Origin of the sequence: uncultured Psychromonas sp. (assembly GCF_947489755.1) — a bacterium.
Classification (GTDB): domain Bacteria; phylum Pseudomonadota; class Gammaproteobacteria; order Enterobacterales; family Psychromonadaceae; genus Psychromonas.
Window position 1 is genome coordinate 1 of record NZ_CANLFB010000017.1, and the last position, 104,865, is coordinate 104,865.

84 protein-coding genes and 1 other RNA gene are annotated in these 104,865 nt (G+C 37.4%); 60 read left to right on the forward strand and 25 right to left on the reverse strand.

Going from position 1 to position 104,865, the window contains the following annotated elements; all coding sequences use genetic code 11:
• Positions 1 to 693: 693 nt before the first annotated feature.
• The 3 genes from Q0794_RS10820 to Q0794_RS10830 all read left to right on the forward strand — a co-directional run bounded on the left by Q0794_RS10820 (position 694) and on the right by Q0794_RS10830 (position 4,055).
• A complete protein-coding gene (locus Q0794_RS10820; protein WP_298941785.1) occupies positions 694 to 1,806 on the forward strand; it encodes a DNA cytosine methyltransferase in 1,113 nt (370 codons plus the stop codon).
• A 192-nt stretch (positions 1,807 to 1,998) separates the two neighbouring features.
• Positions 1,999 to 3,279 (forward strand): DUF262 domain-containing protein, encoded by a 1,281-nt coding sequence (locus tag Q0794_RS10825; RefSeq protein ID WP_298941787.1) that lies wholly within the window; start codon positions 1,999 to 2,001, stop codon positions 3,277 to 3,279.
• Positions 3,280 to 3,281: 2 nt separating this feature from the next.
• On the forward strand, positions 3,282 to 4,055 hold the full coding sequence (locus Q0794_RS10830) for an MAE_28990/MAE_18760 family HEPN-like nuclease (protein ID WP_298941789.1): 774 nt from the start codon (positions 3,282 to 3,284) through the stop codon (positions 4,053 to 4,055).
• Between the two features lie 855 nt (positions 4,056 to 4,910).
• Here Q0794_RS10830 and ubiG read toward each other — a convergent pair.
• The gene (ubiG, locus tag Q0794_RS10835; RefSeq protein WP_298941929.1) at positions 4,911 to 5,588 is read right to left on the reverse strand and encodes a bifunctional 2-polyprenyl-6-hydroxyphenol methylase/3-demethylubiquinol 3-O-methyltransferase UbiG; all 678 of its coding nucleotides are present in this window, start codon (positions 5,586 to 5,588) and stop codon (positions 4,911 to 4,913) included.
• 537 nt (positions 5,589 to 6,125) lie between these two features.
• Here ubiG and gyrA point away from each other — a divergent pair.
• The 12 genes from gyrA (at position 6,126) to tldD (ending at position 24,280) form a co-directional block, all read left to right on the forward strand.
• Complete coding sequence (gene gyrA, locus Q0794_RS10840) at positions 6,126 to 8,870, forward strand: DNA topoisomerase (ATP-hydrolyzing) subunit A (RefSeq protein ID WP_298941790.1); 2,745 nt, start codon at positions 6,126 to 6,128, stop codon at positions 8,868 to 8,870.
• Between the two features lie 89 nt (positions 8,871 to 8,959).
• Complete coding sequence (gene serC, locus Q0794_RS10845; protein ID WP_298941791.1) at positions 8,960 to 10,048, forward strand: 3-phosphoserine/phosphohydroxythreonine transaminase; 1,089 nt, start codon at positions 8,960 to 8,962, stop codon at positions 10,046 to 10,048.
• Between the two features lie 82 nt (positions 10,049 to 10,130).
• Positions 10,131 to 11,267: a histidinol-phosphate transaminase gene (gene hisC / locus Q0794_RS10850; RefSeq protein ID WP_298941792.1), complete on the forward strand. Its 1,137-nt coding sequence runs from the start codon at positions 10,131 to 10,133 to the stop codon at positions 11,265 to 11,267.
• 14 nt (positions 11,268 to 11,281) lie between these two features.
• Positions 11,282 to 12,574, forward strand: a complete 1,293-nt coding sequence (gene aroA / locus Q0794_RS10855; RefSeq protein WP_298941794.1) for a 3-phosphoshikimate 1-carboxyvinyltransferase — start codon at positions 11,282 to 11,284, stop codon at positions 12,572 to 12,574.
• A 631-nt stretch (positions 12,575 to 13,205) separates the two neighbouring features.
• On the forward strand, positions 13,206 to 14,243 hold the full coding sequence (locus Q0794_RS10860; protein WP_137297282.1) for a rod shape-determining protein: 1,038 nt from the start codon (positions 13,206 to 13,208) through the stop codon (positions 14,241 to 14,243).
• A 50-nt stretch (positions 14,244 to 14,293) separates the two neighbouring features.
• A complete protein-coding gene (mreC, locus tag Q0794_RS10865; protein ID WP_298941797.1) occupies positions 14,294 to 15,175 on the forward strand; it encodes a rod shape-determining protein MreC in 882 nt (293 codons plus the stop codon).
• The gene (gene mreD, locus Q0794_RS10870) at positions 15,159 to 15,641 is read left to right on the forward strand and encodes a rod shape-determining protein MreD (protein WP_298941799.1); all 483 of its coding nucleotides are present in this window, start codon (positions 15,159 to 15,161) and stop codon (positions 15,639 to 15,641) included. The genes mreC and mreD overlap by 17 nt, the downstream gene beginning before the upstream one ends.
• 1 nt (position 15,642) lies before the next feature.
• The gene (locus Q0794_RS10875; RefSeq protein WP_298941800.1) at positions 15,643 to 16,209 is read left to right on the forward strand and encodes a Maf family protein; all 567 of its coding nucleotides are present in this window, start codon (positions 15,643 to 15,645) and stop codon (positions 16,207 to 16,209) included.
• A gap of 1 nt (position 16,210) precedes the next feature.
• Complete coding sequence (rng, locus tag Q0794_RS10880) at positions 16,211 to 17,683, forward strand: ribonuclease G (protein WP_298941802.1); 1,473 nt, start codon at positions 16,211 to 16,213, stop codon at positions 17,681 to 17,683.
• A gap of 285 nt (positions 17,684 to 17,968) precedes the next feature.
• A complete protein-coding gene (locus Q0794_RS10885; protein ID WP_298941804.1) occupies positions 17,969 to 21,934 on the forward strand; it encodes a YhdP family protein in 3,966 nt (1,321 codons plus the stop codon).
• On the forward strand, positions 21,924 to 22,820 hold the full coding sequence (locus Q0794_RS10890; protein WP_298941806.1) for a carbon-nitrogen hydrolase family protein: 897 nt from the start codon (positions 21,924 to 21,926) through the stop codon (positions 22,818 to 22,820). The genes Q0794_RS10885 and Q0794_RS10890 overlap by 11 nt, the downstream gene beginning before the upstream one ends.
• 14 nt (positions 22,821 to 22,834) lie before the next feature.
• The gene (tldD, locus tag Q0794_RS10895) at positions 22,835 to 24,280 is read left to right on the forward strand and encodes a metalloprotease TldD (RefSeq protein ID WP_298941808.1); all 1,446 of its coding nucleotides are present in this window, start codon (positions 22,835 to 22,837) and stop codon (positions 24,278 to 24,280) included.
• Between the two features lie 107 nt (positions 24,281 to 24,387).
• On the opposite strand, the gene yjgA is transcribed toward tldD, so the two are convergent.
• Positions 24,388 to 24,897, reverse strand: coding sequence for a ribosome biogenesis factor YjgA (yjgA, locus tag Q0794_RS10900; protein WP_298941810.1), 510 nt, complete (start codon positions 24,895 to 24,897; stop codon positions 24,388 to 24,390).
• Positions 24,898 to 25,022: 125 nt separating this feature from the next.
• Here yjgA and pmbA point away from each other — a divergent pair, with 125 nt between their 5' ends.
• On the forward strand, positions 25,023 to 26,348 hold the full coding sequence (gene pmbA, locus Q0794_RS10905) for a metalloprotease PmbA (RefSeq protein WP_298941812.1): 1,326 nt from the start codon (positions 25,023 to 25,025) through the stop codon (positions 26,346 to 26,348).
• 150 nt (positions 26,349 to 26,498) lie between these two features.
• Here the strand turns inward: pmbA and Q0794_RS10910 are convergent, their stop codons facing one another.
• From Q0794_RS10910 to rsfS, 5 genes are read right to left on the reverse strand one after another with little or no spacing between them, the layout of a single operon-like run.
• Positions 26,499 to 27,329, reverse strand: a complete 831-nt coding sequence (locus tag Q0794_RS10910; RefSeq protein WP_298941814.1) for a septal ring lytic transglycosylase RlpA family protein — start codon at positions 27,327 to 27,329, stop codon at positions 26,499 to 26,501.
• Positions 27,330 to 27,333: 4 nt separating this feature from the next.
• A complete protein-coding gene (rodA, locus tag Q0794_RS10915) occupies positions 27,334 to 28,437 on the reverse strand; it encodes a rod shape-determining protein RodA (RefSeq protein WP_298941816.1) in 1,104 nt (367 codons plus the stop codon).
• A 2-nt stretch (positions 28,438 to 28,439) separates the two neighbouring features.
• Positions 28,440 to 30,326 carry a penicillin-binding protein 2 gene (mrdA, locus tag Q0794_RS10920; RefSeq protein WP_298941818.1) on the reverse strand — a complete coding sequence of 629 codons (1,887 nt, stop codon included), beginning with the start codon at positions 30,324 to 30,326 and terminating at the stop codon, positions 28,440 to 28,442.
• Positions 30,327 to 30,328: 2 nt separating this feature from the next.
• Positions 30,329 to 30,799 carry a 23S rRNA (pseudouridine(1915)-N(3))-methyltransferase RlmH gene (gene rlmH / locus Q0794_RS10925; protein WP_160061008.1) on the reverse strand — a complete coding sequence of 157 codons (471 nt, stop codon included), beginning with the start codon at positions 30,797 to 30,799 and terminating at the stop codon, positions 30,329 to 30,331.
• Positions 30,799 to 31,125, reverse strand: coding sequence for a ribosome silencing factor (rsfS, locus tag Q0794_RS10930; RefSeq protein WP_137297296.1), 327 nt, complete (start codon positions 31,123 to 31,125; stop codon positions 30,799 to 30,801). The genes rlmH and rsfS overlap by 1 nt, the downstream gene beginning before the upstream one ends.
• Positions 31,126 to 31,424: 299 nt before the next feature.
• On the opposite strand from rsfS, the gene mraZ reads away from it, so the two are divergent.
• The 16 genes from mraZ (at position 31,425) to lpxC (ending at position 49,788) form a co-directional block, all read left to right on the forward strand.
• Entirely contained in the window at positions 31,425 to 31,886 is a 462-nt protein-coding gene (mraZ, locus tag Q0794_RS10935; protein WP_298941823.1) for a division/cell wall cluster transcriptional repressor MraZ, read from the forward strand.
• Positions 31,886 to 32,833: a 16S rRNA (cytosine(1402)-N(4))-methyltransferase RsmH gene (gene rsmH, locus Q0794_RS10940; RefSeq protein WP_298941825.1), complete on the forward strand. Its 948-nt coding sequence runs from the start codon at positions 31,886 to 31,888 to the stop codon at positions 32,831 to 32,833. The genes mraZ and rsmH overlap by 1 nt, the downstream gene beginning before the upstream one ends.
• A complete protein-coding gene (ftsL, locus tag Q0794_RS10945; protein ID WP_298941827.1) occupies positions 32,834 to 33,148 on the forward strand; it encodes a cell division protein FtsL in 315 nt (104 codons plus the stop codon).
• Entirely contained in the window at positions 33,145 to 34,974 is a 1,830-nt protein-coding gene (locus tag Q0794_RS10950; protein ID WP_298941829.1) for a penicillin-binding transpeptidase domain-containing protein, read from the forward strand. Before ftsL ends, Q0794_RS10950 begins: the two co-directional genes overlap by 4 nt.
• Positions 34,974 to 36,560, forward strand: coding sequence for a UDP-N-acetylmuramoyl-L-alanyl-D-glutamate--2,6-diaminopimelate ligase (murE, locus tag Q0794_RS10955; protein ID WP_298941831.1), 1,587 nt, complete (start codon positions 34,974 to 34,976; stop codon positions 36,558 to 36,560). The genes Q0794_RS10950 and murE overlap by 1 nt, the downstream gene beginning before the upstream one ends.
• Positions 36,557 to 38,062 carry a Mur ligase family protein gene (locus Q0794_RS10960; protein WP_298941833.1) on the forward strand — a complete coding sequence of 502 codons (1,506 nt, stop codon included), beginning with the start codon at positions 36,557 to 36,559 and terminating at the stop codon, positions 38,060 to 38,062. The genes murE and Q0794_RS10960 overlap by 4 nt, the downstream gene beginning before the upstream one ends.
• Positions 38,063 to 38,110: 48 nt before the next feature.
• Positions 38,111 to 39,193 carry a phospho-N-acetylmuramoyl-pentapeptide-transferase gene (mraY, locus tag Q0794_RS10965; RefSeq protein WP_298941835.1) on the forward strand — a complete coding sequence of 361 codons (1,083 nt, stop codon included), beginning with the start codon at positions 38,111 to 38,113 and terminating at the stop codon, positions 39,191 to 39,193.
• A gap of 1 nt (position 39,194) precedes the next feature.
• Positions 39,195 to 40,523, forward strand: coding sequence for a UDP-N-acetylmuramoyl-L-alanine--D-glutamate ligase (murD, locus tag Q0794_RS10970; protein ID WP_298941836.1), 1,329 nt, complete (start codon positions 39,195 to 39,197; stop codon positions 40,521 to 40,523).
• A 2-nt stretch (positions 40,524 to 40,525) separates the two neighbouring features.
• Positions 40,526 to 41,788, forward strand: coding sequence for a putative lipid II flippase FtsW (gene ftsW / locus Q0794_RS10975; RefSeq protein ID WP_298941838.1), 1,263 nt, complete (start codon positions 40,526 to 40,528; stop codon positions 41,786 to 41,788).
• Positions 41,778 to 42,848 carry an undecaprenyldiphospho-muramoylpentapeptide beta-N-acetylglucosaminyltransferase gene (murG, locus tag Q0794_RS10980; RefSeq protein WP_298941930.1) on the forward strand — a complete coding sequence of 357 codons (1,071 nt, stop codon included), beginning with the start codon at positions 41,778 to 41,780 and terminating at the stop codon, positions 42,846 to 42,848. The genes ftsW and murG overlap by 11 nt, the downstream gene beginning before the upstream one ends.
• A gap of 44 nt (positions 42,849 to 42,892) precedes the next feature.
• Positions 42,893 to 44,353, forward strand: coding sequence for a UDP-N-acetylmuramate--L-alanine ligase (murC, locus tag Q0794_RS10985; protein ID WP_298941840.1), 1,461 nt, complete (start codon positions 42,893 to 42,895; stop codon positions 44,351 to 44,353).
• Positions 44,353 to 45,273, forward strand: coding sequence for a D-alanine--D-alanine ligase (locus tag Q0794_RS10990; protein ID WP_298941842.1), 921 nt, complete (start codon positions 44,353 to 44,355; stop codon positions 45,271 to 45,273). Before murC ends, Q0794_RS10990 begins: the two co-directional genes overlap by 1 nt.
• Positions 45,274 to 45,276: 3 nt before the next feature.
• On the forward strand, positions 45,277 to 46,020 hold the full coding sequence (locus Q0794_RS10995; RefSeq protein WP_298941844.1) for a cell division protein FtsQ/DivIB: 744 nt from the start codon (positions 45,277 to 45,279) through the stop codon (positions 46,018 to 46,020).
• 204 nt (positions 46,021 to 46,224) lie between these two features.
• Complete coding sequence (ftsA, locus tag Q0794_RS11000; protein ID WP_298941846.1) at positions 46,225 to 47,469, forward strand: cell division protein FtsA; 1,245 nt, start codon at positions 46,225 to 46,227, stop codon at positions 47,467 to 47,469.
• Between the two features lie 34 nt (positions 47,470 to 47,503).
• On the forward strand, positions 47,504 to 48,772 hold the full coding sequence (gene ftsZ, locus Q0794_RS11005; protein WP_298941848.1) for a cell division protein FtsZ: 1,269 nt from the start codon (positions 47,504 to 47,506) through the stop codon (positions 48,770 to 48,772).
• Positions 48,773 to 48,858: 86 nt separating this feature from the next.
• The gene (gene lpxC / locus Q0794_RS11010; protein ID WP_298941850.1) at positions 48,859 to 49,788 is read left to right on the forward strand and encodes a UDP-3-O-acyl-N-acetylglucosamine deacetylase; all 930 of its coding nucleotides are present in this window, start codon (positions 48,859 to 48,861) and stop codon (positions 49,786 to 49,788) included.
• Positions 49,789 to 49,994: 206 nt separating this feature from the next.
• On the opposite strand, the gene Q0794_RS11015 is transcribed toward lpxC, so the two are convergent.
• Positions 49,995 to 50,528, reverse strand: coding sequence for a DciA family protein (locus tag Q0794_RS11015; RefSeq protein ID WP_298941852.1), 534 nt, complete (start codon positions 50,526 to 50,528; stop codon positions 49,995 to 49,997).
• Positions 50,529 to 50,588: 60 nt separating this feature from the next.
• On the opposite strand from Q0794_RS11015, the gene Q0794_RS11020 reads away from it, so the two are divergent.
• From Q0794_RS11020 to mutT, 3 genes are all read left to right on the forward strand, one after another.
• A complete protein-coding gene (locus Q0794_RS11020; RefSeq protein ID WP_298941854.1) occupies positions 50,589 to 51,452 on the forward strand; it encodes a M23 family metallopeptidase in 864 nt (287 codons plus the stop codon).
• A gap of 40 nt (positions 51,453 to 51,492) precedes the next feature.
• Entirely contained in the window at positions 51,493 to 54,216 is a 2,724-nt protein-coding gene (secA, locus tag Q0794_RS11025; protein ID WP_298941855.1) for a preprotein translocase subunit SecA, read from the forward strand.
• Positions 54,217 to 54,467: 251 nt separating this feature from the next.
• Positions 54,468 to 54,851 carry an 8-oxo-dGTP diphosphatase MutT gene (gene mutT, locus Q0794_RS11030; RefSeq protein ID WP_298941857.1) on the forward strand — a complete coding sequence of 128 codons (384 nt, stop codon included), beginning with the start codon at positions 54,468 to 54,470 and terminating at the stop codon, positions 54,849 to 54,851.
• On the opposite strand, the gene Q0794_RS11035 is transcribed toward mutT, so the two are convergent.
• Both Q0794_RS11035 and nadC read right to left on the reverse strand, forming a co-directional pair.
• Positions 54,835 to 55,728: a DNA ligase gene (locus Q0794_RS11035; RefSeq protein WP_298941859.1), complete on the reverse strand. Its 894-nt coding sequence runs from the start codon at positions 55,726 to 55,728 to the stop codon at positions 54,835 to 54,837. The two genes, mutT and Q0794_RS11035, sit on opposite strands and share 17 nt — an antisense overlap.
• 151 nt (positions 55,729 to 55,879) lie before the next feature.
• Positions 55,880 to 56,728 (reverse strand): carboxylating nicotinate-nucleotide diphosphorylase, encoded by an 849-nt coding sequence (gene nadC / locus Q0794_RS11040; RefSeq protein WP_298941861.1) that lies wholly within the window; start codon positions 56,726 to 56,728, stop codon positions 55,880 to 55,882.
• A 162-nt stretch (positions 56,729 to 56,890) separates the two neighbouring features.
• Here nadC and coaE point away from each other — a divergent pair, with 162 nt between their 5' ends.
• From coaE to Q0794_RS11060, 4 genes are all read left to right on the forward strand, one after another.
• Positions 56,891 to 57,490 (forward strand): dephospho-CoA kinase, encoded by a 600-nt coding sequence (coaE, locus tag Q0794_RS11045; RefSeq protein WP_298941863.1) that lies wholly within the window; start codon positions 56,891 to 56,893, stop codon positions 57,488 to 57,490.
• A 68-nt stretch (positions 57,491 to 57,558) separates the two neighbouring features.
• The gene (gene zapD, locus Q0794_RS11050) at positions 57,559 to 58,290 is read left to right on the forward strand and encodes a cell division protein ZapD (RefSeq protein ID WP_298941865.1); all 732 of its coding nucleotides are present in this window, start codon (positions 57,559 to 57,561) and stop codon (positions 58,288 to 58,290) included.
• A 62-nt stretch (positions 58,291 to 58,352) separates the two neighbouring features.
• A complete protein-coding gene (gene yacG, locus Q0794_RS11055; RefSeq protein WP_137297321.1) occupies positions 58,353 to 58,547 on the forward strand; it encodes a DNA gyrase inhibitor YacG in 195 nt (64 codons plus the stop codon).
• A 63-nt stretch (positions 58,548 to 58,610) separates the two neighbouring features.
• Entirely contained in the window at positions 58,611 to 58,955 is a 345-nt protein-coding gene (locus tag Q0794_RS11060; protein WP_298941868.1) for a HopJ type III effector protein, read from the forward strand.
• A 98-nt stretch (positions 58,956 to 59,053) separates the two neighbouring features.
• Here Q0794_RS11060 and yciH read toward each other — a convergent pair whose 3' ends face one another.
• Positions 59,054 to 59,380 carry a stress response translation initiation inhibitor YciH gene (yciH, locus tag Q0794_RS11065; protein ID WP_298941870.1) on the reverse strand — a complete coding sequence of 109 codons (327 nt, stop codon included), beginning with the start codon at positions 59,378 to 59,380 and terminating at the stop codon, positions 59,054 to 59,056.
• A gap of 256 nt (positions 59,381 to 59,636) precedes the next feature.
• On the opposite strand from yciH, the gene Q0794_RS11070 reads away from it, so the two are divergent.
• From Q0794_RS11070 to Q0794_RS11125, 12 genes are all read left to right on the forward strand, one after another.
• The gene (locus Q0794_RS11070; RefSeq protein ID WP_298941872.1) at positions 59,637 to 59,861 is read left to right on the forward strand and encodes a FeoA family protein; all 225 of its coding nucleotides are present in this window, start codon (positions 59,637 to 59,639) and stop codon (positions 59,859 to 59,861) included.
• Position 59,862: 1 nt separating this feature from the next.
• Positions 59,863 to 62,178, forward strand: a complete 2,316-nt coding sequence (gene feoB, locus Q0794_RS11075) for a Fe(2+) transporter permease subunit FeoB (protein WP_298941873.1) — start codon at positions 59,863 to 59,865, stop codon at positions 62,176 to 62,178.
• A gap of 57 nt (positions 62,179 to 62,235) precedes the next feature.
• Positions 62,236 to 62,466 (forward strand): FeoC-like transcriptional regulator, encoded by a 231-nt coding sequence (locus tag Q0794_RS11080; protein ID WP_298941875.1) that lies wholly within the window; start codon positions 62,236 to 62,238, stop codon positions 62,464 to 62,466.
• A gap of 273 nt (positions 62,467 to 62,739) precedes the next feature.
• Entirely contained in the window at positions 62,740 to 63,858 is a 1,119-nt protein-coding gene (locus tag Q0794_RS11085; protein ID WP_298941877.1) for a bifunctional tRNA (adenosine(37)-C2)-methyltransferase TrmG/ribosomal RNA large subunit methyltransferase RlmN, read from the forward strand.
• A gap of 143 nt (positions 63,859 to 64,001) precedes the next feature.
• Entirely contained in the window at positions 64,002 to 64,784 is a 783-nt protein-coding gene (gene pilW / locus Q0794_RS11090; RefSeq protein ID WP_298941879.1) for a type IV pilus biogenesis/stability protein PilW, read from the forward strand.
• Positions 64,777 to 65,442, forward strand: coding sequence for a helix-turn-helix domain-containing protein (locus tag Q0794_RS11095; RefSeq protein ID WP_298941881.1), 666 nt, complete (start codon positions 64,777 to 64,779; stop codon positions 65,440 to 65,442). Before pilW ends, Q0794_RS11095 begins: the two co-directional genes overlap by 8 nt.
• Positions 65,443 to 65,642: 200 nt before the next feature.
• Complete coding sequence (ispG, locus tag Q0794_RS11100) at positions 65,643 to 66,752, forward strand: flavodoxin-dependent (E)-4-hydroxy-3-methylbut-2-enyl-diphosphate synthase (protein WP_137297330.1); 1,110 nt, start codon at positions 65,643 to 65,645, stop codon at positions 66,750 to 66,752.
• 296 nt (positions 66,753 to 67,048) lie between these two features.
• Positions 67,049 to 68,326, forward strand: coding sequence for a histidine--tRNA ligase (hisS, locus tag Q0794_RS11105; RefSeq protein ID WP_298941884.1), 1,278 nt, complete (start codon positions 67,049 to 67,051; stop codon positions 68,324 to 68,326).
• 39 nt (positions 68,327 to 68,365) lie between these two features.
• Positions 68,366 to 69,046: a tetratricopeptide repeat protein gene (locus tag Q0794_RS11110; RefSeq protein ID WP_298941887.1), complete on the forward strand. Its 681-nt coding sequence runs from the start codon at positions 68,366 to 68,368 to the stop codon at positions 69,044 to 69,046.
• A gap of 14 nt (positions 69,047 to 69,060) precedes the next feature.
• Positions 69,061 to 70,260: an outer membrane protein assembly factor BamB gene (bamB, locus tag Q0794_RS11115; protein ID WP_298941888.1), complete on the forward strand. Its 1,200-nt coding sequence runs from the start codon at positions 69,061 to 69,063 to the stop codon at positions 70,258 to 70,260.
• A 78-nt stretch (positions 70,261 to 70,338) separates the two neighbouring features.
• Positions 70,339 to 71,814 carry a ribosome biogenesis GTPase Der gene (der, locus tag Q0794_RS11120; protein ID WP_298941890.1) on the forward strand — a complete coding sequence of 492 codons (1,476 nt, stop codon included), beginning with the start codon at positions 70,339 to 70,341 and terminating at the stop codon, positions 71,812 to 71,814.
• Position 71,815: 1 nt separating this feature from the next.
• Entirely contained in the window at positions 71,816 to 72,064 is a 249-nt protein-coding gene (locus tag Q0794_RS11125; RefSeq protein WP_298941891.1) for a zinc ribbon domain-containing protein, read from the forward strand.
• A 196-nt stretch (positions 72,065 to 72,260) separates the two neighbouring features.
• Here the strand turns inward: Q0794_RS11125 and Q0794_RS11130 are convergent, their stop codons facing one another.
• From Q0794_RS11130 to Q0794_RS11145, 4 genes are read right to left on the reverse strand one after another with little or no spacing between them, the layout of a single operon-like run.
• Positions 72,261 to 72,854 (reverse strand): BON domain-containing protein, encoded by a 594-nt coding sequence (locus tag Q0794_RS11130; protein WP_298941893.1) that lies wholly within the window; start codon positions 72,852 to 72,854, stop codon positions 72,261 to 72,263.
• 8 nt (positions 72,855 to 72,862) lie between these two features.
• Positions 72,863 to 73,447 (reverse strand): SIS domain-containing protein, encoded by a 585-nt coding sequence (locus Q0794_RS11135; RefSeq protein ID WP_298941932.1) that lies wholly within the window; start codon positions 73,445 to 73,447, stop codon positions 72,863 to 72,865.
• Positions 73,448 to 73,458: 11 nt separating this feature from the next.
• Complete coding sequence (locus Q0794_RS11140; protein WP_137297337.1) at positions 73,459 to 73,827, reverse strand: YraN family protein; 369 nt, start codon at positions 73,825 to 73,827, stop codon at positions 73,459 to 73,461.
• A complete protein-coding gene (locus Q0794_RS11145; RefSeq protein ID WP_298941896.1) occupies positions 73,796 to 75,820 on the reverse strand; it encodes a penicillin-binding protein activator in 2,025 nt (674 codons plus the stop codon). Before Q0794_RS11145 ends, Q0794_RS11140 begins: the two co-directional genes overlap by 32 nt.
• A gap of 119 nt (positions 75,821 to 75,939) precedes the next feature.
• On the opposite strand from Q0794_RS11145, the gene rsmI reads away from it, so the two are divergent.
• Together rsmI and rnpB are read left to right on the forward strand one after the other, a co-directional pair.
• Positions 75,940 to 76,800: a 16S rRNA (cytidine(1402)-2'-O)-methyltransferase gene (gene rsmI, locus Q0794_RS11150; protein ID WP_298941898.1), complete on the forward strand. Its 861-nt coding sequence runs from the start codon at positions 75,940 to 75,942 to the stop codon at positions 76,798 to 76,800.
• A 62-nt stretch (positions 76,801 to 76,862) separates the two neighbouring features.
• Positions 76,863 to 77,236, forward strand: an RNA gene (rnpB, locus tag Q0794_RS11155) — RNase P RNA component class A.
• A 714-nt stretch (positions 77,237 to 77,950) separates the two neighbouring features.
• On the opposite strand, the gene Q0794_RS11160 is transcribed toward rnpB, so the two are convergent.
• From Q0794_RS11160 to Q0794_RS11175, 4 genes are all read right to left on the reverse strand, one after another.
• The gene (locus tag Q0794_RS11160) at positions 77,951 to 79,282 is read right to left on the reverse strand and encodes an esterase-like activity of phytase family protein (protein ID WP_298941900.1); all 1,332 of its coding nucleotides are present in this window, start codon (positions 79,280 to 79,282) and stop codon (positions 77,951 to 77,953) included.
• A 317-nt stretch (positions 79,283 to 79,599) separates the two neighbouring features.
• Positions 79,600 to 80,331 carry an anti-sigma factor gene (locus tag Q0794_RS11165; RefSeq protein WP_298941902.1) on the reverse strand — a complete coding sequence of 244 codons (732 nt, stop codon included), beginning with the start codon at positions 80,329 to 80,331 and terminating at the stop codon, positions 79,600 to 79,602.
• Entirely contained in the window at positions 80,328 to 80,900 is a 573-nt protein-coding gene (locus tag Q0794_RS11170; RefSeq protein ID WP_298941903.1) for a sigma-70 family RNA polymerase sigma factor, read from the reverse strand. The genes Q0794_RS11165 and Q0794_RS11170 overlap by 4 nt, the downstream gene beginning before the upstream one ends.
• A gap of 105 nt (positions 80,901 to 81,005) precedes the next feature.
• Entirely contained in the window at positions 81,006 to 81,557 is a 552-nt protein-coding gene (locus Q0794_RS11175; RefSeq protein WP_298941905.1) for a DUF3455 domain-containing protein, read from the reverse strand.
• A gap of 448 nt (positions 81,558 to 82,005) precedes the next feature.
• On the opposite strand from Q0794_RS11175, the gene Q0794_RS11180 reads away from it, so the two are divergent.
• The 3 genes from Q0794_RS11180 to Q0794_RS11190 are packed head-to-tail and all read left to right on the forward strand — an operon-like array spanning position 82,006 to position 85,472.
• Entirely contained in the window at positions 82,006 to 83,415 is a 1,410-nt protein-coding gene (locus Q0794_RS11180) for a ferredoxin reductase family protein (RefSeq protein ID WP_298941907.1), read from the forward strand.
• 24 nt (positions 83,416 to 83,439) lie between these two features.
• Entirely contained in the window at positions 83,440 to 83,655 is a 216-nt protein-coding gene (locus tag Q0794_RS11185) for a ferredoxin family protein (protein ID WP_298941909.1), read from the forward strand.
• Between the two features lie 2 nt (positions 83,656 to 83,657).
• A complete protein-coding gene (locus Q0794_RS11190) occupies positions 83,658 to 85,472 on the forward strand; it encodes an FAD-binding protein (protein WP_298941911.1) in 1,815 nt (604 codons plus the stop codon).
• A gap of 202 nt (positions 85,473 to 85,674) precedes the next feature.
• Here Q0794_RS11190 and Q0794_RS11195 read toward each other — a convergent pair whose 3' ends face one another.
• The gene (locus Q0794_RS11195; protein ID WP_298941913.1) at positions 85,675 to 86,061 is read right to left on the reverse strand and encodes a hypothetical protein; all 387 of its coding nucleotides are present in this window, start codon (positions 86,059 to 86,061) and stop codon (positions 85,675 to 85,677) included.
• 472 nt (positions 86,062 to 86,533) lie between these two features.
• Positions 86,534 to 88,405: a methyl-accepting chemotaxis protein gene (locus Q0794_RS11200; protein ID WP_298941914.1), complete on the reverse strand. Its 1,872-nt coding sequence runs from the start codon at positions 88,403 to 88,405 to the stop codon at positions 86,534 to 86,536.
• 986 nt (positions 88,406 to 89,391) lie between these two features.
• On the opposite strand from Q0794_RS11200, the gene Q0794_RS11205 reads away from it, so the two are divergent.
• Positions 89,392 to 91,113, forward strand: a complete 1,722-nt coding sequence (locus tag Q0794_RS11205; RefSeq protein WP_298941916.1) for a polysaccharide lyase family 7 protein — start codon at positions 89,392 to 89,394, stop codon at positions 91,111 to 91,113.
• Between the two features lie 700 nt (positions 91,114 to 91,813).
• Here the strand turns inward: Q0794_RS11205 and Q0794_RS11210 are convergent.
• From Q0794_RS11210 to Q0794_RS11225, 4 genes are all read right to left on the reverse strand, one after another.
• Positions 91,814 to 93,484, reverse strand: a complete 1,671-nt coding sequence (locus Q0794_RS11210; RefSeq protein WP_298941918.1) for a methyl-accepting chemotaxis protein — start codon at positions 93,482 to 93,484, stop codon at positions 91,814 to 91,816.
• Between the two features lie 937 nt (positions 93,485 to 94,421).
• Positions 94,422 to 94,850, reverse strand: a complete 429-nt coding sequence (locus tag Q0794_RS11215; RefSeq protein ID WP_298941920.1) for a hypothetical protein — start codon at positions 94,848 to 94,850, stop codon at positions 94,422 to 94,424.
• Between the two features lie 627 nt (positions 94,851 to 95,477).
• Positions 95,478 to 97,202 (reverse strand): GGDEF domain-containing protein, encoded by a 1,725-nt coding sequence (locus Q0794_RS11220; RefSeq protein ID WP_298941922.1) that lies wholly within the window; start codon positions 97,200 to 97,202, stop codon positions 95,478 to 95,480.
• Positions 97,203 to 97,773: 571 nt separating this feature from the next.
• The gene (locus Q0794_RS11225) at positions 97,774 to 99,483 is read right to left on the reverse strand and encodes a hypothetical protein (RefSeq protein WP_298941923.1); all 1,710 of its coding nucleotides are present in this window, start codon (positions 99,481 to 99,483) and stop codon (positions 97,774 to 97,776) included.
• A gap of 397 nt (positions 99,484 to 99,880) precedes the next feature.
• Between Q0794_RS11225 and Q0794_RS11230 the strand changes: the two genes are divergently transcribed.
• From Q0794_RS11230 to speB, 3 genes are all read left to right on the forward strand, one after another.
• Positions 99,881 to 101,158 carry a hemolysin family protein gene (locus Q0794_RS11230; RefSeq protein WP_298941925.1) on the forward strand — a complete coding sequence of 426 codons (1,278 nt, stop codon included), beginning with the start codon at positions 99,881 to 99,883 and terminating at the stop codon, positions 101,156 to 101,158.
• Positions 101,159 to 101,807: 649 nt separating this feature from the next.
• Positions 101,808 to 103,718 carry a biosynthetic arginine decarboxylase gene (gene speA, locus Q0794_RS11235; RefSeq protein ID WP_298941927.1) on the forward strand — a complete coding sequence of 637 codons (1,911 nt, stop codon included), beginning with the start codon at positions 101,808 to 101,810 and terminating at the stop codon, positions 103,716 to 103,718.
• The gene (gene speB, locus Q0794_RS11240; protein WP_298941928.1) at positions 103,719 to 104,711 is read left to right on the forward strand and encodes an agmatinase; all 993 of its coding nucleotides are present in this window, start codon (positions 103,719 to 103,721) and stop codon (positions 104,709 to 104,711) included. It begins immediately after the preceding gene.
• The last annotated feature ends 154 nt before the right edge of the window (positions 104,712 to 104,865 follow it).

A 104,865-nucleotide genomic window follows, 5' to 3' on the forward strand; every position in this document is an offset into this window, starting at 1 on the left:
ATTAAGACGCCGGATATATGTCAAGAAACCGTTATCTCTATGATGTAAAGAGCAGTTTAGACAAAGGTGATTTATCGGCTAAAACGATCTGTACAAAAGACAAGTTTAATCAGGAAAACACCCCTTTATTAATAAGGGTGACGAGTCTTCTGTACGTAATCAATTATTAAACAGAAAATAAAAATCAATCTAATCTTGATTTACAAAGAGTGACCATATATGTCCAGCACTTTATCTTGGAGGCATTGTCGAGTGAGCTATCTTAGTTGAAAATTTGTTTCCTTTTTGATCGCACTATTGATTGCCTTTTTAGGTAAAAATGAAAAAGTAGATAAACCAACTCACTAAATGTAAAAGAAACCGAAAATTAAATTGAGTAAAATTCTATTGTAATTCTCAGATATTAATTATTTAAATGTGTGGGTGCCCAGTGTTTTGTAATGCAAAATGAAAGACTTGACCCCGTTGGTTTCACTTGTATTTTAATAAATTAACATTACAATGCCACTGTCTAAAAAAACAGTGTGTGGTTGTCCTTAATCTCTCCATTAAAATTATCGCAAGTAGTCTGAAAACTGATTTTATCGAAAGGTAGGATTTATCTGTTAATATTTTGTAAATGTAATCGATAATAATGAATTACTTTGCTATCATCCTTTTTTATTTTTTAATTCGAGTAATGTAGTTAATTATATGCGTAAAGATATCTGCAGCAATGAATGGTTAACCAATAAAGTTATGCCTGATTATAATCAATTTACTGGTTCATTAAATATTGTTGACTTGTTCTCTGGTTGTGGAGGGTTAACGTTAGGTGCAATTGAAGCTGCTAAAAATCATCATCTATCAAGTAATATAAAGTTAGCGGTAGAGATGAATCCTGATGCAGCAAACACCTATCAAAAAAATTTTTATCATAGTCTATCTACAATATTTAACGGTAACATTGAAGAACTAATTACAAATTACCCTGGTGATAATATTTCTGAGGCTGAGTTAGCGTTAAAGTCTAAAAATGCTAATGTCGATGTTCTTTTAGCAGGGCCTCCTTGCCAAGGACATTCAAGGTTAAATAATCACACTCGCTCTAAAGACCCTCGCAATAAACTATATTTAAAGGTTATTCGTTTTGTTGAGTTATGCAAACCACAGTTTGTGATAATTGAAAATGTATTAAACATTAAACATGATGAGGGTAATGTATTAACTGAAAGCGCTGATTTTTTAGAAGGTATAGGTTATTCAGTTGAAAATTTAGTCATTAAAACCGCTAAGTACGGTATAGCTCAAAATAGAGTGCGGCATATACAGGTAGCATCTCTTAAACAACTTGACCTTTCTTTAACTGATTATGAATCGACCTCGGTACTTTCAGATATAATCGCAGATATTATTGATAATTCTGAGCATTCAAAAGATACTTTTGACACACCATCAAAAACCAAAAATACAGAAAGAATAGATTATTTATTTGATAACGATGTATATGATTTGCCAAATAATTTGAGACCTGATTGTCACAAGTATAAAGATCATACTTACCCTACGTCTTATGGTCGGTTAAAATGGGACAAGCCATCAACAACGATCACTCGAGGTTTTAGTACAATGGGACAAGGGCGTTTTGTGCACCCATTAAGGCGCAGAACATTAACTCCACATGAAGCCGCACGCATTCAAGGTTTTCCAGACTTTTTTGGTTTTACAGAATATAAAACTAGAGGAAACCTACACTTGATGATTGCAAATGCAGTTCCGCCAAAAATCAGCGCTATGCTAGTTGATTTGTATTTGCATCAAAAATAGGTCAGCATCTGATTTTTGATTAACTTGTTAGTTATAATTAATTCACTAGCAATATTTTTAACTTATTCCACCTTATATCTCTACTAACGCTCACCCATTTGGTGGTAACCTATATACATATTAAGTTGATTTTTTTATTATTATATTAACTTATTTAAATAAATGTACTCATTTAATATTGGAAACCTTCCTATGAACACTACTTTGAAACCAGACCTTAAGATAGCTCGATTAAAAGAGTTAAAAGAGTTAATTACACCTAAGTTAAAGGAAATAAATAAAATATTAACTCGAATAGATCTACTCAAGGTGAAAAAAGATATTTGGGTTACAAAAGAAAAGAATGAATATAATAAAAAAGTTGGGTTAATTGCTGTTTTAAAAAAAGAACTGGCTCCATTGCGAAAAGAAGAAGAAGAGTTAATAGAACGTCATACCATAAAAAAAATGAATGAGTACGAATACAATACTTCAGAGTTTACTATTGATGAGCTTAATCGTAGGTATGAACGTAGTTTAAGTGATGAATTTGATGTGGATGATAGTTTTTCAAAAGGTGCTGTGTATGTACCAGATTACCAAAGAGAATTTGTTTGGTCTGATAATGCGCAGTCAAAATTTATAGAGTCATTAATTTTAGGAATACCGGTCCCATTAATATTTTTTGCTGATGTTAACTCTCATTTAGAAATTGTCGATGGGTCACAACGAATAAGAACAATACATAATTTTATTAGTGGTAATTTGAAATTGGATGGTTTAGAAAAATTAACTTACCTAAATGGTTATAGATATAATGATTTGCCGATGCTTCGCCAAAATAGAATTGATGATCTTAGTTTAAGGGCTGTATCTTTAGGGCGTAATACTCTTCCTACTGCAAGATATGATTTATTTGAAAGAGTAAATACTGGTGGCGATAATTTAAAAAGTGCAGAGAAAAGAAAAGGTAGTGTTGTTAGTGATTATTCTCGGTTCATCGAAGAATGTTCTAAAAATGAATTGTTTATGGAGTTATGCCCATTAGGAGAAAAAGTAGCAAACCGTGGAGAAGGGATTGAACGTATTACTCGTTTCTTTGCATACTCAGGAGAAGGGGCATTGGATAAATATAACGGTAAAGTTACGCCTTTTTTACAAGCGTTTTTGAAAGCTGAAAGTGATAAGTTTGATGAAGTAAAAAAGGAAGAGATGACGAATCAATTTAATAGAATGCTTAATTTCGTTAATCAGAATTTTCCAAATGGTTTTAAAAAATATAAGGAGTCTAAGTCAACCTTCAGAGTTAGATTTGAAGCAATTTCATTAGGTGTTGATAAAGCTTTAGATGAACAACCTAAATTGCAAGTAGCTAACGTTAATTGGATTGATTCTGAAAGTTTCTATGAATGTATTCGCTCTGATGCCGCGAATAATAAAAGTAAATTATTGAAACGTATTGATTATGTTGCCGATAAGCTTTTAGGACGTTAATCATGGATAATATAAAAAGAGAATTAGCTATTCGTGAACAAGAGATTAAATCGTATGTTAAATTTTTAACCCAATTAGACATAACAAATAGTGCCATTGTATCTTCTTTAGATGATTTGTTATTAACTCCTTCAATTCGACCTAAGGAGGAAAATTTAGTACCAGACGATATAAAAAAAATATTAAAAGCAAACTTATGTCTAATGCTTTACAACGTTACTGAAGGTTTCATTAAACAATCAATATTGAATGTGTTAGACACAATTAATAATACCCATACTTATTCTAAATTAACTGACAATATGAAAATAATATGGTTGGAACGTTGCGTTGTTTGGTTTGAATATAAATCAGATGATTTTAAAAGTAGTGGCATGTCTAAAAAATTATTTTATGCAAAACTTATAGATCGATTAGGGGATGATTTACTTTCTTTTATAACTGAAGAAGAGAAAAGTGATCCGAGAAAATTTTCAGAACGATTTGGTATTCCTGGCAATGTTGACCATACAACGTTTAAAAAACTTGCCGATGAATATGGGATCGTTTTAAGTGATAGAAGCGTATTTGATAAAGAAGACACTTTAAAGACTTTACGTGAGGATCGCAATAAACTTGCACATGGCAATATATCTTTCAACGATTTTGGTCATACCTTATCAGTTGCTGAATTAGTTGAGTTATCGAATGATGTTTTTGAATATTTAGGAAAAATTGCAAATATGTTTCAAACTTACCTTCGAGAAGAAAAATACCTTAACGAAGCAACTTGTTAAACCTCAATGAGAAAGATAGTTAATTAGGTAGGTTTTTTCATTATAAATGGCGAAATAAAAGTAGGGGACATCCAATAGTTGAAATTAATAATATCAAGCAGTTAAGATATAGTATTACTCAATGCGGCTACGACATCCCACCGTAAGCTTTCCCCCCTTTAAGCAAAAGCAAACAGGACGTTTGCTGTAAGTTCATTCGGCGCATGGATGCGCCGTATGAACTGGTGCGTTTAGAAAGGGGATAATAGTTTGGGATAAAAAAGAGACTCGGTGTCAGTTTCTTTGTCAACTTTTTTTATGATAAAAGAAAGTTTAGTCGCCGAAAGGGCGAAATACAAAGCTAATAAATATCAAACAGTCTCGACGAGCCCCGACGAGTGATAACAAAACACAAAGCAGAAACAATTAGGCTGAAGCCAGCGCCCCGAAAATCCCTTAATACAAAAGCTAAATACTAACAAACTGATATAACGATTCTTGATTTAGCTATAACAAAACCTTGGTCAATACGGCTACGATAATTTCCCGTTAAGTTTTTCTGAATCAATCACTGCCTTTAGCAAGTAGAGGCATGGATGCCGTTACTAGCTCAGTTCGAGACATGGATGTCGAGTCTGAGCGGTGCGTTAAGAAGGCAGTTATTTATTCAGATTAAAAAACGTATTGGGGCGACTTTCTTTTGGTTCTGTTTTCTTTGTTCGTATAAAGAAAATGAACTCGCCGACAGGGCGAAACCACTGTGAATAAGTATAAAGCTGACCCGACGAGCGCAGACGAGCAATAACAAAAACACAAAGTAAAAACAAGCAGGCTAAAGCCTGCGCCCCGAAAACCAACAGAATAAGAAACGAAAAACTAAATCACCTTCGTACACTTCAACATATAATTCACATCCACATTCTGTGTGATCTTAAAATCATTCGATAACGGACTATATTCCACACCACACAAATCATCACACTTTAACTGCGTCGCATCAATCGCATTCAACAACTGAGAAGGACGAATAAACTTAGCATATTCATGCGTGCCTTTTGGCACCCAACGTAACACATGCTCTGCGCCTACAATCATCATCAAATAAGCTTTCCATGTTTTATTGATGGTTGAAAAGTAAACCGTTCCGCCTGGTTTGACCAAATCACAACACGCTTGGATCACTGAAGCGGGATCGGGCACGTGCTCTAACATTTCCATGCAAGTCACTACATCGAAGGTTTGTGGATGAGATTGAGCAAATTGTTCTGCGGTAGTTTTTTGGTAATCTACTTTAGTTTGTGTTTCTAGAGCGTGTAAACGGGCTATTTGTAGTGAGGCGTGTGCCATGTCAATGCCCGTTACTTCTGCTCCTTTTATCGCCATGCTTTCAGCTAAAATACCGCCACCACAACCAACATCAACTACTTTTTTACCGAATAAACCGTCAACACCTTGTTCTATATAATCGAGGCGTTTTGGGTTTAATAGATGTAACGGTTTAAAGTCACCCTCTAAATCCCACCATTGCTCTGCCATCGCAGAAAATTTTTCAATTTCTTGCTGGTCTACATTCGCTTCAAGTTCATTGTTTGGTAATGAATCTGTTTGCTCAGAGTGGTTCTGTGATGGATTGTATTGAGTCACGCTATTATCATCCTGTTTATTTGCGGTTGAGTATTATGGTTTATAGAAAAGTCCTTTTATAAGACTTGTTTTTATAAACACCTTGCTACCCGGTTGATTGTTTAATGCTATGTCGAGTTACTTTTTATAAAGGTCTATCGATGACGCTTATTTTTTGCTAAACGTTGCTAAACCTTACTAAAAAAGTCGTTCAAAAGTAAAGAAAGGAGATTATAACGTGATAACAATAATGATGGGTGATTAATTTTGCGATTCTAAGGGGCTTTAAATTATCCCTTTGGTTGTATGAAAAGTGAGCGGTTAGTTAATAAGTGCCTCATATTGTCCCATAAAACGATTCTCAGGCGATTTTGCTCATTAAAACGCTTCTGCCAAGGTGCATTTGTGCTACTATCGACCCCTTACTAAATTTAGTCTGTTTCCACTAATTTAAGGATTTAAGTTTCTATGAGCGAATTTGCTTCTGACGTTTCCCCAATTAATATCGAAGATGAATTAAAGAATTCTTATCTTGAATATGCAATGAGCGTGATCGTAGGTCGTGCATTACCCGATGTACGTGATGGTTTAAAACCCGTTCACCGTCGTGTTTTATTTGCGATGAATGTTTTACGTAATGACTGGAACAAACCTTACAAAAAATCGGCACGTGTTGTTGGTGATGTAATCGGTAAATATCATCCACATGGTGACACTGCGGTATACGATACGATTGTTCGTATGGCGCAAGACTTCTCATTACGTTACATGTTGGTTGATGGTCAAGGTAACTTCGGTTCTGTCGATGGCGATAGTGCAGCAGCGATGCGTTATACGGAAATCCGTATGCAGAAGTTAGCACATGAGTTATTAGCTGACTTAGAAAAAGAAACGGTTGATTACGTACCTAACTATGATGGTACTGAGTTCATTCCTGAAGTGTTACCGACTAAAATTCCTAACCTATTAATTAATGGTTCATCAGGTATTGCGGTAGGGATGGCAACGAACATTCCACCTCATAACTTAGGTGAAGTGATCAGTGCTTGTTTAGCGCTTATTAAAGATGAAGACATTACCATCAATGAGTTGATTGAGCATATCCCTGGACCAGATTTCCCAACAGCGGGTATCATCAATGGTCGTAAAGGTATTATCGAGGCTTACCATACGGGCCGCGGTAAGATTAAAGTACGTGCTAAAGCAGACATTGAAGTGAATGAAAAAACCGGTCGTGAAACGATCGTGGTACATGAATTACCGTACCAAGTTAACAAAGCGCGTTTGATTGAAAAAATCGCGGAATTTGTTAAAGATAAAAAAATTGAAGGTATCAGCGCATTACGTGACGAGTCAGATAAAGACGGTATGCGTATGGTCGTTGAAGTGAAACGTGGTGAAGTGGGTGAAGTGGTTTTAAACAACCTTTACGCACAAACGCAAATGCAAGTGACATTCGGTATTAATGCCGTTGCACTTGACCACGGTCAGCCAAAATTATTCAACCTAAAAGAGATGTTAGAAGCGTTTATTCTGCATCGTCGTGAAGTGGTAACTCGCCGTACGGTATTTGAATTACGTAAAGCGCGTGATCGTGCACATATCCTTGAAGGGTTAGCGATTTCATTGGTTAACATTGAAGCTATCATTGAAATGATCCGTAACTCTCCAACACCCGCTGAAGCAAAATTAGCGCTACAGTCTCGTGGTTGGGATTTAGGTGCGGTTGCTTCAATGCTTGAAGCAAGTGGTGTTGATGCGGCTCGTCCTGATGGGTTAGCGATTGAATTTGGTATTCGTGATAACCAATACTTCATGACTGAAATTCAAGCACAAGCGATTCTAGATTTACGTCTTCACAAGTTAACGGGCCTTGAGCACGAGAAAATTTTAGGCGAGTACAAAGAGCTATTAGAAATCATTGCTGCTTTATTATTCATTCTTGAAAGTCCTGCTCGTTTGATGGAAGTGATTGAAGAAGAATTAGAAGAAGTACGTGATAACTTTGACGATGAACGTCGTACTGAAATCACTGAATCTGAATCTGATTTATGTATGGAAGATTTAATCGTTGAAGAAGATGTTGTTGTGACGCTTTCTCACGAAGGTTACGTTAAGTATCAACCGTTATCAGACTACGAAGCACAGCGTCGTGGTGGTAAAGGTAAAGCCGCGACTAAGATGAAAGATGAAGACTTCATCGAGAAACTATTAGTGGCAAGTACGCATGATACTATTTTATGTTTCTCTACACGTGGTCGTCTGTACTGGCTGAAAACATTCCAACTGCCTTTAGCATCTCGTCAAGCACGTGGTCGTCCGATTGTGAATATCTTGCCGCTTGAAGAGGGTGAGCGTATTACTGCAATCTTACCAGTACGTGAATATGAAGATGATAAATATGTGTTCATGGCAACAGCAAACGGTACGGTTAAGAAAACCGCATTAAGTGCTTATAGTCGTCCACGTTCAAGTGGTTTGATCGCGATTAACCTGAATGATGATAACGAGCTAATTGGTGTTGCATTAACTGATGGTACCAATGAAATCATGTTGTTCTCGGATGCGGGTAAAGTGGTTCGCTTTAAAGAAGCGGAAGAAAGCGAAGTGACCGATGAAGAAGGCAATGTTGTACTTGATGAAAACGGCAACCCTGAAATTAAATTCAAAGGTGTTCGTCCAATGGGGCGTACTGCAACGGGTGTTCGTGGTATTAAACTAAACGAAGGCGGTAAAGTTGTTTCACTGATTGTACCTAATGCTACTGGTCACATCTTAACAACCACTGAGAATGGATACGGTAAACGTACTCCTCTTGATGATTACTCATCTAAGAGTCGTGCTACACAAGGTGTTATCTCAATTAAAGTGAGCGAGCGTAACGGTAAAGTAGTGGGCGCAGTACAAGTAGATGATAACGATGAAATCATGTTGATCTCTAACCGTGGTACGTTAGTGCGTACACCAGTGAGTGGCGTGTCAATTGTGGGTCGTAATACACAAGGTGTTACACTGATCAAAACACGTGATGATGAAAAAATCGTGGCATTACAACGTATTGAAGAAATCAAAGATGTGCCAGTTTACGATGAAAATGGTGAACTAGTTATACAAGAGCCAACGATATTAGAGGCTGTTGAAGGTGAAGTACAAGAAAGCGAATCAGACGCAATAGATAATGCGGATGAGCAGCCAACTGACGCACCTGAATAACAATTAATGACAGTTTAATAAGCGGCAATAGCCGCTTATTTTGTTTTAAAAGAGTCAACTTATTACTTGAATTCAATAGAGAGTTAGCAATGACAAAAATATATAACTTTTGTGCTGGTCCTGCGATGTTACCTGAAGCAGTAATGCAACAGGCACAAAGTGAATTTTGTAACTGGCAAGGTTCAGGTGTTTCTGTAATGGAAGTGAGCCACAGAAGCCCTGAGTATGTTGCAATGGCAAAACAAGCTGAGCTTGATTTGCGTGAATTGATGGCGATTCCTGATAATTATAAAGTACTGTTTTGCCATGGTGGTGGACGTGGGCAGTTTGCTGCGGTTCCATTTAACTTATTAGGCGATAAATTAGATGCTGATTACATTTTAACGGGGCAGTGGTCTAAGTCTGCGGTCGTTGAAGCTAAAAAGCATGCGCGTATTCATGAAACCAATATTATGTTGACCACTGAAGACGGCAAAATTGGTGTTAAATCTTCTGATGATTGGAATGTAAATGCAGGCTCTGCTTATGTTCACTATTGTCCGAATGAAACCATTGAAGGGATTGAAATCTTTGATGTGCCTGAAACAGGTGTCGTGCCATTAGTGGCGGATATGAGTTCAACTATTTTGTCTCGTCCCATTGATGTGTCTAAATTCGGTGTCATCTATGCCGGCGCACAGAAAAATATTGGGCCGTCTGGTTTATCAATTGTGATTGTTCGTGATGACTTAATTGGCCATGCTCGCCAAACTATCCCGTCTATTTTTGATTACCAAGTACAAACGGACTTCGATTCGATGTACAACACACCGCCAACGTACTCATGGTACTTAGCTGGCTTAGTGTTTAAATGGTTATTAGCACAGGGCGGTATTGCCGCGGTTGAAAAGAACAATATTGCAAAAGCTGAATTACTTTATAACGCTATCGATAGCTCTCCGTTCTATTCAAACAATGTTGATGCAAGTGTCCGTAGCCGTATGAATATTCCTTTCACATTGGCGGATGATAGCTTGAATGAAACGTTTTTAAGTGAATCTAAAGCAGCTGGTTTGTTGACGTTAAAAGGTCACAAGTTAGTGGGCGGTATGCGTGCGAGCATTTATAACGCGATGCCTATTGAAGGTGTACAAGCGTTAGTCGACTTTATGGCTGCTTTTGAAAAGAAATACGCTTAAGCCTTGTTGGAAACGCAGGTTATAAACGGCACTTTTTATAAAGGTGCCGCTAAAGAATAGTGATTCATTGTAAGGAACTGGAATGAGTAATGATTTTTTAAGCTTGGCTAATACTGGCGTACAGAAATTACGTCCGTACCAAGCAGGTAAGCCTACTGATGAATTAGAGCGCGAACTCGGTATTACTAATATCGTTAAATTGGCGTCTAATGAAAACCCACTAGGGTTAAGTGAATCAGTTAAATTAGCACTACAGAAAGAGTTAATGGAATTAACGCGTTATCCTGATGCTAATGGCTTTTATTTGAAACAAGCGCTAGCGACAAAATATGCGGTTGATGTTAATCAAGTCACTTTAGGTAATGGCTCTAATGATTTATTAGAGTTGATTGCACGTGCGTTTGTCACATCAAGTGATGAAGTGATGTTTGCTGAGCATGCTTTTGTTGTTTACCCATTGGTTACCCAAGCGATTGGTGCGACAGCGGTTGTGGTTAAAGCCAAAGATTATGGTCATGATTTAGCCGCAATGGCCGCAGCGATTACTGATAATACTAAGCTTATTTTTATTGCCAACCCTAATAACCCGACCGGGACTTTTTTAGAGCAAGCTGAGCTGAAAGACTTTTTATCGTCAGTGCCTGCAACGGTGTTAGTTGTATTGGATGAAGCTTATTTTGAATATGCTGCCAGTGAACGTCGTGGTAATGCGATTGCATGGATTGCTGAATTCCCTAACTTAATCGTTTCACGTACTTTCTCTAAAGCTTATGGTTTAGCCGGTTTACGTGTGGGCTACAGTATTTCACATCCTGATATTGCCGATATTTTAAATCGTGTTCGTCAACCTTTTAACTGTAATTCATTAGCATTAAAAGCCGCTGAAACAATATTGCAAGATGAGCAATATCTCGCTGATAGTGTGGCGTTAAATAATGCAGGTATGAAAGATTTAAGTGCTTTTTTTGATGCGAATAACTTAGCGTATATTCCATCGATGGGTAACTTTATTACTGTGAATGTAAGTAGCTCTGCTGATAAGAAGATGGCTGATAAAAAAACGGGTGATCAGGTTTACCAAGCGTTATTACAAGAAGGCGTGATTGTACGTCCAATCACAGGATACGGTTTACCGAATCATTTGCGTATCAGTATTGGTACTGAAGCGGAAAATCAACGCTTCAAACAAGCACTCACTCACGTTTTAAATTTGCAATAAGAGAAACGAAAACAATGGAACAGTTATTATTAAACCCGATTAAAAAAGTCGATGGCGAAATTAATTTACCGGGATCAAAAAGCCTGTCAAATCGTGCCTTATTGTTAGCTGCATTAGCATCAGGGACAACTACATTAACCAACTTATTAGACAGTGATGATATCCGTCACATGTTGAATGCATTAACTAAATTGGGTGTTAATTACCAATTGTCTGCAGATAAAAAACAATGTGTTGTGGAAGGTTTAGGTCGTGCATTCAATACTCAAGAGTTGGGCGATATTGAGTTGTTTTTAGGTAATGCAGGTACGGCGATGCGCCCATTATGTGCTGCATTATGTTTAGGCCAAGGTGAATATACGTTAACGGGTGAGCCGCGTATGTTTGAGCGTCCAATCGGTTCTTTAGTGGATTCTCTAAAGCAAGCTGGCGCGGATGTTACTTACTTAAAAAATGAAAACTACCCACCATTAAAAATCAAAGGAACTGGCCTTAAAGGCGGTACTATTACGATTGATGGTAGTGTTTCAAGTCAATTTTTAACGGCATTTTTAATGTCTGCTCCAATGGCTTCTGAAGATACAACGATTAACATCGTGGGTGAATTAGTCTCAAAACCTTACATCAAAATCACGTTACAAATTATGCAAGATTTTGGTGTTGAAGTGGATAATGTTGGTGGTGAGTACCAAAGCTTTGTGATTAAAGGCGGACAAACTTACCAAGCACCAGGTAACTACTTAGTAGAAGGTGATGCTTCATCGGCTTCTTACTTCTTAGCGGCAGCGGCAATTGGCGGCGGCAGTATTAAAGTAACGGGTATTGGTAAAAAGTCAGTACAAGGCGATATTCAATTTGCTGATGCATTGGAAGCAATGGGCGCAAACATTGAATGGGGTGATGATTACATTAAAGCCAGCAAAGGTGAGCTTAAAGCCATTGATATGGATATGAATCATATTCCAGATGCGGCGATGACCATTGCGGTAGCGGCTTTATTTGCTGAAGGCACCACGAAAATCACTAACGTCTATAACTGGCGCGTGAAAGAAACCGACCGTTTATATGCGATGGCAACTGAGCTGCGTAAAGTCGGCGCTGAAGTGGTTGAAGGTCATGACTTTATTGAAGTGACGGCACCTGCTCAAATCAAGCATGCTGAAATCGATACTTATGATGATCACCGTATTGCGATGTGTTTCTCATTGGTTGCGTTAAGCGGTACGCCTGTGACGATCAACGATCCAAAATGTACGTCTAAAACATTCCCTGATTATTTTGAAAAACTAGCATCCGTTAGTTTTTAAGTGTAATGGGTGAGGCTGTCTTAAGGGCTTTTGGCTAAGTTTTATTTGCTAGTTTAAGACTGCTTTTTTGTATTATTAAAGCCTACTTCGGTAGGTTTTTTTATCGCTTTAATTTTGTAATCAATAGATAACCTCCGTTCTGGATAAGCCAAGCTATACAATACCCCTCGTTCCCTCGGTTTCTGTATTAAAGTCCCCCTCAATAACCCGTTATCACTTCAATAGTTTACCTTGAATTAGACAAAACTAACGGCACTGTCGATTAAAAATATTACGAATTAATTTGAAGCGTTAAATGAGGTTTCTATTTACCAACATTGACGTTAACTAAGCGTTTAGCCTTTTAGTTGTTTTTTATTGAACAGTTGTTGACTCGGTTGTCAGAGTAAAACGAGTGTTATTAACGTGTCCTGAAGCTGTGTTATTAGCGGATTAAATTATTAGCACGATAAAAGAAGTTCAATTTTATGCCCATAAATAAATACAAATAAATATCAATAAATTATTAAAATTATCATTTCATCAATAGTATGGGTCTTAAAGTAAGCTTTTCACTTTCTTTTCTTGCTGTATTTTTAGTGGGTTGGTAGAGTACGCGGATTACTTTTATTCGCTTCTTTTGGAAATATTCATGTTTAAAATGTTCCGTGGTATGTTTTCTAACGATTTATCAATCGATTTAGGAACTGCAAATACCCTTATTTATGTTAAAGACCAAGGTATTGTACTGGATGAGCCCTCTGTGGTTGCAATCCGAAAGGATAAAAATGGCAAAAGAGTTGCCGCTGTTGGTAGTGCTGCAAAGCAAATGTTAGGGAAAACACCTGGTAATATCGAAGCTATTCGTCCAATGAAAGATGGTGTTATTGCTGACTTTTATATTACTGAAAAAATGTTACAACACTTTATCAAGCAAGTGCATAACAATAGTTGGATGCGTCCAAGTCCTCGTGTTTTAGTTTGTGTGCCTTGCGGTTCTACACAAGTTGAGCGACGCGCTATTCGTGAATCTGCAATGGGTGCTGGTGCACGTGATGTATTCTTGATTGATGAGCCTATGGCTGCTGCTATTGGTGCAGGTATGCCTGTGTCTGAAGCAAAAGGTTCAATGGTTGTCGATATTGGTGGTGGTACTACTGAAGTCGCTGTTATCTCATTGAACGGGATTGTTTATTCTGCTTCAGTGCGCATTGGTGGTGATAAGTTTGATGAAGCTATTATCAATTATGTACGTCGTAATTACGGTTGTACTATTGGTGAAATCACAGCTGAACGCATCAAACATAGCATTGCTATTGCTTACCCAATCGATGAAATTAAAGAGATTGAAGTCCGTGGTGTTAATGTTGCTGAAGGTGTTCCACGCAGCTTTACGTTAAACAGCAACGAGATTTTAGAAGCATTACAAGAGCCATTGAGCGGTATTGTTTCAGCAGTAATGTTAGCGCTAGAAAAAACGCCACCTGAACTTGCTGCAGATATTGCTGAGCAAGGTATGGTACTAACAGGCGGTGGTGCATTATTATGTGAGCTTGACCGTTTGTTATCTGAAGAATCTGGTATTCCTGTTATTGTTGCCGATGATCCTCTTACTTGTGTTGCTCGTGGCGGCGGTATGGCGTTAGAGATGATCGATACACATGGTGGTGATGTCTTTAACGGAGATTGATATTAATTAGCGTGGCTTGATAGCTGCGCTAACATTCAATAAAAATATCCATGAAACCAATTTTTACTCGCGGTCCCTCTTTTACGTTAAGGCTATCCATTGTGATAGCCTGTTGCGTTGGGCTACTGATCGCCGACAATAAATATAACCTCTTTTCTCCTGCTCGTGTTTACTTAAACTCTATTGTTGCCCCTATTCAATATATTGCCGATGCACCACAAAAACTGTTTGGCTCATTTTCTGAAAATATCATGACCAGACAAGCGTTAGTGGAACGCAATCAACAGCTTGAAAAAGATAATCTGCATTTAAAAGCCGATCGCCTTTTATTAGGGCAATTGCAAAGCGAAAATAAACAGCTTCGTGAGCTATTAAACTCTGAAAAGAAATTCAAATACAAACGTATGATCACCGAAGTGATGAGCTTACGTTCAGACCCTTTTACACATCAATTATTGATTGATAAAGGCGCGCTAAATGGCGTTTACTTAGGGCAGCCTGTTATCAATGAGCAAGGTGTGGTTGGGCAAGTTTCACAGGTCGGCAGTACAACTAGCCGAGTGGTGTTAATTGTTGATGCCACCCATGGTATTCCTGTCCGTGTTCAGCGTAATGATGTGATTGCCATTGTTCACGGTAGTGGCGCTTGGGATCAATTAAAAGTGCCTTTTGTCCAAAGTAATGCAGATATAAAAGAAGGTGACTTACTGGTGACGTCTGGTCTTGGTGGTCGTTTTCCTGCAGGTTATCCTGTTGCTAAAATTAGCCGTTTTGAATATCAAGAAGGCGAGTTATATGCAACGGTGACGGCGACACCTGTTGCTGATTTAGATAGAAGCCGCTATTTACTCTTATTATGGAATGATGATCCGTTAGCTGATGCTGATTTAACGTTAGACTCTCCGGAATTATTCGATGTCCCTGTTCAATAGTTATAAAATAATTTATCTGTCCTTTTTAGTTTGCCTTGTTGCGGCTATTTTTCCATTACCGATCATGTTTAATGCTTTTCGGCCTGATTGGATGCTATTAGTTCTTTCTTATTGGGTGATGGCTTTACCGCACAGAGTTAATATTGGGCATGCCTTTATATTAGGGTTGTTATTAGATTTATTGCTAGGCTCTATTTTAGGCATGCACGGACTTTTATTTTCATTACTCGCTTACTTTACGAGTATTAACTTTCAACGTTTTCGTAACTTTACCTTAGTACAAACTACGTTGTTACTTGGTGTCTTTATTTTCCTCGCTAAATTAGGCTTGTATTGGATAGCTTCTAGCATGCAGGAAATTACCTTACATCGCCCTTATTTTTGGTCTATTTTTACTTCGATGATTATTTGGCCTTGGTTCTTTCTGTTTATGCGTTTTATACGTGTTCGTTATAAGGTGAGTTAATGTGGCTCAATTCTTTTTAGCTTCAAATTCACCACGCAGAGGTGAGTTGTTATCGCAAATTAATGTTCAGTTTGAGCGAATTAGTGCGCCTATCGACGAAACGAAACAAGCCTCTGAAACCAGTGAAATGTATGTACAGCGTTTAGCATTAGAGAAAGCCTTAGCAGGGTTAACTAAAAATAATCAACAAGGTTTAGTGTTAGGTGCGGATACGATTGTGGTGTGTGATGGTGTTGTGATGGAAAAACCATTAGATAAACAACATGCACAACAAATGATGACATTGTTATCGGGTAATACACATCAGGTATTGACGGCCGTTGCATTGGTGACTGAACAGAAACAAGTCGTAAAATTAGTGGTTACAGCGGTCACGTTCAAAACCTTAACTGAACAAGAAATTTCGGACTATTGGGAAACGGGTGAACCACAGGATAAAGCCGGTGGTTATGGTATCCAAGGGATTGCAGGTCAATTTGTCACCCATATTTCAGGTAGTTATAGTGCAGTAGTAGGGCTTCCTCTCTATGAAACAGCGCAACTTATTAAATGCTTTAGAGAGGCTTAACATGTCCGTTGAATTATTAATGAATATCACCCCCACTGAAACACGTGTTGCTTTAATCGAGGGAGGTGTTTTACAAGAGTTACATATTGAACGTCAAGTTAGTAAAGGGATTGCTGGTAATATTTATAAAGGTAAAGTCACTCGTGTTTTACCCGGTATGCAAGCTGCTTTTATTGATATCGGTTTAGAAAAAGCGGCATTCTTACATGCCTCTGATATCGACTTGCACGCAGAGTGTTTCACTGGGCCAGATAAAGATAAATTTAAAGTGGCAGATATTTCTACTTTAGTGAGACCTGGTCAGAATATTATAGTGCAAGTGGTTAAAGATCCATTAGGCACTAAAGGCGCCCGTTTAACGACAGATATTACGCTACCTTCTCGTTACCTTGTTTTTATGCCCGATACAAAACATGTCGGCGTGTCACAACGTATTGAAAGTGCCGAAGAAAGAGAACGATTGAAAGGCATCACTGAATCTTGTGTTGATGAACTTGGCGGTTTTATTATTCGTACTGCGGCTGAAGGTGCGCCAGAAGTTGAGTTAAGAAATGATGCGGCTTTTTTACAACGTGTTTGGCGTAAAGTGATCACCCGTAAACAACGCACTCAATCCAAAAATAAAATGTTATATCAAGATCTGAGTTTGGCATTTCGTATTTTACGAGATTTTGTTGGGACAGAGATTGATCGCGTCCGTATTGATTCAAAACTTAGCTTTAAAGAACTGTCTAACTTCAGTACTGAGTTTATCCCTGAGTTAGAAGGTAAAGTTGAATATTACGACGGCGAAAGTCCTATCTTTGATTTGTTTGATGTTGAAAATGAAGTACAACGTGCTTTAAATCGTAAAGTTGAATTGAAGTCAGGCGGTTATTTAATTATCGACCAAACGGAAGCGATGACCACGGTTGATATTAATACGGGTGCGTTTGTTGGGCATCGTAATCTTGAAGAGACTATTTTTAATACTAATGTAGAAGCAACATTAGCGATTGCTCGACAATTGCGTTTACGTAACTTAGGCGGCATTATTATTCTCGACTTTATCGATATGAAATCAGTAGATCATCGTCGTCGTGTGTTTAATAGTTTAGAGCAAGCGTTGGCTAAAGATCGTGTTAAAACGCATATTAATGACTTTTCACCGCTTGGTTTAATCGAAATGACCCGTAAGCGTACTCATGAAAGTCTTGAACATATTTTTTGTGGTGAGTGTACTACGTGTAATGGCCGCGGTTACGTTAAAACCGTTGAAACCGTGTGTTATGAAATTCTACGTGAAATATTACGTGTTGACCGAGCTTACTCTGCAGAACGCTTCGCTGTTTATGCGTCTGTATCGGTTGCTGAAGCGCTGAAAGGCGATGAGTCTTATAACTTAGGCGAGTTGATAGTGTTCATGCAAAAACGTGTTGAAATTCATCCTGAGCCTTTGTACGGCCCTGAGCAGTTTGATGTCGTCATGATGTAGCTATGATGTAGTTGTGATTTGGCTGTGATGTGATGATTATTTCGCTATGATACAGCTATCTTAAGTGATGAGTTAGTTGTGGTGCCGTTAGTATGCGGTTAACTATAGCGACGATGTAAAAAGGTGAGCGAGTAAGTTGATTGTATTTATATAAAAGCGTATTAATATTAGTACCTTTTAGGTAATTGAAAATAAATATAAATGACTTAGCGATATTGTTAAAGGGCGGTTAATGGGTTTTCGTTTTTGAAATATTTTACTTTAGGGTGTTTAAAGTGTTTATTGATGTTAACAGTCGTTACATTGATTCTTATTGCTGTCATATTGACCGCTGCTCGTTTTGCAATCAATAGTGTCGACGATTACAAAGAAAAAGTGGTTGAGTGGGTTGCGACTGAGCATGATATTAATGTAAATGCTGATAAAGTCTCTGCTGGGATTGATTTTTCAGGATTAGTGTTAACATTACAAAACGTTAAGTTTACTGAAACAGAATCGTTACCCTTCGAATTAAAAATAGATAATTTATTTCTGCATTTTGATTTTTTAGAAAGCCTTCGTAAACAACAGATTACGTTTAATGATATCTCACTTAAAGGTGCTGATTTACTGCTTAAATCCTCTTTAGATACTGGAGATATTGAACAATTAGAACTCTCTGACACAGATACTGAGTCACAATCTCAAAGCACGCTTGATGCGCTTAAAAACATTTTTCTTCTCCGTTTAAGTTCTTTTTCAATTACTGGCAGTCGCATTCACTTCACCGATCACCTTTACCATAAAAAAACGGTTTTAATACAAGAATTAAGTTGGATTAATGATGATGAGCATCATCAAGGTGTTGGTAAAGCATCATTACCTAATACGCTAGATGATAACAGTTTAGAGTTTATCATCGATATAAAAGGCGATGCAGAAGGCGCAAATGATCAACTAATTGGTAGTGTTTATGCTGATGCCGATAATCTAAATGTCGCTGAATATCTCAGGCCGCAAATTAATCCTTTAGCGGATTTAAAAAAAGCAACAATGTCATTTAAGCTATGGGGTGAGTTTGATTTCAATGGCCCTAAAAACATGCAATTAGAGTGGGGGAATTCTGAGATTGCATGGTCAATGCTAAATCAAACTCATGATTGGCAAATAAACCATGGTTCATTTCAGTTTACCTATCAAAATAATTATTGTTTATTTGATAGTTATGATCTGAATATTACTCATAATTTCATTCCTTTTAGCGATGTGGAAATATCTGCTGAAGGCACATTAGGTGAATTTGGTGGTGTTGATTTAAACGGGATTGATGTTAGTTCTGTTCTGCCTTTTGGATTGTTATTTTCATCACTTTCTGAAGCTGACATTAACCAAATATCGGCGTTAGAAATTGGTGGGAAATTAAATAAAATAGGGTTAAAGGTTGAGAAGCCAGGCGAATTGACTGTTAATGCGAATATTGATGCGTTTAATAATCAAGCGGTTGGTGTGATACCGGGCGTTAGCGATGCCAATATATCAGTGACATCGAATCAACATAACGGACATGCGAGTATCACATTAGGACCGCAGGATATTTATTTTGATGGGCAATTTAATCGACCTATGCCGCTTCAAGAAGGTGATTTCGAGTTAAGCTGGAACAATAATGAGGCAGGTTTTGAACTCATTAGTGAAAAAAGTTTACTGGTCACAGATGATATTAATAGCTTATCTCAATTTTCATTACTGTTCCCTAATGATGATGCAGTGGACTCCAGTCCTATTCTCAACTTGTATGCTTACACTTCTCTTAATGATGCCAGTAAAGCTCAGCATTACTTCCCGATTCATGCGATGGGTGAAGATGTCTTTGATTATTTACAACCTACCCTTAAAAAAGGCACGGTAACAGGCGCTAAAATCTTATGGAGTGGACGCTTTTCTGATTACCCATTTGAACAAGGTGAAGGGGTTTTTCAAGCCTTTGTACCCGTTAAAAATGCGGAGTATGATTTTTATGAAGGTTGGCAGGGGTTAAGTGACTTAGACCTTAATTTATTATTTGAAAATGATGCATTATTCATGAGAAGTAATAAAGCTAAACTCGGTGATATCAAGGTCGATAAGTTAAGTGCCAAAATTGATCATTTATCTTCTGAAGGCCTATTAAAAGTAAAGGTCGAACTCGAAGAAAAATCTCAGTCAATTATAAAATACCTTATTGCATCCCCATTAAAAGACAGTGTTGGTAAGGCTGTACAACCTATCCATATTACAGATAGTTTAAAAGGTAGTTTAACTATCGCTATTCCTTTGGCTGAAGATAACGATGAAACACAAGTGTCAGGTAAGTTTAACCTTAATAACAATAATATAGACTTTGAACTTGGTAGTGATTCTTCATTGCCATTAAAGAATGTGAAAGGGGTATTTAGTTTTATTAATGGTGATTTACAAGCAGATGATTTAACGGCAACCTTGTTTGGTCAACCTGTTCAGTTTTCTTTCTTTAGTAAAGAGTCCCCTGATAAATATGAGCTTAAAGCTAATTTATCTGGTCAGTGGGATGTGGCTAAATTAAGTCGCAATCAACAATTATTATTACCGTTAAAATTAAGTGGTAATTTAGATTGGCAAGGGCAAATTAATTTTACTAAAGGCCTCTCTGAAGATTATCAATTTGGTATGCATTTAACGTCGCAATTACAAGGTGTTAAAATAAATCTTCCTGCGCCTTATAATAAGAATGCTCTGCAAGCTTGGCCTACTACCATCAACCTTAATGGTAATCAAAGTAGAATGCGTTGGGATGCGCTCATCACCGACAAGTTAAAATCTGCTGGGGAGTTAGCTTATCCAAAACAACACACTTCACTTAACTATTTGTACCTAGGGTTAGGCAAAGATACTGGTGTTGCCATTGATAAAACCAAACAAGTTGTTCGTATTAATCAAGATAAAGTTAATTTAACGCCTTGGGCTAATATATTAAATGACTACTTATCTGAGCAAGCTGCAGCCTCTACAAAAGCATCTAAAAAGGGAACGACTAATGATTTATTGGACCTTGATGCATTCTATTTGAATATAAAGCATGCAGAACTATTCGAACAACCATTGACTAACCTGAGTTCAGATATAACCAAAATAGATAATAAGCTGAATGTTAATATTAAAGCGGATGATTTATTAGCTAACCTTGAATATCGACAAGGTATTCCTGATCGTTATGATATTAGTATTAAAAAAATGAACTTTCAGTTATTAGATTTGGATGCGTTACAGACTGTATTTTTTAATGAAGAAAGTGATACGTTAGCTGAGTACAGTGATAATTTACGTGAAGACTACCCTGAAGTGTTTTTAGAATGTTTATCATGTGCCTATAAAAAAATGGATTTATCGCCATTAAAAGCACACGTATTTCCTAGCCAATCTCATTTTACGATTGATTATTTGCAACTAGGTGAAGAGGGCGAAGCCACCAATATTTCAGGCATTTGGGATCAACGCCGTACTAACATTATTGTGGATAGCAGTGCGAGTAGCGAAACAAGTATTATTTATCGATTGGGTTACGATAGCCCAATGAATTATCAAGAGGCCGAATTAAACGGTGCATTTAATTGGATTGGCGCACCATGGCAATTTAATTTAGATTCTTTAAACGGTGATCTTTCATTAAATGTAGAGAATGGCCAAATCACAGAAGTCGATGATAAAGGGGCACGCCTATTAAGCTTTTTAAGTCTTGATGGTATTCGCCGCAGTTTGAATTTAGAGTTTGGTAATGTTTTTTCTAAAGGGCTTGGATTTGATAAAATGTCGCTTTCTGCGAATATTACCAATGGTATTGTAAAAAATGATGATTATTTCCTCGATGGATCTGCAGGTAAGGTTTCTGGAGGTGGTTTGATTGATTTACCCAACTTGAATGTTAACTATCGTTTTAGTTATAGCCCTGCGGTAACGTCTAGTTTACCCGTGCTGGCAGCTTTTGCGATCAGCCCGTTAACCGGTGCTGCGGTGTTAATGTTAACTAAAATACTCGAGCCTGTAGTGGACACGATTATACGAGTGGACTTTTCGGTAAAAGGGGCGCTGAGCGACCCAGACATTAAAATTGAAGATAGATTAAAAGGCACAGTCAAACTGCAAAACAGTGAAGTGCTAGAAGAAATTGAAGATCAACAAGTAAAAGAAAAGCCATTACAAGATAGCCTATCAAATGAAGAAGCAACGGATCATGAGGAGCTAGAAGATGAGTTCTAATACAAAGAGCACTGACACAAATAGCATCAGTATATGTACATTAACTGCCATTCAAATTATTAGTAATGACAATGTTGACGATAATTTCTTGCAAATAGAAACGCAACTTAACGCTTTACCAGCAATCGCAGCGGGCACTAAGCATATTGTGTTATTACCTGAAAATGCACTTTGTTTTGCGAATAGAGAGCATTACTTAAACGTTGCTGAACGCTTAGGTGATGGACCGAATCAAACACGTTTAAGCAAACTCGCTAAACAACACCGTTGTATTTTAATTTGTGGTAGTTTCCCGATTCAAAGTGAGCAAGCAGATAAAATATACACAACTAGCTTAGTTTATTCAGAGAATGGTAAGCTACTTGAGTCGTATCATAAAATTCATTTGTTTGATGCTGATGTTGCCGATACACAAGGTGCCTACAAAGAGTCAGATACATTCATTGCTGGACAAGAAGTCAAACTCGTTGATTGTGGTTTTGCTAAAATTGGTTTAGCTATTTGTTATGATTTACGCTTTCCTGGTTTATTTCAACAACTCGCTGAATGTGGTGCTGATATCATATTATTACCGGCTGCTTTTACTAAAGTGACGGGGCAAGCACACTGGCAAGCTTTGCTACAAGCGCGCGCTATTGAAAATCAGTGCTATTTTATTGCAGCAAACCAAGGTGGCGAACACTTTGTTGATCACGACACTTTTAGCGTACGTGAAACCTACGGTCACTCGATGGTTATTAATGCGTGGGGAGAAGTGCTTAGCCAGTTAACAACAGGTAATGGCTTTGCACAAGCAGACTTCGACAAAACAGCTTTAAATAGTATTAGAAAAAAAATGCCTGTAAAACAACATAATCAATTTAATAGCACTCAAAAATTTAAATAAAATAAGGATCTTTAATGTCTTTTCAACAAGTTGTAGACAATTTTTTAGCCCCAGCAGATATGCAAATCAGTGATTTAGAATCACAGCTTAGCCAAATTTCTGGAGCACAAATTGACTACGCAGATTTTTATTTTCAAGCGAGTCGCCATGAATCTTGGTTATTAGAAGATGGTATCGTGAAAGAAGGCAGTTACAACATAGAAAAAGGCATTGGTATTCGTGCTGTCTCTGGTGAGAAAACAGGGTTTGCCTATTCAGATCATATTTCTAAAAAAGCCATATCAGAAGCGGCTAATGCAGCTAAAAGTATTGCTAACGCTGGCCAAGAGAAAACCATTAAATTGGTAATGCCAACGCCACAACCTATTTATTATGGCACCTCTGATCCTTTACAAAGTATGAGTCGTGATAAAAAAATCGAATTATTAAAACAAGTTGATACGTTTGTTCGCGCATTAGAGCCTTCGGTCAGTGAAGTGACGGTATCATTAAACGCGGTTTATGAAGAAATTCTTGTAGCAGCAACTGACGGCACATTAGCATCAGATATCCGTCCTCTTATCCGTTTTGGTTGTTCTGTACTGATTGAAAAAAATGGTAAGCGAGAACGCGGCAGTTCAGGTGGCGGTGGTCGTTTTGATTTAGATTACTTTACCGATACGCAGGAAGGTGAGTTAAAAGCTTTTTCCTATGCGCGTCAAGCGGTACGCCAAGCATTAGTGAATATTGATGCTATTGCAGCGCCAGCGGGAGCAATGCCTGTTATTGTTGGCGCAGGATGGCCGGGTGTATTATTGCATGAAGCAGTAGGGCACGGTTTAGAAGGTGACTTTAACCGTAAAGGCTCTTCAGCATTTTCTGGAAAAATAGGTCAACAAGTTGCTTCTAAGCATTGCACCATTATTGATGATGGTAGTATTGCCGACCGCCGTGGTTCGGTAAATATCGATGATGAAGGAACGAAGGGACAACGTAACGTTTTAATTGAAAACGGTATTTTAAAAGGCTATATGCAAGATAAACTCAATGCACGTCTAATGGGCGTTGACCCAACAGGCAATGGGCGCCGTGAGTCTTATGCTGACTTACCCATGCCACGTATGACTAATACCTTTATGTTGAATGGTGAGTATGAACATGAAGAGCTAATCGAAAGTGTTAAAAAGGGTATTTACGCGCCTAACTTTGGTGGTGGGCAAGTCGATATTACGTCAGGTAAGTTTGTGTTTTCAGCGTCAGAAGCTTATTTAATTGAAGATGGTAAAATTACCGCACCTATTAAAGGCGCAACTTTAATTGGTAACGGATTTGATGCAATGCAAAAAATCTCTATGGTCGCGAATAACATGTGCTTAGATGCCGGTGTTGGTGTGTGTGGTAAAGAAGGGCAAAGCTTACCCGTCGGAGTGGGTCAACCTTCATTGAAAATTGATCAGTTAACCGTTGGCGGCACTAACTAAATTCAAACTTTGTAATGTTAAAGACATAGAAAATGAATACAAAAAAAGCCAGATTAGTTTAACTAACCTGGCTTTTTTGTTTGCGGTGTAGATTATCTATTAACGACTTATAAACAATTCGTTTTTAAGTAAACAAATAATTCTTTTGCTGTTTTAGCTGGTTTTTCTAATTTCTTTTCTTTATTTGCTTGGCGTATTAATTGGCGAAGCTTTTGGCGCTCTAGTTGTGGATACATTTCTAACGTATCATTCACTTTAGGATCACCTAGTTCAATGAGTTGCTCAGTTAATAATTCTAAATGTGCGATCGCATGAGTACGTTTACGATTGTTGTCATTTAAAATATCCAGCTTAGCTGTAATCTTTTCCATATCTTCAGTACGTAATACTTTACCAATATATTGATACTGTCTACGTAGTGCTTCATGTTTAGTGGCAATTTTATGTGCAACCTTGATACCTTCCATCAGCGTATCACTGGCAGGGATTTGGGCTAATTGCTTTGCATTTAAGGCCACTAACTGGCGGCCAATCTCTTTTAAAGCTTCAGCTTCACGTTTAATTTGCGACTTACTAATCTCTTCTTCTTCTGAGATTTCTTCAACTTTTTTATTCATAGATTATGGTCTATCACGTTAGGGATTAAATAATTAAGCGCATCATACCATCATCACAAGATGCTTACCTTAATCCATGTTATTATTTCTTATCTTAAATTAATTTTACATTGTGGTGCTTGAACATGATTGAACAGAAACAGATGCTAGAAAATGCCGTTAATACGGCGCTTAATATTGCCAATGATTTAGGGGTTAGCCAAGCTGAAGTTGCATTAGGCAAAAGTGCAGGCATTTCTGTGAATACCCGCTTAGGTGAAGTAGAGAATATAGAGTTCAATCATGATGGTGCAATGGGCATCAGCGTTTATGTCGATCACCGTAAAGGCAGTGCATCAACCGCTGACTTAAGTGAAGAAGCGATTGCCGCGAGTGTGAAAGCGGCAGTGGACATTGCTAAATATACTAGCCAAGACCCTTATGCGGGACTATTAGACAAACGTTACTTAGAAGAAAATCCAATTGATTTAGATTTGTACCATGCCAGTAACAAAAGTACCGAGGATTTATTAGCGTTAGCAAAACAATGTGAGGATATTGCATTAGATTTGGATAAACGTATTGTGAATTCTGATGGTGCGGGCGTGAATAGCCACACCAGTTTACAAGTGTATGGTAATAGCAATGGTTTCTTAGAAAGTTACGGTAGCAGTCGTCATAGTTTAAGTTGTGTATTGATTGCACAAGAAAATGATGAAATGCAACGTGATTATAGCTATACCAGCGCACGAGATATGAATGAACTATTATCGCCACAATGGGTAGCAGAACAAGCGGTAAAACGCACTGTAGAGCGTTTAGGTGCTCGTAAGATCCCAACACAAGAAAGCCCTGTTATTTTCTCTCCTGAAATGGCCAGTGGTTTATTTGGGCATTTAGTGAGTGCTATCAGTGGTGCAAGCTTATATAAAAAATCTTCTTTCTTATTAGACTCTATCGACACACAAATCTTCCCTGATTGGATGTCAATTTCAGAAGATCCACATATCATCAAAGGTATTGCGAGTTCTCCTTTTGATAGTGAGGGCGGACGCACGGTTAAACGTAATATTATTGATAACGGTTTCTTGCATACTTATCTACTAACCGGTTATGCGGCGCGTAAAATGGGATTAGAAAGTACCGGTCACGCTGGCGGCATTCACAATTGGTTTGTGAAAGATGGTGGTTTGGATTTAGCGGGTTTATTAAAAGAGATGGGTACTGGGTTATTTGTCACTGAGTTAATGGGACAAGGCGTTAATATGGTGACGGGCGATTATTCTCGCGGTGCTGCAGGTTTCTGGGTTGAGAACGGCGTTATTGCTTATCCTGTTCATGAAGTCACTATTGCAGGTAACTTAAAAGAGATGTTTATGGATATCAGTGCGATTGGTTGTGATACTGACCCAAGAAGCAGCCTAAAAACTGGCTCTATTTTAATTAAGAAAATGAAAATAGCGGGTGCGTAATATTTTTGATTAAATCATTGCTTAATAGGCGAGTCTAGGAAACCATTTAATAAAAAGCCGCTACTTTAATTTAGTTAAAGTAGCGGCTTTTTTAATGTTTTAGATTCAAATGATAAATGCAGCTTAGTCAATACGCAGCATAGATAAACGTTATTGAGCTTTATGAATGATATAAGCGTTAGAGTAGTCTTGCTGAACAGATTTTAGTAATGCTTCTGTTTTAGACTCACTTGAGAAAGGTCCTACACGTAAATAATAGAGGTTGTTTTTTTGTTCGATAAAGCTATCTACTTTGTATTGTTTAGTTAATTTTTCTGATAGTAACCCTGCTTTTTCGGCACTTGATGTGACTAAGTATTGAATGCTAAAAGTACCATTAAGATTTTCTTGTTCATTTAATATCGTGACACTTTCATCTTCAGGGAAGTGTAAGAGTTTAATTTCAACTTGGCCTGTGCCTGCTTTAATAATATCGAGCTTGCTCGCTGCTGCATAAGAAAGATCAATGATACGACCTTCATGAAACGGTCCACGATCATTGACTCTTACAATAATTTTCTTTTTATTGGTTAAATTGGTTACTTCTACATAACTTGGCAGAGGTAAGTTTTTATGAGCGGCACTCATCGAAAACATATTATAACGTTCACCATTAGAGGTTAAATGGCCATGGAATTTATTACCGTACCAAGAAGCGCCACCTTTTTCGGTTAGCTCCGTAATATCTCTCCATACTTTGTAATCAACGCCGCGCACGGTGTAATCTTTATTGCCACCACGTGAATAAGGTTCATAACGAGGAGTCACATTTTCAATATGTTCTAATGATGGAATCTCTGTTGGTGCATGATCTTGGTCATATTCATAACGTCCATAATTATCTGTGTAAACTGGTTCTTCACTCTTTTTATTTGTATTGTTGCTACTACAGGCCACTAAAAAAAGGCTGACAAAGCATAGCTGGATTATATTCTTGAGCATAATTCTACCGTTTTATATTAAATCGTTTGTGAGTATGGATAGACATTAAAATACCAAACCCTGCAAGTAAAGTCACAATAGAGGTCCCACCAAAGCTAACAATAGGTAATGGCACACCTACTACAGGTAATAAACCACTTACCATACCAATGTTTACAAAAACATAAACAAAGAAAGTAAGGATAATACTGCCTGCAATTAATTTTGTGAACGCATCTTGTGCTTGGTTAGCAATCCATAGTCCTCGACCAATGAGCAGCAGGTAAATGCTTAATAAGAGTAATACGCCCATAAAGCCAAATTCTTCAGAGAAGACTGAAAATATAAAGTCAGTGTGACGTTCAGGCAAAAACTCAAGTTGAGATTGAGTTCCTTGCATCCAACCTTTACCCCATAAACCACCGGATCCAATCGCTATTTTTGATTGTATAATATGGTAACCCGCACCTAATGGATCAGCTTCAGGGTTAAGCAGTGTTAAAACACGACCTCGCTGATAATCAAGCATCAGGAAATACCATAGAATAGGGATAAACGCTAAAACAGCCGCTAGAGCAAGGCCGATATATAACCAAGAAATACCCGATAAAAATAATACAAAGATACCCGAAGATGCGACTAGAATTGAGGTGCCTAAATCTGGTTGTTTAGCAATTAATAAGGTCGGGATCACAATTAATAATAATGCGATAAACCCTTCTTTAAAGCGCGTGGGTAAAGTGTATTGACTGACATAGTAAGCGACCATCAATGGCATAATGAGCTTCATGATTTCAGAAGGTTGAAACTTGGTAAACCCTAAATCTAACCAGCGTTGTGCACCTTTACCGGTATGACCCATGACTAATACTGCCACCAGTAATAACACACAAATTAAAAAGATAGCTGGCGTCCATCGTTGATACCATTCTGGTGGTATTTGTGCGATAAAAATCATTGCTGTTAATGCGATTGCTAAGCGGGTTACCTGACGATATAACATTTCATATCCGCCAACGGAATATAAAACGGTCAAGCTAATACTCATTAATGCAAGTAACCCTAACAATAAGTAAGGGTCGATATGCAATCGATAAAAAATGCTTTTTTGAGCTTGTGTACTAACCATAATTATAAACCCGGCTCTGGTGTTGAAGCTTCAGATGTCTTTTCTTTAAAGTATTCATCAAATAATGCACGCGCAATAGGGGCCGCATTACTACTACCTCCTCCTGCATTTTCTAATACAACCGTCACGACAATTTCAGGAGATTCAAACGGTGCGAAAGCAATAAACATCGCATTATCTCGATGACGCTCACTTATTTTTTCTGCATCATAGACTTCATCTTCTTTGATGTTAATAACCTGTGCCGTACCAGATTTACCGGCAACAGTATAAGGCGCATCTCCAAAACTACGATAAGCGGTACCTCTGCGCTTACTGGTTACCCCTTGCATTGCTTCTAGTGCAACATCCCAGTAACGGTCGCTATGCAATTTAACGGCTTGTGTTACTTCATATTCAGGCGTAATCGTTTCTTCCGCCGAAATAATAGAATTTAATATATGCGGTTTAATATTTTGACCACGTTTCGCTAACATCGCTGTTGCTTTCGTTAATTGGATAGGCGTGACTGTCCAGTAACCTTGTCCAATACCAATCGAGATCGTATCGCCATCATACCAAGGTTGATTGAATCGAGTCCGCTTCCAATCACGTGATGGCATAATTGCTTTTGTTTCTTCTGCGATATCTAAACCGCTGTATTCACCAAAGCCAAACAAACGCATAAAAGGCTCAATACGGTCAATACCTAGTTTATAAGAGGTATCATAGAAAAACGTATCACAACTTTGTTCGATGGCATGGAATACATCGACTAACCCATGTCCCCAACGTTTCCAATCTCGAAAGCGTCGTTTGGAGTTCGGCACAACCCACCAACCTGGATCGAATATTTTTGTTTCTTCTGTAATCACTTTTTCATCTAATGCTAATAAAGCCATTTGTGGTTTAATCGTAGAAGCGGGCGGATAACGTCCTTGTGTCGCACGGTTAATTAGCGGGCGATCTTTCGACTCTAATAGTTCTTTATATTTTTTACTGCTGATCCCCGTTACAAATAAATTCGGATTGTAACTTGGTGCGGATACTAAGCTCAATATAGCGCCATCTCTGGCATCCATTAAAATAATACTACCGCGATTATCACCTAGTAACTCTTGTGCTTTAAGTTGTAGGTTAATATCAATATTAAGTTTGATATCTTTACCTGGGGTCGGTGCCGTGAAGTTCAGTGTCCTGATCACTTTACCCCAACTATCAACTTCTACTTGACGTTGGCCTGGTTGGCCATGAAGAATATCTTCGTAGTACCTTTCGATACCTAACTTACCAATATAATGTGTACCTTGATAACGAGCACGTTCGCCACGTTCTTCAATTTTTTCTAAATCACGACTGTTAATTTTTGCGATATAACCTAATACATGGGTAAACGCGTTACCAAAAGGATAAAAGCGTTTGAGGTTAGCTTGAATAGAAAAACCTCTGTATAGGTGTTGATTAACCGTGAATTTAGCGACTTCTTCTGGGGTTAATTGATCTCTAATAGTGATCGCTTTAAAAGAACGAGAATAACGATTTTTACTTTTGAAATCACTTAACTCATCTTCAGACAGTGAAAGTAAAGAAGCCAAACGTTCAATATCACTCTCTAAGTGTTTAGTTTTATTAGGAATGACTTGTAGGCTATAGACGGGTCTATTTTCAGCGAGAATGACGCCATTACGATCGTAAATTAAACCGCGATTGGGAGGGACGGTTTGTACGCTGATCCGATTCGCATTGGATCTTGTTTTATAGGTATCGAAAGAATTAATTTGTAGGTAATACAAATTAGTAACCAAAATGCCTACTGCAAATAAGATCCCTAGAAAAAAAACAATCGATCTGCGTATAAACAAAGCAGACTCAGCGCTGTGATTACGAATGCTATTGCGTTTTCTCTTCACCTTTATTCTCTGTGGTAGGGATGATTAATAGTGAGCGTAAAAGCACGATATAAACTTTCTGCAACGATGATACGAACCAGAGGGTGCGGTAACGTTAATGCAGAAAGTGACCATCGTTGTTCAGATTGTTGAATACATTCTGGTGCTAGACCTTCAGGGCCGCCGATCAATAGGCTAATATTTCGCCCATCATGCTGCCATTTTGTCATTTCATTGGCTAATTGTTCAGTTGTCCACGATTTACCTGTCACTTCTAGCGTGACAATTTTGTTACCTTTTGGAATCGCTTCTAAGGTTAACTCACCTTCTTTTTTCAAAATACGCTTAATATCTGCGTTTTTTCCACGTTTACCTGCGTTAATTTCTAGTAACTCAAGTTGCATTTCTTTTGGGAAACGCCGTGCATATTCTAGGTAACCTTTTTCAACCCAGTCTGGCATTTTTGTGCCCACTGCAATTAGCTGAATTTTCATTATGCAGTTTCAGTCCATAACTTTTCTAATTGGTAAAATTGACGCGTTTCATCTTGCATAACGTGTGCGACAACCGTACCCATATCAATTAGTACCCACTCGCTACCTTCAAGGCCTTCAACACCTAGAGGCACTTCACCGGCATTTTTTGCTGCTAGTGCAGTTTGTTCAGCAATCGAACGAACGTGACGTTTTGAAGTACCTGTACAGATGATTAAAGTGTCAGTCACATCTGATATTCCAGCTACGTCAATCGTTACGATTTCTTTTGCTTTCATGTCTTCAAGTTGGTTAATGATAAATGCTTTTAATTGTTCGTCTTGCAAGGGAATTTCCTTCCGAGTTTATTGATTAAATTGTTTTAAGCGGCGGAGTATATCACGCAACTTATTAATTGAACCCATTTTGAGATTAATTTCACTTTTTTATTAACCGATAAACCATACAAATAAAATGGCTACCACAGAAAAGTGAGATCTAGATCTCTATTTAAAAAGATCCATTGCTTGCAATAATATTGAACTTTATTAGACTGAGTGGTCAAAAGTGGGTAAAAGTGTCAAATTGTGGATCTTTTTCTTAGAAAGTGGATCATTGACCCACTCATAAATGGAATTGAATAATCATGTTGCGTGGTGCAAATGCAATAAATCTGGATACAAAAGGGCGTATTGCGATACCTACACGGTATCGTGATTGGCTGACTGAAAATTGTCAGGGCCAATTTGTGTGCACGATCGATTTTCAATCTCAGAACTGTTTGTTGCTTTATCCATTACATGAATGGTTACTGATAGAAAATAAATTACGTGGTTTATCGAGTACAAACCCACAAGAAAGACGTATACAGCGACTTATTCTCGGCCATGCCAGTGAATGTGAGCTGGATAAAAATGGACGAACGTTGATTGCACCAACGCTGCGTCAGCATGCAAAGTTAGATAAAAAAATAATGTTAGTGGGTCAATTGAATAAATTTGAAATCTGGGATGAAGACGTGTGGCATCAACAAGTACAACAAGATCTAGAAAGTGACATGTCGTTAGGCATGGAATTAAGTGATTCTCTCAAGGAGTTCTCGTTCTAATGAGTGAGCATGTAACCGTATTATTAGATGAAGCAGTTGATGGCCTAGCGATTAAGCCTGACGGTATTTATGTCGATGGAACATTTGGTCGTGGTGGCCACTCTCGACATATTCTATCAAAACTCGGTCCAAATGGACGATTGATCGCGATTGATCGTGATCCGCGTGCCATCGCGACTGCTGAAGCATTAAAACTAGAAGATAGTCGTTTTGAGATCGTTCACGGCCCTTTTTCTGGTTTAGCTGAATATATTAAAGATCTTGGGTTAGCCGGAAAAATCGATGGTGTTTTATTAGATTTAGGCGTGTCTTCGCCACAACTTGATGAAGCGGAACGTGGTTTTAGCTTCATGCGTGACGGCCCATTAGATATGCGTATGGATCCAACCTCTGGTATCAGCGCTGCTGATTGGTTAGCTAAAGCTGATGTCGATGATATTGGTTGGGCGTTAAAAACCTTCGGTGAAGAAAAATTCGCTTATCGTATTGCTCGCGCGATCGTCGCAGATAGGGTGGAAACGCCATTTACACGCACTTTACAGTTAGCACAGTTGATTGAGCGTTTATGTCCTAAACGTGAAAAGAAAAAGCATCCTGCAACGCGAAGCTTTCAAGGGATTCGAATTTACATTAATAGTGAATTAGAAGAGATCCACAAGGTATTAGACGGTGCGTTAGATATTTTAGCGATTGGCGGTCAATTGTCTGTGATCAGTTTTCACTCTTTGGAAGATCGTATTGTTAAACGATTTATTCGCAAAGAAGAAAAAGGGCCTGAATATCCACCAGGTTTGCCATTAACCGATGCGCAAATGCAAGACGGTAAAAATTTGAAGGCTGTAGGTAAAGCAATTAAACCAACAGCACAAGAAATTGATGTTAACCCTCGTTCTCGTAGCTCAGTTTTACGTGTCGCTGTAAAAATTAGACAGCCTGAGGCTAAGTAAGTGGTTGATTCTAAAAATAACTTGTTACTACTTGTTTTAGCTGATTTACGTCAAAATGCCATTTTAGTGATTTTAGGTATTGTTATACTTATCAGTGCTTTATATAACATTTATGTGACGCATGAAACGCGTGAATTAGTGACTAAAAAAGAATATTTATCACAACAAAAAGACAATTTAATGATCGAATGGAGAAACTTGCTGATCGAAGAGCATACGCTTGATGAGCATAGTCGGATCCGTTCAGTCGCGGGTAATCAGTTATCAATGTCACAACCAACTAAGAAAAATAGTGTATTAGTGGAAATTCGATGAACAGAAAACGGACGTCAACAAAAACCAAGGCGGGTTCACAAACCCGTAAGAAAAAAGTCTACGAAACGTATTCTTCGGGTCGATACATTTTTGTGGCTGCAACGATCTCCCTGATCGCTATTGCTTTAATTTCACGCCTTGCATTTATTCAAGTTCTTGAGCCTGAATACCTCTCTAATGAAGCCGATAAACGAAGTTTACGTGTCACCAGTTCTGTTGCTCATCGTGGTAATATTGAAGACCGCAATGGTGAAGAGTTAGCAATCAGTGTACCGGCTTACGCTATTTGGGTTGATCCTAAAGAAGTTAAAAAACATTTTGCATTCACTAAACAAGAGTTGGCAGATAGTGTTGTTGTTAATCCTAAAACAGGATTAGAGAGATACACTAAAAAATATTTTTATGAGTCTAAGAAATGGCCAGCTTTAGCTGGAGTCTTAGACATTCAAATGGATAAATTAGCGAAGACCATACAAAAACCTAATTCTCGTTTCGCCTATCTAAAACGTCAAGTAAACGACCCCGTTGTACAATACATTAAACAATTAAGACTGTCGGGTATTGCAAGTCAGTTAGAATCGCATCGTTTTTACCCTACAGGCGAAATTAATGCCAATATTCTAGGGTTGACTGACCTCGATGCACAAGGCATTGAAGGAATAGAAAAAAGTTATAACGCTTATTTAGAAGGGCAAACCGGCAAAAGACGTGTTCGTAAAGATCGTTTAGGTAATGTTATTGATAATGTCGAAGTATTGCGTGAGAAAAAGCTAGCGGGTAATTTACAATTAACGATTGATCAACGTATTCAAGCGGTTGCTTATAGTGAATTAAAACGTGCTGTTAAAATCAATAATGCGACTTCTGGGTCTATTGTTGTGATTGATATTCATAATGGTGAAATTTATGCGATGGCCAATTATCCATCGTTTAATCCTAATGATCGTAATCAATATCAAGCTTATAAATTACGTAACCGTGCCATTACGGATACTTTTGAGCCTGGATCTACGGTTAAACCGTTAGTTGTTGCTAGTGCGTTAATGAATAAGAAAACTAATGTCGATGAAGTGATTGATACTTCCCCAGGCTGGATGAATATTGGTGGGCGTCGAGTACGTGATGGCCATAATTACGGGAAAATGGATTTAGCTAAAATATTAAAGAAATCAAGTAACGTTGGGGTAAGTAAACTAGCATTGCGACTAAAACCAGAGCAATTACAACAAACCTTTGCAGATTTTGGTTTTGGTAATGATACTGGTATCGGACTGATCGGAGAAAGTGTAGGTCGTTTACCGATTCGTCACCGTTGGTCTGATTTTGAGTTAGCAACGATGTCTTTCGGTTATGGCATTACAGCAACAACATTACAACTTGCTAAAGCTTATGCGATTTTAGGAAGTGGCGGAATACAATATCCTATTTCCATTATCAAAGGGACTCAGCAGCCTGGCGAACAAGTTATTCCTAAAAATATTGCGCTTGAAGTCGTTGCAATGATGGAAGGGGTGAGTAAACCTGGTGGCACTGCCAAAAAAGCCAAAGTTGAAGGTTACCGTATTGCAGGTAAAACGGGTACTTCTAGAAAAGCGGAAGCAGGCGGTTATGGTGATGACTATGTTGCTGTTTTCGCAGGGATAGCGCCGGCAAGTCGTCCTCGTTTTGCTATTGCAGTTATGATTAATGAACCACAGGGTGACCGTTATTATGCCGGTGATGTTGCTGCACCTGTATTTTCTGAAGTGATGAAAAGTACTTTATTATTAACACATGTTTTACCGGATGGTGGAGATGAAAGCTACACCTACCTGGAGGCTAAGTAATGACCAGTAAAGCACAGCTAACACACGCTAGTTGTATGCTTTCTTGGTTATTAACGCCATTTTTTAAGGGGACCGATGTTGATCCTCTTTTATCTTTAGAACAAATATTTATTACAGGGATGACGTTAGATAGCCGGGTTATTAATACCGGTGACTTATTTGTTGCTGTGCAAGGTGCAATGAGTGACGGTCGCACCTTTATTAATAAAGCGGCTAAAGCAGGGGCTTCTGCCGTGCTTTCTGAAACAAAAGACAAAGCGTTACATGGACAAGTTCATTTTGAACAAACGATCCCCGTTATTGAAGTGTATGAATTAAATAAACACCTTAGTGCAATCGCGATGCGCTTTTATTTTCCTAGCTCAAATATTCATTCTGTCACGGCTATTACTGGCACTAATGGTAAGACGACTATTGCAAGTTTATTAGCCAATAGTTACATGCTGTTAGGTCAGCAAAGTGCGCAGATGGGAACCATAGGAAATGGCTTATATGGCCAGCTTGAAACAAGTTTAAATACGACGTTAGACGCTATCTCAGTATGTCGTGAATTATCACAATACCAATGCCAGGGTGCTCAACATACGGTGATGGAAGTTTCTTCTCATGGTTTAATACAAAACCGAGTGGCTGCTATACCTTTTAAAACTGCTATTTTTACTAATTTAACGCGTGACCACCTTGATTATCACGGCACTATGCAAGCTTATGCCGATGCTAAAAAAATATTATTTGAAGAATTCCCATTACAACATCGTATTATCAATGCCGATGACTCAGTCGGTAAAGCGTGGCTAGCTGAATATTCTGACGCAATTGCCTATGGCTTTAATGTAAAACCTCATTCAGCAACGCAACACTACTTTAGTGTTACTAAGGTTCAGTATTTAGCGCAAGGGTTGGCTTTTGACTTCATCTCTAGCTGGGGCGAGGGTTTCATCGAAACACCATTTTACGGTGACTTTAATATTTCGAATATCGCAGCAGTGAGTTGTGCATTATTAGCTGATGGCTTTTCGATTCAACAAATTCAAACGGTAATCGCTCAATTAACTGTAGTCCCTGGGCGAATGGAGCAATATGTATTTGAACAGCAAAAGCTAACGTTTGTTGTTGATTATGCACACACTCCAGATGCGTTAAAGAATGCATTGCAAGCATTACAAAATCACACACAACAAGGTCGTATCATTGCCGTGTTTGGTTGTGGTGGTGATCGTGATAAAGGTAAGCGCCCTGAAATGGCTAAAGCAGCTGAGAAAGGTGCTGACCAAGTCGTGATTGTTGATGACAATCCACGTAGTGAAAATGCACAAGAAATTGTTGAAGATATTAAAAAAGGATTAACTGATCCTGAACAAGCCTTAGTCATACATGATCGTAAACAAGCTATTTTACATTTATTAGCAACAGCAAATGAAAACGATATTATTTTGGTGGCGGGTAAAGGCCATGAAGATTATCAAATCTTTGGCGATACAAAGGTTCATTATAGCGATCGAGAATGTTTGAGTGAGTTAATCGAATCCTCACAAATAGAAAAATCTGAATTAGAAAATGAAAAAGCACAGGAACAAAAGCGATGATCACACTATCAGTTGAGCAATTATGTAATGCAACGAAAGGTAACCTAAAAGCAGGTTATGCATCGCTATTACAATCTTCTGCTGTCACTTTTAATAATGTCAGCACCGACACTCGTACGATTAAAAGTAATGATTTGTTTATCGCATTAAAAGGTCCATCTTTTGATGCACACCAATTACTGCAAAGCGCACTTGATAAGGGCGCTTCTGTTTTATTAGTCGAAGCGAATAGCACATTAACGATTCCAACTGACAGTCTTGTCGTTGAAGTTGAAGATACGCGTATTGCATTGGGCTTATTAGGTCGTTATATAAAACAGCAGATTACTGGATTAAAATGTGCAGCGATCACTGGCAGTAATGGTAAAACCACGTGTAAAGAATTATTGAGTGCGATATTAACGGCACACAGCGGTAATGCAGATAAAGTATTAGCAACCGCTGGTAACTTTAATAATGATATTGGTTTACCGTTAACGTTACTGAGGTTAGAAGCTCAACATCAATTCGCAGTGCTTGAATTAGGGGCAAACCATATTGGTGAGATTGCTTATACCGCTGCTTTGGCAAAACCTGATGTCGCATTAGTTAATAATGTTATGCCTGCGCATTTAGAAGGATTTGGTTCTTTAGAAGGTGTGGCGACTGCAAAATCTGAAATCTGGTCTAGTTTATCATCTGATGGTGTTGCAGTAGTTAATTTAGATGCGAATTTTGCTGATGATTTCATTGAACAACTGCAGAGTAAACAACAGCCACTTATTACTTTTTCTAGAGAAACAGAGACCAATAAAGCAGTCGAAGCGGATCTCTTTGCGACTGAACTCCACAGTAATGAGTTAGGCCAATCAAGTTTTATATTGAATGTAAAAACATCGGTACTCTTAGCGCATAAACAAGCTCAAAATGAATCGGCTAATTCATTACAAAATATCAACATTCAATTGAACCTTCCAGGTAAGCATAATGTCAGTAATGCATTAGCGGCAAGTGCGATGGCATTGGCATTAGGCTGTTCATTAAATGATATCCAGCAAGGTTTGCAAACATTACAACAAGTCGCAGGGCGCGTTAATTGTGCTGTGATTTCTGAAACACTAACAGTGATTGACGATACTTATAATGCGAACTCTGCATCAGTCAGTGCTGGTATTGATTTATTAGCGCAATACCCATGTGAACGACTATTAATTTGCGGCGATATGGGCGAATTAGGCCATTATGCAGAACAAGAGCACCAAACTATCGGTGAGTATGCACAGCAACACAATATTAATAGATTATTTACCGTTGGAAATTTGAGTCAACAGGCAACAAATGCGTATAATGCGGCCTCTAAAAATGCAGGGGCAGAACACTTCTCAGACAAACAACAACTTAAATCAGCCATTAGTGCTTATTTAAGAAGTCAAAGATCTAAAGTTGTGGTGCTTGTAAAGGGCTCTCGTAGTGCAAAAATGGAAGAGATTGTTGCTTTCATTAAACAAGAGTTCGTTGCGTAAGTCTTCATCATCTGCTGGTCAACAGCTTTATAAAATAGGATTTTAAAAATGGTAGTCTGGTTAGCGGAATTACTTTCAAGTTATTATACGTTTTTCAATGTATTGACATACTTATCCGTGAGAATGGTATTAGCCGTTCTGACTGCATTAGCATTTTCTTTGTGGGCGGGGCCTAAATTAATACGCTTTTTACAAAGTCAGCAAATTGGTCAAATAGTCCGTGATGATGGACCAGAATCACATTTCAGCAAAGCGGGAACGCCAACGATGGGCGGTGTTTTAATTTTAGCTGCTATCGTATTGAGTACTTTATTATGGGCAAGATTAGATAACTTCTATGTCTGGGTTGTCTTATTCACAACCGTTGCTTTTGGTGCGATTGGTTTTATGGATGATTATTTAAAAGTGGTCCGTAAACATCCAGATGGATTGATTGCTCGTTGGAAATACTTTTGGCAATCTTTAACTGCATTAGTTATTGGTGTTGTTTTATATATGACGGCACAAGGCGATGCACAGTTAACGCTTGTTGTACCCTTTTTTAAAGAATACATGCCTTACCTTGGTTTACTATTCATTCCATTGGTTTACTTTACGGTGGTAGGTAGTAGTAACGCAGTTAATTTAACTGATGGTTTGGATGGCTTAGCTATTATGCCAACGGTGATGGTGGCAGCGGCTTTTGCATTGGTTGCTTACTTAACAAGTCACGTTAATTATTCTCATTATTTATTTATTCCTTATATTCCACAAGCGAGTGAGTTAGTGATCATCTGTGGCACTATCGTGGGCGCAGGTTTAGGGTTCTTATGGTTTAACACTTACCCTGCTCAAGTATTTATGGGCGATGTAGGTTCGCTTGCATTGGGTGCTATTTTAGGTGTGATTGCAGTATTGGTTCGTCAAGAATTTTTGTTAGTGATTATGGGCGGTATTTTTGTACTTGAAACCGTGTCTGTTATTTTACAAGTGGGTTCTTATAAAATGCGTAAGCAACGTATTTTCAGAATGGCACCAATTCACCATCATTATGAAAAGAAAGGATGGCCTGAACCGCGTGTTATTGTGCGTTTTTGGATCATTACTATCGTATTAGTATTAATTGGTTTAGTTACATTGAAGGTTCGTTAATATGGCAACTACTAAACGAGTCGCTATTATTGGATTGGGTGTCACAGGGTTATCCTGTGTCACTTTTTTTGGTAAAAAAGGCATTAACGTCACTGTCTTTGATACTCGTTCGGTACCGCCAGGCCAAGATAAGCTTGATGCTCGTACCAAACTGATCATTGGGCCGTTATCTGCTTCATTATTGTGTGAGTTTGATATGCTAGTTGTTAGCCCTGGTATTGCCATTGCAACCCCTGCCATTCACCAAGCAATTGAAGCGGGCGTAGAAGTGATTGGTGATATAGAATTGTTAGCTCGAGAATTAAATACGGCACCATATCAACATGCAAAATTAGTCACTATTACTGGATCAAATGGTAAAAGCACGGTGACTAGCCTATTAGGTGAAATGGCAGCAGATGCTCATGTTAATGCTGGTATGGGGGGAAATATCGGTGTGCCTGCTTTAGATTTATTAAGCCCAGATAAAGCACTCTATATTTTAGAATTATCAAGTTTTCAACTTGAAACGACTGAGTCATTGAATGCTACTATTTCAACTATCTTAAATGTGAGTGAAGACCATCTCGATCGCTATTCAAGCTATCAAGCCTACACCATGGCTAAGCATAAAATATATGCCCAAGCTCAAACTGTCTTAATTAACCGCGATGACCCATTAACGTTTACTGATAAACAACCACAAATCAGTTTTGGTTTTGATCAACAGCAATATGGATTGATTCAACAACAGGGTGAACATTACCTTAGTGTTGATCAACAGCCTTTATTAAAGTGTACTGCACTTAAGTTAAGTGGCAAACATAACTGGATGAATGCGCTCGCTGCCATCGCGTTAGGAAAACAAGTTGATTTACCAATGTCTTCAATGCTTGAAACTTTACAATCTTATTCAGGTTTGAAGCATCGCTGTGAATTTGTCAAAGAAGTTAATGGCGTTCGCTGGATCAATGATTCCAAAGCAACCAATATCGGTGCTACAGAAGCTGCTTTACTAGGACTTTCTGACACCATTTCAGGAAAAGTACATGTGATATTAGGCGGTGATGGTAAAGGGGCAGACTTTGCTGAGTTAGCACCTGCATTAACTGAAATAAAAGGGCAAATAGTGTGCTTTGGTCAAGACGCTAAATTAATTGCTTTACAACATCCTGATGCGATTATTGTTAGTAATTTAGAGCAAGCAGTACAACATATTAGTGAATATACGGCTGCGGGTGATTTAGCTATTTTAACCCCCGCTTGCGCTAGTTTAGATATGTATAAAAACTTTATGGCTCGTGGCGATCATTTTGTGGAATTAGTGAATGCTTTGGTTGGAGAAGTCTAATCATGTTGCAAGGTATGACGAATAAGTTAGGTAACCTATTTAAGCTACTAACCGTTGAATCAGAACCACACGCTTACGATCGTTCGCTGTTGGTCTTAGTGTTTACCTTAATGGGGATAGGCTTAGTGATTGTCGCCTCTGCCTCCATGCCTGAAGGTATTGCTATTTCTGCTGACCCATTCCAGTTTTTAAAGCGTCACCTTATCTATATTATTTTATGTTTATTTGTTTTAGCCACAGTGGTTTCTGTACCAATAGATGCTTGGCATAAATACACGCCTTTAATTTTATTACTTTCCACCCTAGGTTTACTCGCGGTGTTGATTATTGGTACAGAAGTTAATGGTTCACTTCGTTGGTTACGATTAGGGCCTCTTAATCTTCAACCCTCTGAGTTTGCTAAGTTGTCTGTTGTTTTGTTCATTGCGAGTTATCTTATTCGTCGACAAAAAGAAGTTATTGATACAATTAAAGGGTTTATTAAACCTTTAGCAATACTCGCTATGATATCAATGCTTTTATTACTACAACCAGATTTAGGATCAACCGTTGTGATCGTGGTTATCATGATGGGGATGTTATTTATTGCTAATGCGCGAATGATATCGTTTGTTGGTATTGCCGTTGCGATGTTGTCGGTTATTATTTTGTTAATCGTGACGTCTCCTTACCGTATGGCAAGGGTATTTGGATTTTTAGACCCATGGGCAGATCCTTTCGGCCGAAGTTACCAGCTAACTCAATCATTAATGGCCTTTGGTCGTGGTGGTTGGTTTGGTCAAGGTTTAGGGAATTCAGTTCAAAAATTAGAATATTTACCCGAGGCACACACCGATTTCATTATGGCCATTTTGGCTGAAGAACTAGGCTTTATTGGTGTAAGCATTGTTATTATTTTAGAGTTTGTTTTAGTTTATAAAGCGTTTTCTATTGGTAAAAGAGCCTTACAGAAAAATCTTATTTTTGCTGGTTATGTGGCTATCGGTATCGCTATTTGGTTTGCATTCCAAACTGCCGTTAATATTGGTGCTGCTTCAGGTATTGCACCCACTAAAGGGTTAACATTACCTTTGATAAGTTACGGTGGTTCAAGTTTAATTACTATCGCGATTGCGGTGGGGTTAGTATTACGTATCGATTTTGAAACACGTATTAATTCCGGACAGGTACGTATCACCAAAAAAAATAAAAAGGCTAAAAAATTAAACTCTGAGCCAACAGCTGATTCAGTAGCAAAGACAAAGGTTGAGAATGATGACGAATAAAACTAAAACCTTATTAGTGATGGCGGGTGGCACAGGGGGACATGTGTTCCCCGGATTAGCTGTGGCAGATAAATTAAAAAGTGAAGGTTGGCAGGTAAGTTGGCTAGGTACTGCCGCAAGAATGGAAGCAAAGTTAGTGCCTGAACATGGTTATGATATTGACTTTATTGATGTTGCGGGTATCAGAGGTAATGGTTTAAAGCGCTTGTTAGCGGCACCTTTTCAAATATTAAAATCCATTTTCCAAGCGCGCAAAGTATTAAAAAAAAGAAACGTTGATTTAGTTTTAGGCATGGGTGGTTTTGCAAGTGGACCTGGCGGTATTGCCGCGTGGACATTAGGCATTCCAGTCGTGCTACACGAACAGAATGCAGCGGCTGGAATGACTAACCGTTTATTAGCACGATTTTCAAAAAAAGTATTAATGGGCTTCCGTGATGCATTTTCTGGCGAAAAGGCTGTTTTAGTTGGAAACCCGATTAGAAAAGAGCTGTTAACGTTATCCGATAAAGTAATCACTTCACCAGGTGCTGCGTTAAAAGTCTTGATCATTGGTGGGAGCTTAGGGGCTAGAGTCTTAAATGAAACAGTACCTAAAGCGCTGATGAACTTCAAAGCGAGTGACGTGTCTATTTTGCATCAAACAGGAAAGGGTAATTCTGATACTGTTTTAGAGGCATATAAATATGCTGATTTTGAATATCAAGCTCATGATTTTATTACTGATATGGCAGCTGCCTATGATTGGGCAGATGTTATCATTTGTCGTGCTGGCGCATTAACTGTGGCAGAAGTGGCAATAGTCGGCTTACCGGCTATTTTTGTTCCTTTGCCACACGCAGTAGATGACCATCAAACAAAAAATGCAATGAGCTTAGTAAATACTAATGCTGCGATGTTAATCGCTCAAAAAGAGTTGAACCCTGATAAATTAAGTGAATGTTTGCTTACATTAAGTCAAAATAGGCAGTTGCTTAATGCAATGAGCAAAAACTGTAAAAATGTAGCTATTAGAGATGCAACGGAGCAAGTCGCTGCGGTATGTAATGCCTTAATTTAAAAAATTTAAAACCAAATTTTAAAATATAGTAAAAGTGAATTCCGATGATAAAAGTTGAATTAGCAGAAATTCGTACCATGATCCCTGAAATGCGTCGTGTAAAACAGATACATTTTGTTGGTATCGGCGGCGCGGGAATGGGTGGTATTGCCGAAGTATTAGCCTATGAAGGTTATAAAATAACGGGTTCAGATATCGCTGAAAATACAGTGGTGAAAAGACTGCGTTCAATTGGTGTTGATATTTTCATCGGCCATGCTCAAGAAAATATATACGGCGCTTCGGTAGTGGTCGTATCGACAGCTATTAACTCTGAAAATCCAGAATTATTAGCGGCAAAACAAGCGCGTATTCCTGTGGTTCGTCGTGCTGAAATGTTAGCTGAATTAATGCGCTACCGTCATGGCGTTGCGGTTGCGGGGACTCATGGTAAAACAACGACTACTAGTTTGATTGCGAGTATTTACCGTGAAGCTGATTTAGATCCTACCTTTGTGATTGGCGGATTGTTAAACAGCGCGGGTACTAACGCTAAATTAGGACAAAGCCGTTACCTTATTGCAGAAGCTGATGAAAGTGATGCGTCATTTTTACATTTGCAACCTATGGTATCAGTCGTTACTAATATTGAAGCTGACCATATGGATACTTATCAAGGTGATTTCGAAGTATTAAAAGATACCTTTGTACAGTTCATCCAAAACTTACCTTTCTATGGGACTGCCGTTGTCTGTTTAGATGATAAAGTCGTAGAGGAGTTGATCCCTCGTTTTGCTCGTCAATGTGTAACTTATGGTTTTAATGAACAAGCCGATGTCCGCATTTCAAGCTTTAAACAAACGGTAAGCAGAAGTGAATTTATTATTCATCGTGTTAATCGCCCAGATTTAGTGATTCATCTAAACCTACCTGGTAAACATAACGCGTTAAACGCAGCTGCTGCAATTGCCGTAGCGATGGAAGATGATATTGAAGATGCTGCAATATTAACGGCATTAGAAAGTTTTGAAGGAATTGGTCGTCGTTTTGAGCAATATGGTGAATTTGAAACAGGTCGAGGTAAAGCCATGCTTGCCGATGATTACGGACATCACCCAACAGAGGTTCAAGCGACGATTAATGCAGCACGTGAAGGTTGGCCTGAAAAACGGTTAGTCATGGCTTATCAGCCACATCGTTACACGCGTACTCGTGATTTATATGAAGATTTTGCACATGTCTTATCGCAAGTTGATCAGTTGTTACTGTTAGATGTTTACGCCGCAGGGGAAACACCCATTGCAGGTGCAGATAGCCGTTCATTATGCCGAACTATTCGTCAACAAAGTGGTAAAGAGCCTATTTTTGTCGCTTCTCCTGAAGCTTTACCTGCAGCGCTTGCTAAAGTGTTACAAGGTGGCGACTTAGTGTTAACTCAAGGTGCTGGTAATATCGGTGCGGTAGTAAAAACCTTAGCTGATTTCAAATTAGACATTGAAAAAATGCAACAAGAGAGCACAAAATAATGGCGATAGATTTTGGTAAAGTAGCGGTGTTGTTTGGTGGCAACAGTGCTGAACGTGAAGTTTCATTAGATTCAGGCAACGCAGTATTGAATGCGTTGCTACGTCAAGGTATTGATGCACATGCAATCGATCCAAAGCATGATGATATTTCACAAATTAAAAAATTAGGTTTTGATCGTGCATTTATTGTGTTGCACGGTCGAGGTGGTGAAGATGGCACCATCCAAGGTTTTCTACAAACATTGGATATTCCTTTCACTGGGAGCGATGTTTCAAGCTCAGCTATCGGCATGGACAAAGCAAAAACCAAACAAATTTGGCAAAGTTGCCAACTTCCTACTGCTGACTATCAAATTATTGTCAAAGAAAACTTTGAACCATCAACCGCTACCGATATACTAAGCAGCTTATCAGGTACTGTCATGGTAAAACCAGTACACGAAGGCTCGAGTATTGGTATGGCTAAAGTGGAAAATGCAGAGCAGTTAATTAATGCATTAGAAGAAGCTTTTAAATTTGATAGTAAAGTATTATTAGAGTCATGGATCACCGGTGATGAATTCACTGTCTCGATGTTAAATGGTGAAGCATTACCGGCTATTAGTATGAAAACAATGAATGTGTTTTATGATTATCAGGCAAAATATCAATCTACAGATACACAATATTTGTGTCCTTGTGGTTTGTCTGATAACGAGTTAACAGAACTAAATCAGTTATCAGTAGAAGCGTTTAAAGCAATTGGTTGTAGTGGTTGGGGACGCGTTGATTTTATGAGAGACAGCAATAAAAACTGGTTTTTATTGGAAGTAAATACAGTACCCGGTATGACAGAGAAAAGCCTTGTACCTAAGGCTGCAAAACAAGCCGGTATTAGTTTTGACCAGTTAGTGTTAGATATTTTAAAGCAAACTATATAATTTATGTGGCAAAAGTTAAAACAAATCAAAATCAGTAAATGGATTAGCTTCTTTGTTTTTGTACTTTTAATTTATACCTTACAAGATGGTTTTTTTAAATTAAAACATTGGTTAACTGATGAAAAGTCTTTGCCATTAACAGGTTTAATGTTGACTGGAAACAGAGAACATATAACAGAAGATGTAGTGAGGGCTGTTTTAGCTAAACAAAAAGATAAATTGAATTTCTTTACCTTAGAAATTTCTGACATTCAAAAGCGATTAGAAGATAAACCATGGGTCTATTCTGCGTCAATCCGTAAACATTGGCCTGACACATTAAAGATACATATCGTTGAACAAACGATTGTTGCCTCATGGAATGGTAAAGCCTTACTTAATCGGTTTGGTGAAATAATAGATGTGGTGCCCATTGAGCAAGATAAATTTATTGCACTCTCTGGCGATGATACGCAATCAGAAGAAGTACTGAATACGTATTTACAGTTAAATCAATTGTTAGAGCCTAGCCATTACCGTATTGCAGGCCTGTATAGTGATAAACGTAATGCGACTGAACTGGTGTTAAAAAATGGCATCAGTTTGAATTTAGGCAAAGAACAAAAATTAGAACGAATACAGATGTTCTTAAATGCATTCCCTAGGATTGCACAAAAATACGATATTAATACCATTAAATATGTCGACCTTCGTTATGACACTGGGTTGGCCATTGGGTGGAAAGAGTCAGAACAAAATAAAAAGTAATGTCAATATTAACGATAAAGAGTCTGGGTAAACACAACGTCAATGTGTGGGAAGTGAACATTAAAAGTTAATGATATCAGTTTCTTATGCCTTGGTTTACGGAACAATTACTCACTTTAGGTAATTTACTCAGCCCGACAATATAGTTAATATTACATAGAGTTAATTCTTCTCTCTTAAATTAGAGAATATGGTGATAAACGAATGGAAAGTAATTACACAGTTGGTTTAGACATTGGTAGTCATAAAATAGTTGTCTTAATCGGTGAATTATTAGCGAATGATGCGATTAATATAGTGGGAGTAGGTTCTGCTCCTTCTAAAGGTGTTGATAAAGGATCTGTAACTAATTTAGATGCAGTGGTTCAATCTATATCAAGTGCCTTAAAGCAAGCTGAAGATATGGCAGATTGTCGTGTTTCTTCCGTTAATTTATCTGTTTCAGGTTCTCATATTGAGTCAATCAATGAAACAGGTACTTGGGCGATAGAAGCTCACGAAGTCAGTACTTATGATGTTGAATGTGTCATTCATAATGCACGTTCAGTGAAGATTCGAGATGAGCAACGTTTGTTACATGTTATTCCTCAAGAATATTCTATTGATTCTCAAGGCCGTATCAATAATCCAATTGGTTTATCTGGTGTAAAATTAAAGGCAAATGTACATTTAATCACTTGTCACAATGATTTAGTTAAAAATTTAGAAAAAGCAGTTGAACGATGTGGATTAGTTATTGACCAACTAACATCATCTGGTGTTGCATCAAGTGCTGCCACACTTAGTGAAGATGAAAAAGAGTTAGGCGTGTGCATGATTGATATGGGAAGTGGTACAATGGATTTATCCATTTACATCGCTGGTTCATTGAAACACAGCATGGTACTTGATTATGCTGGTAATTCAGTCACTAACGATATTGCCATTGCATTCAGTTCACCACCCACTTCTGCTGAAGAAGTGAAAGTGAAATATGGTTGTTTGGATCGTTCGTTAATTGAAGACGATGAAATTATTGAATTACCGAGTGTTGGTGGACGTCCTGCACGTAGCCTCCAACGTTCAATTTTAGTTGATGTTATTGAGCCACGTTATAGTGAACTTTTAACATTGGTTAAAAATGAAATTTATAAGTTAAATGACAAATTTGCTCGTGAAGGCTTAAACCAACAGTTAGCTGCAGGTGTGGTGATAACGGGTGGTGCTGCACAAATCGAGGGATTAGTTGAAGTAGCTGAAGCAGTTTTTGGTAATATCCAAGTTAGAATTGGTAAACCACAACATATTCAAGGTCTAGCAGATGATGTAAACTCTCCTGCTTATTCAACAGCAGTTGGTTTATTACGTTATAAAAATGACGAATTTGCAGGCGAAGAAGAAGCTGAACCTGAGAATCGTTTTGCAAGTATGTTCAGTAAAGTAAAGAACTGGATTAAAAAAGAATATTAGTTATCAAGTTTCATGGATTGGGTGGTAACAAACGATGTCACAAGAAGTTAATAGAGTGGAAGAGAATCAAATGTTTGAAATAATCGATGATGAAGACCATTCAGCACAAGCCGTAATTAAAGTTATTGGCATAGGTGGTGGTGGTGGTAATGCGATCAACTATATGATCGAAAAAGGCTTAACAGGTGCTGAATTTATTGCAATGAACACTGATGCTCAGGCATTACGTTCATCTAAAGCAGATATTCGACTGCAACTGGGTGCTAACATTACTAATGGTTTAGGTGCAGGAGCGAATCCAGAAATTGGTTACAAATCAGCACTTGAAGATAAAGAACGAATTCGCGAAATCGTCACAGGCGCAGATGTAGTCTTTATTGCTGCAGGTATGGGCGGCGGTACAGGGACTGGGGCTTGTCCTGTTGTTGCTGAAATCGCAAAAGAAGAAGGCGCGTTAACGATTGGTGTGGTTTCAAAGCCTTCTATGTTTGAAGGCCGTAAGCGTATGAACTACGCAACCCAAGGTATCGCTCGTTTATCGGAAAATATAGATTCATTATTAATAATTCCAAATGATAAATTACAAAAATCATTGCCTCGTGGTATTACTTTCTTAGACGCACTTCGTGCGGCTAACAGTGTACTTTATGATGCAGTTTCTGGTTTCTCGTCTATCATTAATAACGAAGAGAGTACTATTAATATCGATTTCGCCGATGTACGCACAGTAATGACTGAAGCGGGTACAACGGCAGTAATGGGGATTGGTGTTTCTTCTGGTGAAAATCGTGCTGAAGAGGCGGTAGAAGAAGCTATTTCTTGTCCATTATTAGAAGATGTTGATCTTTCTGATGCACGTGGCGTATTAGTACATATTGTTGCTGGTATCGACTTTAGTTGGGATGAATACCATACAGTCGGTGATGCACTGAAACAATTTGCTTCTGAAGATTCACAAAATATTATCGGTGTAACGGTTGACCCAACACTTGATAGTGGTGAATTACACGTGACAGTTATTGTAACAGGTATCGGTGAGCGTAAATCAGAGCTAAATGTAGTTAAGAATCCAACATTAAATAAGAAAAAAGATGTTAATGATGCTACAGAAAAATCAACTGCTGCCGATAACTCTATTAATGCTGATACAGAAGCAGAAAACCAAGCATTAGCTAAAGCATCTGAAGAAGCTGTTCAGGCTGAACCTGAAGTAGTAGAACCGATTGCTGAGGTTAAAGATAAAACAAGTGCTGAGAGTTATTTAGATATTCCTGCTTTTTTAAGACGTCAAGCAGATAACTAAATTAACTCTGAAAATATAACAGTTTGTGATCTGGGTCTCAAACTGTTATAGTCGGCAGTAGATAAAATCGTATTGGAGATCATTTAATGATTAAACAAAGAACATTAAAGAAGAGTGTGAAATCGACAGGTATTGGTTTACATTCTGGGAATAAAGTAACGATTGAGTTACATCCTGCACCTGCTAATTCAGGTATTGTTTATCGTCGAATCGATCTTGATCCGGTTGTAAGCTTTAAAGCTCATGCGCAAGCTGTGCAAGAGACTCTTTTGTGTACTTGTTTAGTTAATGATCAAGGGCAGAAAATCTCTACTGTTGAGCATTTATCTGCAGCGCTTGCTGGTTTAGGCATCGATAATATTATTATTGATGTTGATGCTCCTGAGATTCCAATTATGGATGGTAGTGCAAGTCCTTTTATTTTCTTACTACAGTCTGCAGGCATTGAAGAACAGAATGCAGCTAAGAAATTCATCCGTATTAAAAAGACGATACGTGTTGAAGACGAAGAAGAAGGCAAGTGGGCTGAATTACAACCTTCTAATAATGGCTTCAGTTTAGATTTTAAAATTGATTTTGATCATCCTGTGTTTGAAGGTCAAAATCAACATGTTGAAATGCAATTCTCTGGTGACTTATTTGTTAAAGAAATCAGTCGAGCGCGTACTTTTGGATTCATGAAAAGTGTTGAGTACCTTCAGTCTAATAATTTAGCGCTAGGAGCAAGTTTAGACAATGCAATTGGTCTAGATGAATTCCGCGTATTAAACCCTGAAGGTTTACGTTACGAAGATGAATTCGTTAAACATAAAGTGTTAGATGCTATCGGTGATTTATACTTATCTGGTTTTACTATTTTAGGCCATTTAAAAGCATTTAAAACAGGTCATGCATTAAATAACAAATTATTGTGTGCATTATTAGCAGATGCTGAAGCATTTGAAATGGTGACATTTGAAGAACCTGTTAGCGAGTCTCCAGTACAATACATTGAGCCATTATTTGTTCCTGCTTAATGATCGCTAAGTTGTAATGTGCTTATTTCGGTACATTCAACATTAAAAAATAGCTAAACCACTTTATGTAATTAAAGTGGTTTTTTTTTAGCTCTTGAATGTAGAATTATAAGTGGCTTAATCATTGCTGCTATGCGGCCACCGAATAACCACTGAATAACAAATTTACGTCAGAATGTCTTTTTAGTTTTTAGTGAGTGTTTTCTTCATTCACTTTTGTTGGTTGAAAATTTGGCTAACGACTGTAATGCTTTTTTTAATTTTGGATCTGCATTTTCTGCTAATGCTAAGAAAGAATCAGCAATATCTTTACTCATTTTTTGAGCTCGTTTTTTGACTGGTTTATTCTTTTTTATCAATGCCGGACTTACTTTCGCAAGAGATGGATTTACCTTTACTTTGATGCTGATTAAAGAAGAATGATGCTGACGTAACTCAGTTAAGATGTCGCTTCGTATAAATTGTAAACGTTGTAGCCAAAGTGAGGTGGGACTTTCTATAATCAAGCTCCCATTTTCAACATTTCCTATACGACAGCCATTGATGTTGTGTTGTTTTAAAAACCTTTGTAGTACTATATCTAATTTAGAAATCAATGATGTGCTCTGCTGAAAGTTATTTTTCTTCAGCAATAATGAGATGGGTTTAGGTTGTTTTTTATGTGTTGTCATAACAGCCATCAATAGTGAATTAAGTTTATGAGTATAACGGTTATTTATAATAGGAAGGAGATTAAACATAGCTTTTCTATAACAAGATCGATATTTATTTTTATCTGCATATCTACGGTAGCATTATTGATGACCAGTGCTTGGTTATTACAATCTCACTACCACCAACAATTAATACAACACAAAAAAAATTCATTACATGAAAGAAATTTAATTAAGCAACAATATCTTCATTCTATGGAGTCTCAAACTAATCTACAACTACAATCATTGGCTGAAAAAGTAGGGCAATTACAAGCACAAGGTATTAAGTTAAATAGCCTAGGCGAGCGCCTGATTGAGAAATTAAATTTTCCGAAAGATGAGTTTGAATTTGAGTTAAATCAAAGTATTGAAGAAAATGTAGAGCAAAATACTGAAGCTGATAATTCAGCAAATAACCTTGATGAGTCTGCTATTGCTGTTCCATCAAAATTAACAATATTAAATAAAAGTGTTTCACAGCTCGCAAATCAGTATGAAAAGAGTCAAAATCTCCTACAACAGCTTGAAATTACATTAAACAACCTCCATCTAATCGATGAACTGTTTATTTCTGGTCGTCCTGTGCCTAATGAAGGCTCTTGGATTTCCTCACCATTTGGTACTCGTTCTGACCCTTTTACTGGTCGTTTACGTCGCCATAAAGGCGTGGATATCGCAGGTTATACAGGTATGCCTATTAATGCTACCGCAGCAGGGGTGATAACAACATCTGAAGCGAGAACAGGGTATGGTTTTTTGGTTGAAATTAATCATGGTAGCGGCTTGAAAACGCGCTATGCACACGCATCATCAATAGTTGTATCTGTTGGTGACGTTGTTGAAAAAGGCCAACAAATTGCCGTAATGGGCACTACGGGGCGGTCTACTGGGCCACACGTCCATTATGAAGTCATTAAAGATGGCAGGCAAATAAACCCAATTTATTATATACAAAGATTACCAAGTTAAATTGCAACTTTTATCCGACTTTTTACAATGAGAAAAGCAAATGATCACATCGATAATAACAAAAATAATAGGCAGTCGAAATGACCGTTATATAAAAAACCTTCGCAAAATTGTTAATGAAATTAACAAATTAGAGCCTGAGATTCAGGCTCTTTCTGAAGAAGACCTTAAAGCTAAAACAGCTTATTTTAAAGAGCGTCTTGCTAATGGTGAAACGATTGATGATATTTTAGTTGAAGCTTTTGCAGTTGTTCGTAGTGCATCAGAGCGTGTTTTTGGTATGCGTCATTTTGATGTGCAGCTAATTGGCGGCATGGTGCTAAATGAAAACAAAATCGCAGAAATGCGTACTGGTGAAGGTAAAACATTAACGGCAACTTTACCTGCATACTTAAATGCCTTAACTGGTAAAGGTGTCCATGTTATTACCGTGAATGACTATTTAGCACGTCGTGATGCTGAGTGGAATGCACAGTTATTTGAATACTTAGGGTTATCTATAGGTATCAATTTATCTGGCATGAGCGGTGAAGAAAAACGCGCAGCCTACGCCGCAGATATTACTTACGGTACAAATAATGAATTTGGTTTTGACTACCTACGTGACAACATGGCTTTTGAAGCTTCTCAACGTGTTATGCGTGGCGTACATTATGCGATTGTCGATGAAGTTGACTCAATCTTAATCGATGAAGCAAGAACGCCGTTAATCATCTCTGGCCCTACCGATGGTGACCCAACGCTTTATACTAAACTGAATACTATTATCCCATTGTTAACACAGCAAGATAAAGAAGATACAGAAGAGTACGTTGGTGAAGGTGATTTCACGGTAGACGAAAAAAGTAAGCAAGTATTGTTAACAGAACGTGGACAAGAAAAAGTTGAGCTTATTTTACAAGAACGTGGCTTATTAGAAGAAAATACTTCTTTATATGCTGCATCAAGCATCAGTTTATTGCACCATGTTAATGCGGCATTACGTGCTCATACCTTATTTGAAAAAGACGTTGAGTACATCGTGACAGCTGAAGGTGAAGTGGTCATTGTTGATGAACATACTGGCCGTACAATGCCGGGTCGTCGCTGGTCTGAAGGTTTACATCAAGCAGTAGAAGCGAAAGAAGGCGTTAAAATTCAAAATGAAAATCAAACGCTAGCGTCAATTACATTCCAAAACTACTTCCGTCTTTATGAAAAACTAGGTGGTATGACCGGTACTGCGGATACGGAAGCATTTGAGTTCCAATCTATCTATGGGTTAGAAACCATTGTTATTCCAACTAACCGTCCTATGGTACGTAAAGATGGCGGTGACTTAGTTTACTTAACTGAGATTGAAAAATATCAAGCAATTATCGAGGATATTAATACTCGATTAGAGCGTCGCCAACCAGTGTTGGTCGGTACAGTGTCTATCGAAAGTTCTGAGTTATTATCAACATTAATGACTAAGGCAAACATTAAGCACAGCGTACTAAATGCTAAGTTCCATGAAAAAGAAGCTGATATTATTGCTCATGCTGGCGCATTAGGTTCAGTTACTATTGCTACTAACATGGCCGGCCGTGGTACCGATATTGTGCTTGGTGGTAATTTACAAAACCGTCTTGAAAAATTAGGTCCACTGACTGAAGAACAAATCATTGCTGAAACCGCAGCTTGGAAAGAAGATCAAGCGGCAGTATTAGCGGCAGGTGGATTGTACATCATTGGTACAGAGCGCCATGAATCTCGACGTATTGATAATCAGCTACGTGGTCGTGCTGGGCGTCAAGGTGATGCGGGTGAAAGTCGTTTCTACCTTTCAATGGAAGATTCGCTAATGCGTATCTTTGCGTCTGAAAAAGTGTCTAATATGATGAAAAAATTAGGCATGGAAAATGGCGAAGCCATTGAGCATCCTTGGGTGACTAGAGCTATCGAAAATGCACAACGCAAAGTTGAAGGCCGTAACTTTGATATGCGTAAATCTCTATTAGACTTTGATGATGTTGCTAATGACCAGCGTAAAGTAGTTTATCAACAACGTAACGGTGTAATGGATAGTGAAAACATTACAGAAAATATTGAGCAAATTTGGGATGATGTTTTCAATGCGTGTATCGATGAATATGTGCCATTGCATTCACTTACAGAGCAATGGGATTTAGAAGGCTTAGAAAACCGTTTGAAAAATGACTTCTTAGTCGAATTACCTGTTCAACAATGGTTAGTTGATGATGCTAATTTACAAGAAGAAACGATTCGAGAAAATATACTTGAGCATGCAAAAGCAGTGTATCAAGATAAAAAAGAGCAAGTAGGCGAGTCTATTATTGCTGGTTTTGAAAAGTCTGTCATGTTGCAAACAATTGATATGCTTTGGAAAGAACATTTATCGGCAATGGATCATCTTCGTCAAGGTATTCATTTACGTGGTTACGCGCAAAAAGATCCAAAACAAGAGTACAAGCGTGAATCATTTGAGTTGTTTATTGCGATGTTAGAAAACCTAAAAGCCGATGTTGTTGGTATTTTATCGAAAGTACAAATTCAAAGCAGAGAAGAAGCTGAGGCAATTCAAGAAAAACGTCGTGAAGAAGAAGCAAAAGCTAATATTCAATTTCAACATGCACAAATTAATAGTGATGGAGAAGAAAAAGAAGCTGCTGATGAGCCTGCTGATACTTTTGTCCGCCAAGATAAAAAAGTAGGGCGTAATGATCCTTGCCCATGTGGTTCAGGTAAAAAGTTCAAGCAATGTCATGGTAAGTTAGGTTAAAGGCTAACGAAGAAAGCTTAATCTTCTTTACTAAGTAAAAGGCGGTGCTTCATTGAAGACCGCCTTTTTTATTGCTTTAATACTAATCACAATAAATAGTTTCTCTATTTTACTTGTTAAAATAGCCCACTTCCTTGTTGTAAATTTCGCAAAGGGAACAGCCATTTACGCCTTGAATTGAACTGTTTTTCCAGCGCAAAATTTAGATAAGATATTTAATATAATCGGTATAAAAATAAAAAGGGTCAACAATGCCAAAGCAAATGATTAGTATCGCTATCGTGCAAAATGAACATAAAAAGCTATTGATTAGCCGTCGCCAAAAGGGACAACATTTGGCGGGTAAGTGGGAATTTCCTGGTGGGAAAGTAGAACAAAACGAAGCGCTTGAAGTCGCTATGTTGCGAGAGTTAAAAGAAGAAGTGGGTTTAACGGCTACAAAGTATAGCTTGTTTGATTCATTAAACTTTCAATATGATGACGTTGATTTAAGTTTACATTTTTATTTAGTCACAGAGTATGAAGGTCAAGCAACGTCGCTTGAAGGGCAACAGATTAAATGGATAACCGCTGCTGAACTCACCCAATATGATTTTCCTAAAGCTAACTTAACCGTTATTAATAAATTACTCTAATACGTACAAATGAAGCAAAACGAGGGATGTTATTGTTGGTTTTTCCTGTAAAGCGATACGTAATAAGACTGCCTATTGGGGGAGGGTTACTTCTCTCCTTATCACTAAATCCTGTTCCTATTTTAAAGGTGACTCCCTCTTCATTTTTTACCAGTATTGCACCTAGTAAACCTTCATACTTTCCTTTTCCCGGTAAGTAAGCAATAACGGTGGCCTCTGCATCTTCAAATTTCTTCAGTTTCATTAAGTCACGACTTCGCTTTGTTTGATATAAAGCATCTTGGTGGTGCAGCATTAAACCTTCACCTTTGCCCATTACCACTTTATTTAGCAAATCAAATAACACCTCTGTATTGGGGAGCTTTTGTTGTTCGATCATTTGTAAATAAGGGCTACTAGTGTCAGCGACTAATGCTCTCATCTCATTAATACGTTGTTCAAATGAGGTCCTGTTGTTAGGTAAGTCAAAAATCATAAACTTGATTTTTTTCCACTGTTCATTTTGATTATCTTGAGTGCGAGCAATGCCGGAGACTTTTTCAAATTGCTGTCTTGCTATCCATAATTCTCCATCCATTGCAGTGGTTGGAAATGATTTAATAAACCATGTGGGAGCTGTAAAAACATTCCCTTGTTTGGATATCAGTTGATGGCCATCCCAATAAGCACGAATGCCATCAAGTTTTTCGCTTACATAATATTGTGTGACATCAATATCTTGTCGGTAATTGGTCGCAAGCTGAATGGGAGGGGGTTTAGCAATAGCGGCAGACATCGAAAGCATTAACATAACCATGCTATTAAGCAGATAGTAAGTAAATTGACTCTTTTTCAGATAAGAAAAGGCGATTTTTTGAAAGGAAAATAATGAAGTCATAAAACGCTCCTACACTTAGCAAAATATAAATATCTCGTGAGTTCAAGCAATAAGTGTAGGAAATTTTTAAAATAATGAGACTATTTAAATTCAATAATATTTGTTTACTAGCGAATTATTTATAAACTCAGTTAATAACTGATTCAAATTGTTAAATAAAACGCATCGATAAATCCACTGCATGTACATGCTTTGTTAACGCTCCTACAGAAATATAATCGACTCCTGTTTCTGCATAGCTTAATATCGTTGTATTATCGACATTGCCTGACACTTCTAAATCAGCTTGTTGTGGGTTACTTTTATTAATAGCAACGGCTTCTAACATCATTGGAATGCTGAAATTATCTAACATGACACGTTGTGCACCCGCATCAAGGGCTTGTTTAAGCTCGTCGATACTTTCTACTTCCACTTCTACCCAACGCTCAGGATGTTGTAGGTTTGCTGCTGCGATGGCTTGTTTGATTCCACCGCAGGCCATAATGTGATTTTCTTTAATTAAGTAAGCATCATATAAACCAATACGGTGATTAAAACCACCACCACAGGTTACTGCATATTTAGAGGCATTACGTAAACCGGGTAAGGTTTTTCGTGTATCCAATAATTTACACTCAGTCATTTTAATTAAATCTGAGTAATATTTAGTTGTAGTCGCAATGCCTGACAGTGTTTGAATAAAGTTTAACGCAGTACGTTCACCGGTTAACAAAATTCTTGCAGGGCCTTCAAGCGTAAATAAAGGGCTATTTGCAGGTACACTATCACCATCTTCGACATGCCAAGTGATCGTCACTTCACCACCTAATTGATGAAACACTTCATCAGTCCATGCTTTACCACAGAAAACAGCACCGTCACGTGTAATAACCGTTGCTTTTGAACGTTTATCTTCTGGTATTAAATTAGCGGTGATATCACCTTCTGCAGCAGATAATCCATTTAAGTCTTCATTTAAAGCTAAGGTAACACTTTGTGCAATTTCTTGTTCAATCATGGTAAATTTCCAGACAGCGGTAAAAAAAGCAAATATTACCTTAATGGTCTTTGAATACCAATGATCTAAATACTTAACTCTTATAAAATAATAAACTCGGTGTTAGATAAAGTAAATCAACAAGCCCTAACAATAAAAATAGCAATAATAAGTGGAAATAGTATGCGTTTAATCATTGGTTTAACAGGTGGTATCGGTAGTGGGAAATCAACTGTAGCAAAAGAATTTATTGCGTTAGGGATTGATGTAGTTGACGCTGATAAAGTAGCACGAGAAGTGGTAGAACCTGGGCAACCAGCTTTAGCTGAAATTGAACTTTATTTTGGTAAACAGGTCGTAAATATTAACGGTGAATTAGATAGAGCAAAGCTTAGAAATATCATTTTTAACTGTGAAACAAAAAAGCAGTGGTTGAATAATTTATTGCATCCTATTATCCGTGATACGTTATTGAAACAACTTGAGCAAGCGCAAAGTAAATATGTGATATTAGAAGCACCTTTACTACTAGAAAACCAGCTGACAAAGTATACTGATTACACATTAGTGGTTGATGTTACAGAAGCTTTACAAATTGAACGTGCAACACAAAGAGATAGTAACTCAACAGCACAAATACAAGCTATTATGGATGCACAAATTAGTAGAAAGCTTAGACTAGAGCAAGCTGATTATATTATTGATAATAGCAGTACAGACCTTGTTGTATTGAAGCAGCAAGTTAACATGTTACATTTACAGTTTTTATCTATACAAAAGTAGGCTTTTTGATTGTTTAGTAATGACTTATTCATGTAACCTTACTTTTTTATAAAATAAATAGACGCCTTATGATCGCCTTTGAATACCCCTTAACAGAAAAAAGTCGTAGCTATTTACGCTTTGAATGTCTTTTTCTACAAATTAAACAAAGTATTTCGCTGGACAATGACAGTGATACTGTGACTTATTTCAAATCATTATTTGAATTAATTGAATTGAGTGATCGCAGTGATATTCGTCACGACTTAATTAAAGACTTACGTTCATTGTTAGAAGAAATGCAATCTTGGTTAAGTAGTGAGCAAGCTGATACTGAAGCGATTAAAGCATTAATGATAGAAATTAGTGAGTTAATCAGTGCTTTATTAGTCATGTCTAAACAACTTAAGTTCTTTAAAGATAGCCGTTTTTTAACCTCATTAAAGCAACGATTTTTCATTCCTGGTGGATGTTGTAATTTCGATTTACCGCAGTTTCATTTCTGGTCATCTCAATCTATCGAATTAAAAAGAAAAGATACTAAACAATGGTTTGAATACTTTACGGTCTTAGATCGCGCATTATCTTTGTTTTTGAAAATGAGACGTCATCAAGGCATCAAATCAACGCAACAAGCTAAAAATGGTTTTTTCCAAGGTGAAGTAGAACATGCATTATTTATCATTCTCAGTGTTGATCCCGCTTTACAAGCTTACCCTATGATCTCTGGGCATAAACATCGCTACTCTGTTCGATTCATGAATGCCAATGCAGAAAATAGCCAGGCAGAGAATATTGAATTTGAGCAGACTTTTTGTTAAAAGCTTAGTAAATTACATCAGTATTTAAGATTGTTTCATGTTGTTAAAGGTAAGGAAAATAAATGAAGGTTAATTGCCCAACTTGTCAAAAACAAGTTGTCTGGGATAAACAGAGTTTGTATCGACCATTTTGCTGTAAACGTTGTCAATTAATTGATTTAGGTGAATGGGCAGACGAAGAAAAATGTATTAAAGGTGAGTCTGTTAGCCCTGAGAATTTACCACAAAATAAAACTATTTATTTTGAAGAAGATTAATAGAAGCTAAGAAAGAAATACAAGAAAACAATATCAAACGAAGAAAATAATATAGGAAGTATCATGCTATTAAGTGATTTTTTAACAAAACTAAAGACACAACCAGAAACAATTGAATTTACTGACACAATGGCAGTGATTGAAGCAAATTACGACTTCAGTGAAACGGCTTTTACTAATGGTCAACAAAGCAATGCGGCAGGTGAAAACTCAGGTTCATGTAAGATTTTTTCATTTTCGCAATTAAATGAATTAACTGAACAACAAACCTTAGCTTGTTTTGGTATCTATTACCGTAATGATGTTTTAGGGCATCCTGAAGCAAGTGATCATCAAAATATTCGTCAATTTATGATTAATGGCTGGTCTGGTATTCGTTTTGATTCAGCACCTCTGGTGTCTAAATAATCGCAGAAACATAATGCTTTATTTAAGCGAATAAAATGACACCCGATGCGTTAATCATCGGGTTTTTTATGCCTTTTAAAAAGTTAAAGGTGCGCTAATTACCCGCCAGCTAGCTTAACCTGATAACCTTGCTTTTCTAATACTGTTTTAATAATCTCACGTTGATCCGTTTGGATTTCAATAACGAAGTCTTTGACAGTGCCGCCGCAACCAGTGCGCTTTTTAATTTCTTTTGCTAATGCTTTAATGGCTTTGTCATCAAGCTGTAAGCCTTTAATTAAAGTGACACCTTTACCTTTACGGCCTTTAGTCTCTCGATGTAAGCGGATAACACCATCACTCTCAGGGGCTGTTTGTTTCTGTTTTGTCTTTTCTACTTTTCCACCGTCTGTAGAGTAGACTAAATTTAATTCACCAAAATCCATAATTATTTCCACCAATTAATTTCTCATCTAGTTTATACCTGTTCCTCTTGCAGATGTAAAACACCGCTAAAATTTCTTCTAAAACAGATGTGTTCACCCGACTAAATTGATCTAAAACAAAGGACGTGTTTATACCTGTTGTTAGCGCTGTTTATTTGTTGTGAATGATAATAGTTTGTATTAATTTACTTGTTATAGCATTAACAGGTTCAAACAATAAACGCATTTTTTGAACGAAAAAGAGTAAGGGTTAATCATGATATTGTCAGAATTAAAAATAGGCGAAACCGCCAGTATTATTAACATTAATAGCATTGAGCCTGTGATGCGTAAAAAATTACTTAACCTTGGTTTTTTACCTAAAGCTAAAATCCAACTATTACGTGTCGCACCGCTAGGAGATCCGATTGCGATTCGATGCGCTAATAGCGCTATTGCATTACGTAAAAGTATCGCTAAGCAAATTATAGTGGAGCGCTAATATGATCTTAAATATAGCGACGATCGGTAATCCCAACTCAGGTAAAACCACTTTATTTAATGCACTCACTGGAAGTCATCAGCGTGTCGGAAATTGGAGTGGCGTTACTGTTGAGAAAAAGACTGGGCATTTCACTTTAGATAACCATAAAAGCGTTAAAATAATCGACTTACCAGGTATCTATAATCTTGATAATGATCAGCTAGGAAGTTCATTAGATGAACGTGTTGCATTCGAATATATCATGCAAAATGAGCCTGATATTGTATTGAATATTATTGATGCCAGTTGTTTAGAAAGGAGCTTATATCTAACGGTACAATTATTAGAGCTTGGTTTACCTGTTGTTGCGGTCTTAAATAAAATGGATTTAGCCGATAAGCAACATTTAGTGATTAACGTAAACACATTAAGTGAACAGTTAGGTTGTCCTATTATTTGTTTATCTGCGCATGATCAGCAAGCCGTAAAAAAGTTAACGCGTACTTTTACTAGTCTAGATCTTACTAATTTAAATCATCATCTATCACTCGATTACGGAAACGAATTACAGCCTGTCATTAATGACATAACAACAATCATAGATGATAAGCAACATCAAGAATGTAATCATAAAAGGCATCTCAATAAAGTAGCGTTGGCGATAAAATGCATTGAAGGTGACCACTCTATATTGTCAGGTGTTAATACTCAGAATAAAACGACGATCAATAACCTTAGAAATTCATTATCCATTGATCTAGATTTACACATCGCAGATGTGCGCTACACCTTTATTTATGCATTAACACAACAAGCCGTGAGAGAAAAACGGCATTTAAGCAAAACACTGTCTGAAAAAATTGATGCTATTACCTTAAATCGTTATACGGGCATTCCCGTGTTTTTGTTAGTCATGTATTTAATGTTTATGTTTGCCATCAATATTGGTAGCGCGTTTATTGATTTCTTTGATATTGCGTCAGGCGCTATTTTTGTAGATGAAACCGCTCATTGGTTAGGTGTGATTAATGCGCCCGAGTGGATTATTAACGTACTTGCTTATGGTGTTGGTAATGGTATTCAAACGGTTATGACGTTTATACCTGTCATCGCTTGTTTATATCTGTTTTTAGCCGTATTAGAAAGTTCAGGGTATCTCGCAAGAGCGGCTTTTGTGATTGACCGATTAATGCAATTTATCGGTTTACCGGGTAAGTCTTTTGTTCCTATGATTGTTGGATTTGGTTGTACTGTGCCAGCGGTGATGGCGGCAAGAACCTTAGAAAAAGAACGCGAACGATTACTCACGGTCATTATGTCGCCTTTTATGTCATGTGGCGCACGTTTACCTGTTTATGCTTTATTTGCTAGTGCTTTTTTTCCTGAGCAAGGACAGAACATCGTCTTCTTATTATATTTAATTGGCATCCTAGTGGCCGTATTAACAGGGTTCGTATTGAGCCGCACTATATTGCCCGGTAAAAGCGAGAATATGTTTTTAGAAATACCGGATTATGAAGTTCCAACCATTAAAAATACGTTAATTAAAACATGGCAAAAGCTGAAAGGGTTTGTCTTTGGCGCGGGTCAAACCATCGTATTGGTCGTGACGATTTTAAATGTTGTTAACTCGGTGGGGATTGATGGTAGTTTTGGTCATCAAGATAGTGACAGTTCGTTACTTAGCCAAGGTGCTCAAATTATCACACCAATATTATCACCGTTAGGTGTTAATAATGACAATTGGCCTGCCACTGTTGGCATAGTGACCGGGATTTTTGCTAAAGAAGCCGTTGTTGGGACACTTAATAATTTATATTCAAGTATCGATACTGAAGATGAGGTTGAACTTACTTTATTAGATAAACTGAACGTAGCCGTCGCAACGATTCCTGAAAACTTAATGGGAATTGATATCGCCGACCCACTGGGTGTCAATGTTGGTGACTTAACTAACTTAGAAAATGCAGCGCAAGAGCAGGGTGTCGACTTAACTATCTACAGTAATATTAAACAAGCTTTTGTGAGCCAAGAAGCTGCTTTTGCTTATTTACTCTTTATTCTTTTATATGCACCTTGTGCTGCTGCGATGGGGGTGATTGTCAGAGAGGTCGGCGTCAATTGGGCTCGCTTTGTCGCGGTATGGTCAACAGCCATTGCTTATATTGTGTCAGTTGCTTATTACCAAGTCGTTACTTTTTCTCTCCATCCAATGAACAGTCTGGCTTATTTACTGTCAGGCGTGTTAATCATTTTAGGGGTGTTGTACAAGTTAAAGCATAAAGGCAACTTGTTAGCAGATGTAACCATGAATGCTGAACATAAATTGATATAGCAATTAATAGAAATAGTAATTAATAGAAATAGTAATTAAGAAAGTAGGGAGCAAAGCATGATATTGAAACGTTTATCTACTTATATACAAACACAGCAACGTGTAGATGAAGTCACTTTATTAACACATTTTCATTTAAAGCAAAATGGGCTTGCTCCGATGATTGAAATGCTTATTCGTTCTGGGCATGTACAAAAAACAGTAAGCAGTCGTGGTGATCGATTACCTGCACTTGTTTTTTATAGTTGGCAGCAAAATCAAGTGATACCAATGACTGTCTTATTATAGAGCGTTTGCTATCAGTAACTCGTTAGCAATAAAATATGATGTATTAAATCATCATTAAACTTTAGTCACTTATAGGTAATGAAATCGTTCGTTAAATGAACTATTATTAACCCTTATATCGCCTTATCGTTGAAAATACCCTTAAACAACAAATACCTGATGTAATAACTTACTCGGGTATTTTTTTAGTTCAAATTTGTGACTAGCATCGTCTACTCATAATATGTACAATCCACACCCAATTTATACCGAATCAGTCCAGTCGAGGCACCAATGAGTCAGAAAAAAGTAAACCTGTTAGATTTAAACCGTCAAGGTTTGCAAGATTTTTTCACAGAAATGGGTGAGAAACCGTTTCGTACTAAGCAGGTCATGAAATGGATTTACCATTTTGGCTGTGAAGACTTTGATCAAATGACTGATCTCAACAAAGCACTACGTGAAAAGCTTAAGCAACGTGCAGAAATAGTGGCACCTGAAATAAAAGTTGAACAACGCAGTGAAGACGGCACCATTAAATGGGCGATGACGGTAGGTAATCAAGAAGTTGAAACTGTTTATATCCCTGAAAAAGAGCGTGCAACTTTATGTGTATCTTCACAAGTTGGTTGTGCTTTAGCGTGTGATTTCTGTTCAACAGCGCAACAAGGTTTTAACCGTAACCTAACCGTGTCTGAAATTATTGGGCAAGTATGGCGTGCTGCTAAAATCATTGGCGTAATGGGTGAAAGTGGAACTCGTCCGATTACTAATGTGGTGATGATGGGAATGGGTGAACCTTTACTTAATCTAAATAATGTCGTTCCAGCAATGGAATTAATGTTGGATGATTTAGGTTATGCACTTTCTAAACGTCGTGTCACATTATCAACGTCGGGTGTTGTACCTGCTTTAGATATCTTAGGTGACAAAATTGACGTGGCTTTAGCGATTTCATTACATGCACCTAATGACGAACTGCGCTCTAAAATGATGCCAATCAATGATAAATATAATATTGCTGATTTCTTAGCAGGCGTAAAACGTTATATTAGTAAATCAAATGCTAACCGTGGCAAAGTGACGATTGAATATTTATTACTCGATCATGTTAATGATTCAACAGATCAAGCACATGAATTAGCACATCTATTAAAAGATACGCCGTGTAAAATCAACTTAATACCGTTTAATCCGTTCCCAGGTAATGATTACACTAAACCAAGTAATAGCCGTGTAGACCGATTCAATAAAGTGTTAATGGAATACGGTTACACTGTTATTGTTCGTAAAACGCGTGGCGATGATATTGATGCGGCTTGTGGTCAATTGGTCGGTGATGTTATTGACCGAACAAAACGTACGATGAATAAACGTCAACATGGTGAAAATATCAGCGTTCAACAGAGCTAAATAAGTTAAAAGTTAACACTGTTCTTGTGCTTTAAGCGCAAAGTTCAAGAACAGTTAAAAAAAACATGCATCAAGTATCAAGTTACTTCACAATAGGATACTTAAATAAGTTTCCTGTACGGCTTTTAGTTTATGAGGAATGTATGCGTTTTATATTTGTAGCTTTAATTTCTGTTTTCTTTATCTCTGCTTGTGTCTCAAGTGAAACCACCACTATAGTAAATAGCCCCGGTGGTAAAAAAATGGCCTTTGACCCTCAAGGTGCTTCTGATACACGTGTTAAGCTAGCGTTGCTTTATTTAGAAAATAAGCAAATGCAACAAGCCAAAGAAAACCTCGATACCGCTTTAAAATACCAACCTGATAGTGCCAAAGTTCATCGTATATTTGCTTATTACTACGAAAAAGTGAATGAAAATGAGAAAGCAGAAGAATTCTACAAAGAGTCTTTATCATTAGATGCTGACAACGGCGATACCAATCATAATTATGCCACTTTCTTATGTGGTCAAGGCCAATATGACAAAGCAGAAACATTTTTCTTAAAAGCTATTTCTGCACCGAACTATACGCGTGTGGCTCGGTCTTATGCTAATGCAGGGATTTGTGCTGAAAAAGCCAACCATAATGAAAAAGCTATTTTTTATTATGGTTATGCCTTATCGCATAGTCCTAACAGCAATGAAATAAACTTATCATTAGCAAAATTAAATATTACTGAAAAGAATTACCCAACGGCCATACTTAACTTATTTGCTTTTCAAAAAGATTCAAAACCGACAGCGGAAAGTTTATGGCAATGGATTCGTTTGAGTTATGCTACAGATAAGAAGAGCAGTTTATCTCGCTATTCTAATCAACTTTTACAACAGTTCCCAGAATCTGAGCAAGCTTTAAATTTCTTAACGAATAAATATTATGACTGAGCAAACTATGCCTATAACTGAACATGATACGCCTACAACGGAACATGATACGTCTGCAACGGAACATGAAACTACACTAGGGAAGGTACTACAAGAACATCGTTTAGCGGCTAATTTTTCCGTTGATGAACTTGCACTTAAACTTAATTTAAAAGCGACCGTTATCAAAGATATTGAAAATAATTTAGCACAATTGATTGAAGAAAAAGTCTATCCACTGATCTACTTGCGTGGTTATTTAGCCAATTATAGTAAAGTGGTGCATTTATCAAATCTCCAATCATTCCCTGAATATCAAAAATTAAGCCGTCCAGCTAAATCTGTTAATACATTAAGTAATCCTTATATTTTGACGAATAATAAAAAATCATCAAATAAGTTTGCTTGGTTTATTTTATTATTATTTATTGGTGGTATTGCAACGACTATTTATTATTGGGAAAATGTGACCGCTTCATTGTTTCCCCAAGCCGTTGTCGATACAGAAAACATCCACATGCGTTTACCTGAACCTGGTGAAAATAGCTTTATCGATGAAGATAACCAATTGGCAGGTAGTCAAGCAATAGAAACGCCGTTAGATGAAAGCCAAGTAATTGATAGCCAGGAAGAGATTGTTCCTACTGAGACATCAACGGAAGCTGACGCAACACTTTAATAAATCAGTTAAGACTTGCAGGCACTTATTAATTTAACTTAAAATTATATTACTAATAAAAATTCTAAGTTAGATTAAGTATTGTTAGTAAAGCATTTGTAGAAAGAGTGAATGCGAGTCATGTCCTCATCTCAATTTATTGAAATGATTGATTTATCAAAATCGTGTAATAACCTTTAACTTTTTTAAGAGTAAATATAATGAGCCATACCTCTTCGATTATACGCCGCGAATCTAAACAGATCATGGTGGGCAATGTCCCTGTGGGTGGTGGTGCGCCAATTACCGTTCAATCAATGACCAATACATTAACCACTGATGTTGCTGCTACCGTTGCACAAATCAAACGTTTAGAAGCTGTTGGTGCAGATATGGTCCGTATTTCAGTACCGACTATGAATGCTGCTGAAGCATTCCGTGAAATTAAAAAACAATGCAACATCCCACTTATCGCTGATATCCATTTTGATTATCGCATTGCTTTAAAAGTAGCTGAGTACGGTGTGGATTGTTTACGTATTAATCCAGGTAATATCGGTAATGAGCAACGTATTCGTAGCGTTGTTGATTGCGCTCGCCACAATAATATTCCCATCCGAATTGGTGTTAATGGCGGGTCATTAGAAGCGGATATTCAAGAAAAATACGGTGAACCGACAGCACAAGCACTAGTTGATTCAGCGTTACGTCATGTCGATATACTAGATCGTTTGAACTTTGAACAATTTAAAGTCAGTGTTAAAGCATCTGATGCATTATTAGCGGTAGAGTCTTACCAGTTATTAGCGAAACAAATTATTCAACCGTTACATTTAGGTATTACCGAAGCAGGGGGCTTACGCAGTGGTAGTGTTAAATCTGCTGTGGGTCTTGGTTTGTTATTGTCACAAGGTATTGGTGATACATTACGTGTTTCATTAGCGGCTGATCCCGTTGAAGAAATTAAAGTCGGTTTTGATATCCTAAAATCGCTGCGTATTCGTAGCCGTGGTATTAACTTTATTGCTTGTCCAACTTGTTCTCGTCAAGAGTTCGATGTAATTGCCACTGTTAACGCATTAGAAGAACGTCTTGAAGATGTTGTTATGCCAATGGATGTGTCAATTATTGGTTGTGTTGTTAATGGGCCCGGTGAAGCATTAGTGTCAGATATTGGTATTACTGGCGGTAAAAATAAAAGTGGATTTTATGAAGACGGTACTCGTCAACGAGATCGCTTTGATAACGATAACGTGATTGATCAGTTAGAAGCAAAAATCCGAGCACGTATTAGCCGTAGTGATGAAAGCCAAATTATTGTAAAAGGTTAACTTTTAAAGTTAATTGAATACAAATATTTCATCTTTGGTTTAATACGATTTTAGATTAAGCGTCAGTCAATAAAAATGAAAGAATACATTAAAGTAGCTGTTAACCACTGCTTTAATCGAAAATACTAAGATAAGCCCAAATGTTTTTGATATTTGGGCTTTTTATTACCCTTAAAACAAGCAAAGCCGAGTTGCATTGTTCCATCTAGCAACAAACTTCCTTATAATGAATCTCAATTTTATTATGAATACATTTCGAATGTATTTTTATTCATCGACAGAATTCGGAAATCATTGTGGCAAAGAAGATACAAGCTATTCGTGGTATGAACGATACCCTTCCTGAACAAACCCCAGTTTGGCAGAAATTAGAATCGTTAATTAGACAAACAGTCAGCAGTTACGGCTATTCTGAAATTCGTATGCCAATTGTAGAAAGTACACATCTATTCAAACGTTCAATTGGTGAAGTGACTGATATCGTTGAAAAAGAAATGTACACTTTTGAAGATCGTAACGGTGACAGTTTAACCTTACGTCCAGAAGGGACCGCATCATGTGTCCGTGCAGGCAACGAACATGGTTTATTGTATAACCAAGAACGTAGAATGTGGTATATCGGACCTATGTTCCGTCATGAGCGCCCACAAAAAGGCCGTTACCGTCAATTCCATCAAGTAGGCATTGAAACATTTGGTATCGCTAGTGCAGATATCGATGCAGAAGTTATTTTACTCTCTGCTCGTTTATGGAAAGCGCTAGGCATTCAAGATCATGTTGAACTGCAATTAAACTCGTTAGGTAGCAATGAAGAGCGTAATGCTTATAAAGCGAAGTTAGTTGAATTTTTACAATTGCATGAAGATAAGTTAGATGATGACAGTAAACGTCGTATGTTAACTAACCCATTACGTGTGCTAGACAGTAAAAATGAAGCCGTTCAAGCAATCTTAGAAGATGCACCGAAACTATCTGATTATTTTGGTGACGAAACAGCAGAGCATTTTGCAAAAGTGCAAGCCTATTTAGATGCCGCTGGCGTTAAATACGTGATTAACGAACGTATTGTACGTGGTTTAGATTACTATAATCGCACCGTTTTTGAATGGGTAACATCGAGCTTAGGTTCACAAGGTACTATTTGTGCTGGTGGACGTTACGATGGCTTAGTGGAACAACTAGGCGGTAAAGCAACACCCGCCGTTGGTTTTGCAATGGGCTTAGAGCGTATTATTTTAATGCTTGAAACCTTAGAATTGAACGACGATGTTAAAGGTGATGTTGATATTTACAGTATTTTAGTTGGCGAAGGTACAGATATTGCAGGATTTAAAGCATCAGAACTGATTCGTGACCAACTACCGCATTTGAAAATGATGCATCACTGTGGTGCTGGTAACTTTAAAAAACAAATGAAACGTGCCGATAAAAGTGGCGCTTCAGTTGCTTTAATTATAGGTGAAAGTGAGTTAGAGAGTGGCTCTGTCACAATTAAAGACTTACATGGAAATTCAGAGCAACAAACCGTTGCAATTGACAGCTTAGTTAAGGTACTACCTACCTACTTTGCATAAAGCATATTCATCAAATAACAGATTAAGTAAGGAACACACGTGGTTGATATTATTGAAGGTTATGAAACAGAAGAACAACAAGTTGATGCAATTAAAAAATGGTGGAGCGACAACGGAACGATGCTTGTCGTGGGCGCTGTTATTGGCTTAGCTGGTTTATGGGGATGGCGTTATTACGGTGAAACCGTGTCAACAAGCCAAGAGCAAGCATCTACTGAATTTGCGCAAGTATTAGCTAAATATGATGCAAAAGGTGAAGAACACAGCACCACAGAAATGCAAACGTTTATTGCAGACAATGAAGGCAATAGCTACGCAACATTAGCGGCTATGTTATTAGCGAAAGAAGCAGTTCAAGCAGGTGATTTTGCATTAGCAAAAACACAATTAACTGATTTATTAGCAAGCAATGAATATGCACCATTAAACCCTGTTATAGAGTTACGTCTAGCGCGTGTCAATGCAGAGTTAGGTGATTACGATGCTGCTTTGACCACATTAAACAACATTACAGAAGAAGGCTTTTTAGTAAAAGCTAACCAAAGTAAAGGCGCTGTTTACTTAAAACAAGGCAACATTGAGTCTGCTCGTACTTCATTCCAAGCTGCCGTTGATGCAAGTGAAGGTCGTGTTGATCCTATCTTACAATTACAGTTAGATGATCTAGCCATTGCTAAAGCAAATGTTGCTCCTGCTCCTAAGTTAGATGCCGCTCAATAAACTGAGATAATATAATGATTAAATGGATTAAAAATATAACTGTCATTGCTAGCAGCGCTTTAATCTTAAGTGGTTGTTCTATTTTCAGTAGTGAAGAAGACGTCGTTAAAATGGCGGAATTGCCAGAGTTTCAAGCAACGTATAAACCTGTCATAGCATGGTCAACAAGTATTGGTAGTGGTGTGGATAAGTATTACTCACAACTTCAACCTGCTGTTGATGAAAAAGCAGTTTATGTTGCCGCCCGTGATGGAGAAGTGAAAGCGGTTTCTGTTAAAAAGGGTAAAAAACTATGGTCAATTGACCTAGACGACCATGAACTTAACGTTACTAATCGTTCTGCTCGTTTGTCGGGTGGAATTGGTTTAGGATTCGATACTCTTTATATTGGCACTGAAAATGCGCAAGTTTTTGCATTAAATGCAGAAAATGGTGATATCAAATGGGTAAGCAAAGTCTCTGGTGAGGTGATTGCCCAACCTGTTTACGATAATGGTTTTGTTGTTATTCATACGTCTCGTGGTGATCTAACCGCGTTAGATAGCAGCACCGGTGAAGAAGTTTGGACGTTAGCAAATGCACAACCAAAATTAACATTGCGCGGCAGTGCAACACCTAGTGTGTCACAAGGTGGTATTATTTACGGTCGAGCTGATGGTTATGTTTCTGCTGCTTTATTAGAGTCTGGTCAGCCATTATGGCAGATCCCTGTCGCAAGACCTTATGGTGCAACTGAATTAGATCGTTTAGCCGATGCTGATATGAAACCAATTGTTGTGAACGGTATCGTTTACGCACTCGCTTACAATGGTAATTTAGTGGCGATAGACCTATTGAAAGGTCAACAGCTATGGTCTAAAAAATACGCAGGCTATAACGATATTAGCGTGTCAGGACGTGATATTTTCTTAACCGATTATCGTGGTTATGTCTTTGCGGTAAACCGTGATGATGGTGAACAACGTTGGGTTAACAAAGAGTTAGCTTACCGTAATGTTACGGGTGTTACTGTTGCAAATGATTTCATCGTTGTTGGCGATGCAGAAGGCTATTTACATTGGATTGACCGTGAAACAGGTCAGTTTGTTGCGCAACAAGAGTTAGACTCTGATGGGCTATACATAGAGCCTATTGCAACCTCTACTCACCTTTATTTACAAACACGCAGTGGTGATTTAATCGCCATTGAAAAACCGATATTAAATGTAGAATAATTTAATTCGTTTTTACGCTATACTGTAGCCCCTTGCTGTGCATGGGGCTTTTTTAGTTTTATAGGATATACAAAATTTATGTTACCAGTCATCGCTTTAGTAGGTCGCCCTAATGTAGGTAAATCTACTCTTTTCAATCGTTTAACGCGCACCCGAGATGCGATAGTTGCCGATTTCCCCGGTTTAACGCGTGACCGTAAATATGGTCAGGCTAAAATTGAAGAGCTTGAATTTATTGTTATTGATACCGGCGGTATTGAAGGCGATGAAAAGGGCATTGATGCCTTAATGGCTGAGCAATCATTGATTGCAATTGAAGAAGCCGATGCTGTTTTATTCCTCGTTGATGCTCGTGCTGGATTAACCGTAGCCGATCAAGCCATTGCTGCTCACTTGCGCAAGCAAAATAAAAACATCATGGTAGTTGCGAATAAAACCGATGGTATTGATGCAGATTCCGTTTGTGGTGAGTTTTATGCGTTAGCACTTGGTGAGGTTTACCACATTGCTGCAGCTCACGGTAAAGGTGTGCGTCAAATGATTGATGCGGCACTAGAAGAATTCCAAGAAGAAAATCCAGTTACAGACGAAGTAGACGAATATGAATTCGCACTCGATCATGACGACGAAGACGAAGATAAAATCGCGGAAGAACAAGCTCGTTTAGCGGCTTTACCGATTAAACTTGCGTTAATTGGCCGTCCGAACGTAGGTAAATCAACACTGACTAACCGTATTTTAGGTGAAGAGCGTGTACTCGTATTCGATATGCCTGGTACTACGCGTGACAGCGTTTATATTCCGATGGAACGTGATGGCCGTCAATATGTATTAATTGATACTGCGGGTGTTCGTAAGCGTAAAAAAGTAAGTGAAACCGTTGAAAAATTCTCAGTTATTAAAACCTTAAAAGCGATCGAAGATTCAAACGTAGTGCTATTAATTATTGATGCACGCGATGGTATTTCAGATCAAGACTTAAGCCTACTAGGTTATACCCTAAACTCTGGTCGTTCATTAGTAATTGCAGTGAACAAATGGGATGGCATGACTGAGTATGATAAAGAGCGTGTTAAAACAGAATTAGATCGCCGTTTAGGCTTTATCGATTTTGCTAAAATTCACTTTATCTCAGCATTACATGGTACAGGTGTGGGTCATTTATTTGAATCAGTAGATGAAGCTTACACCTCTTCAACTAAACGTATTTCAACAGCAATGTTGACACGTATTATGGGTATGGCGACAGACGACCATGAGCCACCAATGGTTGGCGCTCGTCGTGTGAAATTACGTTACGCGCATGCAGGTGGTTACAATCCACCATTAATCGTTATTCATGGGAACCAAGTTAAAAAATTAGCTGATTCTTATAAACGTTATTTAATGAACTACTTCCGTCGTACATTAGAGATTATGGGGACGCCGATCCGCATCGAGTTTAGAGAAGGGACTAACCCATTTGAAGGTCGTCGTAACAAATTAACGCCGCATCAAATGTATAAACGTCAACGTTTACTACGTAACTACGCTAACAGTAAAAATAAAAAGTAATATGCAATTACTTTGCACTGATTGCCAATCAGAATTACAACGCAGTGGTGAATTAAAACGCCACTGTTTGAATTGTAATAGTGATTTCATTGTTCATGTTGATTGTGCTGAGTGTCATCAGCCATTACAGCGCTTAAAAGCGTGCGGAGCAGTGAGTTTTTGGTGTGAGCAGTGCAATGAGTTAAAAAGTAAATCTACGGCTGTTTATTGCCTTGTGAAGCAGAATGTCAGTAAGCAGGATGTTAGGTAGATGTTTAATGGATTTACAATGTTTGCTTATAAGCTTTGAGCATAAAGTTAAAGCGATTATAAAATTATTACAGATACAAAAATGATAGATGTAAAAAAGGAGTGATTTAACACTCCTTTTTTGTGTCTTGCTTATACCGAATTTTAATACTTGCTGATATAAGTTAGCGTGAATCAGCTAATGGTATTCTGTTGTTTTATGAGTCTGTTGTTTTCACTGGAGTGATTTCAAAGACCCTAATAACTTGTTGAACCCCTTCCACATTACTCGTCACTTCAGTAGCAAAATCAGACATTTCTTGTGTCACTTGACCAATTAAAAATACCTCACCATTTTCAGTCACTACTTTAATCTTCAAAGGATTAATTTTGTCATGACTGGTTAATTGGCTTTTTACTTTTGTAGTTAACCAACTATCTTTAGTCTTTTGCACAAGTCCAATGGGTTTACTAACACGTAATTGATTATAAACACCCACGACACCAGGTACATTATTTAACTCGTTTTCAATGACGTTACTATTCGCTTGTGTATCGACTTGGCCAACCAATAATAAATAACTATTATTAGCGATAATATTAATACGGATATTGTCGTTATAAGCTTTTGAAGCAATTACTGCATCAATCGCTTTTTCAGACAGGTCGTCATCTTTTACTAATTGAGAAATACTACGTTCATCGCTGCTTACTGCTACTGCGGTACCTGCGGCTACAATTAAACCGCCAGCGCAACCTTGTAGCACAAAAGTAGATAATAAAATCGAAAATACATAAGGCTTCAGCGTCATAATTTATCCTAATATTGTGGAAATAGTTGTTGGTCGATCAGGTCACTTAGGCAGTTTACTACTAACATGTGAATCTCTTCAATTCGTGCACCTTTATCACTTGGCGCTCGAATTTCAATATCATCTGCACCTAATAAACCTGCAATTTCACCGCCATCAACACCAGTCATTGCAATAATTTGTATATTTTTACTTAATGCGGTTTCTACCGCTTTGACCATATTACGGCTATTCCCACCGTGGCTGATTGTAATTAATACATCACCCGGTTGTGCTAATGCTGAAATCTGACGTGCATATATTTGGTCAAAATGGCTGTCACTGGCAATCGCAGACACTAACGATGAATCAGACGTAATTGCGATGGCAGGTAAAGCAGGGCGGTCTGTTTCATATTTATTCAGTAAATGAGAAGCAAATATCTGTGCGAGTCCCGCAGCGCCGCCATTACCGCAAATAAGCAACTTATGGCCATTGATTAAACAATCTTTAAGTAATAGAGCCGCTGCTTCTATTTGCTCTGGTAGGGCTTCTGCTGCAACAATCTTAGTTTGAATGCTCTCTGCAAAGTGAGCTTGAATTTTTTCATTAATCATGTGACATGTTACTCTTGAAATGCATCTTGTATCCATTGTGGCTGTGTTGTTTTTTCGCTGATAGCAACGACATCAAAACGACAATAAGGCTCATTATCTAATTGCGATAAATAATGTTTTGCCGTTTTAATTAATTTCTTTTGTTTTTGTAGTGTAACCGATGCTGTTGCACCACCATAGTCTTGATTTTTGCGGTATCTTACTTCAATAAACACTAACGTGTCATCATCAGACATGATTAAATCTATTTCACCAAATCGACAATAAAAATTTTGACAGACAAGCAACAAACCTTGCGCCTTTAAAAACGCTAAAGCTTGTTGCTCATATTGAACACCAATAGAGTTACTGGCTTGAAATAGGCGAGGTAGCTTCAACTAAATTACCATCCTGAAACGTTGCCCAACTTAACTTACTTTTAATGGTATTGCGCGCATCCAATGTTATTTCACCCACTAACCCTTGATAGTTATAACCTTCAATCACTTCTAATAGCTTTAATTGTTCAATTAAGCTGTAGCTGTCATTACCTAATGCAAATAGGCGTAAAGTACTAAGGCGCTGTCTTGGCCATGCCGATTGTACTTTTTCATTCATTTCTGTTTTATCTTCCAGTAAAAAAGCAACGTCAGAGAAGGTAATACCCGTTAACTCTTTATCTTGAGTATTCGTGAAGTCCTTCACATGGCTACGCGAACTTGCATATAAAGGAATCTCTTTTGCAAATGGACTAATAGCGACCGACATAAACGGTTTAATGAACATTAATTGCTTACGTTTACTGATAATGTAAATCGCATCAACATCGGCACGACTTCTAATTTCTGTTTCTAACTTTCTACCTAAAACAGTTTGCATTTGACTGTTACGCTCTTTGCTTTTGTCCGTTTGCAATGCAGTAGCAAGGAACTTCGCATAGTCTGTCTTTTTAGAGAAAAAGTGCGTTTCAGCAGGGTACAGCTCAACACCATTACCAGATGCTTGTTGTGAACGACTTAATTCTTTCCAACGTGCTTCAAAAGCGGCTGATGTTCTACGACCAAAGTCTGAGTTTGGTGCAAATAACAAAGGTTTTTTGTGCTTGTCTTGGAAAATCATTTCAGCAGCTTGTTCAGCTTCACCTTCAGGTGAAAGTGGGAAAGCATAATGAATCGATGACGTTGCACTACCATCTTCAGTAGGGAAACTATTCAGCGCGAGTACTGGAATATCTTTAACTAACGGTAATAACGCTTTTAGATTCGGTTTCAATAAAGGACCAATTACAAAGTCGATATGTTGGCTATGCAGTTGAGTTGCAATTTCTTGCATGGTCATTGTATTGGTATCAAGGAATAAAATATGAGGAGGAGCAGTAATAAAGCCTCTATCAATGATTCTATTATTAGACACTTGGCTGCCATCTTGTACATCACCTTCAATGGTGATCACACTTGAGTTACTTACGCCGCTTTCCTGCTCTACCTGTGATTGCTTTTGGGCTTCAGCTTGGTTATAAAATGCATAACTAATACCGTATTGTATTGCTTGAGCTGGTTTCTTGAATCGACCGGTTAAAGGTAATAACACCGCAATTTTAGAAGGTTGGTATGGCGTAGCTTCTTCAAGGTTAAGTAATTGCGACGGCATAAATGCTAATGCAAGGTGAGTTGGATAAAGTAGTTTCCAAGCATCAACACCACGTATTAATTGATTAGTACGCAATTGATAACGGTGATAAACACTCGCTAGTGCATACCAGCCTTGTTTGAAATTATCGTTATCAGTTGTTGATGATACTTTGTCTACGTTATTTAAAACATCAGTATCTAACATGTTCAACTGGGTTAATAGTAGATCATTGTACCGCTGTTTTTGCTCATTATTTGTTAATATAGGTGCTAATAAAAATAAGGTGTCAGCGGCTGCCTGATGTTCTTTATTACGTACATGCAGATCTGTTTTTAACTTTAAATAATGTAATTTAGCTTCTTTTGAAAGCACACTCATATCAATACTTTTAACAGAAACCATCGCTTTATCTAATTGGTTTTGTGCGTATTGGTTATCAGCTATCAATAAAGTGAGGTGATTTTTTTGTTGAGTATTTAAGGTTTTGTTTTGTAAGTACTCAATAACTGAATCTGCTAGAACATATTTACTTTCCTTAGTAAGCGCTTGTATCGCTGCTAATTGCCACTCAGTATTTTTAGGTTCTTTTACAATCTCAGCTCTTTGTAATAAATATTCTGCTGTTTCGTAAAAGTTAGTAAAAAGAGTCGGTGCATTTTTTTTATCTTGTCCTACTCCAGAACAAGCGGAAATAAGCATAATGCTCAGTGCCATGAAAGAAAAATGGATAGCTCTTTTATATATATTTGCAATGGTCAAATTTTTGTCCTTTTTAATCAAACTAATTCAAGATAAGTTTTCAGATAGGTATCAAGATGCCTATAGTGTAATATTGCAGCCTTAGTTAAACAATCCTTAACACTTTAATAGAGTCAAATATGTCTGAAAAAAATCAATTAAATAACGAAATAAGTGCAAAATTGTATATTGTCGCCACTCCTTTGGGCAATATCGGTGATATTACTTACCGTGCAGTCGAAATATTAAAAAACGTTGATTTAATTGCAGCAGAAGATACTCGCCATAGTGGTAAGTTATTAAGCTACTACCAAATCAGTAAACCCACTTTCCCACTTCATGACCATAACGAGCGTCAACGTGGTAGCGTATTGATTGAAAAAATCAAAGCAGGGCAATCGGTTGCACTGATCTCAGATGCAGGCACGCCATTAATTAGTGATCCCGGTTATCATTTAGTTAATGAATGCCGTGAAGCAGGTGTCGATGTTGTTCCTGTACCAGGAGCATGTGCTGCAATTACGGCACTTTCTGCTGCTGGTTTACCTTCAGACCGTTTTTCTTTCGAAGGGTTCTTGCCAGTGAAAGAAAAAGCTAAAACAGAAAAATTAACCGCCTTAGCTGAAGAAACACAAACGATGATTTTTTATGAGTCTCCTCGTCGCATGCAGGATACAGTAAAACATATAATAAATATCATGGGAGCTGAAAGAAAATTAGTCGTTGCGCGTGAATTAACTAAATTATTTGAATCTTTTTACGTCTTACCCGCAGGTGAAATGTTGGCATGGCTGCAACAAGATACCAATCATTGTCGAGGTGAGTTTGTATTAATGGTAGCTGGTGCCAGTAAAAACGAAGATGCCTTATCAGTAGAAGCCATTAAAACGCTGACATTATTGAAAAAAGAGTTACCCCTTAAGAAAGCGGCTGCGATAACTGCTGAAATACATCACCTTAAGAAAAATGATTTATATAAATGGGGACTAGAGAACTTATAATTCTTTTCTCGTATCATTGCAAAGCGCTTGTTATCTATAATGGTTTCCGTATAATCCGCCGCGGAGTTGGCTAGATCGTCGCCGCTTTTATAATTTAGATAGCTTGCTATCTAGGGAATAAGAGGGGAGGAAAGTCCGGGCTTCAGAGGGCAGGGTGCCAGGTAACGCCTGGGTAGCGCGAGCTAACGACAAGTGCAGCAGAGAGGAGACCGCCTGCTAATTTATTAGTAGGTAAGGGTGAAAGGGTGCGGTAAGAGCGCACCGGCTAGTGGGTAATCATTAGTGCAAGGTAAACTCCACCCGAAGCAAAACCAAATAGGCTTCCTGAGGCATGGCCCATGCTGGAAGCGGGTAGGTTGCTTGAGCCTGTGAGTGATTGCAGGCCTAGACGAATGACGATTCACGACAGAACCCGGCTTATCGGCCAACTCCAACCATTCTAGCCCCTAGTTTATGCAAATAAGCTAGGGGCTTTTTCGTTTTTAGCTTTTCAGTTTAATATTTAAATCACTTGGTGATTGCAGGGCATTTACATACGTACGCGAATGGCGATATATGACAGAGCCCTGTTTATCGACCAACTCCAACCATTTTAGCCCCTAGTTTATGCAAATAAGCTAGGGGCTTTTTCGTTTTTAGCTTTTCAGTTTAATATTTAAATCACTTGGTGATTGCAGGGCATTTACAGACGTACGCGAATGACAATACACGGTAGAGCTCAGTCTATCGGCCAACTCCAACCATTCTAGACCCTGTTTACTTTATGTGAACAGGGTCTTTTTGTTTATAGGGTTTCAATTTAATATTTAAATCACTTGGTGATTTCAGGGCATTTACAGACGTACGCGAATGGCGATATATGACAGAGCCCAGTTTATTCGCTAACTCCAACCATTCTAGATCCTGTTTACTTTATGTGAACAGGATCTTTTTCGTTTATAGGGTTTTAGTTTTATATTTAAATCACTTGGTGATTGCAGGGCATTTACAGACGTACGCGAGTGACTATACGCGGCAGAGCTCAGTCTATCAGCCAACTCCAACCGTTTTAGCCCCTGTTTACTTTAATGTAAGCTGGGGCTTTTTCGTTTGTGGTGTTTAGCGTTATTTTACGATGATAGGTTATTAATTGGTTTACAATAAAATAATATTATTTCGCTTTGAGAAAGTCTGCTACCTCTAATAGAATAAATTCATTATCATCTGCTCGCCCTTTTTGGCGGCCAACTGAAAAAGGATAATTATTGTCGTTGGCGATAATAATAGTGTTTTCATCTACACGGTCAACATCTTCAATCGTCACAAATGGAAAACTAAAAATGCCCTCTATCGTCCCTCGAGGTGCAATTCCATCGGGATCTTTAATCTTCATTAAATCGATGTATGCAATTTTACGCAATACATCATTTTCATCCTTATCTCGTAAATCAATGAGGTAAACCCGTTTAAACTGAGCTGGGTTTGATGCCCAACCTTCACGTACATCACCTTGACCGCTATCACGCTCAATAATTAAGGCTCTGTTTTCATTAATCATATTGAAATCACCAATAGCGTGGTTGGCATCTTCTAACGGATAATAACGAACAGTATCTAACCACTGCTGTTGTTGATTGTTAAAGGCCAAAATACGAAGAACTGGGTGACCATTGATGGTTTCTGATTTTAAAGTTTTAGCATCTACCATAGGTTTTTCTAGCAGAGGGTAAAGTGTTTTCCCGTCTTTTGAGATGGCCATCCCTTCAAAGCCACCAGAACGTTTAGTGTTTATTTTAGGTGCAGTTTCGTTTGGATTAGCAGGTTTAACAAATGCATTATCAGGAGAAATATACGACATATTATCTATTTTAGTTGCAACAACATTTTGAATAACGCCTAACTTATTTGTTTTGATTAACCATGGTCCAAACTCATCACCAAACCAATAACCGTCATCAACGGGTTGAATCGACTCTATATCGAAATCCTCTCCCGTTAAATAACGCTGCTCGCTTGTTTCATCTGTTATTGGAAAGGGTACTTTATTATTTGGATCTGATAAAAAAGTTGTTTTATTAACGACAACACGGCCTGTTTCCCACCTTACTTCAACTTCATGAAACATTAACATCGCATCAGCCGAGTTTGCTTTTGTGCCGAAGCCGTTGTCTGTTAATACTAGAAACTTATTATCACCAAGCGATTTGATACCTGAAAAACCTTGTAGTGGTTGACCTGGAAATGGTCTAGCTAAATCTGTTGCATCATCATAGATACTATAAGGTATATCTGAACGATGATTATCTTTCGATGTAAAGCGTCCTGATTGGTTAAAATAATCCGCTGCATTGCTAGGTGGAAGAATAAATGACTGTGCAGATAGTTGAGCATGTGTTTTAAGAGTTGCTTCGTATTCCGTTGCAACTTTACTTTTATTGTCGGCAAAAGCGATAGGAGCTGCGGTCAGGGTTGTTAATGCGAGTGCAATAGATAAGCGTAACATGGGCTATTCCTTTAGAGTTAGTACAATCAAATACTGTTAATTTCATATGAGAATATAGCCATCGTATGATGCTAATATGACAAAAAAATGAAATTTAAAAGGAAAGTCAGTTGATTAATTCATTGAATATAATTGCATATATTCAATGAATTATTTTAGTGGTATTTGTAAATAGCACTTCAAAGCAATTACCCTTTAAATGTATGTATATCGGTATACTGATGAAGTTGATTTTGAATTGGCGCTAATTATTTATAGGGGCTTATAATATTTAGCCTCAGTCGATTTTACTTCCACTGAGGCTTCATCCATCGTGCTTACATCGATATACCACGGCCAATCGAGGTGATTGGGCCTGTTGGTTTGCCTGTCGATGATCCCATTTCATCTTCTATTGTTAATTCAAATAGTTGATTTTCTGTCAGTGCTGGTAGCTTGTTAATATCTATATTAAGCGTTTCGCCTTTTTTGACTAAACCTAATGATATCGGCGCATCCCAACCTTCCGCTTTTGTCCAGAACTGTAACGCTTTGCCCTCTGGTATTTCCACTGCACCTAATGGCACTAGTTGCATTTGATTCGTGTGACTGGTTTGTATTACCCAACCTGGTGTTTTGTTTTCTGGCTGTACTAATACGGCGATGTAAGTCGGTTCGCTCAGCATCGGTTCAACCGTTTGCAGTTTAAACCCTAATACCATGGCTAACACAAGACAAGCCATTGAGATGCCGCGCCATAACACGAGGTTTTGCCAAAAAGAAGTGAAGGTATTTGCCGTTATTTTCTCTGTTTGTGTCGGTTGTTTTTCAAGTTCATCAAGGCTACGTTCAATACGTGCAGATAAAGGCTGTGGCGCTGCTATTGGCGCTAAGTTATCAGTAATCGATAAAAAATGGTTTTGCCATTGATTCACGGATTTTTGTAATTCAACACTGTCAGCTAACTGAAGCTCAAAAGCGTTTCGTTCTTCTGGCGAGAGCGTACCAAGGACATATTGTCCTGCTAAATCCTCATCTATATCAGGAGTTTTTTGTGTCTTTTTATTCATTGTAAACACTCCTTTAAAGCATTCAGACTTCGCTTGATCCATGATTTGACAGTGCCTAGTGGCTTATCAATCAATGTAGCAATTTCTTGTTGTGTGTAACCGTCAACATAAGCGTGTAATACGCATAATTTACGCTCTGGCTCTAAGTGCTCTAAACAGGTTTGTAGAGACGCTTGTGCAAGGTGATCGTCTGCTAACTCAGTCATATTATCTGGTTGTTCTGCTGAGGCTAAAACTTGGTTATCACATAGGTCGAGTAGAAAATCTGGCTCAGCTAATACTTGGCGATGAGTATGTTTCAATGCATTTAACGCTAAATTACGCGTTAACGTATATACCCAACCACGGGCAGAGCCAAGCTCTTGGTGGTAGGTGTCTGCCTTTTTCCAAATCTTAATAAAAGCATCATGTACTACGTCTTCGGATAACGGACGGTTTTTCAAAATACGCATAACCACAGTGAGTAGTCTTGATGCCTCTTGTTCATACAATTGCATCAAAGCATGTCGATCGCCTTTTGCGCAATGTTGTAGAACACCTTCATAATCAAATCCAGTTGATGATGACAAATGATTTCCTTAATCCAAAAAAAGCCCAGTATAAGTCACTAGGCATCTTAAGGTATTAAACTCGCTTATTCTAGAAAATAGTTTTTCAAAGATGAAAGCTGTCGTTTATTTTGCTTTCCAGAATAAGTATTCGCCTGAGTAGTTAACCACTACTTTATGTCCTGTTTTGTCTATGTTACAGCCTGTTGCTGGTGCTGCACCGCCACTTAAATTAATACGTTGTACATAAGCGACATCTTTTAATGCACCCGGACGAGCTGACTCATTCGCTTTTACTAATTGCATTGGAATACTGCCTTTAGCTGAAGGAGAAACGGCTAGCTGCGTACCAGTAATTGATGAACCATCAAGAGATTCCCATGTTGCTGGAGGACCAAAGTAAGACACTAAATGATTGCCCTTATTGTCACTTAAAATAGCGCGTGGACCTGCAAATGCCCATTTTGCTTCTGTTTTATTGGTTGCATCTACTCTACATTCCCACGTGATATTGCCTTTTGCCATCGTAAACATAGCGACTTCATGTCCTGCTGGAACGCGTACTTCACTCGGTAATTTATCTTGAGAAAAAGTGCCTGCATAAGATTGAGTTGCTGCTGCCATTAAAAGTGAAGCTGCAGTCATTTTTAGACCTTTCAACATGTATTGATTTTTCATTGTTATTTCCCTATTAATTGATAGATTTTTGAATGTGCAAAACAGTCGATTTGCTACTGTTAATAGGTACTACAATCGAGAATGCATTTTGGATGCAAAAAAGAATAAATAAATTTTATTTAAATTTGGTCGACCTTAAAACATCTAATAAAACCCTATAACTTATCCAGCGTTTCTGGCGTTTAATGCTTATTAGTTATTTCATGCTTTGTTATTCAATTCTTCTCTGCGACGATGATGAGCTCTATCATTTCCACTCTTTCTCTATAGCGGCAAGTAACGAGAGGGGAGCTGAAGGGGCTTTTATTGATTTAAATCATTCTTTCATCTGAAATATGCCATTTTGGAGTATCTTTTAAAAAAGTGAAATATTTTTAACCTGACATTAACCACTTTTATTTTACGGTTTAGTTGTTTTGAAAAATACGACTATACAGTGGAGTGAAAGATGATGACGCAAACAGCACTATCTTCTAAATTAGAGGCTAAGTTAAAGGCTCGGTTTCAATTTAAATTTCCTAAAAAATATAAACTATCTTTCGGTTATCTTATTTTATTAATCGTTCCTTTTTGTATTGCACAAATGCTCGATATGGACACAAAAACGGTGTATGCCCAAGTATTAACTATTATTAATTTGCTGGCAATAATGGCCTTTTTTATTCAGTTTCCGCTTGGCAGTCGGCTTAAACAATTCCCTATTTTTACTCATATAGATTGGAGTGTTGAACGTCATAAGAAGGTAGGAAAGTGGCTTGGTATTGTTTTTCTGTTTCATCCAATACTTATTCTTGCTCCTCGTTTTTTATTTTCTTATAACGATGGTGTTAAGAGTCTTATTGAAGTGATTACTGCACCACCAATGCTGACTGGGCTCATTGCTTGGGGGGTATTGATTGCTTGGGTATGCTTTTCTGTTTATAAAAATAAACTGCCTATTCGTTATGAAACATGGCGTTTGGCGCACTTAATTGGCTTTGTCGCTATTACTATTTTAGCAACATTGCATATTACGACCATTGGCAGCCATGGACAATTTCAATCTAATTTTAATATTTTATGGTGGGTTTTATGTTCATTCTCATTAGCAATGGTTGTTTATAATTACCTAGTTAAACCTACTCGACTCAAACGCCAACCTTTCACCTTAAATAGTATTACTAAAATCAGTAGCCATGATTGGCAAGTTACTATTGAACAAAAGTCAGGTGCTAATTTCTATTTCGAACCGGGTCAGTTTGTTTGGTTAAACACGAGTAAGTCACTTCATGGTGTTAGTGAGCATCCTTTTTCTATTGCATCTGGTAAACAAGATTTACCGCGTTTGTCTTTTATTATTAGAGAGCTTGGAGATTACACATCAAGTCTTGGTAACCTGATTGAAGGGCAAGCGGTTTATATTGATGGCCCTTACGGTAGCATGAGCCTTAACGATAGTAATCAATCTACAGGGATTATGCTTATTGCTGGTGGCGCTGGCCTTGGTCCTATCTTAAGCCTATTACGAGGCTTGGCTGCACAAAACGACACGCGCCCAATTCGACTCCTTTATGGTAATAACCTTTTGTCTCAAATGGCATTAGTCGATCAAATAAAAGGCTATGAAACACAACTCTCTCATTTCAAATTACAGCTCATTTGTCAGGAGGAAACGATTGACCCTAATCAAGTTAACCAACCTATCTATCAAGGAATTATTGATAAGCAGATTATCGAAAAGAATGTTGATCTTTGCGCTATTAATAACTGGTCTGTGTACCTTTGTGGTCCCAAACCAATGATTAATAGTGTTAATAAGAGCCTTAAGGAACTTGGCGTTAAACAATCCCATATTCATTATGAACAGTTATCGTTTTAATTAAGTTTTAAAAGGAAAAATACCATGCCAATCCATGAAATTTCCGGGTGTATAGGGTGTAAAACCTGCGTTGAAACCTGTCCAACAGACGTTATACAGTTTGATCACGTTAACCAACGTGCTTATATCGCCTATGCTGAAGATTGCCAAATCTGTCATTTATGTCGCTTATATTGCCCTGTAGATGCCATTACTATTAATTCAGAAAAATCCATCCCGGTGATGGTGTCTTGGAGATAAAAATGACTGATAAATTAAACCTTTCTCGACGTCAATTCTTAGGGGTTGCTGGTGGTGTTCTAAGCGCATCGGCATTGGCTTCTATGTCTGTTAATGCCTCATCTACGGTTAATAAGCCTAAAATAATGAGTCAAGATTTCGAAATAGAACAGCAAGAAACAGATGTCTTAGTGATAGGTGGTGGTTTTGCAGGATTATTCGCCGCGGTAAAAGCCCATGATGCAGGTGCTAAGACGATGATTGTTGCTAAAGGTAGCTTGGGGCGTTCAGGGCTTACTCCCTTTGCTAAGGGCGTATTTAAATTTGACCCTACAACGTCAAAAATGACGGCGGAACAGTTTCTCGCCAAAGTAAAAGCATCATCGATTAACACTAATAATCCGGTGTTTACCAAACAATTAGTCGATCACTCTTATGCACATGCTGAGCAACTTAAGGAATGGGGTTTTTTTGATTCGGCGCTGTGTCGCAATAGTTTTTTAAAGCCCATTGAAGCGCGCAATATTCCGTTGGTTGAGCGAGTGATGATCACCCACTTAATCAAAGAACAAGGTCGCGTTGTAGGTGCATCAGGCTTTAGTCTCAATACCAATAAAATTATACATTTTAACGCTAAAACCGTTGTCCTTTGTACCGGGTCTGGCGGGTTTAAACCGAATGGTTTTCCGGTGTGCGACCTTACCCATGACGGTACTATTATGGCCTATAATATCGGCGCTAAAATTACCGGTAAAGAGTGGAATGATGGCCATCCTGGTTCGGCTAAAAACTCAGGTTCAAGCTATGATAATTGGCATGGGCAAATAGAAGAAAAGCCATCAGTGAATGGACCTGAAGTACATCATGATCTTGGGATGGAGCTTAATTATCAGGCTTATGTTAACGGTGGACCAGTTACGATGGGGCCACCACAACCTGGCCAGAAAAAGACTGAAAGTACAGCGGTAGGGGGGCCTTATACTCCGCCTGAGTTTTTACATGCAGGAATGCCACCAAAACAACAGCAACCTGGTGGTTTGCTCTCAATGTTTAGCGATAAGCAAAATGCAGGGCCTCCTGGGCGACCAAACGCTGGGGGAATATTCTCAATATTTTCCAGTAAAGGTGATTCTGGTCCTCCAGGTATGGGCGGTGAGAGTGTTGGCGGGTCAACTGCTGGCATGGCAATCCATAAATCGGAAGGGTTGGTACCTATTGATGAAAATGGATTAAGTACCATTCCTGGGTTATATGCGGCAGGTGATGCACTTGGCTCTTATATGTCTGGCGGAATTTATACTCAAATTGGTGGTTCGTCGGCCGCTTCTTGTATTCAAGGTACATTTGCGGGAGAAGCCGCAGCTAAAGCGAGTCAATCTGTTTCTAGCATTGAAATTCCTGTTAAAAAGCGAGCTAATATTGAAGAGGAGATCCTAGCGCCCTTGAAACGAGAACGTGGTTTTAGCCCTGCTTGGGTGACTCAAGTTTTACAAAGTGTGATGATTCCTAATTTTGTTTTATATATAAAAAAGGAACGTATGATGCAAGCTGCACTTATTTATGTTGAAGAGCTTAAAGAACATAGTATGCCGATGTTGATTGCCGATGATTTGCATAAATTACGCATTGCTCATGAAACCGTTAATATGATCATCACTGCGGAGATGAAACTAAAAGCTTCGTTGATGCGTACGGAGAGTCGTTGCAGTCATTATCGCTTAGATTACCCAGAGACTGATTCAGAAAACTGGGAAGCGTGGATTAATATTCAAAAGGGTGACAATGGTGAAATGAACTTTGAAAAGCAGCCTTTTGGTCTCTGGCCTGAATTTAGTTAATAAGAACAATAAAAAATACAATCTGACCTAACCTAACCCAAGCAGACCAAAGGATCATGTTTTGCTTGGGTGCATCGTTGAACTTGGCGCTTTATTACAGTTAGCTCTCCGCATATTATTATAGCTAACTCTTCATGTATTATTGCAGTTAGCTATCCCCTTAATAAAAAATAATTTACCCGTTACGTTTATCTGCTACCAACTATTTACTAGAAAAAAGATGATTTTGTCGGTTATATTGCACTAATAAAAACGCGAATAATAAGAAGGTGACAAGGAAAGAAGGGACAAATACTTGCTCTAATATGTCTCGATATTTTTTAGCCCAAAATAATGCAAAGAAAAGGTGGCTAGTGAAAATAAGGTACAACCAAAAAACAATTCTCTTTGCCCAGGTTCTTCCCATAAAAGCATAAGCGGTTAAGTTGCCTAATAAAATTGTGAACGTCAAAATAGCCGTCGGTATAATAAAGTGTCGTCCTATAACAAAAGTCTGAATGACACCCAATACAAGTAAACAAGTAATAAAAGCGGTTACCCATTCTAAACTATTACGATAATTAAACGTTGTTGGTAAACAAATGGTCATCACGATACCCCACATAAAAAAATTAGTGTTAACAGCTGTTTACACCTTAATCCCACATAATAACATTTAACAGTAATCCAAATAAACAGCTGAGTTGTCCAACACTAAAATGAATAGTTTTTATTGAAATTCAGGTTGTGACATTAAGGTTGAATAGTCGATTTTTAAATAAAATGTTTAAGCAATAAGACTCTCAAGCAATAAGCTTTACTGTAAACATTCTAGTGTATCTTTTGACGTATTTATTGAAGTGAATGATGAGGTGTTTTGTAAGTGAATATTGGAGCGGATACTGAGGTAATTATTGAAGTGACTGTTGAGGCGGTTCTTGAAGGATTACTGAGGCGACTCTTGAAGTTATGCTGAAGTGAATGTGGAAGTGTATTGGAAGTCATTGAAACAGTTGAATACCGATGAACCCTCTGAATTAATATTTTAATTCGCTAGGGTCATCGGTATTTTATTTGTGGGCTTAGTTTAGCTTAAAGCGATTTACCATGTCTGCTAGGCGAGCATTAGCAGCGGATAAACTCTCCGTACTTGCTGACGTTAATTGTCCGTTTTGTGTCAGCTCATGCACCATATCTTGAATAGACGCCATGTTATAACTGATTTGCTCTGCTACTTGGCTTTGTTCTGACGATGCGGTTGCAATGTGAGAACTTAACTCATTTATCTCGATAATTGAGCCCGCCATTGAGTCTAACCCTGTTCCGACACTGATGGTATTGTCCGTTGTGTTTTGACAGCTTTCTTTGGTTGTATTCATTGCATTAACTGCTAACGCTGCATCTTCTGTTAGTTTGGTTAATAGCTCATTGATTTCAGCCGTGCTTTCTTGTGTTCTTGCTGCAAGTGAACGCACTTCATCAGCAACAACAGCAAACCCTCGGCCTTGTTCACCTGCTCGAGCGGCTTCAATCGCTGCATTCAACGCTAACAAGTTTGTTTGATCGGCAATGGCACCAATAACACTTAATACAGAGACAATTTCCTGTGTATTTTCATGCATGGTATTAATACGTTGAGAAGCGATTTCAACTTCATTCACTAAAGCTTGTACACTTTCAGAAGATGACGCAACTAACTGTTTTGATATCACTGCTTCATCACTTGCTTGCTGTGTGCTCAATGATGTCTGTTTAGCATTGTCTGCAACCGTATTCGCCGATGCGCTCATTTCAGTGATTGCCGCAACTGCTTGCTGTGTTTCCCCTACATGCACGTTAAGGGCTTGGTCATTAGACGCTGATACCGTATTAAGTTGTTCAATACTATTTGAAATTTCAGAAGATGACGCCAAAATCTCATTCATCATTGATTGTAGTTGGCTAATAAAGGTATTAACACCTTGAGCAATGTCAGCAAGGTCATCATTACCTTCAACATTAAGTCGTTGAGTTAAATCAGCGTCACCTTTCGCTAAATCAGTAATACGATGTTTTAAAGAAATAATAGGTGAATAAATTTTTGCTAGGGTAAATATTAATAAGATGATCGTTAAGATGACTAGCGAAGCTGCCGTCAGGATTGAGGATATAAGTTGGTCATCTAAAAATGCATAAGCAATAGATTTATCGATATCAATAACAACATGCCATTGTTGACCACCAAGTAGCTCAATGGTCGAATAAACAACCTGTTGTTCATTTCCACTTTTTATATAATTAAATTCACCTGAATCATTATTGAGTACTTGTTGCTCAAGGGATTTATTCGTAATCCTTGTGCCGAATTTTTCATTGCCAGAAGTACTAATTAATCCGCCAGCATCATCATAAAGGGAGATCACGGCACCTTCAAAATGGACTTTTTTAATAAAAGGGTCAACGGCTTCAAGAAAAATATCACCGCCAATAACGCCATTGTTTTCAACGTCTAAAAAGCTAAACATATATTTATCTGAAATGCCTTTATCAAAATAAATCTCAGTAATCATTAATCGGTTTGCCGCTTTAGCGTCTTGATACCATTCCTCTTGGGTCGCATCGTAATCAGCAAATTGACCACCGTTGCCCATCGTAATACCGGCGCTATCTGCAAAATTGACGGCATCTAAAGGAGTTGAAGCAACCAGTAGTTTTGCAATTTCTATTTTCTTTGCTGAATCGTTACTATTCAACAGTACTTTTGCACTCTCAACTACTTTTTTATTGCTATCAAGCCATGCGTTTATATTTTGTTTGATGGAATCTAATGCTTCAGTTGCTTTGTCATTAACTGATATTTTGCTTTCTTCGCGTGTGTTTGAGTATGAAACCCAATTTGATACTAATAACGAAAGTGCAACGAATAATGTTGCAGACAACATGATACGTTGTTTAAAACCAATAGAATGAATCACATATATTCCTTTAAGTGTGTGTGTTGCTGTGTAAATTAATATTCTTTGAATCGAGTGTAGACTAGAAAACTAACGTTATGACTATAAAGATAATATACATTACCCTTAATGGGTATTATTTTATCAGTTTTTTTTACGACGAAAATATAATTAAAATTATATTTTTATATATATCAAAGCTTTATTAAATATTTTAAGGTGGTTCGATTACGGTGTTTTACTCATTAATCTTTGGGGGACATAATCTTTTTCTTGAATGAAAGTGGCTGTTTTGTGGAGAACTAAAAAAATTTTTGAATAGGACATTATTCATCTTGGATGAAAAATAGCCCCTGTAAATAATGCTGTTTTGATAACGATCATTGATAGGACCATTAAAAGGATCTGAGATGTTATTAATAACGTAATGACGGCGATAACCTCATTATTGCTTGCTCATTTATTGTTACCTCCTTTCTGAATAAAACTCATTTAATGTTTTCTATTATTTCCTAGATTCGCATTACAAGTGTCGTTATCGAGACTAAAATCGCGTTTATTTTATCTTGAATATCCATTGATATACTTCTTTAGTGCCTATCAAATTTAGTAAAAAATAATTTTTTGTGTATTTATTATCATTATTTTTTCAGGCTCTCATTGCCCCTGTATATGGCTTATAAGTATTATTTTAGGGCTTTGTTTTTTTGTCTCTTCTTTATTGGTTATATTATATTTAAATATTTTTATTGAACTTTATCAACATCTTACCGTCTTCTTTAAAGTTCAACTGATTATTGAACAAAGAAGTTAAAGTGTGACTTGTCATTTCTAAAAGTATGATAAATGTGATGCTCTTTACTTTTAAGTGGACTAATTGTTGCTAAATATCTCAGTATATTCAATTCTTAGCGCCGCGTTTTAAATCGTGAAATAACATGTTTTATTTAAATAATGGGGGAAGGTGTAGTACCAGCTCTTAATGGATGATAATTAAAGGAATACCTATGAAATTGAATACGAAACTTAGATATACAACAGCACTTGTTGCCGCTGCATTATCTGTGACTGCTATTCCAGCAGCGAATGCGGCATCAGTCAGTATTGTTAATGCTGGGTTTGAAGATAGTTTTAATACTGGTTGGTCAGATACTGATCCTTCAGCTATTTCTAGCGATGAACGCAGTGGTTCTAAAGCGGCTAAAATCACTGGCGATGGTGGTAAATTTGAGCAAGACGTTACGGTTGAAGCTAATACTGATTATGTATTAACGGCTTACATTTCTGGTTACGGTAAAATTGGTGCATCGGTTGATGGTACTCGTTATACAAGAACTGGCGGTGGCGATGATTATGAACAAGTGACTGTCTCTTTTAACTCTGGCGATTCTACTTCAATTACTATTTTCGGTAATTATTATAACGAAGAAGGGCGATTTGATGATTTCGCACTTGAAAGCAAAGCGTCTACTAATACTAATACCGTAGTGGATGGAACATGTACAGATAGCGAGGCATTAGTTATCTCTTCTGCATCTGATGATGGGTCTAACGACGGGCACGGTCCTGAAAATACCATTGATAAAGATACTACTGCTGATTCTCGTTGGTCTTCAAATGGTATTGGTAAAACCATTACTTATGATTTAGGTGCCGACATGTCAGTTAAAGAATTAGCGGTGAAATGGTATAAAGGCAGTGAGCGCAGTTCATATTTCGATATCCATACTTCGACAAATAATAGTAATTGGACTTCAGTATTATCTGGTGGCATTTCTTCTGGTGGAGATTCAAGCTATGAAAAAATTGATGTCACAGATACTGAAGCGCGATATGTTCGTGTGACAGGTAACGGTAATTCTGCAGGTTCTTCTTGGAATAGCATTGTTGAAACACAAATATTAGGTTGTACAGATGATTCAACCGTCGATTCTGGAACCGTTGAACCAGATGATTCGGAAACGGTTGATACAGAAACTCTAGAGCCAGGTGATGCTGAATATCCATCTGATTTAATGAGTAACTATAACCAGTGGAAAATTACTTATCCCGATGGCGTAGAAGATAAAACTCTCTTTGAAGCGACTAACGAATACTTCTATGTTAATGACACAGGTAACGGCATTGTATTTAGAGCACCTGTTAGGTCAAATAATGGTACGACACCAAACTCTGACTATATTCGTTCTGAACTGCGTGAACGAACTAGTGATGGTGATTCAGATATTTACTGGACGACCAGTGGCACTCATGTTGTCTATTCTAAGCAAGCCATTACACACTTACCGCTTGTTAAAGACCATTTAGTAGCGACTCAAATCCATGGTAATAAAGACGATGGTATTGATGATTCGATGGTATTGAGACTAGAGGGTGAGCATTTATTCCTAAGCTTTAATGGTGGTAAATTAAGATCTGATCTCACGATTAAAGAGGATTACACGTTAGGCACAATACATGAAGTTATCTTTGAAGTTATTGATGACAAACATTACGTTTACTACAGTGAAGATGGTGGTTTAAACGCAGCTTATACTGCAGGTAATGCGAGCCAATACTTAGTGAAAGACGGTTCTAGTAATTATGTGATGGATCTTAATTACGATCAATCATACTTTAAAATCGGTAATTACACTCAAAGTAATGCTGAGGAAGAAGGTAGCGCTACTGATGACGAAGATAACTACGGTGAAGTGGTTGTTTACGATTTCTGGGTTGATCACGAATAAGCGTACTCACTTTTATTTAGCCTAAATTAACTTTATTTAGCTTAGCTTAGTTTAATTTAGTTTATTTGATTCTTTAGCCTGACATTGACTGAACATATATTGGATAGGCTCAATTACTTTATCAGTTAAAGAGTCAGCAGCTAGACAGAATTAATATCAGACTCAAGCAGACCAATAGGTCTGCTTTTTTGTGGGTGAAATAATGAGGGAAGTATCTTTATTTTAACTTTTAACCTTTGAGCCATAAGAAAAATTAAATCAAGTCGATAGCATGGTTGGAAGCATGATTGGGAGAAAATGGTTAAGTCGACTTTAGTTTAAGTTTAACGCTCACCTTGTACAACTAGCTGTTCATTAACGTTCGTCGTAAACCGTGATGGTAAATCATGTGTCCATCAAAGGATGTACTTATTTACCGAGTTACTCGTTTGCCTATTAGACCATCTACCCTTTAGCCCGTTTACCCATTAATCTAGTTATTAACTTATATACTCAGCATGATTGAGAATATGTTTAAACCGTGTTTTATATTATGAAATTAGACTATTTATGACTTAAAAAAAATGCCATTCACTTTAAGTGAATAGCATTAATTTTTATGGCTAAGAGATGACTTTTTTAAATTAAAGCTAAGGTAACGCTGACATTAAATGATCAGTCTCTTTAAACTTAAACTTAAACTTAAACTTAAACAGTAAACTTAAACAGTAAACTTATTGGTCATATCAACAATCAATTTAGATTGCATTTCAAGGTTTTCAAACTGCTCTCTAACCTCTGCTGAGCTATTACCAATATCATCAGCCAGTGATGCAATACCATTAATGCGTTCTGCAATTTCAGAAGATACAGTAGATTGCTCACTCGCTGCTGTTGCAACTTGAATATTCATTTCAGACAGCTGTTGAATAGACTGATTACTACTGCCAATAATGTCACGAATACGTCCCATTGCTTCAGTTACAACGACACGCTGTTTATCTGAACGAGCCATATCACCGACTGTTTTTTCAGTGCTCGTTTGTAGTTTTTCAAGTATCTCTTTGATTTCTATCGTACTATCTTGGCTACGCTTGGCAAGGCTACGAACTTCATCTGCCACTACGGCAAAACCTCGACCTTGTTCACCTGCACGAGCTGCTTCAATCGCCGCATTAAGTGCAAGTAAGTTAGTTTGTTCAGACAAGCCTTCAATAACACTGAGCACAGAGCTAATTAAATTAACGTTACCGCCTAATTCCGTGACAGACCTTTCTACACCAACCATTAACTCATTTAAATTATCTAACTGCTCATTTGATACTTGGACTTGATCTAATACGACTTGCATCTCTTTTTCTACAGAACTTGCTGATAAACGTGTTTGCTCTGCAGTATTGGCTATTTCAGTAGAGGTGGATGACATTTCATCAATCGCAGTAGCGACTTGAATCGTTTCATTTTTTTGTTGGTTAGACAGTGCCTCTAAATTTGCTTGTTGTTTACTAGACACATTCGCAATCTTGTTTAATTCATTACTAGTGCCTTTTAAGTTGCGTATATCATCCCCCATCGAGCCGAGGAATCGATTGAAGTCATCTGCAATTTGGTCAAGTAACGAAATTTGACTCGCAGGTAATAGAGCTGTTAAGTCTCCTTCACCACCGGCTAAACCTCGAACAGATGTACTTAAATCATTTAATGGTCGGTAAATTCGATTGATGGCAATAAAGACGACAATAGCAACAATGATAAAACTAATAGCGAAGAACAAAAGTGCTTGTGCTATCGCTTTATTCGCAACGTTTAATACTTCCGCATCGATGATTCTTTGAGCTCTGTCTACGTCATCGATATAAAAGCCTGTTGAAATAATAACATTCCATTTAGGAATGAGTAGAGAGTAAGAATATTTTGGAGAAGTCTTTGTATCACCGGGTTTAATAAAGTAATAAGTGGTAAAACCAGATCCTGATTTAGCGGCGTCTATAATATTTCTAACAATATAATTGTCTTCTTTATCTTTAGCATCCCAGAAATTTTTGCCGATACCTTCATTCGATCCGCTTTGTAGTCGAATCCCATTTAAATCATAGGTAAATATGTAGCCTTTACCGTCGTCGTACAGTAAACGATTAACCAATGCTAACGCTTCTTCCATTCCTGTGTCACTAGGCATATCAATATACGGTTGAATTATAGAATGGGCGGAGTCTATGATAGTCACTAAACGCTTCTTTTCTATTTCTATTGTATTTTCTCGCGTGACTTCACTGACTTTTTTCTCAATATTAGTGGTGCTGCTTACTTCAATATATAACCCTAGCAAAGCGATTAAAATGAAAGGGGTAAATACCAAAAGATATATTTGAAATTTCAAAGAACGTAACATTAAATACTCCATTAAACGTTATTGTTAATAAGATGTTTTGCTGGTGGTCTAAATATAGGTCATAGATTATATTTTTTATTAAACAGTGAGACAGAATCCTTTGAAGTCCCACTATTTAGCAGCATGTTGAAATTAAATTTTTAATAATGAAGTAGTATCATAAATAATTATATATAGGTAGTTTTTTGCAGTTAAAGCTGAATTAGCCTCTTGTTTTATTCATTGTTTAAAGGAAGAGGGTTAACTCTTTATGTCATGGTTAAGTTAAGTTAAATAGCTAAATAAAAGAGTTAAGTGAAATGGTTCTTTTTATATTTGTGTGTGGGGGAAGTAGGTTGCTCGTTTATTTATCAGTTAATTTATTAAGTTAAATAGCGAGACCAAAGATACTCATTAACTGAATTATTTACAGGGGCATTTTACTGGTCAAAATGACTTTTTTTTCGTTGTAATCTTCATAAAGGGAGCAACTATGAGGCAGACGATTAATGAAGTTCATCTTTGAAAGACCTCAATTTACACCTTAGACTATGTCATTTTTCTATAAAAAACTGAGACCAGTTATTATCAGAATCCAAGTGCCATTGCCATTAGTAATGAGACGATTATTTGATCGTATACTTCAAATCTAGGATGAGATGCTTTTAAATTTCATACTGTCTTCAGCTTGTAACTTCACACTTAATCCGGCTCTTAAATCAGTACTATCGTTTCATATTAAGTTGTAGTGGTACCGTTTAGTGGCTTAACCCGTGTCTATCTATGCTGAAGATATTTGCTTAGTTCTTTTTTCAGTGCAAGTGTTTATAAAATATCGGGGATTTCAGAACTGGATAGAACGAGATTGTTCCAAACAAGGATAAATAATGCATATCAATACTGGCCGATAGACTTTATTTAACCCTATTTGGTAAGGTATTAAACTACGCTAAGAACGCTATTTATATTCATACTTCTTTTTTATTTTTTGTAATTCGAAGTAATAAACAGGGTTATCTAACTCACCCCTAGAATACCTATTTTCTAAAATCAGAAGCTCTTTTTCCTTTTGTTTCCTTAGTTGATATTTTGTCTTATCGTAGTTAATGGCCATTGAGCCGTTATAACCATTAACGGGTTCCCATAATATAGAAATAGGCCACAGCAATAAGTTGGTGATGCCTCGACCTGGATTTCTCGTATAAAAAGAACCGAAACCAGGTAATATGCCTAATAGGCTACCAAGAGTAGGATTTTTATCTTCAATTAAAACGCCATCGTTTTGAAAAGCGGCATATTCTCTTTGTTGTCTTTCATCTAAACCGGAGACACAGCCCGATAGTGTTAATGTAAACCAGCCCAATATTATTATTTTTATAAACTGCATTATTTTTCCTTTTGAAATTTAGCACTTAGTATTTTTAAAGATTAACTTTGAGCTACAAAAGGTACGTGTTCATTAACGATTCATCATATAACGGTGTCCGTAAGTTTTTAGTATTATAAATCCAATCAGCTATGCTTAATAACCTATCACTTCTTCGTTGATTTTGGTCATTACCGCAGCAGTACAACATTAAATTGAGTGGTGATTTAATAAGTTGTAGAAAACTCCATTTATTAAAGGGTTTACCAAAACATTAGGCATCTTATTATTTGAAATAACCTTGAATGGTACGCACTCTGATAAGCTCTTCAGTAGAAAAGGTTCTTCTAGTAGAGTTAAATCCGCACGAGTATATTACTTAAGAGGTTAAGAACCGGTTAATGTTTTCTTTTTTCTAACAATAGAAAAGATAACTTGTCTCTTAAAACGGGGATCTCCCAGTTCATAGGATAAGTGATGTCTGCTACATCAGTGCTTTGTGGTATTTGTACAGAGTAAAGATAAGGTAACCTCAACTAGAGAGGGAGTCGCTTTAGGCTGGTTATGCATTCATTTTAAAAGCCGTTTATTGAACAACTCATGAACATTATTTCTATTTTGAACTGAACCGTCATACCAACAGTTCGTTTACGCTGAAGTCACTCTATTTTTGCCATTCTTTTTAGACGTGTATAAAAAATTATCCACTCTTTTAAAGATCGAGTCTTTAGAGTCTTGATTGGTTATTTCTGTTAACCCTATACTTAATGTAATATTAACTTTACGATTTAGCGTCAGATTCAAACTTATACTTTTTCTTATTTTCTCAATAGCTTGTTTGCTTTTCTCCAGATTAGTGTTCGGGAAAATAACAATAAACTCTTCACCGCCTATCCTAAACAACATATCGCCATTTCTAATATTAGCTTGCAATACGCTCGAGATATTTTTTAATACTATATCGCCAAAGCTATGGCCGAAGTTATCATTTATCTCTTTAAAATCATCGGCATCAAAAATAGCGAGAGAAAAAGCCGTACCGTATCTTTTATACTGGGAGATTAAACTCTCTATGCTTTCATCGTAAGCTTTTCTGTTTTTAATACCTGTTAAGAAATCGATATAAGAGAGTGCTTTATTCATGGTGATTTGATTGTTTAATTTAGCTAACATTTGGTTATAGCTATCAATCAAAACACTGATATCTTTGATGGACGATTTTTCATCTTTTATTATCTGATTATGTTTAATCATTTCAGTAATAGAAGTAATTTTCTCCGTTATCTCTCTCTTTTTATAATATTCAAATAAAGTTAAAACGAGCAGAATAAGAACGGTGATGAACAAAAAAGTGTTTAGGTTTTGTCTTAAATCACTGTCTAAGGGAGCCAAAGGAAAAGACGTTTTAATAAATAATAAAGTATCGCTTCTTTCACCGAATAAAGAACCAGTAGAAGAGTAGAAATTGAGTGTGTTTTTCTTCTCATCTGTAAAGCTGATTAACTTTTCATTCAATGGAATAAGTTTCACTAAGATTTTATTTAAACTTATTTTTCTAGTATCTGAGGCGGCTAATTTCTCTATCTCTTTATTTTTTAATGCTAAATTGATATCAGATAGAAAACGTTGTGTAAGTTCTTTGACGTATTGATTATGCTTGGATTTAGACTCAATCTCTTTCGACTTAATATTAATTTCTTGTATAAAAAATTCAGTCGCCAAGTATAAATTTATTTGACTGTTTTCAGTGAGAAAATACTCTAATTGTTTATTTATCTCTTCGCTGTAATCCAAAGAGAAGCCTAGTTGTAGAATATACTGACCGTCATCTGACACCTTAATTAAATATCTCTTTAATTTTGAATCAAGGTCAAGTTTAGGTGAGGAGATATCGAGTTTAACGGTGTGATTGAATACCTTATCAAAGAGTTCTTTGACAATTTTAAATTGACCTAAGTTAAGCCCAATCTCTTTTTCATAGGAAGCCTTTTCAATAACATAATCTCGATTGATCATGAAAACTTCATATTGCCCAAAATTAACACCTTCATTTAATGCCGCTGCCATTGCTTTTAAATTCAAATGTTCTTTTTGATTGTTATACAACGAAGACAATTGTTCGAGTTTTTCGATGTTTTGACTTTCTTCTTGGATGAATTGATATTCAAGCTTATCGAATATAGATCTTAATTTTTCTCTGATTTCTAATGATTTAGTATATGTTGAGTTTTGGAAGTTTTCTGAAGTGATCTTATTAGAAGCAGTGTATTGATAGTATAAACCAATGAAAACAATGATAAAAAGGCTGGCAAAAAAGAACGCATTAAACGTCTTTAAGCTTATATTCTTATTTAAAAAGTCATATATCCGCATAAATCATCAAAATGCTATTAGTTATCATTATCATTATCATTTTTTCATCTTTACATAAGTTAATTTTTTATATTACATGAATAACAAATAAAATAAAGGTTTCTTAAATAAGCTTTTATGTTGTTGTAACACGTTAATAAATAAGCAATTTTATCTTTTTGGGACAGGTCTTGTTTCCTTGTTTAAATAAAGGGTTTAATGTGTTTTTTGTGAGTTTTTAGTCAATTAGATCGATGTTTTATTTGGGTTTTTGGGGAACTATGAAGCAGAGTAAAAGCGCAATGATAGGTTCTCAATGAGGCTTTCATTTTTTGATTTGTTGCAATCGTGAATGAGACAAGGTTTATTGGTATGAGTGGAGAAACTCTGCGAGTCATTTTCTGATCAAAGTATAAATTCCTTTCTCAACACACCAGTTCATACAGCACACCCATGTGCTCAATGAACTTAAGTCAAACGTCTTGTTTGGCTTTGCTGAAAAGGAGTTTATGATATGAGAAAGCTCAAGAGTAAGAGGTTGTAACCACGTTGAAAATTTTTTTTCTTGAGCCTATTGTTGACCAGTGTGTCATCATAGTTTTTCTATTCCTGCTTTAACCGCATTTATTAATAATCGTAAGGTGCCTTTTTTCTGAGAAGGTGGGATTATCTTCATTTCTGATTCTAATAATTTTAATAGTTTCATTAAAGTGTTTTTTTCATCGGCAAGAAAATCACTTATATTGATTGATGTATATCTATTGGATAGAAAATCAGCAAACTGTCCAACATCTGTCATTGACCAATTTTTAATGACTTCAAACCATTGTTCAGAAGTATATTTGTTAATAAAATTAGAGTGTTGAAATTGCTTATAAATGTAAATGTCGCTCTCTACCCATGAACTTTTAATTCTTTCAAAACGTAAGCGATTATCTTCTGCTATTTTTTTGTTCGTCGATATTTCTTTTTGATTATTAAATTTATCAAGTATTTCCTGTGTATTGATTTTCAGTGATTGGTATCTATTTTCTAAAGAAAGTAGGTCAAAATTCTTTTTTTCGCATAAATCTGAAATTTGATTAAGAAAAGCTATTTTATCTCCTGCTATAAATTCTTGAGCTAATAAATATATGTAGAAATCACAGGCTTCAAACCATTTCGATATCGGTACATTAATGTCTTCAAAAATAAATTCTTCTAGTTTTTGTACCGAATCAGAAAACTCGGCTTCTGATAACGTATAACCTCTTGAAAACATCAGCTTGTCGATTGGATCATCTTTAGTAGGTAATCTACCTAATTCATTTATTAACGGGGGAAGGTGTGCTTTACCACTACAATATTCGATAATTTTTTTCGATGGTACGTTAATCGTTCTATATTTCGTAAACTCATCTTCTTGATTATCTTTTTTTGAATTACTTGGATTAAGTATGACGTCTAATCTGGACTGATCACTTAGGCCTTTAATTATTTCCTCTGAACTTTTTCCCAAACAATAATGTAAATACGAAATTCGTAGAACACTTTCAATTATTAATTCCATACTTGCATCAATATCAATAAGCTGATCATGAGTTATTAATTTGTAAATATTAGCGAGTCTATTCGCTGCTCTTTTTAGAGCTCTGAGATTGGTAAAATCTAACGTGTTAACTTCTTTCTCTATGATATGTTGGTACTTGTCAAAGTAGTTGTAGTCTTGAAATACGATTTTTAAAATTTCTTGATTTGTTCTCTGAAAATAGACGCGATCAGAAAAAGACTTTTCAACCATCGCTTTATCAATTTTTGCTTTCTTACCATTCATGACAAAAATAAATTCTAAGCTTTTATCCTCAATGAGTCGTAAACATTCACCAACTATGATTTTTTCCAGTTCTTTATTATCAACACGTTCTAGATCATCTAGTATTACTGTGGTATCAGCAATTCTATTTAATATCGCATGTTTAACTGCGCCAGTTGATCCCTTAAGAATAGATGCTATTGCTCCTCCATCTTCTCCAATATTTTTTAATATGGAAAAAGTGCTGTCGGCGAGTTTATCTAGAAAGTTTTGATCTGCCTTTTCCGATAAATAAACAGAAGATATTAACTTATCTCTAAAGTCATCGATATTAGATAACCCAGTTAAAGAAAAGAAAATAACTTTTTTTTCTTTAACTTCGAGAATTGGTATTAATTCTTTTTTAATGTAATGGGTTTTACCAACTCCCCACTCGCCATCAAGTATAACCATTGATGGAAATGAATCATCCTTAAACAATGCTAATATTTGTTTAGTTGTTTGTGACATAATTATCTTTAGTTTTTGAGTATTAAAAGGAATGTTATTCATCATTAAATTAAAGTATCAGCACCATTCAATGGAAGCAATAATAAATGGTATCAAATACATAGTCTAATCTTCTTAAGCCATAGTTTCGTTATTAATAACCCTTCTAGTAAAAACTACTGAAACAACCAACTAACAATATTGACTCTCTTATTTTTATCATAAATTCAATCACTTAACCCAATCATGCTGGTGGATCTTCATATTTAATAAAATAACCGTTGTCGAACTTGAAACTCACTCTATAATGCGGCTAATTTTAGCGCTATACAGCCTTCGTTGGTTTGTTTAGGCGTGTTGAGAATATATTAAATAGTCATCAATGACGGTGGTTATGGTGTGATGAAAGGGTTTGAAAATGAGTGATGTGTTAAGCATTATTTTATTAATATTAGCAGGCGCTGTGTTTGCGATGTCTGAAATTTCAATTGCAGCAGCGAGGAAGATTAAGCTGCGTGTGATGGCGGATGAAGGCAGTGCTAAAGCACTTGATGTGATTGAGCTGCAACAGCAACCGGGTAACTTTTTTGCGATGATGCAAATCGCATTGAATGGTATCTCTATTCTCGGCGGTATTATCGGTGAGCAAGCGTTAACGCCTTATCTTCGTAAGATGATCAGTGTGTTTTATCAAGGCCCGTTATTGGGTGAAGTAAGCTTTGTACTGTCATTTATTTGCTTAACCTCTTTGTTTATTTTGTTTGCCGACTTATTGCCTAAACGCTTGGCGATTATCATGCCTGAAGCGGTGGCTATTCGTATCGTTTCTTTGATGCGTTGGATAACTTTTCTATTGATGCCGGCTGTATTTTTGTTTAACGGCCTGACGAATATTATGTTGCGTTTATTGCATATTCCAACGGAACGTACTGAGCTGGTGACGACCGAAGATATTATCGCGATGATGGATGCTGGCGCTGAAGATGGCAGTTTGCAAAAACAAGAGTATCAATTAATTGGTAACGTATTTGATTTAGAAGTCAGCACCATTGGTAGTGTGATGACGCCGCGTGACCAGATTATCTTTTTTGATTTAGATGATAGCAGTGACGATATTAGCCAAAAAATTATCGAACAACCGCATAATGACTTTTTGGTGTGTGATGGTGGCTTAGATAAAATTCGCGGTAGCATTGAATCGAAAGAGATTTTACGCTTGGTATTAAAAGGCGAGTTGGCACAAATTCACCCAACACAAGTCGATAAAGACTTGTTCTATTTACCTGAAACCTTAACGCTGTCTGAAGCATTGAATGCATTTAAAGTCGCGACACAACCTTTTGCGGTAATTGTTAATGAATATGCGACAGTAGTAGGACTTGTGACGGTAAAAGATTTGTTGAGCAGCTTTATGGGAGAGTTGATCACGCATCAAGATGAAGAGCAAATTGTACAACGTGATGAGACATCTTGGTTAATTGAAGGCTTAACACCGATTAATGAGGTAATGCGTTGTTTAACTATTGAGGAATTCCCTGATCGTAACCAATACGAGACCATTGCTGGTTTTATGATTTATATTCTGAAACGTTTACCGAAACGCACGGATCATTTCACCCACCAAGGTTACAAGTTTGAGGTGTTAGACCTTGAAGGTGTGCGCGTTGAACAAGTGCTGGTGACTAAATTAAAATAGCGAAGGCTTTCAATTGAGCCTATACCAATAGGCTCAATTCATGAGGCTGTAATAAAAAGTGTCTCGCTGAGGTAATATACCGCCTCAGCGAATAAAACTATCTCGTTTCATTAAATACAGCTAAGTCATACTGTTAAATAAAAGCACCACATATCCTTAAATAAAAACACCACATATCCTTAAATAAAAACGCTTCAACTCATAAATACTTCAACTAATCCAAACTTGGATTCAAATAAGAAGAGGGCACTTAAGCGTATTTTTCATACACTTTTTCACTGTGCTTTTGTCCTTATTCTGTCACTGTATTGTTTTTGGCTGATTCTTCTTGATGATTAAATCATTCTGCTGAAATTCTTCGTTTATTTAGTCCTATTAGTGCACTTAAACCACTTCGCTCTTTATGTCACTTAGGCCATTTAAGTTGTTCAAATTTTAAGTGTTTTCTACAATTTTATTGATTTTCACTGAGTTTAATCAATAAAATTGTATAGATAGCTTGTCTGTACAATTTTTTTGATTAAAGACAGCAAAATTATTATCTAGACGTAATCACTTTATTGCCTAATAATCCGCCCGAAATTTATGCCAGACTGTACTTTCAGTTTTCTGGAACACTATTACTCCTACATTACAGAGAGATCTAAATTTGCAACATTCAACTGATATGGACCGCATTCGCGCGGAATACAATGTTCGTTACTGGAGCCAAGGTTTTTATGGTATTAACGACCAAGGTGAAGTGTACGTATCGCCGCGCAGTGGGTGTGATCATCAGGTGGCATTAAGTGACATTGCAGCAGAATTAGCAGAACGTAATTTAAGCATGCCTGCTTTAGTGCGTTTCCCACAAATATTACACCAACGTGTACACAATATTTGTGATGCCTTTAATCAAGCGATTAAAGAAGTAGATTACGATAACCGTTATTTATTAGTTTACCCAATTAAAGTAAATCAACAAAAAGAAGTGGTTGATGAAATTTTAGAAAGCCAAGCGGGATTAGAGCATAAGCAATTAGGCCTTGAAGCAGGTAGTAAGCCTGAATTATTAGCGGTATTAGCGTTAGCGCAAAAAGCTAGCTCAGTGATTGTGTGTAATGGTTACAAAGACAGAGAATACATTCGTTTAGCATTAATTGGCGAGAAGTTAGGCCATAACGTGTTAATCGTATTAGAGAAGTTATCTGAACTTGATTTAGTGCTAGAAGAAGCGCGTTCGTTAGGTGTTAAACCGCGTATGGGTTTGCGTATTCGTTTAGCATCACAAGGTGCTGGTAAATGGCAATCTAGTGGCGGTGAAAAATCTAAATTTGGTTTGGCGGCGTCTCAAGTCTTAACCGTTGTTGAGCGTTTAAAAGCAGAAAACCAATTAGATACATTACAATTGGTGCATTTCCACTTAGGTTCGCAAATGGCGAATATTCGTGACGTGCGTAATGGCGTCAGTGAAGCCGCACGTTTTTACTGTGAATTACGTGCGATGGGCGTGCCATTAGATTACTTAGATGTAGGCGGTGGTTTGGCGGTTGATTATGATGGTACACGTAGCCAATCTCATAACTCAATGAACTATAGCTTAGCGGAATATGCACGTAATATCGTGATTACTATTAGTGATATTTGTAACTTGTATGAACAACCTAAACCGGTGATTATTTCTGAGTCTGGTCGTTCATTAACAGCACATCACGCGGTGTTAATCACCAATGTTATTGGTGCTGAAACTTATAAGCCAGAGCAGTTTGATGCACCTGCGGAGCAAGGCTCTTTATTGCTGCAAAATATGTGGAACAACTGGGAATTATTGTCTGGTGGAAGTGATGACCGTGCATTAATTGAAATTTATAACGATACGCAAAGTGACATTGTAGAAGTGCATAATCAATTTGCGACAGGCGTATTAAATCTTCAAGAGCGTGCTTGGGGTGAGCAAGTAGCTTTACGTATTTATTACGAATTAAGCTTACAAATGAGTACTAAAAATCGCTTTCATCGTCCGATTTTAGATGACTTAAATGAACGTTTAGCGGATAAGTTTTTTGTTAACTTTTCACTATTCCAATCATTACCGGATGCGTGGGGCATTGACCAAGTATTCCCAATTTTGCCGTTATCTGATTTACACAGAGCGGGTGAGCGTCGTGCAGTATTGTTAGATATCACCTGTGATTCTGATGGTGTTATCGACCAATATGTTGATGGACAAGGTATTGAAACAACGTTACCAGTGCCTGCATGGTCGGCTGATAAACCTTACTTAATGGGGTTCTTTTTAGTCGGTGCTTATCAAGAAATATTAGGGGATATGCACAACTTATTTGGTGATACGCACAGTGTAGTGGTGAATGTACAAGAAGACGGTAGCTGGAATATCGATTCTTTAAACGAAGGCGATACGGTTGAAGATGTAATGAAATATGTACATATTGATGTGGAAGCGATTCGTGATAATTACCGTGCATTAGCGTCATCGCGGGTGTCTGTTGAAGAACAGCAAGCTATTTTAGACGAGTTAGAGCAAGGTTTAGCGGGTTACACTTACTTAGAGGGTTTTTAAATGTCAGCTTCATCTAATGATCACCCTAACGGTACATTCAGTGATTTATTCACTAAAGAGGATTTCTCTTTATATTCTAATGCGATGACGTTTATGCGTCGCCCTTTAGTGAAAAACCCGTTAGCGAAAGAGCCTGTGGCTGAAAATGCAGATGTCGTTGTGCTCGGTGTGCCATTTGATATGGCAACGTCAGGTCGTTCAGGCGCCCGAATGGGACCAGATGCAGTACGTCGCGCATCGGTTAACTTGTCATGGGAAAGTAAAAAATTCCCATGGGAGTTTAAATTATTTGAACATACAAGCGTGATTGATGCGGGCGATTTGGTATTTGACTGCGGTGATGCTGAAGACATGACACAACGTCTTGAAGCAGCAGCTAATCAAATATTAAGTAGCGGTAAAATGTTACTGAGTTTAGGGGGCGATCATTTTGTCACGCTTCCTTTATTACGTGCTTATGCAAAGCATCATGGCGAAATGGCGTTGATTCACTTCGACGCACATACTGACACTTACAATAATGGCAGCCGCTATGACCATGGCACTATGTTTTATCATGCGCCTAATGAAGGATTGATTGACCCTAAGTCATCGGTGCAAATTGGTATTCGTACTGAATATAAAAAACAAGGGCATGGCTTTAATGTGATTAATGCGATGGAAGCGAATGATTTATCAGTTGCTGAAATTGTGTCACAAGTAAAAGCGATTGTCGGTGATAAGCCAGTGTATTTAACCTTTGATATTGACTGTTTAGATCCGGCTTTTGCACCAGGCACGGGTACGCCTGTATGTGGTGGTATTAGTTCGGATAAAGCATTAAAAATCATTCGTGCACTGCAAGGCATTAACTTGGTGGGAATGGATGTGGTTGAAGTGTCACCAGCTTATGACCAAAGCGAGATCACCGCGCTTGCTGCAGCAACCATTGCGTTGGAGCTGTTGTATGTTTGGACGGCTAATAAATTGAGTGCATCTAATACTACTGCTTAGTTTTGTTGTTGTTATTTATTCGCTAAAGCTGCGTCTATTTATACCGACTTTTTAAAATAAAAGTTCGGGTAAATAGATAATGCCGTTCACTTAAGGTGAACGGCATATTTGCTTTTAGCTACTGGATATCTATTTTTAGATGATTTTAAACACC

Bases quoted from the DNA above. Each gene is read 5' to 3' on its own strand.
- Q0794_RS10820 (WP_298941785.1), top strand. From the start codon at position 694: ATGCGTAAAGATATCTGCAGCAATGAATGGTTAACCAATAAAGTTATG.
- Q0794_RS10825 (WP_298941787.1), top strand. From the start codon at position 1,999: ATGAACACTACTTTGAAACCAGACCTTAAGATAGCTCGATTAAAAGAG.
- Q0794_RS10830 (WP_298941789.1), top strand. From the start codon at position 3,282: ATGGATAATATAAAAAGAGAATTAGCTATTCGTGAACAAGAGATTAAA.
- gyrA (WP_298941790.1), top strand. From the start codon at position 6,126: ATGAGCGAATTTGCTTCTGACGTTTCCCCAATTAATATCGAAGATGAA.
- serC (WP_298941791.1), top strand. From the start codon at position 8,960: ATGACAAAAATATATAACTTTTGTGCTGGTCCTGCGATGTTACCTGAA.
- hisC (WP_298941792.1), top strand. From the start codon at position 10,131: ATGAGTAATGATTTTTTAAGCTTGGCTAATACTGGCGTACAGAAATTA.
- aroA (WP_298941794.1), top strand. From the start codon at position 11,282: ATGGAACAGTTATTATTAAACCCGATTAAAAAAGTCGATGGCGAAATT.
- Q0794_RS10860 (WP_137297282.1), top strand. From the start codon at position 13,206: ATGTTTAAAATGTTCCGTGGTATGTTTTCTAACGATTTATCAATCGAT.
- mreC (WP_298941797.1), top strand. From the start codon at position 14,294: ATGAAACCAATTTTTACTCGCGGTCCCTCTTTTACGTTAAGGCTATCC.
- mreD (WP_298941799.1), top strand. From the start codon at position 15,159: ATGTCCCTGTTCAATAGTTATAAAATAATTTATCTGTCCTTTTTAGTT.
- rng (WP_298941802.1), top strand. From the start codon at position 16,211: ATGTCCGTTGAATTATTAATGAATATCACCCCCACTGAAACACGTGTT.
- Q0794_RS10885 (WP_298941804.1), top strand. From the start codon at position 17,969: ATGTTAACAGTCGTTACATTGATTCTTATTGCTGTCATATTGACCGCT.
- Q0794_RS10890 (WP_298941806.1), top strand. From the start codon at position 21,924: ATGAGTTCTAATACAAAGAGCACTGACACAAATAGCATCAGTATATGT.
- tldD (WP_298941808.1), top strand. From the start codon at position 22,835: ATGTCTTTTCAACAAGTTGTAGACAATTTTTTAGCCCCAGCAGATATG.
- yjgA (WP_298941810.1), bottom strand. From the start codon at position 24,897: ATGAATAAAAAAGTTGAAGAAATCTCAGAAGAAGAAGAGATTAGTAAG.
- pmbA (WP_298941812.1), top strand. From the start codon at position 25,023: ATGATTGAACAGAAACAGATGCTAGAAAATGCCGTTAATACGGCGCTT.
- Q0794_RS10910 (WP_298941814.1), bottom strand. From the start codon at position 27,329: ATGCTCAAGAATATAATCCAGCTATGCTTTGTCAGCCTTTTTTTAGTG.
- rodA (WP_298941816.1), bottom strand. From the start codon at position 28,437: ATGGTTAGTACACAAGCTCAAAAAAGCATTTTTTATCGATTGCATATC.
- rlmH (WP_160061008.1), bottom strand. From the start codon at position 30,799: ATGAAAATTCAGCTAATTGCAGTGGGCACAAAAATGCCAGACTGGGTT.
- mraZ (WP_298941823.1), top strand. From the start codon at position 31,425: ATGTTGCGTGGTGCAAATGCAATAAATCTGGATACAAAAGGGCGTATT.
- rsmH (WP_298941825.1), top strand. From the start codon at position 31,886: ATGAGTGAGCATGTAACCGTATTATTAGATGAAGCAGTTGATGGCCTA.
- Q0794_RS10950 (WP_298941829.1), top strand. From the start codon at position 33,145: ATGAACAGAAAACGGACGTCAACAAAAACCAAGGCGGGTTCACAAACC.
- murE (WP_298941831.1), top strand. From the start codon at position 34,974: ATGACCAGTAAAGCACAGCTAACACACGCTAGTTGTATGCTTTCTTGG.
- Q0794_RS10960 (WP_298941833.1), top strand. From the start codon at position 36,557: ATGATCACACTATCAGTTGAGCAATTATGTAATGCAACGAAAGGTAAC.
- mraY (WP_298941835.1), top strand. From the start codon at position 38,111: ATGGTAGTCTGGTTAGCGGAATTACTTTCAAGTTATTATACGTTTTTC.
- murD (WP_298941836.1), top strand. From the start codon at position 39,195: ATGGCAACTACTAAACGAGTCGCTATTATTGGATTGGGTGTCACAGGG.
- ftsW (WP_298941838.1), top strand. From the start codon at position 40,526: ATGTTGCAAGGTATGACGAATAAGTTAGGTAACCTATTTAAGCTACTA.
- murG (WP_298941930.1), top strand. From the start codon at position 41,778: ATGACGAATAAAACTAAAACCTTATTAGTGATGGCGGGTGGCACAGGG.
- murC (WP_298941840.1), top strand. From the start codon at position 42,893: ATGATAAAAGTTGAATTAGCAGAAATTCGTACCATGATCCCTGAAATG.
- Q0794_RS10990 (WP_298941842.1), top strand. From the start codon at position 44,353: ATGGCGATAGATTTTGGTAAAGTAGCGGTGTTGTTTGGTGGCAACAGT.
- Q0794_RS10995 (WP_298941844.1), top strand. From the start codon at position 45,277: ATGTGGCAAAAGTTAAAACAAATCAAAATCAGTAAATGGATTAGCTTC.
- ftsA (WP_298941846.1), top strand. From the start codon at position 46,225: ATGGAAAGTAATTACACAGTTGGTTTAGACATTGGTAGTCATAAAATA.
- ftsZ (WP_298941848.1), top strand. From the start codon at position 47,504: ATGTCACAAGAAGTTAATAGAGTGGAAGAGAATCAAATGTTTGAAATA.
- lpxC (WP_298941850.1), top strand. From the start codon at position 48,859: ATGATTAAACAAAGAACATTAAAGAAGAGTGTGAAATCGACAGGTATT.
- Q0794_RS11015 (WP_298941852.1), bottom strand. From the start codon at position 50,528: ATGTTTAATCTCCTTCCTATTATAAATAACCGTTATACTCATAAACTT.
- Q0794_RS11020 (WP_298941854.1), top strand. From the start codon at position 50,589: ATGACCAGTGCTTGGTTATTACAATCTCACTACCACCAACAATTAATA.
- secA (WP_298941855.1), top strand. From the start codon at position 51,493: ATGATCACATCGATAATAACAAAAATAATAGGCAGTCGAAATGACCGT.
- mutT (WP_298941857.1), top strand. From the start codon at position 54,468: ATGCCAAAGCAAATGATTAGTATCGCTATCGTGCAAAATGAACATAAA.
- Q0794_RS11035 (WP_298941859.1), bottom strand. From the start codon at position 55,728: ATGACTTCATTATTTTCCTTTCAAAAAATCGCCTTTTCTTATCTGAAA.
- nadC (WP_298941861.1), bottom strand. From the start codon at position 56,728: ATGATTGAACAAGAAATTGCACAAAGTGTTACCTTAGCTTTAAATGAA.
- coaE (WP_298941863.1), top strand. From the start codon at position 56,891: ATGCGTTTAATCATTGGTTTAACAGGTGGTATCGGTAGTGGGAAATCA.
- zapD (WP_298941865.1), top strand. From the start codon at position 57,559: ATGATCGCCTTTGAATACCCCTTAACAGAAAAAAGTCGTAGCTATTTA.
- yacG (WP_137297321.1), top strand. From the start codon at position 58,353: ATGAAGGTTAATTGCCCAACTTGTCAAAAACAAGTTGTCTGGGATAAA.
- Q0794_RS11060 (WP_298941868.1), top strand. From the start codon at position 58,611: ATGCTATTAAGTGATTTTTTAACAAAACTAAAGACACAACCAGAAACA.
- yciH (WP_298941870.1), bottom strand. From the start codon at position 59,380: ATGGATTTTGGTGAATTAAATTTAGTCTACTCTACAGACGGTGGAAAA.
- Q0794_RS11070 (WP_298941872.1), top strand. From the start codon at position 59,637: ATGATATTGTCAGAATTAAAAATAGGCGAAACCGCCAGTATTATTAAC.
- feoB (WP_298941873.1), top strand. From the start codon at position 59,863: ATGATCTTAAATATAGCGACGATCGGTAATCCCAACTCAGGTAAAACC.
- Q0794_RS11080 (WP_298941875.1), top strand. From the start codon at position 62,236: ATGATATTGAAACGTTTATCTACTTATATACAAACACAGCAACGTGTA.
- Q0794_RS11085 (WP_298941877.1), top strand. From the start codon at position 62,740: ATGAGTCAGAAAAAAGTAAACCTGTTAGATTTAAACCGTCAAGGTTTG.
- pilW (WP_298941879.1), top strand. From the start codon at position 64,002: ATGCGTTTTATATTTGTAGCTTTAATTTCTGTTTTCTTTATCTCTGCT.
- Q0794_RS11095 (WP_298941881.1), top strand. From the start codon at position 64,777: ATGACTGAGCAAACTATGCCTATAACTGAACATGATACGCCTACAACG.
- ispG (WP_137297330.1), top strand. From the start codon at position 65,643: ATGAGCCATACCTCTTCGATTATACGCCGCGAATCTAAACAGATCATG.
- bamB (WP_298941888.1), top strand. From the start codon at position 69,061: ATGATTAAATGGATTAAAAATATAACTGTCATTGCTAGCAGCGCTTTA.
- der (WP_298941890.1), top strand. From the start codon at position 70,339: ATGTTACCAGTCATCGCTTTAGTAGGTCGCCCTAATGTAGGTAAATCT.
- Q0794_RS11125 (WP_298941891.1), top strand. From the start codon at position 71,816: ATGCAATTACTTTGCACTGATTGCCAATCAGAATTACAACGCAGTGGT.
- Q0794_RS11130 (WP_298941893.1), bottom strand. From the start codon at position 72,854: ATGACGCTGAAGCCTTATGTATTTTCGATTTTATTATCTACTTTTGTG.
- rsmI (WP_298941898.1), top strand. From the start codon at position 75,940: ATGTCTGAAAAAAATCAATTAAATAACGAAATAAGTGCAAAATTGTAT.
- Q0794_RS11160 (WP_298941900.1), bottom strand. From the start codon at position 79,282: ATGTTACGCTTATCTATTGCACTCGCATTAACAACCCTGACCGCAGCT.
- Q0794_RS11165 (WP_298941902.1), bottom strand. From the start codon at position 80,331: ATGAATAAAAAGACACAAAAAACTCCTGATATAGATGAGGATTTAGCA.
- Q0794_RS11175 (WP_298941905.1), bottom strand. From the start codon at position 81,557: ATGAAAAATCAATACATGTTGAAAGGTCTAAAAATGACTGCAGCTTCA.
- Q0794_RS11180 (WP_298941907.1), top strand. From the start codon at position 82,006: ATGATGACGCAAACAGCACTATCTTCTAAATTAGAGGCTAAGTTAAAG.
- Q0794_RS11185 (WP_298941909.1), top strand. From the start codon at position 83,440: ATGCCAATCCATGAAATTTCCGGGTGTATAGGGTGTAAAACCTGCGTT.
- Q0794_RS11190 (WP_298941911.1), top strand. From the start codon at position 83,658: ATGACTGATAAATTAAACCTTTCTCGACGTCAATTCTTAGGGGTTGCT.
- Q0794_RS11195 (WP_298941913.1), bottom strand. From the start codon at position 86,061: ATGACCATTTGTTTACCAACAACGTTTAATTATCGTAATAGTTTAGAA.
- Q0794_RS11205 (WP_298941916.1), top strand. From the start codon at position 89,392: ATGAAATTGAATACGAAACTTAGATATACAACAGCACTTGTTGCCGCT.
- Q0794_RS11210 (WP_298941918.1), bottom strand. From the start codon at position 93,484: ATGTTACGTTCTTTGAAATTTCAAATATATCTTTTGGTATTTACCCCT.
- Q0794_RS11215 (WP_298941920.1), bottom strand. From the start codon at position 94,850: ATGCAGTTTATAAAAATAATAATATTGGGCTGGTTTACATTAACACTA.
- Q0794_RS11220 (WP_298941922.1), bottom strand. From the start codon at position 97,202: ATGCGGATATATGACTTTTTAAATAAGAATATAAGCTTAAAGACGTTT.
- Q0794_RS11225 (WP_298941923.1), bottom strand. From the start codon at position 99,483: ATGTCACAAACAACTAAACAAATATTAGCATTGTTTAAGGATGATTCA.
- Q0794_RS11230 (WP_298941925.1), top strand. From the start codon at position 99,881: ATGAGTGATGTGTTAAGCATTATTTTATTAATATTAGCAGGCGCTGTG.
- speB (WP_298941928.1), top strand. From the start codon at position 103,719: ATGTCAGCTTCATCTAATGATCACCCTAACGGTACATTCAGTGATTTA.